Source organism: Lentibacillus saliphilus, assembly GCF_019093865.1.
GTDB classification, from domain to species: domain Bacteria; phylum Bacillota; class Bacilli; order Bacillales; family Amphibacillaceae; genus Lentibacillus_B; species Lentibacillus_B saliphilus.
The window spans coordinates 1-115,343 of record NZ_JABJXD010000007.1 but is presented as its reverse complement, the minus strand read 5'-3'; the positions used below and the strand labels follow the sequence as shown (position 1 = coordinate 115,343).

General features: G+C 40.0%; 97 protein-coding genes and 1 riboswitch (1 of these 98 running past the window's edge). Of the genes, 76 read left to right on the top strand and 21 right to left on the bottom strand.

The window, feature by feature from the left end:
- The 5 genes from HPC67_RS12000 to HPC67_RS11980 all read left to right on the top strand — a co-directional run.
- Positions 1 to 756: the 3' portion of an ABC transporter substrate-binding protein gene (locus HPC67_RS12000; protein WP_217588265.1), read on the top strand. 534 nt of this gene lie to the left of the window's left edge; 756 of the gene's 1,290 nt are visible here — the last part of the coding sequence; its start codon lies off the left edge, out of view; it ends in the stop codon at positions 754 to 756.
- Between the two features lie 118 nt (positions 757 to 874).
- Complete coding sequence (locus tag HPC67_RS11995; protein WP_217588264.1) at positions 875 to 1,795, top strand: carbohydrate ABC transporter permease; 921 nt, start codon at positions 875 to 877, stop codon at positions 1,793 to 1,795.
- Complete coding sequence (locus tag HPC67_RS11990) at positions 1,792 to 2,631, top strand: carbohydrate ABC transporter permease (RefSeq protein WP_217588263.1); 840 nt, start codon at positions 1,792 to 1,794, stop codon at positions 2,629 to 2,631. The genes HPC67_RS11995 and HPC67_RS11990 overlap by 4 nt, the downstream gene beginning before the upstream one ends.
- A gap of 14 nt (positions 2,632 to 2,645) precedes the next feature.
- Positions 2,646 to 3,662, top strand: a complete 1,017-nt coding sequence (locus HPC67_RS11985; RefSeq protein ID WP_217588262.1) for a LacI family DNA-binding transcriptional regulator — start codon at positions 2,646 to 2,648, stop codon at positions 3,660 to 3,662.
- Between the two features lie 41 nt (positions 3,663 to 3,703).
- A complete protein-coding gene (locus HPC67_RS11980; protein ID WP_217588260.1) occupies positions 3,704 to 5,050 on the top strand; it encodes a GH1 family beta-glucosidase in 1,347 nt (448 codons plus the stop codon).
- A 293-nt stretch (positions 5,051 to 5,343) separates the two neighbouring features.
- Here the strand turns inward: HPC67_RS11980 and HPC67_RS11975 are convergent, their stop codons facing one another.
- Positions 5,344 to 5,697 carry a hypothetical protein gene (locus HPC67_RS11975; RefSeq protein WP_217588258.1) on the bottom strand — a complete coding sequence of 118 codons (354 nt, stop codon included), beginning with the start codon at positions 5,695 to 5,697 and terminating at the stop codon, positions 5,344 to 5,346.
- 323 nt (positions 5,698 to 6,020) lie between these two features.
- On the opposite strand from HPC67_RS11975, the gene HPC67_RS11970 reads away from it, so the two are divergent.
- The 4 genes from HPC67_RS11970 to HPC67_RS11955 all read left to right on the top strand — a co-directional run bounded on the left by HPC67_RS11970 (position 6,021) and on the right by HPC67_RS11955 (position 9,666).
- Entirely contained in the window at positions 6,021 to 6,602 is a 582-nt protein-coding gene (locus HPC67_RS11970) for a sigma-70 family RNA polymerase sigma factor (RefSeq protein ID WP_217588257.1), read from the top strand.
- Entirely contained in the window at positions 6,562 to 6,885 is a 324-nt protein-coding gene (locus tag HPC67_RS11965; RefSeq protein WP_217588256.1) for a hypothetical protein, read from the top strand. The genes HPC67_RS11970 and HPC67_RS11965 overlap by 41 nt, the downstream gene beginning before the upstream one ends.
- Positions 6,854 to 9,127, top strand: a complete 2,274-nt coding sequence (locus tag HPC67_RS11960; protein WP_217588254.1) for a hypothetical protein — start codon at positions 6,854 to 6,856, stop codon at positions 9,125 to 9,127. The genes HPC67_RS11965 and HPC67_RS11960 overlap by 32 nt, the downstream gene beginning before the upstream one ends.
- Before the next feature lie 218 nt (positions 9,128 to 9,345).
- On the top strand, positions 9,346 to 9,666 hold the full coding sequence (locus tag HPC67_RS11955) for a TM2 domain-containing protein (protein WP_217588252.1): 321 nt from the start codon (positions 9,346 to 9,348) through the stop codon (positions 9,664 to 9,666).
- A gap of 160 nt (positions 9,667 to 9,826) precedes the next feature.
- On the opposite strand, the gene rsgA is transcribed toward HPC67_RS11955, so the two are convergent.
- Positions 9,827 to 10,888: a ribosome small subunit-dependent GTPase A gene (rsgA, locus tag HPC67_RS11950; protein ID WP_217588250.1), complete on the bottom strand. Its 1,062-nt coding sequence runs from the start codon at positions 10,886 to 10,888 to the stop codon at positions 9,827 to 9,829.
- A 186-nt stretch (positions 10,889 to 11,074) separates the two neighbouring features.
- Positions 11,075 to 11,431: a hypothetical protein gene (locus HPC67_RS11945; RefSeq protein WP_217588249.1), complete on the bottom strand. Its 357-nt coding sequence runs from the start codon at positions 11,429 to 11,431 to the stop codon at positions 11,075 to 11,077.
- Positions 11,432 to 11,562: 131 nt separating this feature from the next.
- Here HPC67_RS11945 and HPC67_RS11940 point away from each other — a divergent pair, with 131 nt between their 5' ends.
- The 6 genes from HPC67_RS11940 (at position 11,563) to galT (ending at position 18,029) form a co-directional block, all read left to right on the top strand.
- On the top strand, positions 11,563 to 12,279 hold the full coding sequence (locus HPC67_RS11940; RefSeq protein WP_246570035.1) for a GntR family transcriptional regulator: 717 nt from the start codon (positions 11,563 to 11,565) through the stop codon (positions 12,277 to 12,279).
- 92 nt (positions 12,280 to 12,371) lie between these two features.
- On the top strand, positions 12,372 to 13,544 hold the full coding sequence (locus tag HPC67_RS11935) for an SIS domain-containing protein (protein ID WP_217588248.1): 1,173 nt from the start codon (positions 12,372 to 12,374) through the stop codon (positions 13,542 to 13,544).
- A gap of 76 nt (positions 13,545 to 13,620) precedes the next feature.
- The gene (gene gatY, locus HPC67_RS11930) at positions 13,621 to 14,478 is read left to right on the top strand and encodes a tagatose-bisphosphate aldolase subunit GatY (RefSeq protein ID WP_217588244.1); all 858 of its coding nucleotides are present in this window, start codon (positions 13,621 to 13,623) and stop codon (positions 14,476 to 14,478) included.
- 102 nt (positions 14,479 to 14,580) lie between these two features.
- Entirely contained in the window at positions 14,581 to 15,519 is a 939-nt protein-coding gene (locus tag HPC67_RS11925) for a hexose kinase (RefSeq protein ID WP_217588243.1), read from the top strand.
- Between the two features lie 30 nt (positions 15,520 to 15,549).
- Complete coding sequence (gene galE / locus HPC67_RS11920) at positions 15,550 to 16,551, top strand: UDP-glucose 4-epimerase GalE (protein WP_217588240.1); 1,002 nt, start codon at positions 15,550 to 15,552, stop codon at positions 16,549 to 16,551.
- Complete coding sequence (gene galT, locus HPC67_RS11915) at positions 16,548 to 18,029, top strand: UDP-glucose--hexose-1-phosphate uridylyltransferase (RefSeq protein WP_217588239.1); 1,482 nt, start codon at positions 16,548 to 16,550, stop codon at positions 18,027 to 18,029. The genes galE and galT overlap by 4 nt, the downstream gene beginning before the upstream one ends.
- Before the next feature lie 63 nt (positions 18,030 to 18,092).
- On the opposite strand, the gene HPC67_RS11910 is transcribed toward galT, so the two are convergent.
- On the bottom strand, positions 18,093 to 18,977 hold the full coding sequence (locus HPC67_RS11910; RefSeq protein ID WP_217588236.1) for an AraC family transcriptional regulator: 885 nt from the start codon (positions 18,975 to 18,977) through the stop codon (positions 18,093 to 18,095).
- Positions 18,978 to 19,196: 219 nt separating this feature from the next.
- On the opposite strand from HPC67_RS11910, the gene HPC67_RS11905 reads away from it, so the two are divergent.
- The 9 genes from HPC67_RS11905 (at position 19,197) to HPC67_RS11865 (ending at position 29,003) form a co-directional block, all read left to right on the top strand.
- A complete protein-coding gene (locus tag HPC67_RS11905; RefSeq protein WP_246570033.1) occupies positions 19,197 to 20,552 on the top strand; it encodes a carbohydrate ABC transporter substrate-binding protein in 1,356 nt (451 codons plus the stop codon).
- Positions 20,553 to 20,656: 104 nt separating this feature from the next.
- A complete protein-coding gene (locus tag HPC67_RS11900) occupies positions 20,657 to 21,535 on the top strand; it encodes a carbohydrate ABC transporter permease (RefSeq protein ID WP_246570044.1) in 879 nt (292 codons plus the stop codon).
- 14 nt (positions 21,536 to 21,549) lie between these two features.
- Entirely contained in the window at positions 21,550 to 22,431 is an 882-nt protein-coding gene (locus HPC67_RS11895; RefSeq protein WP_217588232.1) for a carbohydrate ABC transporter permease, read from the top strand.
- A 9-nt stretch (positions 22,432 to 22,440) separates the two neighbouring features.
- Positions 22,441 to 24,600, top strand: a complete 2,160-nt coding sequence (gene gnpA, locus HPC67_RS11890) for a 1,3-beta-galactosyl-N-acetylhexosamine phosphorylase (RefSeq protein ID WP_217588231.1) — start codon at positions 22,441 to 22,443, stop codon at positions 24,598 to 24,600.
- Complete coding sequence (locus HPC67_RS11885; RefSeq protein ID WP_217588224.1) at positions 24,601 to 24,768, top strand: DUF6903 family protein; 168 nt, start codon at positions 24,601 to 24,603, stop codon at positions 24,766 to 24,768.
- A 95-nt stretch (positions 24,769 to 24,863) separates the two neighbouring features.
- Positions 24,864 to 25,760, top strand: coding sequence for an ROK family protein (locus HPC67_RS11880; protein ID WP_217588223.1), 897 nt, complete (start codon positions 24,864 to 24,866; stop codon positions 25,758 to 25,760).
- 119 nt (positions 25,761 to 25,879) lie between these two features.
- Complete coding sequence (locus HPC67_RS11875; protein WP_217588222.1) at positions 25,880 to 27,334, top strand: arylsulfatase; 1,455 nt, start codon at positions 25,880 to 25,882, stop codon at positions 27,332 to 27,334.
- 623 nt (positions 27,335 to 27,957) lie between these two features.
- Positions 27,958 to 28,578 carry a hypothetical protein gene (locus HPC67_RS11870; protein WP_217588220.1) on the top strand — a complete coding sequence of 207 codons (621 nt, stop codon included), beginning with the start codon at positions 27,958 to 27,960 and terminating at the stop codon, positions 28,576 to 28,578.
- Positions 28,575 to 29,003 (top strand): hypothetical protein, encoded by a 429-nt coding sequence (locus HPC67_RS11865; protein ID WP_217588219.1) that lies wholly within the window; start codon positions 28,575 to 28,577, stop codon positions 29,001 to 29,003. The genes HPC67_RS11870 and HPC67_RS11865 overlap by 4 nt, the downstream gene beginning before the upstream one ends.
- 404 nt (positions 29,004 to 29,407) lie before the next feature.
- Here HPC67_RS11865 and HPC67_RS11860 read toward each other — a convergent pair whose 3' ends face one another.
- The gene (locus tag HPC67_RS11860; RefSeq protein ID WP_217588218.1) at positions 29,408 to 29,932 is read right to left on the bottom strand and encodes a hypothetical protein; all 525 of its coding nucleotides are present in this window, start codon (positions 29,930 to 29,932) and stop codon (positions 29,408 to 29,410) included.
- A 1-nt stretch (position 29,933) separates the two neighbouring features.
- On the opposite strand from HPC67_RS11860, the gene HPC67_RS16020 reads away from it, so the two are divergent.
- Positions 29,934 to 30,032 carry a MobA/MobL family protein gene (locus tag HPC67_RS16020; RefSeq protein WP_217588216.1) on the top strand — a complete coding sequence of 33 codons (99 nt, stop codon included), beginning with the start codon at positions 29,934 to 29,936 and terminating at the stop codon, positions 30,030 to 30,032.
- Between the two features lie 6 nt (positions 30,033 to 30,038).
- On the opposite strand, the gene HPC67_RS11850 is transcribed toward HPC67_RS16020, so the two are convergent.
- Positions 30,039 to 30,914, bottom strand: coding sequence for a glycine betaine ABC transporter substrate-binding protein (locus tag HPC67_RS11850; protein WP_246570032.1), 876 nt, complete (start codon positions 30,912 to 30,914; stop codon positions 30,039 to 30,041).
- A 342-nt stretch (positions 30,915 to 31,256) separates the two neighbouring features.
- On the opposite strand from HPC67_RS11850, the gene HPC67_RS11845 reads away from it, so the two are divergent.
- From HPC67_RS11845 to HPC67_RS11750, 20 genes are all read left to right on the top strand, one after another.
- The gene (locus tag HPC67_RS11845; protein WP_217588212.1) at positions 31,257 to 31,637 is read left to right on the top strand and encodes a YbgA family protein; all 381 of its coding nucleotides are present in this window, start codon (positions 31,257 to 31,259) and stop codon (positions 31,635 to 31,637) included.
- A gap of 369 nt (positions 31,638 to 32,006) precedes the next feature.
- Positions 32,007 to 33,029, top strand: a complete 1,023-nt coding sequence (gene adhP / locus HPC67_RS11840; RefSeq protein ID WP_217588211.1) for an alcohol dehydrogenase AdhP — start codon at positions 32,007 to 32,009, stop codon at positions 33,027 to 33,029.
- 536 nt (positions 33,030 to 33,565) lie between these two features.
- A complete protein-coding gene (locus HPC67_RS11835; RefSeq protein ID WP_217588203.1) occupies positions 33,566 to 36,826 on the top strand; it encodes an AfsR/SARP family transcriptional regulator in 3,261 nt (1,086 codons plus the stop codon).
- 271 nt (positions 36,827 to 37,097) lie between these two features.
- Complete coding sequence (locus HPC67_RS11830) at positions 37,098 to 38,258, top strand: substrate-binding domain-containing protein (RefSeq protein ID WP_246570041.1); 1,161 nt, start codon at positions 37,098 to 37,100, stop codon at positions 38,256 to 38,258.
- Between the two features lie 55 nt (positions 38,259 to 38,313).
- Positions 38,314 to 39,081, top strand: coding sequence for an ABC transporter ATP-binding protein (locus HPC67_RS11825; protein ID WP_217588194.1), 768 nt, complete (start codon positions 38,314 to 38,316; stop codon positions 39,079 to 39,081).
- A complete protein-coding gene (locus tag HPC67_RS11820) occupies positions 39,065 to 39,772 on the top strand; it encodes an ABC transporter ATP-binding protein (protein WP_217588192.1) in 708 nt (235 codons plus the stop codon). Before HPC67_RS11825 ends, HPC67_RS11820 begins: the two co-directional genes overlap by 17 nt.
- A 12-nt stretch (positions 39,773 to 39,784) precedes the next feature.
- Positions 39,785 to 40,645 (top strand): branched-chain amino acid ABC transporter permease, encoded by an 861-nt coding sequence (locus tag HPC67_RS11815; RefSeq protein ID WP_217588190.1) that lies wholly within the window; start codon positions 39,785 to 39,787, stop codon positions 40,643 to 40,645.
- A gap of 6 nt (positions 40,646 to 40,651) precedes the next feature.
- Positions 40,652 to 41,644: a branched-chain amino acid ABC transporter permease gene (locus HPC67_RS11810; RefSeq protein WP_217588188.1), complete on the top strand. Its 993-nt coding sequence runs from the start codon at positions 40,652 to 40,654 to the stop codon at positions 41,642 to 41,644.
- Positions 41,645 to 41,730: 86 nt separating this feature from the next.
- Positions 41,731 to 42,756 (top strand): 3-oxoacyl-ACP synthase, encoded by a 1,026-nt coding sequence (locus HPC67_RS11805; RefSeq protein ID WP_217588186.1) that lies wholly within the window; start codon positions 41,731 to 41,733, stop codon positions 42,754 to 42,756.
- Positions 42,757 to 42,820: 64 nt separating this feature from the next.
- On the top strand, positions 42,821 to 43,699 hold the full coding sequence (phaZ, locus tag HPC67_RS11800; protein WP_217588184.1) for an intracellular short-chain-length polyhydroxyalkanoate depolymerase: 879 nt from the start codon (positions 42,821 to 42,823) through the stop codon (positions 43,697 to 43,699).
- Between the two features lie 167 nt (positions 43,700 to 43,866).
- A complete protein-coding gene (gene fabG, locus HPC67_RS11795; RefSeq protein ID WP_217588182.1) occupies positions 43,867 to 44,610 on the top strand; it encodes a 3-oxoacyl-ACP reductase FabG in 744 nt (247 codons plus the stop codon).
- A gap of 157 nt (positions 44,611 to 44,767) precedes the next feature.
- Positions 44,768 to 46,267, top strand: coding sequence for an acyl-CoA synthetase (locus HPC67_RS11790; RefSeq protein WP_217588180.1), 1,500 nt, complete (start codon positions 44,768 to 44,770; stop codon positions 46,265 to 46,267).
- A gap of 63 nt (positions 46,268 to 46,330) precedes the next feature.
- Complete coding sequence (locus HPC67_RS11785; protein ID WP_217588178.1) at positions 46,331 to 47,107, top strand: 3-hydroxybutyrate dehydrogenase; 777 nt, start codon at positions 46,331 to 46,333, stop codon at positions 47,105 to 47,107.
- 655 nt (positions 47,108 to 47,762) lie between these two features.
- Positions 47,763 to 48,485, top strand: a complete 723-nt coding sequence (locus tag HPC67_RS11780; RefSeq protein WP_217588176.1) for an HAD family hydrolase — start codon at positions 47,763 to 47,765, stop codon at positions 48,483 to 48,485.
- A gap of 100 nt (positions 48,486 to 48,585) precedes the next feature.
- A complete protein-coding gene (locus tag HPC67_RS11775; RefSeq protein WP_217588169.1) occupies positions 48,586 to 50,154 on the top strand; it encodes an ABC transporter substrate-binding protein in 1,569 nt (522 codons plus the stop codon).
- A 21-nt stretch (positions 50,155 to 50,175) separates the two neighbouring features.
- Positions 50,176 to 51,120 carry an ABC transporter permease gene (locus tag HPC67_RS11770; protein WP_343327840.1) on the top strand — a complete coding sequence of 315 codons (945 nt, stop codon included), beginning with the start codon at positions 50,176 to 50,178 and terminating at the stop codon, positions 51,118 to 51,120.
- 4 nt (positions 51,121 to 51,124) lie between these two features.
- On the top strand, positions 51,125 to 51,934 hold the full coding sequence (locus HPC67_RS11765; RefSeq protein ID WP_217588165.1) for an ABC transporter permease: 810 nt from the start codon (positions 51,125 to 51,127) through the stop codon (positions 51,932 to 51,934).
- A gap of 11 nt (positions 51,935 to 51,945) precedes the next feature.
- Positions 51,946 to 52,926: an ABC transporter ATP-binding protein gene (locus tag HPC67_RS11760; protein WP_217588160.1), complete on the top strand. Its 981-nt coding sequence runs from the start codon at positions 51,946 to 51,948 to the stop codon at positions 52,924 to 52,926.
- A complete protein-coding gene (locus HPC67_RS11755) occupies positions 52,923 to 53,915 on the top strand; it encodes an ABC transporter ATP-binding protein (RefSeq protein WP_217588159.1) in 993 nt (330 codons plus the stop codon). The genes HPC67_RS11760 and HPC67_RS11755 overlap by 4 nt, the downstream gene beginning before the upstream one ends.
- Positions 53,893 to 54,714 carry a metallophosphoesterase gene (locus HPC67_RS11750; RefSeq protein WP_217588154.1) on the top strand — a complete coding sequence of 274 codons (822 nt, stop codon included), beginning with the start codon at positions 53,893 to 53,895 and terminating at the stop codon, positions 54,712 to 54,714. Before HPC67_RS11755 ends, HPC67_RS11750 begins: the two co-directional genes overlap by 23 nt.
- A gap of 176 nt (positions 54,715 to 54,890) precedes the next feature.
- Here HPC67_RS11750 and deoD read toward each other — a convergent pair whose 3' ends face one another.
- The 5 genes from deoD to dhaK form a co-directional block, all read right to left on the bottom strand.
- Positions 54,891 to 55,595, bottom strand: a complete 705-nt coding sequence (gene deoD / locus HPC67_RS11745) for a purine-nucleoside phosphorylase (RefSeq protein ID WP_217588151.1) — start codon at positions 55,593 to 55,595, stop codon at positions 54,891 to 54,893.
- 175 nt (positions 55,596 to 55,770) lie between these two features.
- Positions 55,771 to 56,484, bottom strand: coding sequence for a Crp/Fnr family transcriptional regulator (locus tag HPC67_RS11740; RefSeq protein WP_217588149.1), 714 nt, complete (start codon positions 56,482 to 56,484; stop codon positions 55,771 to 55,773).
- 231 nt (positions 56,485 to 56,715) lie between these two features.
- The gene (dhaM, locus tag HPC67_RS11735) at positions 56,716 to 57,093 is read right to left on the bottom strand and encodes a dihydroxyacetone kinase phosphoryl donor subunit DhaM (protein WP_217588147.1); all 378 of its coding nucleotides are present in this window, start codon (positions 57,091 to 57,093) and stop codon (positions 56,716 to 56,718) included.
- Positions 57,090 to 57,677: a dihydroxyacetone kinase subunit DhaL gene (gene dhaL, locus HPC67_RS11730; protein WP_217588140.1), complete on the bottom strand. Its 588-nt coding sequence runs from the start codon at positions 57,675 to 57,677 to the stop codon at positions 57,090 to 57,092. The genes dhaM and dhaL overlap by 4 nt, the downstream gene beginning before the upstream one ends.
- Before the next feature lie 15 nt (positions 57,678 to 57,692).
- Entirely contained in the window at positions 57,693 to 58,682 is a 990-nt protein-coding gene (gene dhaK / locus HPC67_RS11725) for a dihydroxyacetone kinase subunit DhaK (RefSeq protein WP_217588138.1), read from the bottom strand.
- A gap of 390 nt (positions 58,683 to 59,072) precedes the next feature.
- On the opposite strand from dhaK, the gene HPC67_RS11720 reads away from it, so the two are divergent.
- The gene (locus HPC67_RS11720; protein ID WP_217588136.1) at positions 59,073 to 61,109 is read left to right on the top strand and encodes a methyl-accepting chemotaxis protein; all 2,037 of its coding nucleotides are present in this window, start codon (positions 59,073 to 59,075) and stop codon (positions 61,107 to 61,109) included.
- A 330-nt stretch (positions 61,110 to 61,439) separates the two neighbouring features.
- Here the strand turns inward: HPC67_RS11720 and HPC67_RS11715 are convergent, their stop codons facing one another.
- The 5 genes from HPC67_RS11715 to HPC67_RS11695 form a co-directional block, all read right to left on the bottom strand.
- Positions 61,440 to 62,570 (bottom strand): CAP domain-containing protein, encoded by a 1,131-nt coding sequence (locus tag HPC67_RS11715; protein WP_217588134.1) that lies wholly within the window; start codon positions 62,568 to 62,570, stop codon positions 61,440 to 61,442.
- Between the two features lie 511 nt (positions 62,571 to 63,081).
- Positions 63,082 to 64,626, bottom strand: coding sequence for a hydantoinase/oxoprolinase N-terminal domain-containing protein (locus HPC67_RS11710; protein ID WP_217588132.1), 1,545 nt, complete (start codon positions 64,624 to 64,626; stop codon positions 63,082 to 63,084).
- On the bottom strand, positions 64,623 to 65,717 hold the full coding sequence (locus HPC67_RS11705; RefSeq protein ID WP_217588130.1) for an S-methyl thiohydantoin desulfurase family protein: 1,095 nt from the start codon (positions 65,715 to 65,717) through the stop codon (positions 64,623 to 64,625). The genes HPC67_RS11710 and HPC67_RS11705 overlap by 4 nt, the downstream gene beginning before the upstream one ends.
- On the bottom strand, positions 65,689 to 66,996 hold the full coding sequence (locus tag HPC67_RS11700) for a cytosine permease (RefSeq protein WP_246570030.1): 1,308 nt from the start codon (positions 66,994 to 66,996) through the stop codon (positions 65,689 to 65,691). Before HPC67_RS11700 ends, HPC67_RS11705 begins: the two co-directional genes overlap by 29 nt.
- Entirely contained in the window at positions 66,986 to 67,573 is a 588-nt protein-coding gene (locus tag HPC67_RS11695) for a TetR/AcrR family transcriptional regulator (protein WP_217588129.1), read from the bottom strand. Before HPC67_RS11695 ends, HPC67_RS11700 begins: the two co-directional genes overlap by 11 nt.
- A gap of 193 nt (positions 67,574 to 67,766) precedes the next feature.
- Here HPC67_RS11695 and HPC67_RS11690 point away from each other — a divergent pair, with 193 nt between their 5' ends.
- The 5 genes from HPC67_RS11690 to HPC67_RS11670 all read left to right on the top strand — a co-directional run bounded on the left by HPC67_RS11690 (position 67,767) and on the right by HPC67_RS11670 (position 72,884).
- Positions 67,767 to 68,390 (top strand): fumarylacetoacetate hydrolase family protein, encoded by a 624-nt coding sequence (locus tag HPC67_RS11690; RefSeq protein ID WP_217588128.1) that lies wholly within the window; start codon positions 67,767 to 67,769, stop codon positions 68,388 to 68,390.
- 68 nt (positions 68,391 to 68,458) lie between these two features.
- Positions 68,459 to 68,929 carry a GNAT family N-acetyltransferase gene (locus tag HPC67_RS11685; RefSeq protein ID WP_217588126.1) on the top strand — a complete coding sequence of 157 codons (471 nt, stop codon included), beginning with the start codon at positions 68,459 to 68,461 and terminating at the stop codon, positions 68,927 to 68,929.
- A 386-nt stretch (positions 68,930 to 69,315) separates the two neighbouring features.
- Positions 69,316 to 70,875 carry a PTS sugar transporter gene (locus HPC67_RS11680; RefSeq protein ID WP_343327839.1) on the top strand — a complete coding sequence of 520 codons (1,560 nt, stop codon included), beginning with the start codon at positions 69,316 to 69,318 and terminating at the stop codon, positions 70,873 to 70,875.
- 30 nt (positions 70,876 to 70,905) lie between these two features.
- Entirely contained in the window at positions 70,906 to 71,748 is an 843-nt protein-coding gene (locus HPC67_RS11675) for a beta/alpha barrel domain-containing protein (protein WP_217588124.1), read from the top strand.
- 389 nt (positions 71,749 to 72,137) lie between these two features.
- Positions 72,138 to 72,884: a GntR family transcriptional regulator gene (locus HPC67_RS11670; protein ID WP_217588122.1), complete on the top strand. Its 747-nt coding sequence runs from the start codon at positions 72,138 to 72,140 to the stop codon at positions 72,882 to 72,884.
- 105 nt (positions 72,885 to 72,989) lie between these two features.
- Here the strand turns inward: HPC67_RS11670 and HPC67_RS11665 are convergent, their stop codons facing one another.
- Complete coding sequence (locus tag HPC67_RS11665) at positions 72,990 to 73,430, bottom strand: OsmC family protein (RefSeq protein ID WP_217588120.1); 441 nt, start codon at positions 73,428 to 73,430, stop codon at positions 72,990 to 72,992.
- Positions 73,431 to 73,703: 273 nt separating this feature from the next.
- Between HPC67_RS11665 and HPC67_RS11660 the strand changes: the two genes are divergently transcribed.
- Entirely contained in the window at positions 73,704 to 74,774 is a 1,071-nt protein-coding gene (locus HPC67_RS11660) for a YkvI family membrane protein (RefSeq protein ID WP_217588119.1), read from the top strand.
- 104 nt (positions 74,775 to 74,878) lie between these two features.
- Here the strand turns inward: HPC67_RS11660 and msrA are convergent, their stop codons facing one another.
- Entirely contained in the window at positions 74,879 to 75,610 is a 732-nt protein-coding gene (gene msrA / locus HPC67_RS11655) for a peptide-methionine (S)-S-oxide reductase MsrA (protein WP_217588118.1), read from the bottom strand.
- 365 nt (positions 75,611 to 75,975) lie between these two features.
- Between msrA and HPC67_RS11650 the strand changes: the two genes are divergently transcribed.
- Positions 75,976 to 77,946 carry an acetate--CoA ligase gene (locus HPC67_RS11650; RefSeq protein WP_217588116.1) on the top strand — a complete coding sequence of 657 codons (1,971 nt, stop codon included), beginning with the start codon at positions 75,976 to 75,978 and terminating at the stop codon, positions 77,944 to 77,946.
- Positions 77,947 to 78,049: 103 nt separating this feature from the next.
- Here HPC67_RS11650 and brnQ read toward each other — a convergent pair whose 3' ends face one another.
- Positions 78,050 to 79,339, bottom strand: a complete 1,290-nt coding sequence (brnQ, locus tag HPC67_RS11645; RefSeq protein ID WP_217588113.1) for a branched-chain amino acid transport system II carrier protein — start codon at positions 79,337 to 79,339, stop codon at positions 78,050 to 78,052.
- A gap of 522 nt (positions 79,340 to 79,861) precedes the next feature.
- Here brnQ and HPC67_RS11640 point away from each other — a divergent pair.
- The 3 genes from HPC67_RS11640 (at position 79,862) to HPC67_RS11630 (ending at position 83,250) form a co-directional block, all read left to right on the top strand.
- Positions 79,862 to 81,226, top strand: a complete 1,365-nt coding sequence (locus tag HPC67_RS11640) for a citrate transporter (protein WP_217588109.1) — start codon at positions 79,862 to 79,864, stop codon at positions 81,224 to 81,226.
- A gap of 124 nt (positions 81,227 to 81,350) precedes the next feature.
- Positions 81,351 to 82,574, top strand: a complete 1,224-nt coding sequence (locus HPC67_RS11635; protein WP_217588107.1) for an amidohydrolase family protein — start codon at positions 81,351 to 81,353, stop codon at positions 82,572 to 82,574.
- An 85-nt stretch (positions 82,575 to 82,659) separates the two neighbouring features.
- Positions 82,660 to 83,250 (top strand): ankyrin repeat domain-containing protein, encoded by a 591-nt coding sequence (locus tag HPC67_RS11630; protein ID WP_217588106.1) that lies wholly within the window; start codon positions 82,660 to 82,662, stop codon positions 83,248 to 83,250.
- Between the two features lie 111 nt (positions 83,251 to 83,361).
- Here the strand turns inward: HPC67_RS11630 and HPC67_RS11625 are convergent, their stop codons facing one another.
- Entirely contained in the window at positions 83,362 to 83,631 is a 270-nt protein-coding gene (locus HPC67_RS11625; RefSeq protein ID WP_217588104.1) for a hypothetical protein, read from the bottom strand.
- A 21-nt stretch (positions 83,632 to 83,652) separates the two neighbouring features.
- A complete protein-coding gene (locus HPC67_RS11620; protein ID WP_217588103.1) occupies positions 83,653 to 83,937 on the bottom strand; it encodes a hypothetical protein in 285 nt (94 codons plus the stop codon).
- A 482-nt stretch (positions 83,938 to 84,419) separates the two neighbouring features.
- Here HPC67_RS11620 and HPC67_RS11615 point away from each other — a divergent pair, with 482 nt between their 5' ends.
- From HPC67_RS11615 to HPC67_RS11520, 20 genes are all read left to right on the top strand, one after another.
- The gene (locus HPC67_RS11615; protein ID WP_217588102.1) at positions 84,420 to 85,433 is read left to right on the top strand and encodes an extracellular solute-binding protein; all 1,014 of its coding nucleotides are present in this window, start codon (positions 84,420 to 84,422) and stop codon (positions 85,431 to 85,433) included.
- A gap of 32 nt (positions 85,434 to 85,465) precedes the next feature.
- Positions 85,466 to 86,575, top strand: a complete 1,110-nt coding sequence (locus HPC67_RS11610) for an ABC transporter ATP-binding protein (protein WP_217588101.1) — start codon at positions 85,466 to 85,468, stop codon at positions 86,573 to 86,575.
- On the top strand, positions 86,572 to 88,227 hold the full coding sequence (locus tag HPC67_RS11605) for an ABC transporter permease (RefSeq protein WP_217588098.1): 1,656 nt from the start codon (positions 86,572 to 86,574) through the stop codon (positions 88,225 to 88,227). Before HPC67_RS11610 ends, HPC67_RS11605 begins: the two co-directional genes overlap by 4 nt.
- Positions 88,228 to 88,418: 191 nt before the next feature.
- On the top strand, positions 88,419 to 90,137 hold the full coding sequence (locus HPC67_RS11600; RefSeq protein WP_217588096.1) for a sensor histidine kinase: 1,719 nt from the start codon (positions 88,419 to 88,421) through the stop codon (positions 90,135 to 90,137).
- Positions 90,115 to 90,903 (top strand): response regulator transcription factor, encoded by a 789-nt coding sequence (locus HPC67_RS11595; RefSeq protein ID WP_217588090.1) that lies wholly within the window; start codon positions 90,115 to 90,117, stop codon positions 90,901 to 90,903. Before HPC67_RS11600 ends, HPC67_RS11595 begins: the two co-directional genes overlap by 23 nt.
- Positions 90,904 to 91,005: 102 nt before the next feature.
- A complete protein-coding gene (locus tag HPC67_RS11590) occupies positions 91,006 to 92,727 on the top strand; it encodes a sensor histidine kinase (RefSeq protein WP_217588089.1) in 1,722 nt (573 codons plus the stop codon).
- Positions 92,724 to 94,352 carry a response regulator gene (locus tag HPC67_RS11585; RefSeq protein WP_217588088.1) on the top strand — a complete coding sequence of 543 codons (1,629 nt, stop codon included), beginning with the start codon at positions 92,724 to 92,726 and terminating at the stop codon, positions 94,350 to 94,352. The genes HPC67_RS11590 and HPC67_RS11585 overlap by 4 nt, the downstream gene beginning before the upstream one ends.
- A 201-nt stretch (positions 94,353 to 94,553) precedes the next feature.
- Positions 94,554 to 95,882, top strand: coding sequence for an ABC transporter substrate-binding protein (locus HPC67_RS11580; protein WP_217588086.1), 1,329 nt, complete (start codon positions 94,554 to 94,556; stop codon positions 95,880 to 95,882).
- A gap of 29 nt (positions 95,883 to 95,911) precedes the next feature.
- Positions 95,912 to 96,799, top strand: coding sequence for a carbohydrate ABC transporter permease (locus tag HPC67_RS11575; RefSeq protein ID WP_217588077.1), 888 nt, complete (start codon positions 95,912 to 95,914; stop codon positions 96,797 to 96,799).
- Positions 96,796 to 97,626, top strand: a complete 831-nt coding sequence (locus tag HPC67_RS11570; protein WP_217588075.1) for a carbohydrate ABC transporter permease — start codon at positions 96,796 to 96,798, stop codon at positions 97,624 to 97,626. The genes HPC67_RS11575 and HPC67_RS11570 overlap by 4 nt, the downstream gene beginning before the upstream one ends.
- A gap of 153 nt (positions 97,627 to 97,779) precedes the next feature.
- Complete coding sequence (locus HPC67_RS11565; RefSeq protein WP_217588073.1) at positions 97,780 to 99,162, top strand: glycoside hydrolase family 1 protein; 1,383 nt, start codon at positions 97,780 to 97,782, stop codon at positions 99,160 to 99,162.
- A 75-nt stretch (positions 99,163 to 99,237) separates the two neighbouring features.
- Positions 99,238 to 100,146: an ROK family protein gene (locus tag HPC67_RS11560; RefSeq protein ID WP_217588068.1), complete on the top strand. Its 909-nt coding sequence runs from the start codon at positions 99,238 to 99,240 to the stop codon at positions 100,144 to 100,146.
- Positions 100,147 to 100,169: 23 nt separating this feature from the next.
- Positions 100,170 to 101,123: a mannose-6-phosphate isomerase, class I gene (manA, locus tag HPC67_RS11555; protein ID WP_217588066.1), complete on the top strand. Its 954-nt coding sequence runs from the start codon at positions 100,170 to 100,172 to the stop codon at positions 101,121 to 101,123.
- A 494-nt stretch (positions 101,124 to 101,617) separates the two neighbouring features.
- Positions 101,618 to 102,535 carry an LCP family glycopolymer transferase gene (locus tag HPC67_RS11550; RefSeq protein ID WP_217588064.1) on the top strand — a complete coding sequence of 306 codons (918 nt, stop codon included), beginning with the start codon at positions 101,618 to 101,620 and terminating at the stop codon, positions 102,533 to 102,535.
- Positions 102,536 to 102,696: 161 nt separating this feature from the next.
- Positions 102,697 to 103,356 carry a uracil-DNA glycosylase gene (locus tag HPC67_RS11545; protein ID WP_217588062.1) on the top strand — a complete coding sequence of 220 codons (660 nt, stop codon included), beginning with the start codon at positions 102,697 to 102,699 and terminating at the stop codon, positions 103,354 to 103,356.
- Between the two features lie 139 nt (positions 103,357 to 103,495).
- Positions 103,496 to 103,586: riboswitch (cyclic di-GMP riboswitch) on the top strand.
- Between the two features lie 164 nt (positions 103,587 to 103,750).
- On the top strand, positions 103,751 to 104,011 hold the full coding sequence (locus tag HPC67_RS11540) for a hypothetical protein (RefSeq protein WP_217588060.1): 261 nt from the start codon (positions 103,751 to 103,753) through the stop codon (positions 104,009 to 104,011).
- 254 nt (positions 104,012 to 104,265) lie between these two features.
- On the top strand, positions 104,266 to 105,507 hold the full coding sequence (locus HPC67_RS11535; RefSeq protein ID WP_217588059.1) for a dicarboxylate/amino acid:cation symporter: 1,242 nt from the start codon (positions 104,266 to 104,268) through the stop codon (positions 105,505 to 105,507).
- 86 nt (positions 105,508 to 105,593) lie between these two features.
- The gene (locus tag HPC67_RS11530) at positions 105,594 to 106,190 is read left to right on the top strand and encodes a class D sortase (RefSeq protein WP_217588057.1); all 597 of its coding nucleotides are present in this window, start codon (positions 105,594 to 105,596) and stop codon (positions 106,188 to 106,190) included.
- 419 nt (positions 106,191 to 106,609) lie between these two features.
- On the top strand, positions 106,610 to 110,086 hold the full coding sequence (locus tag HPC67_RS11525; protein ID WP_217588055.1) for a 5'-nucleotidase C-terminal domain-containing protein: 3,477 nt from the start codon (positions 106,610 to 106,612) through the stop codon (positions 110,084 to 110,086).
- A gap of 376 nt (positions 110,087 to 110,462) precedes the next feature.
- A complete protein-coding gene (locus tag HPC67_RS11520; protein WP_217588052.1) occupies positions 110,463 to 115,271 on the top strand; it encodes a 5'-nucleotidase C-terminal domain-containing protein in 4,809 nt (1,602 codons plus the stop codon).
- The last annotated feature ends 72 nt before the right edge of the window (positions 115,272 to 115,343 follow it).

Below are 115,343 nucleotides of genomic sequence, written 5' to 3'. Positions count from 1 at the left end.
ATTCAAACAAAGGACGATTTCATTAGCGCCGGTCAAACAATAAAGGAAGAGTTGGACAAACCGTTTGTGGACAGTATGGAAATGGCTTATCGCGCAATTATGGATGGTGCTGAAGAAAGTTATTTTGATACAGAAGGAAATCTACTTATCGAGCAAAATGGCAATGCAGTAAAGAAGGCATTTGACTTAGCTGTAGAAATGAATGATCTAGGACTTGTAGGTAAATATGATATGTGGACACCAGAGTGGGGAAATGCTGTTAACAATGGTGACTTTGCTGTAGAAATGGGTGCAGCATGGCTAAAGGGGTGGATTTTAGGAAATGCTCCTGAAGCAAATGGACAATTCAAAGTGGCTACATTACCAACTGAATTTGCGGGAAACTGGGGTGGATCATACGTTACAATCCCGAATGAAACTAAGAACTCAGAAGAAGCTTATGAATTTATCAAATGGCTCGTATCACCAGAAAATCAATTGAAATCATTTGAAAGTGCAGGATTATTCCCTTCAGCTCCAGCTGTGTATGAAATGGAAGCGTTTAAAAATGCATCTGATGAATTCTTTGGTGGTCAGAACACAGCACAATATTTTGCAAAAGCCGCCGAAGATATATCGTTCACATATAAAGGTACGAAATATGTAAGCGCACAAGATGAAGTTTTAAATTCGTTATTAAACATTCAAAATGGAGCTGACCCTGATGAAGAGTGGCAGGCAGCCGTCGATCGAATCAAAGCGATTATTTCAAGATAATAGATTACAATATTGTTAACGCAAATTAGTACAAGATATATTAAAATGGGACATTAATGGGGGGAGTGCGACTGCCCCCATTAATGAGCTTTAAGTGAATGGGAGGGACTTAACTCTTATGTGGAAACGTAAATATCGATCGGAGGAACAAAAAGATAAAATCAGTGCATATTTGTATATATCGCCATTCTTCATCATTTTCGCTATTATTGGGCTCTATCCAGCTATATTTAGTCTCTATTTAGCTTTTCAAAGGTGGAATGGGCTAGGTGAGATGGAGTTTGTTGGATTAAGGAACTTTACAATTGTCTTACAGGATCCAGTATTTTGGAAATCGGTTTATAATACGATTGTCATGGGATTAATGGGAACTGCTCCCCAGCTTGTAGTAGGAATCATTTTGGCCTTTATTTTAAATCAAACTTATTTAAAATTTAAAAATACGTTTAGGGCAATGATTTTTATGCCATATATTACGTCTATGGTTGCTGTGGCACTCGTATTCGGTGTGTTTTTTAGCAATAATGAGACTGCTCTAGCAAACTATGTACTCAATATATTTGGTCTAGATCCGGTTTCTTGGAAAACGAGTGAATGGGGTGCAAAAATAGCAATATCTATTATGGTGTTTTGGCGTTGGGTTGGATATAACACGATCATCTATTTAGCTGGTTTACAAAGTATCCCGAAAAGCCTGTATGAAGCAGCCCGTATTGATGGCGCTAATATCCTTCAACAGCTACGCTACATTACGATTCCATTATTAAAACCTTTCATCATTTTAACAGTTTTCTTCTCTACTGTAGGTGCATTGCAATTGTTTACAGAACCAACTGTATTCCTAGGGAACGCAGCCTTCAGCAGAACTGAAGCCATGACAATCGTTATGTACTTATATCGCGATGCTTTCAATTTACAGTCATTTGGAACGGCATCGGCAACCGCTATTATTTTATTAGCATTGATTATCATATTTTCAGCTATTAATACGTATCTGTCATCCGGTCTTGGGAAAAAAGAAAGGAGGGCTAAATCATGAGTACAGCTCGTCAGAAATTAGAATCCCTTAAAAAAGTATTTATGTATGGATTTTTAGCCGTTGTCTCATTGATCTCTATCTTTCCTTTTTACTGGATGTTTGTGATGGCGACACGGCCAAGTGCAGCTTATAATTCGATTCCGCCAACGATGACTCCAGGCGATCGTCTCGTTGAAAACTTTCAGGCCGTTTTGAATAAAATACCATTCTTCGGTGCGCTCTGGAATACATTTGTGTTATGTGTTGTCGTAACCTTAGTTGTATTGTTAATCAGTTCATTAGCTGGATTTGCTTTTGCTAAATTTAAATTTCCTGGTAAAAACGTGTTATTTCTCGCGATTCTTTTAACGATGATCATTCCGCCACAATTGGGGTTAATTCCACAATATTATTTGGTATCAAAATTTCACTTGTTAGATACTTTGCTCGGGGTTATGATTGTATTTTTCCTTAATCCGCTAGGAATCTTTCTTATGAGACAGTACATTAGTAATTCTGTACCAGATGAATTAATAGAAGCTGCAAAATTGGACGGGTGCTCTAATTTTAAGATATTTCGTAGCATCGTTCTGCCGATCATCCTGCCAGCATTTGCTACACTAGGCATTATTGTGTTCACTGCAACATGGGGAGAATTTCTGTGGCAATTTACTGTGCTTAGAGATCCAGCTTCCTATACAATACAAGTAGCACTTTCATCCTTAAATACAACGAATAATGTTGATTTTGGTATGGTTATGTCAGGCGTGTTCTGGGCAACACTGCCGCTTGTAGTTGTGTTCCTGATGTTTAATAAACTGTTCATTTCTAGTATTACGGAAGGGTCCGTTAAATAAAGAAAGGGATGACCATGAATCTAACAATAAAAGATATCGCAAAAATGGCAGGTGTTTCGCCAGGTACTGTATCCAAAATAATGAATAACACGGGAAGTATTAGTGAAAAAACTAGAAAAAAAGTGTTGCAGGTGATTGAGGATACCGGATATAGACCGACCTTTTCTGCAAAATCACTGGCCACCAAAAAATCCAATCTTATTGGTCTCATTTATGCCGGTAAAATCAATGTGGATTTTACCCACCCATTCTTTAATGAAGTGATGACATCCTTTAAAAAGAATATTGGTGAATTGGGGTATGACATGTTAATGTTCTCTAATGAACAATTCCAGCAAAATTCTTCGAGTTATTTAGCGCGCTGTCATCATTTTCAAGTGGATGGCTGTTTGATCATTTCAGGTGAAGAAATTGAGGAATCCGTCTATGAACTTGTCAAAAGTGATATCCCTTGTGTCGGGGTTGACTTGGCATTAGATGGACCAAAATTCAGCTATGTCATGACAGATAATAAAAAGATCTCATATAAAATAGTCGAGCATCTTCATGCATTGAGAATTCAGGAGATAGCCTTTATTAATGGTCAAAAGGATTCGACTGTCGCAAAACTACGTGCAGATGGCTTTTATAAAGCGATGAAACAATTCGGGTTGTCAATAAATGAAAAATGGATTCAGCATGGCGATTTTTTTGAAGATAGTGGTTATAAAGCCATGAAAAAAATACTTTCTAATTCTACGATTCCTAAAGCGGTCTATGCAGCATCTGATCTGATGGCGTTTGGAGCGATTAAAGCAATAGAGGAAGCGGGTATGTCCGTTCCAGAGGATATATGCGTCATTGGGTGTGACGATATTGATGCGTGCCACTTTAGTTCACCAAGCTTGACAACGGTAAGACAGGACAAGGAAAAAATAGGAACATTGGCTGCGCGTATGCTTCATGATTTTATTGAAGGTTCAGAGGAGGAAAATCCTATATTTGTGGAACCAGAATTAATTGTCCGCGAATCATGCACACCGAAAATATGATTAAGTGATACAACGAGATATTACTAAGGAGGAGATGTGACATGGCAATCATTCAACTACCACAGGACTTAAAATTTGGTGTCGCAACGGCTGCCTACCAAATTGAAGGTGCTGCCAACGAGGACGGTAGAGGCCAATCAATCTGGGATACGTTTTCCAAAACACCAGGTAAGGTCGATAATGGGGATAATGGAGATATAGCTTGTGACAGTTATCATAGATATGAAGAAGATGTACAGCTTATAAAAGAACTAGGAACGGATATGTATCGTTTCTCTGTATCCTGGCCTCGTATTTTTCCAAACGGAACAGGAGAGGTCAATCAAAAAGGGCTAGACTATTATCACAAGTTGGTTGATGCGTTAATTCAAAATGACATTGAGCCAATGTGTACGTTATACCATTGGGATCTACCTCAAGCCTTGCAGGATAAAGGTGGCTGGGCAAATCGTGACACAATAGAAGCATTTGTCCAATATGCTGAATTGATGTTTCAAGAGTTTGGCGGGAAAATTAAGAAGTGGATTACTATAAATGAACCATGGTGTGTTTCATTTTTATCTAATTACATTGGTGAGCATGCGCCCGGGCACACAGATCTGCAATTAGCAGTGGATGTGTCACATCATTTATTGGTTGCTCATGGGAAAGCGGTAAAAGCATTCCGACGTTTAGGCATTGAGAACGGAGAAATTGGGATTGCACCTAATTCAACTTGGAAAGAGCCCTTTAGTACAGAGCAAGAGGATAAAGATGCCTGCCAACGTGAAATCGGATTTATCATTGACTGGTTTTTTGAACCTCTTTTTAAAGGACAGTATCCAGATTACTTAGTAGAGTGGTATAAACAAAAAGGGGCAACAGTTCATATTGCTGAAGGTGATATGAAGCTGATTCAGGAACCTATTGACTTTGTAGGCATCAACTATTATGACGGTAGTGTTGCGAGATACAAAAAGAATAGTGGACTATTTGATTGCGAAATGATTGATATGGGCTACAATCGAACAGATATTGGCTGGCCTATATATCCAGAAGGCTTTTATAAAATGCTAACCTATGTTCATAATAAATATGGTGATACGCCTATCTATATTACGGAAAACGGTGCTTGCTATAATGATGACGTTCATAATAATGAAGTCAACGATATAGGAAGAATTAATTATTTAAAGACCCATATTGCTGCATTGCAGCGGGCAATGGATTCCGGTGTTCCGGTAAAAGGATACATTTGTTGGTCTTTACTAGATAACTTCGAATGGGCGAAAGGCTATACGATGCGCTTTGGGCTTGTCCATATTAACTACAGAACACTTGAAAGAACTCCAAAAGACAGCTACTACTGGTATCAAAAAATCATCCAAAATAAATGGTATGAGCTGTAAGGAGAATTTGTGCCTCCCAGAGATGTAGTATATTATCTCGAATGACATAAAAATACCCTGTCCATTCTCTGAATTAGAGCGGGCGGGGTATTTTGGTAGGTTCATTTTTGGGTTATGTGTGTCGTACAATCCATTTTACGAATGAGGATTTGTTATTAATCGTGTCGTGGTGCAAATGATGTGGTGATTTTAATTTTGATGGTAAGTGTGAGTAGGAAGAGTGTTCAATATTTAAGGTAGGTTTGGATTTTTTCTGTGACTTATCTTTCGTGTATTGATAGATTGTTACCACATTAAACATGTTTGTTGCTTGTACCAACTAAGTAAACGGCGAACAAATTATTTATCCCCATCGTTGTTTTGATTCGGTGAATGTCTACTTTGCTAGACCACACATCTTCTTTTAGTATGGCGATACTGGCAGATTGATCACTCATTTGTTCCTTTATATCGTCCAGTTTTTTAGCTGTCGCACTTTTAAGGTCATCTAACTCTACTTTGGGATGTTCTTGTCCAGCGCGTAATGCCGTTAATATTTGCCCAAGTTCCTCCAGCATTTGCCCGTGTGTTTCAAGTGTTTTTCCTTGCTTATCCTGAGTTTCTATAATCGATTGGAGCATACTCATGATCTGATCTTGTTTATCCACTTATATCACCTCCTTATGATAGATTTATTATAGCATAGAACTGAATAGCGGGAAATTGGTTCTTTAGCCTCCATTTTCCTTGAGGACATTGAGCCATCATCGTTATTTTATTCAAGTCGTTTATGTGTGACAGTCACTTCTAGGTATTATTTGTCCTCGTGAGTGACTGTTTTTGTTAGGAAAGATCTGACCGTCGAAGTGATTTGACTATGGTATGTTAAGGTGAGATGGGCGTGGTTAATTCTAGAAAAAAATTCGAGCAACAATACATGAAACTTTTTCTAGACTAGGCGCATCTATATGTACAGGGAGGGGGAGCTGGCTTGGATTTTGATCGATTAAGAGAGAAACATGAAGATGCACTTATTGAACTTATGAATCAGTATGGCGATTACCTCCTCCGTACAGCAATATTATTGGTTAAGGATTATCAAACGGGTGAGGAAGTTGTTCAGGATACGTTTGTCACCGCCTTTGAAAAAATTGATCAGTTACAGGATGAAGAGAAATTGAAAAGCTGGCTGACAACGATCGCGGTGAACGGGTGTCGATCCCGGATGCGTAGGTGGAGCTGGAAAAACATTCGTCTCCATTTTGACACGTCGATGGAGCTGTTGGAAGCAGATGAATCAGCGGTTGATCCAGAGGAAGCGTTGTTGACGAAGACTGCAGATGAAAAGCTGAGTGAGGCGATTCAATCATTGGATTATAAGTACCGAGAAATTGTTGTTCTATTTTACTTTAATGAGCTGAAAATATCAGACATCGCGACATATACACATCTTAAAGAAAACACCGTCAAAACGAGGCTCAAACGCGGACGCAATATGTTAAAAGATATTATAGAGAAGGGAGAAGGGTATGATGACTGTGGAGAAGAATCGGATAAAAGCGCAACTCAATGATGAACTGGCACACTATCATTTTTCCAAGCAAGAAAACGTCTTGCAACGAACGCATCCGATCACTAGGCGTCAGAAAATCTCAGCCATTTGGAACAAGGAGATTACGATTCCCCTTCTTCCTGTAGGTGCGGTGTGTATGACGTTATTGTTGATGTTTGGCTATAAGGAGATCATTGTGCCAAACATGCGTCACACAGGGGACAAAACGGAGTTAGTTGAAATTGCGGGGAATACGTATTGGAAAAGCGACTATGAAAGGCTGGTGGCTCGGTATGAAGATTAGACTGAAGGTGAAGCATCTTGTTTTCGGAATAGCTGCTGTCCTTTTATTCATTCCTCTAATGTCACTTGTTATTGCGCCGCAAGTTAATTTATACATGCTAGAAAAACGATTGGCAAAAGGAGACGAAGCAGCAAAAGATGATTTGCTTCAAATGCTTGAAGAGGGGCACCTGTTGGCGTCACAAGAATGGGGTTTAATTGAAGACTATATGATTGAAGGGGATCGGTTTTACCGTTTTGATGTGTATGTCGGTCCAGCCTTTTCACAAGTAGACGATCGTGATGATGTTTCTTTTTCTTGGCCTGAAAAACGACCATACATTGAGAAATATGTTCAAGAAGGTCCGGTTAATGACTATTATGCGAAAGCTGCCAAGGATTTAATGATGTATTTTGAAGAGCTTGGTGACTGGTCAAACGCCGATGATGTGCTTGTGAAAGCAGCTGAACGTCTCAAAGATGATATGTATCGGTTTGATAAACAAGATTTACTCCTCGAACGCGTTAGACTAGCATTACGTTTTAATAAGCTGCAAGAGGCAAATCTGTATGTGCAAAACGTTATTGCAACGCTAAATGAAGATGATGCCTTTATAAGAGGTGAAGTTGGGGAACTGAAAGCAAGGATTATTTTAAGAGAAGGACGTGTGGAGGAAGCTTATCAAGACATTCAAAAGCAGCTGACTGCCTATGAGAAACAGTTTCGACAACAAAAGGCTGATAAGACCGAGACATATACTGACGATCAAGCTCATTATGATATGTTGCAATTAATCGCGATTCGTTTGATAGAGGTAAGACAATCGAACACGGATGCGAGTAATGTAGAGGGGAAGGTTGTTCGATCAAATGGCGAACCAGTCCAGCGTGTCGGTGTGTTTCTACGAAAAGAACATGATGTCAATCGCTCCATTGGAGAAGATGAACCGTATCAAATCGTTACAGATGAACAGGGTCGTTTTAATTTTCAAGGGGTGGTTCCTGGTAACTACCAAATTTTTCTTGGGTTAAAGTTTGATCAAATTGATGGCTGGGTGTACCCGATAGACATGTATGATTGGATAACGATTGATGGCAGTGAGGACATCACACATGACATTACACTTCAGAAATTATTCGATGTGAAGTCACCTATTAATGGGGAAAGGATAACGGGGGATACGATTCAATTTTCATGGGAGGCAGTCGACGATGCAGCCTATTACAATATTAGTATGGATGTGCCTATCGATTCAGGATCAATTGGAAGAAGCATTAAGACACATATTAAAGGGACAGAGCTGTCTTTACCGATAGAAGAGCTGTATGCTCAGCGAGGGAATATTTTAATAGGAGATGAAGAGACGGTAGATGGTTCAGTCATATTGGGTGTGGCGAATCCAAACATTCGTTTGTCCTGGAGAGTGGAAGCTTTTGATGATGATGGCAAGCTGATCACACGCACGAATGGCTATCGCTTGAATGACGATACTATGGGGAACTTACCATCCTTTCGTTTGCAGGAACGTCAGTTAACGGATGCTGATCGTTTGCTTATTGATGATAAGATTGAGGCAGCATTATCTGCCTACATGGACAATTACGATCATAATCCTGATGATTTGCACAGCTTACGGATGATTTATAGCCTGATTGGCACAAAAGGGGATGGCACGTTCGAAACAAGAAATGAGCTGGCCTATCCGTATACACAAGCGTTGGTGGAAAAAGAGGAGGGTGCGAGCGCTCTGCCCTATATATCAGACCTTGTAGGTTACCATTACAATCGAGAAGAATGGTCAGATGTTGTACATTGGTTTCATTTTTATAGAGAACTGAACAATAATGATAGGGAAGGGTTCGATTATGTGCAGGGAAAGTATGGTCATGCGCAGATGATGCAAGGAAAGCTATCTGAAGCACGAGAGGCATTTGAGAAGTCTCAGGAACCAGAATATGGGAACCGTTTTGTTGGCAAGTGGCTTGCGCTAGAACTTTATCTCGGCACATCATTTTCAGACGTGGTCCAACTTGCGCGTCAACATCCTGAACCGCCTGATTCTTATGGTAAGCACGAAGACTGGGAGAAAATGTTGATCGGTATGGAAGATGAAGCGAGAGAGGACGATCACTATAGAGAGACGCTCCAAAAGGGGATTCAACAGTATATTGAGGGTGGCGAACAAGCTTTAAACCACTGGCTTAGCGAGGTGAAAGACAAACCAGCAATGAAACAGTTTTTAAAGGCGGTTAAGGGGGATTAGGGAGCCCTCGATTACAGACGCTTATTTAGAAAAAAGCCGAATTGAAGTGAATAAATGCTTCAATTCGGCTTGTGTTTTGCGTTGGATAATGCTTCCTGCTGGGCACCAAGAAAAACAGGCACGAAGAAAATACTTCCTTGTGTTTATTTGAGTTATAATCAGTATTTTGGTACTCTTAATTCAGTAATTTAATAACATGAGAGAAGTGATTGTGAAAAATGACTTTAACAAATGAAGAAAGATTAGTTGTTAACTCTGAACTAAATCGGAGAGGCAAGAGTACGTTGGTATCATATTTGTTATTAATCTTTTTTGGTACGCTTGGGATTCATCGTTTTTATCTCGGACGCACAGCGACAGGCGTCATTCAACTTGTATTAACAATTGTTGGATGGCTTACAGCAATTATTTTAGTTGGATTTGTCTTAATTATTATAGTAGGCATATGGGTGCTTATTGATTTGTTTCTAATTCCAGGAATCATTGCTGAAGACAATCAGCGTCTTGAAAGAGACATTATAGCGGAAATCAGAAAGTAATCGTATCATGTTAACGGCGATTAATACGTAATAAAAAGCCAAATTGAAGCAATTAGGAAATTGACTTCAATTTGGTTCTTTATTTGTGAGGGGTGCCTGCTTCCAACCGTCATGTTTTTTCGACATAATTCGGGGAGTGACAGGCACCCCCACTACACGCTTAATTCCGCTTTTTTAGCTGGCGGTTTTTGGATGCTTGATGTCTATATTGCTTCATCTTGTGCTCTTTATTTTTGATATAGGCTGTGGAATTGGTTAGATATTCAATTTCTCTGTTCAATTTTAAATAGCTCTCATAGCGGTCGCTACGGAGTGTTCCATCTTCAATGGCTCCTTTAACGGCACATCCGGGTTCACGATCATGGGTGCAATCTCTGAATTTGCACGCCATCTCCAAATCTTTAATATCTTGAAACGTTTGCGACAATCCCTCGTCTGAACTCCATAATTGCAATTCTCTCATGCCGGGTGTATCAATAATCATGCCCTTTTCCAAAAGGATGAGGTCTCTTGAGGTTGTTGTGTGTCTACCTTTATCATCCTGACGTATCGTATTGACCGACTGCTGGTCGTGACCGAGTAGAATATTGGTCAAGGTTGATTTTCCGACACCAGATGATCCGAGTAAGCCAATCGTCTGTCCTTCAGTAAAATAGTGTTTAATGTCACCAATACCTTGGTTTGTAACCGAGCTCGTCAGATGAATAGGGACGCCAATTGCAATGTCTTCTACTTCACGCAATTTTTCATCTGCATCAGTACACAAATCAGCTTTTGTAAGAATGATGACTGGATTTGCCCCTGATTCCCAAACCAACGTTAAATAGCGCTCAATTCTTCTCACATTAAAATCGTTATTCAACGCATTTACAAGAAAAACTGTGTCGATGTTAGCCGCAATGACTTGTTCTTCTACATTGTCTCCGGGTGCATTGCGGGAAAAAACACTTTTGCGATTTAACACACCTTGGATAATGGCCAATGGATCACCGTCCGTTTGTCTTAAAACAACCCAATCACCGACTACCGGTAAGTCTGCTTGATCCATAGTGTCATACTGGAACTTTCCAGATAATTTTCCGTGTGCATCACCACTATTGGTTATTAGTTTATATACGTTTTTCCCTTGACCAATGACACGACCAACAGTCCATTCATCTGAAAATCTCGTTACAAAATCTGCTTGAAAAAAATCGTTCCAACCTAATTGAACTAAATTCAAATTCTTTTCCTCCTAATTTTTCACGGTCTAGGAGGCGTTTATACAGGGATTATGCTGTAATAAATCCTCCTGAGTTTAACTGAAAAAATTTGATGTTTACATTCATGTACAACACGTCCTTTCTAAATATATTAATTTAACAATAAGGCCAATACACGTTACAGTCAAGGGCTTAAGAGCTTGATATTAAGACGTCATATACACTACTTTGTAAAAAAGCTGTTGCGCATTGTGGAATAATCGTGCTGGATTGCGAAAAACCCGGCTGGTATTGCGAAATAACGGTGCAGCATTGCGTAAAAATCTGGCCTCATTGCGTAATAATAGCGCTGTATTGCGAAAAACGAGGCCCTCATTGCGTAATAACAGTACTGCATTGCGAAAAACGAGGCCCTCATTGCGAAAAAACAGCACTGTATTGCGTAAAAACAAGCCCTCATTGCAAAATAACAGTGCAGCATTGCGTAAAAACAGGCCCTCATTGCGAAAAAACAGCACTGCATTGCGTAAAAACCGGCCCGCATTGCGAAATAACCGCTCCACATTGCGTAATACCACTACTACCGACGCAACAGCTCGCTCGCCGCTTTACATTTTATTCATTGTCTTTTACAATGTATATGACTGGTTATAACCACTTTGGGAGTAATTTATGAGGAGGTGGCAGTTGGGTATTGGATAAGGGAAGTAAGGTGCCACTTTATTTACAGCTCATGGAAGCGCTTATTAAGCAAATTGGTGATGAGCGGTATCATGAGCATGAAAAGCTACCATCAGAACGGGAATTGTGTGAGATACACGATTTAAGTCGTATTACGGTGCGACAAGCGCTACAGGAATTGGAACGAGAAGGTTATATTTATAAGCTCCATGGCAAAGGGACGTTTGTTGCACCTAAATCATTTAATCAAAAATTGGTAAAGCTGTATAGCTTCACAGAGGAAATGAAAAAGGCGGATAAGGTTCCAACGACGAAGGTGCTCTCATTTAATGAGCTCGCAATTGATGAACGATTGGCGATGAAAATGGGGCTTGAACCTCTCGAACATGTTTATAAAGTGATCCGTTTGCGTCTTGCTAATCATGAACCGCTCATGTATGAAACATCATATTTGCCGAAAAAGATGTTTCCCCATTTAACAGCAACTGATCTGGTAGAAAGACCGATGTATGATGTATTCCAACAGGACTATCAAATTGGTGTGACAAAAGCCATTGAGCGCTTTTCGGCTGCGAGTATTAGGGCGGAGGAAGCGGCGTACTTGAACATGAATGAAGAACAGCCAGCAATGCTGATTAAGCGCTATGCTTATTTTCGAGAGCAATTAATCGAATATACGATTAGTGTTGCGCGTGGTGATAAATTTAATTATACCGTTGAATTAACGTAACGATAGCACTATTGCACTGTCAGTAGTGTTAGTGCTCACTAAACTGGTTATGACAACATAACCACTCAAAAACATAAAAATGGAGGATGACAATGTTTAACTTAACGTCTGAGCAATTGAACACATTGAAGGCGACACACACTGCACAGGAGATTTATCAACAACCGAATGTTTGGCGTGAAATGGTGACAGACCTTTTTCAAGAAAAGCCGCAATATGATGCTTTCTTAGAAGGAATCAAGCAAAAGCATGGTCAAGTTCGCGTGATTTTCACTGGAGCAGGTACATCAGCTTTTGCTGGAGATACGGTTGCCCCGATGCTAAGACAACTGAATGACACGAGCATTCAGTTTGAATCAATCGCAACAACGGATATCGTTTCTAATCCCGAGGCTTATTTATTGAAGGATGTTCCGACAATCATGGTTTCATTTGCGAGATCAGGGAATAGTCCGGAAAGTGTTGCGGCTGTGACGCTCGGTACACAAATCATTGATGATTTTTATCAAATTATCATTACGTGCAATAAAGATGGGAAATTAGCCAAAAATGTTCAGGGTGATGACAACAGCTTGCTCATTTTAACGCCAGAAAAAGCGCATGACCAAGGCTTTGCCATGACGAGCAGTTTTACGAGCATGATGATTGCGGCTTATGGTGTTTTTACAACTCAAGCTGAGAGCGCTACCGATATCGATCGTGTTATCGAAAATGGTAAACAGGTCGTTAATGACATTGCCGACGTGATTGATGACATTGTCGCATACGATTTTGAACGGATCGTCTTTTTAGGGTCAGGTCTATTAGGTCAACTGGCGCATGAAGCGTCCTTAAAGATGCTTGAGCTCACATCAGGCAAAGTGGTCGCCGTACATGAATCTTCTTTAGGCTTCCGTCACGGTCCAAAGACGATTTTAAATGACACGTCTGTCGTTGTTATTTTCATGTCGCAGGATCCGTACACACGCAAATATGATTTAGATATATTACGAGAATTGGCGACAGACGGCTCGCCTATTAAACTCGTTGTTGTTGATGAACAAAAAGATGCAGAAGTCGAAAAGCTTGCTGATTGGTTGATTACAGTTAATAAGCAAACAGACGCCTTAAGCAATGATTTCACTCTCGCATTGCTTTATGTGATTTTCGCCCAAGCACTTGCCTTGAAAACATCGATTAAGCTTGGCATTACGCCAGACAATCCAAGTCCAGATGGTAGAGTGAACCGTGTCGTCAAGGGTGTTACGATTTATCCGTGGCATTAAAAAGCGACATTATTTGTTCCAAATCTCTTAGACCTAAACGACCATAAACAGCTCGACATAATGAGGAGGAAACGGAATGGGATACGTACAAAATACGAAGGAAATGCTTGAAAAGGCGCAACAAGAAGGCTATGCAGTACCGGCATTTAACATTCATAATATGGAGACGATCCAAACAGTCATAGAAACAGCGGTAGAATTAAGATCCCCTGTTATTTTAGCAGCGACACCGGGGACGATGAAGTATGCTGGGCGTGCTTATATTCAGGCGATGGCAGAAGTCGCGGCGAAAGAAAATGATATTCCGATTGCACTTCACCTCGATCATCATGAAACGATTGAATCAATTGAAGAGTCGCTCAAGCTCGGTACAAAATCTGTTATGATTGATGGGTCTCACAATACATTTGAAGAAAACATTGCCCTTTCCAAAAAAGTTGCTGATTTAGCGCATTCGTATGGTGCGACCGTTGAAGCTGAGCTCGGAAAACTCGTTGGCCAAGAGGACGATTTAATTGTTGAAGCAAAGGATGCGGCTTATACAGATCCTGATACGGTTGTTGAATTTGTTGAAAAAACAGGTGTCGACTCGTTAGCTGTGGCAATCGGTACGGGACACGGTTTATACGAAACAAAGCCGGATTTAGATTTTGACCGATTACAGAAAATTAGACAGCTCGTCGATATTCCAATTGTATTACATGGTGCTTCCGGTATTTCCAAGGAAGATGTGCAAAAGTGCATTGAGCACGGATGTGCCAAGGTTAATATTTCAACAGAGTTAAAGATTCCTTTCTCTAACGGCTTACGAGACCATTTAATCGCGCACCCAGAGGAAACAGATCCACGTAAATATATGGGCCCTGCGAAAGATAAGATGAAGGAAGCTGTTATTGAAAAAATATTAATCTGCAAAAGTGATGGAAAGGCATAATAGTTTAGAAACGATCCGCTTTATCATGACTTACCACCGACCGGACATATAGAGAACATGTCTGGTCGGTTGACTTATTCGAATCATGAGAGGTGATTAAAAATGATTTTAACTGTAACGCTTAACCCCTCCGTTGATATTCGCTATTCACTGGACACATTACATGTAGATGCTGTTAACCGGGTACAGGACGTATCTAAAACGCCTGGTGGTAAAGGGTTAAATGTCGCCAGAGTGCTAAAGCAGCTCCAAGAAGATGTTGCTGCAACGGGCTATTTAGGTGGCGAGTTAGGCACTTATATTCATACACAGCTAACTGAGCTTGAAATTGCTGATGAGTTCGTACGTATACAAGGTGACACGAGGAACTGCATCGCTGTCATTCATCAAGGCAACCAAACAGAAATCCTTGAAGGCGGGCCGAACATCACAGCGGAAGAGCAGACTCGATTATTGGAACACTTTTCACAGATTGTGAACGCAACCGATGTTGTGACGCTCTCTGGTAGCTTACCTAAGGGACTACCTGATGATTTTTATAAAGCGATGTTAGAGATTTCTGCCCAAGCTCAGACACCGGTTTTGCTCGATACGAACGGGAAACTGTTACAGGCAACATTGAACAGTCAATATCAGCCTTACCTCATTAAGCCGAATGAATCCGAGCTGTCTGATTTAATAGGTCAAAACATAGAATCGACAGCGGAAATAATTGAAGCGATTCGTCAGCATTCACTACTAGCAGAGATACCGTGGGTCGTTGTGACGCTCGGAGCAAATGGTGCGCTTGTTAAACATGAGGAATCGTTTTATCATGTACACATCCCCAAGATTCAAGCCGTTAATGCAGTTGGCTCTGGCGATTCAGTCATCGCTGGATTTGCAGCTGGCTTTTCTCGACAATTAGCGCCGGTAGATATGATGAAGCTCGGCATGGCGACAGGTGTTTTAAATGCAATGGAAGAAAAAACGGGTTTTATCAATCCTGATAAACTACCAACAATCCTTGAACAGATAAAGGTTGAACAGATTGAACCGTAAAAGATCATTCACGCTAAGGAGGTAAGATACATGAGTGTTTTAGTTTTAGGTGGTGCCGGCTATATCGGCTCACATGCCGTTTACCAGCTCATTGATCAAAACGTTAATGTCGTCGTCGTTGATAATCTCCAAACAGGTCATAAGGCAGCCGTACATCCAGAGGCGACCTTTTATGAAGGTGATATTAAAGACATTGCATTTTTAAGACGTGTTTTTGAACAGGAATCCATTGAAGCCGTTATTCACTTTGCAGCGAATTCACTTGTTGGTGAATCGATGACAAAGCCACTGGTTTATTTTGATAACAATGTGTACGGTACACAAGTATTATTACAAGTCATGGTTGAATTTGACGTGAAGTTTATCGTCTTTTCCTCAACAGCTGCAACGTACGGTGAGCCTGAAGCTGTGCCAATTACCGAAACGATGCCGACAAACCCAACGAATACGTATGGGGAAACGAAGCTAACCATGGAAAAAATGATGAAATGGGCCGCTAAAGCACATGACATTCATTATGTGTCTTTGCGATACTTTAATGTTGCCGGGGCTCGACAGTCTGGTGAAATTGGCGAGGATCATCGTCCTGAAACACATCTCGTCCCTATTATTTTGCAAACAGCACTTGGACAGCGTTCCCATATCACGATTTTTGGCGATGATTATGCAACAGAAGATGGGACGTGTATTCGTGACTATGTCCATGTCGATGACCTGATTCAGGCGCATATTCTTGCCTTAAATTATTTGCGAAACGGCGGAGAAAGTGACATTTTCAACCTCGGAAGTAGTCAAGGATTTTCAGTCAAGCAAATGGTTGATGCCGCCCGGAAAATCACTGGAGAAGCGATACCTGAACAGATCGGTGAGCGCCGAGCTGGTGACCCTGCGAAGCTCATTGCATCGTCTGATAAAGCAAAGCGTATCCTAGGCTGGAATCCAACGCGGACTTCAATTGAAACGATTATGCAGGATGCCTGGGAATGGCATCAGGCCAATCCGACGGGCTATAAAGCGGGTGAGACAGAATGATTCATCAGCATATCGCTGGCTTAATCGAACGTGCCACGGATGTCGGTTTAATCGAAGAGATGGATCACGTTTATGTGCGAAATCAGCTATTCCATATGCTCGATATAAAGCACGTTCCAGAACATGTTCCTAATGCGACGAACGATTCGATCCCTAATATTCTTGAGGCGATCGTTGCTTATGCAATTGAGCACGACGTTATTGAAGATGTGTTCGATGATAAGGAAATGTTCATGGCAAATGTTATGAACATCTTTATGCCGCATCCCTCTACCATTCACGACACGTTTTATAAAAAATATGACCAATCACCAAGAGAAGCGACGGATTATTTTTATCATTTAAGTAAGCATAGCAACTACATCCAGATGAATCGCATTCAGAAGAATGTTCATTTCAAGGCGAATACGGTTTATGGTGAGCTTGACATTACGATTAATTTGTCAAAGCCAGAAAAAGACCCAGAGCAAATCAAGCGGGAACGGGAAATGAAAACAGACGTCAACTATCCTAAATGTGTCCTTTGTAAAGAAAACGAAGGCTATGTTGGCAGGATAGGCTATCCGGCACGTGCGAATCACCGGGTTATTCAAGTCCCACTCCAAGGGGAGAATTGGTATTTGCAGTATTCTCCATATGTGTACTATAACGAGCATAGTATTTTGCTTTGTGAAGAACATCGGAATATGAAGATTGACCGGACAACATTTGCCAGGCTGCTCGCTTTTATTGAACAGTTCCCTCATTATTTTATTGGCTCAAACGCAGACTTGCCAATTGTTGGCGGTTCCATTTTAAGTCATGACCATTATCAGGCGGGGCACTATGAGTTTGCGATGACACGGGCAAAACAGGCGTTTGCCTTTGAGATGAATGGTTTTCCTAATGTAACGGCTCGTATCATAGAATGGCCGTTAAGTGTGATGCGTTTACAATGTCGCGATCAGCACGAATTGGTAGCCGCTGCGGATCATGTTTTAGCGGCGTGGCAGCATTGGAGTGATCCTGATGCAGAGATCGCAGCTTTTACGGGTGACACGCCACATAATACGATTACACCGATCGCGCGGATGCGTGACGGTCAATATGAGCTAGATCTTGTGCTCAGGAATAATCGTACGAGTGACGAGCATCCAATGGGTATCTTCCACCCACATGAGGATGTGCAGCATATTAAGAAAGAAAATATCGGTTTAATTGAAGTGATGGGATTAGCGGTGTTACCAGCGCGATTGAAGGCTGAGTTGGAAGAGGTCAAACATGAATTGCTCGGTCGTCATAGTGATGTGCCAGACTATCATCAAGCGTGGACGAATGAACTGAAGGCTATGTACGGGACGTTAAAGGACGATGCAGAAGCGGATGCTGTGATTGAAAAAGAGCTCGGCAATAAGTTTGCCCGAGTCTTAGAGGATGCAGGTGTCTTCAAAAACGACGCAGCCTTCAAACGGTTTATCCAGCACTTGAATGACCAATGAAAGGTGTATCAAATAAAAAGGCTTGACATATAAGTCAAGTCTTTTTATTTGGAAATTTACGAGCTATAATTTTTTTTGTGTACGTTTGTTCTGAGTTGATTTTTTTTGTTTAAGGGCGCTTTGGTTGCGGGCATTTTTTCGATAGCCAGATGGTGTTTGATCGGTTTCTCTTTTAAAGGCTTGTGAGAAAAAGGATTGTGATGAAAAGCCGATAAAACTCGCTATTTCAGCGATTGTATGATCCGTCGTTTCGAGTAGAATTTGCGTTTCTTTAATACGCACATGATTTAAGTAGCCGATAGGTGAGATACCGATCTCTTCCTTGAAAATATGTGCCAAATAATATTTATTGATGTTACACGCTTTTGCTAGGGCATCGAGCGTGATGTCTTCACGGAAGTTTTGATTAATATAATGCTTTGCAAATGCAACCGCTTGCCGCATTTGTTGGGCATTGTTGTTTTGAACTTTAATATTTTTGGCGCGACGCAGCTTAACGATGAGGATTTCAATGATATTTTGACAAATGAGCTCATAATCCATGCGTTGGTGCTGGATTTCATAAATAATCTTATTTAAATAAAATAAGATATCGTCGCGATCACCCTGATAGGTAAACAATCCGATTTGCGAATCATTCCTTGGTAAGGAAAAGGAAATACCTTCAATTCCTAATGCGATATATTCAAGTGAATCTTTCGGATTTGATTTTTCCGTATGCTCAACGTTCGGGTTGATGATGACAAGGTCATTTTCCTTGACCGGAACTTCATGTGTCGGCAAAACAAACGCACCTTTTCCCTTAACGATATAAAATAGCTCCGTGAAATGGTGTGTATGTGACGTGCTGTGCCAGCCTTTATCATATTCAGAGTGTGTGATATACAATAGTTTGAAGGCAAGATCGACTTCAGGTAAATCATTTAATTTATACACTTCATGTGCCATCGAATTCACTCCAATTGTTAGAGTTTTAAATAGGTAGCAAAAATCCGTTTAGCCGTTATGATCGGCATGTAAGCGATTAATTGTGTCGTATGTCTGTTATTTTACTATCTACATAATCAAAAAGCAATAAACCTAAAAAAACCAACAATATGTTTATTGTGAAAGCGCTTCATGAACTGTACGATAAAAGTGTAGTTAAAACTAACCAGGGGGTTATGTATGATGAAATTAAAAAGTGTATTGTTCGCGTTGATACTTTTGTTGTTCATCGGTCTAGCAGGTTGTGGTGACGAGGATGCTGGTGCTGATAATAATTCAAACGGTAGTGCAGATGGAGACGATCAGGAAAAGGTCACACTTCATCTTGCAGCTTTGGAATCAGCATATGGTAAAGAGATGTGGGAAAACATTGCTGCTAATTATGAGGCTGCAAATGAAAACGTTTCGATTGAATTAACGATCGAAAAAAACATTGAAGAAGTAATTCGTCCTAAAATGCAAGCTGGAGATTACCCTGACGTATTTTTACTTGCAACGGATAGAGAACAAGCTCTAACTGAAACAATGATTAAAGAAAATGCACTTGAAAATTTAAATGATGTTTTGAGCATGAATGTTTATGGTGAAGACATTTCAGTTGAAGAAAAGATCCTTGATGGATTTACAGATACGCTAGCAACAAACCCATACGGTGACTTGAATACGTTCTTAGCACCGATGTTCTATAGCCCAACAGGCCTATTCTACAATGCGGCATTGTTTGAAGAAAAAGGCTGGGATGTTCCAGAAACATGGGATGACATGTGGGAGCTTGGTGAAAAAGCAAAAGAAGAAGACATCTCATTATTCACATACCCAATTGCGGGTTACTTTGATACATTGATGCGCTCTATGTTATATGCTGCAGGTGGACCAGATCTGTTTAATGCGGCTATGACGTATGAAGAAGGCGTGTGGAACACAGATGAAGCACAGCAAGTATTGGAAACGGTTGAAAAATTAGCTGAGTATACACACCCAAATACAGTAGCTAATGCGAATCCAAACGATTTCACGAAAAACCAGCAGCTCGTTTTAGATAACGAAGCGTTGTTTATGCCAAACGGTAGCTGGGTCGTTGGTGAAATGGAAGAAGCACCTCGAGCAGACGGATTTGAATGGGGCATGATGTCTGTGCCAGCATTTGAAGAAGGTGCGGATCGTTACGCCTTTACATTCTTTGAACAAATTTGGATTCCAGAACAAGCAGAACAAAAAGAAGCAGCAAAAGAATTTTTATCATACCTCTACTCTGATGAGGCTGCTGAAACATTCCTAGAAGCTGGAGCTGTTCAACCGATTGACGGTATTGTTGAGAAGCTAGAAGACCAACAACAGTTATTCTACAGCATTTATGAAGAAGGTGCTTTACCAGCAATGGGTACATTTGCTTCAACTGAGCCTGTACCAGGAGCAAGCATAAGTGATGAATTGTATGGTAAAGTCGACAGCATCATGGCTGGAAAAATTACCGTCGAGCAATGGCAAAAAGACCTTGAAGACGTGAGTGGTAAGCTCCGACCTGCTATGAACTAAACATGTACGATTAATTGAATGAAACAATCAATAAGGCGGCAACCATCTGTAATAGATTAGCCGCCTTATTTTCTTAAAGAGAGGTGAGCACAGTGAGTAAAAAAATGTCCAGAAATATATTTATTACGGTCTGTATATCACCGGCCATCATTTTATTTACTCTATTTATGGTTGTCCCGACTTTTGAAGTGTTTCGCATGTCTTTATACAACTGGGGAGGACTATCTAACACGAAAGAGTTCGTCGGGCTCGATAACTTTAAAATTTTATGGAATGACATGAACTTCATCCAATCATTTCAGAATTCGATTTTATTAATTGTGCTGGTTGCGATTATTACGCTCGTTCTAGCGGTTTTCTTTGCGGCAATCTTAACAAAGGAAAAAATCGTAGGAACGAACTTTTTCCGGATTGTGTTTTACATTCCTAACATTTTATCAATTGTTGTTATTGCTGGGATATTCTCTGCTGTTTACGATCCTAAAAGTGGGTTGTTAAATAGTGTGTTCGACGTTTTAAGTATCGATGGCTTAAAGCAAATGTGGCTTGGGAATCATGATATCGTTATTTATAGTGTTGCAGGCGCGCTCGTATGGCAAGCGATCGGCTATTACATGGTCATGTATATGTCAAGTATGGCAAGTATTCCAGCAAGCTACTATGAAGCGGCTTCTTTAGAAGGTGCCGGGAAATTAAAACAGTTTACGAGTATTACATTGCCACTTATTTGGAATAACATTCGCACGACACTCACGTTTTACATTATCAGTACGATTAACTTAAGCTTCTTGCTCGTTAAGGCGATGACTGGTGGCGGTCCAGATGGATCAACGGAAGTATTTCTGTCTTATATGTATGCACAAGCTTACGGAAACTCGACGTATGGTTACGGGATGGCGATTGGTGTTGTTGTCTTTACGTTCTCATTTGTCTTGGCAGCGATTGTTAGTCGCATTACGAAACGTGACGTGCTTGAGTATTAAGGAGGCATAGAGTGATGAACAAATCAAAAGGTATGCGTACTGAGACCCTTTTTAAAATATTTATCGTTGTAGCCTTAATCGGTCTTGCAATTTCAATTTTAATCCCTGTCGCTTGGGTGTTTTTAGCGTCGATTAAAGAGAATAAAGAGTTTTATAGTAATCCGTGGGCATTACCTGAAGGCTTTTATTTCCAGAACTTTATCGAAGCATTTCAAGAAGCGCAAATGGGATCCTATTTATTAAACTCCGTCATTGTAACGGCGTTAGCACTTGTATTCTTGCTCGTGGTCGCACTTCCTGCTGCTTACGTGCTGTCGCGTTTTAAGTTTACGGGTAGTCGTTTCCTCAATTCTTTTGTTAAAGCGGGGCTATTCATTAATGTCAGTTATATCGCTGTTCCGATTTTCCTTATGCTTCTAGGCTGGGATTCCGGTATTCGCACTTTGCTTGATGAAGGCTTGTTTTTAAACAATCGCGTTGTGCTCGCTTTAATTTATGCCTCAACAGCATTACCGTTTACAATATTTCTTTTGTCGAGTTACTTTGAGACATTGCCGTCTGACTTTGAAGAGGCAGCAGGTATTGATGGTGCAGGCTATTTCCGTACGATGTTTTCCGTCATGCTTCCAATGGCGGCACCGAGTATTACGATCGTCATTCTATTTAACTTCTTATTGTTTTGGAATGAATATATTTTAGCTTTGACGTTAATGCCGGGTGATCACAAAACATTGCCGGTTGGACTATTGAACTTATTAGCAGCTGAACGGGCAGCCGTGAACTATGGACCGATGTATGCCGGGATGGTCATTGTCATGCTGCCGACGTTAATTTTATATATCATCGTGCAAAAACGGTTAACGCAAGGAATGACCGTTGGCGGCGTGAAGGGATAGGTGGTTTCCATGCAGAAAACAACTGGTAGAGTAACATTACCGAGTGAACAAAATTTTTTCAAAGAAACGAAGGAACTAATGACGCGCTGGGGTGCTGATGCCATTCGCGACAGTGATGGCACAAAGCTTGATGAGGACATTAAACAGCTCGACGCTCGAATCTATTCCAAATATTTCGTTGCGCGTGGTCAAAATGAGTTTATTAAACAACATCCTGAGGAAATTCAACAAATTTATCTGATGTCACAATATAATATGGCGAAGGATCAGACGGTTAAAATTGCGTTTCTGGAAGGCTATTACGAGGAGCAAATCAGAGCCGATTATGTGCACGATCCGAAGCAATGGTGGGAAGTCATTGATCGCACGACAGGTGATGTCGTTGAATCAGCGAGCTGGCATGTCGATCAAGATCATAACCTCGTTGTCATAGAGAATGCGATACCGTGGCATGAATACACTGTTTCCTTTTTAGCTTATATGACGTGGGACCCTACACATATGTACAATCATATTACGAATGATTGGGGTGACCAGCCACATGATATTCCATTTGATGTGCGCCAGCCTCACTCAAATCAATTCGTAAAAGAGAATTTGAAAAAGTGGCTCGCCCAAAATCCTGACACCGATGTTGTGCGGTTTACGACGTTTTTCTATCATTTTACATTAGTGTTTAATAACTTAGGTAAAGAGAAATTTGTCGATTGGTTCGGCTATGGCGCGAGTGTATCGGTTGCAGCGTTAGAAGCATTTGCTAAAGACAAGGGCTATCGTCTACGTCCAGAAGATATCGTTGACGAAGGCTATTATAATTCAACGTTCCGTGTGCCTTCTAAAGCGTATTTAGATTATATTGACTTCATTCAACGTTTTGTTGCTGAGGAAGTCAAACAATTGGTCGATATTGTCCATGACAACGATAAAGAAGCAATGATGTTTTTAGGCGACAACTGGATTGGGACTGAGCCATATGGTGACTATTTTAAACAAACCGGAATTGATGCGGTTGTTGGTAGTGTAGGAGACGGTGCGACGCTCAGGGTGATCGCTGACATTCCACACGTGTCTTATACAGAAGGTCGTTATTTACCTTACTTTTTCCCTGATACATTCTTTGAAGGCAACGATCCAGTCATTGAAATGAATGACATTTGGTTAAAGTCAAGACGCGCACTCTTGCGGAAACCGCTTGATCGAATTGGGTTCGGTGGGTATCTCAGCTTAGCTGCAAAATTCCCAACGTTTGTTGAGTACGTTGAAAATATGACAGATGAATTCCGTGACATCCATGGCATGATCAAAGGTGTGACGCCTCACACGGAACTCAAAGTAGCCGTATTAAATGCATGGGGGAAATTAAGAACGTGGCAAACACATATTGTCGCGCACGGAAAATGGTATAAACAAGCGTATTCCTATCATGGTATTTTAGAAGCGTTGAGCGGACTACCAGTAGATGTAACGTTTATCAGCTTTGAAGATGTCGTTAATAATGGCGTGCCAAAGGATGTCGATGTCATTATTAATGCAGGTGATGTTGGGACAGCATTTTCCGGTGGAGAGAAATGGAACAACGAAAAGCTACTGGCAACTTTAAGAGCATGGGTTGATCAAGGTGGCGGATTTATCGGTGTTGGCGATCCATCTGCAACACATCGAGAAGGGCGCTTCTTCCAGCTGGCGAACGTGCTCGGTGTCGATAAAGAACTCGGGTTCGGTTTGTCGACGAATAAATATTTCACTGAAACGACGACAGGTCATTTTCTATCTGAAGACATATCAAACTATGACTTTGGGGAAGGCATGAGACATGTTTATGCTTTAAGTGAAGAAACCGATATTATCGTTCATACAGATGATGGTGTCCAGCTATCAAGTGCTTCATTTGGAAGCGGGCGTGGCATTTACATTTCTGGTTTACCATACAGCCATGACAATTCACGCTTGCTGCTTCGTGCGATGTATTATGGGGCACATAAAGAAGATGACTTCTACAAATGGTACGCCTCTAATGTCCATTGCGAGGTCCATGTGTATCCAAGCATCGGCAAGTATGCCATCGTGAACAATTCAAATGACGTACAGGTGACAGATGTGTACGATGGAAAGGGTCAGAAGCATTCCCGGACTTTACAGCCTAGCGAATTGGTATGGGAGGTCATTTAAATGAATGAAACAGTATCACGTATTTTAAAAGTGGTCTTCTTTTTCTTCTGTATGTTTTTAATCGTCTTTGGTCAACGGACTGTTGGTAAAGGATTTTTATTGATGCAATTAATCGGTTTAGCAGGACTCCTCGTTTTACTGTGGAATTATAATCGGAAATTTGTTTAAATTAAATACTAGAGGGTGGGTGCTAGAAAGCGAGTCTTTCTATGCGCTCACCCTTTAGGTCATCATGGGGATTTATGAAGAAAGGGGCATGTAACATGAAATATGCGATTGGTATTGACATTGGCGGTACGAAAATTGCGTGTGGCATTGTGAATGATCAAGGTGACGTCATTCAACAAGAAACCGTTAAAAGTGACCCGTCTGATCGGGAAAAGATGTTTTCACAAGTGGTTCGTTGTGTCAACCAGCTCATGAACCATTCGAGCATATCAATGGATCAAATATGGGGCATTGGTGCTGGCGTTCCGGGAAAAATTGATCGTGAAAAGGGCATCGCCGTTTTTCAAAACAACTTACCGTGGTCTAATTTTCCATTTGTCGAACGCATTAAAGATGTTTTTAACATAGAACGGGTTGTCATAGATAACGATGTTTACATGGCTGCATTTGCGGAATGGAAACAAGCCCAACTGCAAAAAGGGTTATTCGTTTATATGACGGTTAGTACAGGCATTTCTAGTGCAATTATTCAAGATGGTGAATTTATCCGTGGTGCTGGTTTTGCTGGCGAAATTGGTCTTGTCCCAGTTTCAACAAGCACGGCTGTTACACGTTTAGAACAAGCAGCATCAGGGCCGGTGTTAGCGCAACAGGCCAATGAGCGTTTTGCAACGGATACGATGACTGGAGAAGCCTTGTTTGCTGCGTATTATGATGGAGATCTAGAAGCAAAGGCGATCGTTGATGAAGCTGCTGAATCACTGACACAAGGCATTTATATGATTAATAGTTTATTAGATCCACATCAGATCGTCTTTGGTGGCAGTGTCATCGCCCATAATCCAACGCTTTTAGATGTGATTAAAGACAAGCTCGATGGTTATTTAATCGATGAACAAAAGCATATTCTACAAGGGATGACGGTGAGTCAACTCGGTAACCAGCAAGGTATTATTGGGGCAGGTCGCAGTGTTTTTGATGCGTTTAAATGAGTGTGAGGGAGACCATTCAAGTGTTTTGCGTGCGTTATGTGAATGGTTTTTGTCAAGTGATTCATTAAAGCGTGTGTGGCCTGTTGTCACACACCATATCATCAAGAAAGGGGATCATGATGGAATCAAAACCAAACGTGCTCCTTATTATGGTTGATCAAATGCGGGCAGATTGCTTAAGTATTTTAGATCATCCTGTCGTAGATACACCAAATTTAGATCAGCTTGCACGTGATGGGGTCCTGTTTAAACAAGCCTATGCCGCAACACCGTCTTGTGTACCTGCACGGGCTTCTGTTTTGACAGGGATGTCTCAGACGTCAACCGGACGTGTCGGATATGAGGACAAGGTGCCGTGGGAATATGAGCATACGATGCCTGATGCGTTTGCCAAAGCGGGCTACCATACTCAATGTATTGGGAAGATGCATGTATATCCGACCCGCAATTTATGTGGGTATCATAATATCTTACTTCATGACGGTTACATGCATTACAACCGGTTTAAGCATACGACGAAAACGCATGAATCCTTTGAGCAAACCGACGATTATTTACCATGGCTACGTGAACGGGCTGGTGCGCATGTTGATTTAACCGATTTAGGACTCGATTGTAATTCGTCAACGGTTGCTAGGCCATGGACTTTGCCTGAAGCCTTGCATCCGACGAACTGGGTCGTTACGCAATCAATTGATTTTCTAAGACGGCGTGACCCGACAAAGCCATTCTTTTTGAATATGTCGTTTGTCAGGCCGCATCCACCTTTTGATCCACCTCAAGTCTATTATGATATGTATAAGGATTTAGAACTATCAGATCCACCAATTGGGGATTGGGCCATGACAGAAGATGAGGAACGGGCTGGTCTTAATCCTGTGACGGCAAAAGGTAAGGTACCTAAGCAACGCTTAAAGCAAGCCCAGGCAGCGTATTATGCCTTAATTACTCATATTGACCATCAAATTGGTCGCTTCTTGATGGCGATGCAGGAATATGGTGTTTACGATGATACGGTTATTTTATTTGTTTCGGATCACGGCGAATTGCTAGGTGATCATAACTTGTTTAGAAAATCTTTGCCGTATGAGGGCAGTGCAAAAGTGCCGTTCATAATTTCAGATCCTGGTCAACTATTGAATGTCGAAAAGAATACACAGCTGGACCAGGTGACAGAGCTGCGAGATATTATGCCGACGTTGTTGGACATTGCTCACATTGCTATTCCTGAAACGGTTGACGGGAAGAGCTTGTATACACTATGGAAAAAAGAAGATACAACTTGGCGTGACTATATCCATGGTGAGCATGAGCACGGAGTACAGAGCTATCATTATATTACCGATGGCAAGGATAAATACATTTGGTTTTCACAAACAGGTGAAGAACAGTTTTTTGATTTGGTCAAGGACCCTCATGAATGCGTTAATCTGATGCCGAATTCAGAATATGTTGATCGAGTGAACATGAGACGAAGTCAATTAATCCAAGAACTCATCGATCGGGAAGAAGGCTATACAGATGGCAAAGAACTGTTCGTGGGAAGAGTTGTCAAACCAACATTAGAGCAGTGACCACACACAATCGCCCTCCTTACGGAAATATGAAGGAGGGCTTTTAAAGTACAATTGTAGATTTATTGTCTGTAGAGCGCTACTATTTTAAATAGGAATGCTTTACAGGTGTACGTGGCGGTTGCTACGCAACAAAAGACCTTTGCCTGTCGGCAACGTTGCTAACGCAACGAAAGTGCTTCGCCTATTCAGGCGATTCCAAAACAGAACGGAAACAATCTCCGGTTCTTCCCATTCCGTTTCGGTTAAAGTTTGCACTTCGTGAAAAGAAAGGGGGAACTTATCATGGCTATCTATCATTTTTCTGTCCAAGCCATTTCAAGAGGAAAAGGACAATCGGCAGTCGCTTCGGCTTCTTATTGCAGTGGCGAAAGGCTTTTACTGGGTTTATAGATTAGAAAAATGTGTTCAAAAAAAGAATACAAAGATATTCATACGTGAATACAACTAATTCTGCCTAAAGACAATCCTCTGACATCAGGACATTACAAATAACGCATATTGATGAAATTAGCTATTTTTGTCGAACGAAAGTTTCCATTTTTTAAAGGGAATTGTATATAGCAAAGTAGAATTATTACTAGAGATAATAGTTTTTATAATAAGTATATTGGGGTAAGCACATGAAAAAAAGTCTAATTTTGATTGTTTTCAGTCTTATTATCTTACTTGGTGGATGTATTAATTCAAAATCAGATAATGATAAACAATCAGCAGTAGCTACAACAAATTTATCGGTTGAAGTATCCCTAAATGAGGCAATCTCTATTGCCTACCAGAATGCAGTGAATTGGGATAAGAAAGCACAATTATATAGGGGTACAAGTGTTGATAATGATGAAGGGATAACCGGGGGGGATGGAAAACGAAGATATTGGGATATATTATTTGGCATACCAGACACGAATAAGATTTTTTTAGTGCAAATACAAGATGCAGAAATTAAAAAAGCGATAGACATAACAAGTGAAGATGACACACCTATACCAAAGAATTATTTTATAGACAATTCGGAAATTAAATTTGATACTCCCGAACTTTTAAAAAAAGCAAAGGAGATCACTGAACTATATCCAGGTGATGATTGGGCAAAAGGGTACAACTTTAGAATTGCAAAAGATATTGATAAAAGTGTAATTCTTATTGATGTTATTGGTTGGAATAAAAAACGGGATGAAATGAAAGGTTTACAATTTAATGCAAATACTGGTGAATTATATAAAAATATAGAAGGGTCAGGATGAAAAAAGTGTTTTTTGCCATATCTATCATACTACTAAATATAGTGTTATTTGCTGGACCAACTATGGCAGCTACTACCCATTATAATCAAGATGTTACTGCATATGTAGGGAAAAGAGAAGGGCATGGAGGTATGCTGTTTCCAAACGAACAATATGAAACCGTTGCTATACACCAAAAAAGTTCTTCAGATAGGAATCCAATTTATAAATTTGGAACAACTCTAAGAACCCATTCAGCATTAAACTTACCTGGTTATGGAACGAAAAGTGTCTTCACCATTACTGATACAGGGGATTTATTTGGAATACATTCGAGATATTGGTTTGATGTGTATTTCGGTACTGATACTACTACTAATAGGAAAAATGCAAATACATTTGGAACTAATAATAATATACCAGTTACGTATACCGTTTATAATTAATTTTAAATTAATAAGTTTTAGCTTCTGAATTATTAAGAATAAAAAGTCCATAAAATACATAAAACCGATTTGCTTTTTTAGGGAAGTGGTTTTATGTATTTTATAAGGGACTCTATCTATTTAGATCAATGCTAAAAGCAGTTTCATAGCTTGACTTAGCAATAAGGTTACCGATACGGTTAACCATTTGTTTTCCCAATAAGGCAGAGATTTATTTAAGGATTGGATATGCTAATTTTGATGATAATGTTGTTATTTCTTTGTATCTTTCTTGATTCTTTAAAAAAAGTAACCCCCCTTCCTTTTTATTCCAAAAGGGTACTCTATACCTATCGAATTTCTAATTACTTTATAAACAAAATTAATCAAGGAACAGCAAAATGCCAAGTAAATTTCGACTTTTATTAAGATAATTCAAGTTGATCTTCAAGTGTTTTTGGTTTTGTTTTACTTTTAGTTTTTCTATTTTGTCCTGTTTGCTGACGTTCCATTGAACGTTGGGCTTGTTCAATTCCTTGAACGATACCACTAAATATATCTGAGCTACTCCTACCCTTACTATCGGCATGTCCAGGGGTAAAATTATGGTTCTTAGATGCTTCTTTAAACTCCTGAACGGAAATTTCCCTACCTGCTTCTTTATTGACAGAATCAATGGATTTGGCAGTCTTGTAGTTGATATGAGCCATTTCAGGCTGATTTGGGTACTTAGATGCAACTTTCTGAATGAATTTACCTTCCATGATTGATTTTGCTTTTCCTAGTACATCACGTTCATTTCTTAATGCCCTACGTTGATTTTGATTATCTTCTAATAGTTTAGGTCGTTCTGCAGAGTGCTTTTGATAAATAGCTTTAAATTCGGATTCATTACTGAATTTATATTTCTGCTGATAAGACACTAGCTTTTGGTTGGCACGAGAAATCAACGTGGCTTTGCCAGTAGAACTTTCTCATGGCCAACAAAAAGAATTAATTAAAAACTATGCAAAAGAACAGTTTGTGATTACCGTTAGATCATACAAATAGAGCTATTCACTCTACGAACCATTCATTAATAAGGTCTCTATTGTCGTCAATCCAATGTTGAGCGCCTTCAGCTTCTGAACTTGCACCTTCAACAGCTGCCATTAAGCTTCCTAACTGATCATCTTCAAGAAAAAATGTATCAAACCATTTAACGACATCTGGATGATCTTTTTCTAATTCAAGACGTGAGGCGTAATAGATTTCTTCAGAATCTCCATATAAGTTTTTTGGATCATCTAACATTTTTAAATCCAAATTGGCGAACGATGAGTGTGGTTTCCAAAGCGTTACAACAATAGGTTCTTCGTTGTCATATTTATTATTTAAGTCTGCCAACATAGCCGGTTCCGAAGCACTTGTTAACGTAAAGTCTAAATTATATTCAGCTATAACATCTTCCGTGATGCTCATTATACTAGATCCTGGATCAATACCGACAATATTAGAATCGAATAAATCCTTGATGTCATTTAAGTCAGTGATACTATTAATGTCTGTCATATAAGATGGAACAGTAAGCGCTAGAGCTGTTCCTTTATACCACGTATCACGTAATTCAATATCATCCTTATATTCTTCGTAATATGATTGGTCAGTGCTAGGTAGCCAAATCTCCATACCTATATCCAAATCATTTGAGGCAAGTCCTTGATACATGACAGCCTTTTCAACCTGAACCAGCTCTGTGTCATAACCTTTTTCGTCGAGCAAAATTTTCCACATGTTTGACACAGCGATATTTTCAGCCCAGTTATTCATCCCAATTTTTATGGTTCCCTTCTCTAGTTCTTCCTCTTGTTCATTAGAGGTATTACAAGCAGTGAACAGAAGTAACATGGTGGCTACTATAAGCATTGAATAAAATCTTTTTCTTGTGAGCATTGACATATCCCCTTTTAAAATGTGTGTGTATTGTTCTGTCTATTGTCATACATTAAAACACTAATTCATTTTTTAAAGATTCTCAACCGTGATTAGTGAGCACAAATACGCATATTTAGGGGTAAAATACGTCATAAAGATATAACAGGCAATTACTTACATATCCACATCATAATGCTTGTTTAGTCATTCTTATGGAAATTGTTGTTAGGATCTTCTAGTATATTGGAAGCAATGTACAAAAAAGGTATGCTTGATTAATAGCATGAAATAGTAAAAAGTATGTGATATGAACATGCTGGCCTGCGCATCGTGGAAATTAGTATTGAAAGGAGATCTTTTATGAGCAGTCGTTATGAAATGGAGAAGCTATGGAGACGTGAAAAGTATGGTGTGATGTTTCATAGTCAGACGCATTATATTCAAGTGAGAAATGTTTTAAAAACAAAATGTACGATAGAGGATGTAACACGTTTAATTGATGATGCTAAACAGATCGAGCCAACAAAAGGTTCCGTCCTAAATACATATCAGCATATGTGGGGTTATTTTAAAAAATATGCAACCGAAGATGAGAAAGCAGCGTACAAGCAAAATACGCTTTATTTTGAACGAGATGAGGTACGAGCAGACGTTTTATTGCGCTTAATTCTGTCACTCGCTAAAAAATATGAGGTTGATTACTTGTTGAATAGCTCATTGCTTATAAGCTTAGATGAATGACATTGTTACAAATAAACACAAACATTTAAGCACATATTTAAATCAAATTTCATATATGATTAGGTGGAAGTTATCAAAAGAGGTGACTTCCTTTTTTCGGTTTCTTAAAACATAAATCTAAAATTTAACGCATATACTAACGTTGTTTGATTCAAGAATGGCCCGCATAGTATTTATGACCACCTTATACTTAAGGTTTGAGAGGTGAGAGATCTTTTAACATTATGGTTGTCATGTTTTCAAGAACAACAGCATCACTATTGATTAAATTTAACATAGGTTATTGCTTGTTAGAACAGTAAAGACATATTATAATAAAGATGTAAACTTTGTGAAATGTTGAGCAAACTATTTGTGGAGGGATTAATTATGAGAGCAGCAGTCGTTAGTTCTGATAAAGACAAGCTTGTCGAAGTAAAGGAAGTTTCGTTGCGTCCGTTAGAACCCGGAGAAGCATTAGTTGATATTGAATTTTGTGGCGTCTGTCATACAGACCTGCATGTTGCCAAAGGTGATTTTGGTGATGTGCCAGGACGCGTCCTTGGTCATGAAGGCGTAGGCGTCGTAAAAGAAATTGCAGAAGGTGTAACAAGTCTGAAAGTAGGCGACCGTGTCAGTGTTGCATGGTTCTACGAAGGCTGCGGTCAGTGCGAATATTGTGTGACAGGCCGGGAAACGTTCTGTCCATATGTAAAAAATGCCGGCTACAGTGTTGATGGGGCGATGGCTGAGCAATGCATCGTTGCAGCTGATTATGCCGTGAAAGTTCCCGATGAGTTGGATCCACAGCAAGCAACAAGTATTACGTGCGCTGGTGTGACGACGTATAAGGCGATAAAAGTAGCAGACGTTCATCCTGGTGAATGGATCGTAATCTTTGGTGCTGGTGGACTTGGTAACCTTGCTGTTCAATACGCGAAAAAAGTATTTAATGCAAAAGTGATCGCGGTTGACATTAATGATGATAAATTGCAGCTCGCAAAAGAAGTAGGCGCTGATTTAATTTATAACGCAAAAACGACTCCGAATGTTGATGAAGCCATTCAAAAAGATGTCGGTGGAGCGCATGCGGCAGTGGTAACAGCTGTATCAAAAGCAGCCTTTAACCAAGCAGTCAATTCCGTTCGCAAAACAGCTAAAGTGGTTAACGTAGGTCTTCCACCAGAAAAAATGGATTTAGACATCATTAAGAGCGTTCTTGATGGGATCGAGGTTATCGGTTCACTTGTAGGAACACGTAAAGACCTCGAAGAATCATTCATGTTTGGTGCAGAAGGCAAAGTTATACCAGTCGTTCAACCACGGAGACTTGATGAGATTAACGACATTTTCCAAGAGATGGAAGATGGAACGATACAAGGTCGAATGGTTATTGATATGAGTTTGAAGTAAAGAATTTTGAGGTAAGATCGAAATGGGAGCACATCAGATGTATGTGCTCCCATTTTTTTGTGTAGGAAGCGTGGGTTACTCCTCCGATTCGTGTCGAACCGACATGAAAAAAACGTTCATTATTGTTCAAGAATAAAGATTTTTGATATTCATTTCAAGTCACAACGACCACAACCCAAGTTCAATTATTTTAGGTTGTGGAATTTTTAATGTGTCGGTGCTAATATAGTTTTAAAGAATCGTTGAATCGTTCGGATTATAATGAGTACAAAGATTAGATTACAATTGGAATTAGGTTCATATTTTAAAGAGGGTAACATAGGTGTCACAAACATAACAAATAGGAATTATAAAAGCGCTTTCTTATGCTTCGTATGCTGAAGTTCTTCAGAAAATCGCTCAAGCCATTACTTAATCCCAGTCTCCAATTATCCTCGTATTCTAATTTAAATGTATAAGGTTAGTGAGCAAAGAATAGGAAAGCTGAGCCTCTCTTTCGTGTTCTGAGTGCGTATATAAAAAAGGAGGTGTCATTAGTGGTTGAAAATATTCCAATTATACAAAGTCAGCTTGCTCCGCCACCGTATAGAGCGGAATATGTTCAACGAAGTCAATTGAATAAAAAGCTACTGAAGATCCCCAAGGTATCGCTCTCAATCATATTTGCTGGTGCAGGTTATGGTAAGAGTACGGCATTATCTTTGTTTGCACATCAATTATATTCAAACGTGTGTTGGTTCTCCATATCAAGGTTAGATGAAGATATTTTACCGTTCTTAACAAAAGTCTTTTATGCGATTCAACAAACACATCCAACGTTTGGCAAACAATTTAAAGAAGAATTAACGGACCTCCATTCTTATGTGACGACAGAGCACCTTTATATATTGGCATCAGCTTTTATTAATGACATCCTTCAGCTTAAGGAACGTGTTGTCCTCGTTTTAGATGATTTTCATCACGTTCATGCTTCGGCTGATATCGAAACGTGGCTGCAATTTATCTTGGAGTATATCCCTTCGAACTTGAGTATCGTTTTGTCAAGTCGCTCTCGACCGCAGTGGGACATGGTAACAGCACTGAAGGTAAAAGGTGATGTGCTCGAGATATCAGAAAAAGATTTGATGTTATCTAAAGAAGATATGTCATTTGCTTTAGAGGATATGTATGATTTGAAAATGGACATGAGCGATGTTGAAGATATGTTTGCATTAACGGAAGGATGGGCAATTGCGTTCAATATGCTGGCTCAGCAAGTTGATGCCGGTACGCCACTTCAATCTATATGGCGAAACAAGCAGACTTCATTAAAGGATTTATTCGATTATTTGGCTGCTGAAGTCCTCTCAAAACAGCCAGAGCAGCTGCAGCAATTTATGTTGCAGTCGAGTGTGATAGAAGAGCTCCATGCCGAACTGTGTGATAACGTACTCGATCTTAGTCAGTCTGATGAGATGTTGAACAGTCTTGTCGAAAAAAGCTTATTCGTTGTAGAAGGGCATGAACGAACATACCGTTTTCATGCTTTATTTAAGTCATTTCTAGAAAATAGATTACGCCAAATGGATCAAGCGTTATATGAGGCATTGAATATACGTGCAGCGGATTATTTTGAGGCTAAACAGGATTGGGATGCTGCACTGCTTCATTATCTAAAAGTAGAAAAACATGATAGGATAGCGCAAATCATTAGTGAACAAGGGTTCGTTATGCTTGCTACAGGAAGACTTCAAAGCTTGTATGAACGGCTTACTGAAATTCCGGAAGAACAAAAGCATATATATCCAGTTTTGTATTTTTTTCAAGGAGAGATTGAACGCTATCGTTCATTGTATGAAGAAGCAGAACGACACTATGAAAAAATGATTCGGATTATTCCTGAATACGATGAAAGTCATTTTCATTTGATCGGCCTTGCGTTTGAAGGGAAGGCGCGTATTTATTTAGATACGATTCAGCCGGATAAAGCAGAGCGTTTTGTAAAACAAGCGATCTACTTTCAAGAAAGAGTAGGTGCATCAAAAGCAGAAATGGCCAAGCTTTATCAGCTGATGGCAGAAAATTTATTGAACGCTGGACAAGCTACGAAGGCTGAATCATGGTTTAATCGGGCACAATTACTTGATTTACCAATGGAAGAAAGTAATTTACAAGCCCGCATATATTTACGAACAGGGCGCCTAGAGAAAGCGAGAACATATTTACAAGGAACCGTACAACAGTCGTATTCGGTATCGTATGAGCATTTGCCACAGGCGCATCGTGAAACCGATATTCTTCTATCAATCATTCATGCGTTTATGGGAGACGCTGAAGAAAGTAAAAAACTAGCATCTAACGGTATTCAGCTAGGTGTTTCCAGTCAATCACCTTTTGTCGAAGCGTGTGGATGGATGAGGATGGGGCATGCTGTTCAGCTCCTCGATCGGTATGACATTAATTTGGCAGAGCAATGCTATTATACGGCGCTTAATATTATGGAGACGATTAATGTATCCAGGGGAAAAGCAGAGCCTTATATGGGGTTAGCAATTTTGTATGGTAAACAGCGTCAATATGATCGTGCAAAAGAAAGTGCGTTAAAAGGCTTAAAGGAAACGGAAGCCGTAAATGATCGCTGGCTGAGTGCTTTAATCAAACTGTGCTTAGGCATTACGGAAATATATAATGACCATTTCGATGAAGCAATCCCTCTTTTTGAAGACGTCCAGCAAAGTATGAATGACTGTGGCGATCGATACATTATGATGGCTACAGCTTTTTGGCAGGCATATGCTTACCATGAAAAAAATATGCAAGAAGCATTTGAGACAGCAATAACGACATTTTTACATCATATTCAAATCGAAAACCATCTCTTTTTTATAAAAGAACACACGATATTCGGGCCAACAGATTTACAAACGATTGGTCCGCTGCTTATAAAGGCAAAGACTTTAGAAATTGAACCACAGTCTGTCTCTCGTCTCATGCATGAGGTGGGTATAGATGATCATATGAGCACCCACCCTGGTTACACCTTATCCATTCAAACATTTGGTCCTTTGACCATCTGGCTTGGTCAAAACCAAGTTGGACCTCAAGATTGGCAGCGGGAAAAGGCAAAAGAACTACTAGCCTTGTTGGTCGTAAAGCGACACAGTATGTTGTTAAAAGAAGATATTTTACAGCAATTATGGCCAGAGGAAGATGAACAAACTGCAAATAAGAAGTTTAAGGTGACATTTAATACGCTGTTAAAAACGTTAGAACCGGCTCGAAAAGCACGAGAAACACCTTATTTTATCGCCCGAAAAGGAAGTGCTTATGGTCTTAATCAAGGTTTTGAATTGGATATTATTCAGTTTGAAAAATGCATGTCACAAGGTCTGGATGAGAAAGATCCTAGGTATGCAAAGGAATTATTAGAAAAGGGATTAGTGCTTTATCACGATGATTTCCTCGCGGATATGCGTCTAGCGGATTGGACAGTCAGTGAACGAGAGCGACTTCAGTTATTATATTTGCACGGTGCGGAAAAAATGGCACAGATTTCTGTTAGACTACTCGATTTTAAACAATGTATCGACTGGTGCGAACGGATCTTGACAATTGATCAAACGTGGGAAGAGGCTTATCGCTTAATGATGTATAGTTATTATCAAAACAATAATCGCCCGCAAGCAATTAAATGGTTTGAAAAGTGCTCTTATGTACTCCAAAAAGAGCTTGGTGTTGAGCCAATGGCACCAACCCAAGATATGTATCAGCTCATCATGGGACAAACACAGAAAATACGTGATTCATACGAAGATTAGGGTAGATGTTCATGTGAGCGTCAACTTTCCATCTGGAAATATTTCTGAAAAGACTATTATACAGTAGAAACGAACGGAATCGTTTCATTCAATTATTAAACTATCTCGGTCTAACAATCATGTGGAGGAGATGGTTTTTTTGTTTTGTAACTTCTTTGTAACTGCTTCCTTTTAAGATGATCATAGCAAAACAATTTATGAAAAAAGAGGGGGATTATACATGAGGGGAACACGCACACTCTGTTTAATGATCATGATGTTTGCTGTGATCATGTTTGTATCAGCTTGCGGAAATGATGAGGGGACGTCGGGTGATTCAGATGAGACGGTAAAAATTGGCGTTTTGGCTTCTTTAACAGGTGCATTGGAATCATACGGTGTTCAAACGAAGAGAGGATTTGAGCTAGGAATTGAATATGCGACAGATGGAACGGATGAAGTGGCAGGTAAGAACATTGAAGTCATTTTCAAGGATACTGAAACCGATCCAAAAGTTGCGCGCCAAAAGGCGTTGGAGCTGTTAGAGGATGAGAAAGTCGATTTTCTCGTCGGGTCATCCAGCTCTGGTGATACTTTAGCAGTGACCCCTTTGGCAGAGGAGTATGAACGGATTATGATTGTTGAGCCTGCGGTTGCTGATAGTATTACGGGGTCTGAATACAACGATTACATTTTCAGAACTTCACGAAACTCAACTCAGGATGCAATTGCCGCTGCTGCTGCCATAGCTGATGATGGTGTGAAGATTGCCACATTAGCACCAGATTATTCATTTGGAAGGGACGGGGTTTCAGCATTCGTAACGGCTGCTGAAGAGCTAGGAGCAGACATTGTTCATGAGGAATATGCTGATCAAACAGCAACAGATTTCACCGCTAATATTCAAAAAATCATAGAGGCAGACCCTGATTACTTATTCGTTGTTTGGGCAGGGGCGAACTCTCCATGGAATCAGATTTCGGATATGAGGCTACAAGAGAAAGGCATTCAAATTACAACAGGCGCGCCAGATATTGCAGCGCTTGGAACGATGAACCAATTAATTGGTATGAAAGGATTCTCCGTTTATTATCATACTTTGCCAGATAATGAAGTGAATGACTGGCTGGTAGAAAAACATAAAGAAAAATTCGATGGTGACGTCCCAGATTTGTTTACACCCGGTGGGATGACAGCGGCAATTTCAATTGTGGAAGCGCTGCAAAAAACAGATGGAGATACGAAAGCTGAAAAGCTGATTGACGTAATGGAAGGTATGGAATTTGACACACCAAAAGGGACGATGACATTTCGACCTGAGGATCATCAAGCGTTACAGTCTCTTTACGCGATTACATTAGAGGAAAGTGATGAACATGATTATCCTGTTCCAGTGTTAGATCGTGTATTAACCCCAGAGGAAACGGCACCACCAATTATGAATCAAGAATAAACTAGCCGGCCCCTACTTAAAATGAGGGGCCGACTTTAGACAAAGGGGGATCTAGATGGGGCCGATTTTAGAAACGCAATCATTAGGGATTAAGTTTGGCGGTCATCAAGCTGTTCATGATGTATCGCTCAAAATTGAAGAAAAAAAGTTTACGTCAATCATTGGACCGAATGGCGCTGGAAAAACAACTTTATTTAACTTGCTAAGTGGACAATTAGCACCGACAAATGGCTCGATTTACTTTAGAGGCAATGACATTACAAAGTTGTCGCCGCCAGTACGTACTCGACTTGGTATAGGACGATCCTTTCAATTAACGAATGTTTTTCCAAATTTAACCGTACTGGAAAATGTTCGTCTTGCGGTACAGTCTCAAGCGAATGTACGTTACCAAATGGTGGCTCACTTTCTCCATTATAAAAAATTCATACAAAAAGCAGAAGCCCTACTCGACAAAGTTCTGCTTTTGGATAAGGCCGACGCAAAAGCGTTTAATTTAGCTCACGGAGAAAAAAGAAAGCTGGAAATGGCGATGCTGCTAGCGTTAGATACAGATGTATTGTTACTCGATGAACCAACCGCAGGCATGTCGCTCGAGGAAGTACCAGCCATAATTGATGTGATTAGGCAGATTAAAGAAGAAGGAGACCGGACAATCATACTCATTGAACATAAAATGGATTTAATTATGGATTTATCAGATGACGTGCTCGTTTTGTTTCATGGTGAGTTGATTGCTCAAGGAACACCCGAAGCTGTCGCTGCTAATGAAACGGTTCAATCTGCCTATTTAGGGGGGATGTACGATGAACAGCTTACTTAAGCTAAACCAGGTTGAAGCTTATATCAATCAATATCATATTTTGCACAACATTTCGTTTGATGTTAGAGAAGGGGAAGTTAACGTATTGCTTGGTCGGAATGGCGCTGGCAAAACTACGACACTCCGAACAATAATGGGTCTAAATTCAGTTTCTAAAGGGACCATTACGTATGAAGGTGAGAATATTGCTAATGAGAAGCCACATATCATCGCCAATAAAGGTATTGGACTCGTTCCTGAAGATCAGGGGATATTCGCTGATTTGACTGTTGGGGAAAATATGAGTGTCGCAATGAAGCAAGAAAATGCTGAATCAACGAAGCGATTAGAGTGGGTTTTGGAGCTTTTTCCCGATCTGAAAAAATTTTGGCGCAAGCCTGGCGGTCAATTAAGCGGCGGACAAAAACAAATGCTGGCTATTGCTCGTGCTTATGTAAATGAGAATGAACTGTTATTAATTGATGAACCAAGTAAAGGACTTGCACCAGTTGTAGTCGAGAAGGTGACAGAATCCATTCAACAGATGAAGGATCAAACGACCATTTTATTAGTAGAACAAAACTTTTTAATGGCCAGTCAAATCGGTGATCGCTTTTTTATTATTGATAACGGTGAGACGGTGCATCATGGAGAGATGGAAGCACTGAAGACAGATAAAGCGATGATGAAAACATATTTAGGCATTTCTTAGGAGGGAGATGAAATGGATTTATTGTTCGTTTTATTAATTAATGGATTGGCAACTGGTATGTTAATATTCCTCCTTGCTGCTGGACTGACGTTAATATTCGGCTTAATGGATGTTTTGAATTTTGCGCATGGCGGATTGTTTATATGGGGTGCGTACAGTGGGGTCTGGATGTATCACGTGACGAATAGCTTTACTGTCGGCATAGCTGCAGCAATTGTAACAGGTTTAGTGATTGGACTTGTTACGGAAAAAGTGATCATTCGACCAGTTTATGGTAACCATATTCAACAAATATTAATTACACTCGGCTTCATGCTCGTCCTTCAAGAGTTGATTAAAGTTGTGTTTGGACCTAGTCAAAAGGCAGTTGCGCCGCCTGCATTTCTCGAAGGAAGTTTTATGGTCGGTGACATCGTCCTGATTAAATATCGGTTATTTATTATACTGATTGGTTTAGTCGTTTTCTTTGTATTTGCATATATATTCAAGCAAACACGCATTGGGCTGATTGTTCGTGCGGGTGTGATGAACAAAGAAATGGTCCAATCCCTTGGGATTAATATTAAGCTCGTTTTTATGGTTGTCTTTATGGTTGGTGCTGCTTTAGCTGCACTCAGCGGAATTTTACACGCACCTTATTCTGGTGTCATCTATGCTGAAATGGGACTAGAGTTTTCAATTTTAGCCTTTATTGTTGTGATTATTGGTGGAATGGGAAGTTTTAAAGGCTCACTCGTCGCAGCACTTCTCGTTGGCTGCATGCAAGCCTTTATGGCCTATTATGTTCCGTCACTCTCTCTAGCTACAAATATGTTATTAATGGTCATTGTCCTCGTTTTTCGACCACAGGGCCTATTTCCGGTGAAAGGGTGATGAAAAATGTTGCGTCATATGAATAAAGGAACGGTTATTTATTTACTTATGTTTCTTTTGCTCACTCTGTTGCCGCTAGTGGTTACAGGAAGAAGCATGCAATTTATTCTTATACAGATTTTTGTGTTTGGTATTTTCGCGATGAGCTATGACTTACTGCTGGGGTATACAGGGATTATCTCCTTTGGGCATGTCATGTTTTTTGGTATAGGTGCTTATTCTACAGCAATTATGTTTGATCGCTTTGAACCAACAGTCGGTTATTTAGTGCTCGCTGTTATCGTCGGAGTTGTTTTGGCTGGTATCGTCAGTTTTATTGCTGGCATCTTGACATTACGCTTAAAAAGTCATTATTATGCGATGCTCACATTGGCGTTAGCGGGCTTGTTTTTAGTCGCTGCTGAAAAGTGGACATCGTTTACAGGTGGCAATGACGGATTTACATTTGGATTACCAGATATTTTACGAGATTCAAACATGATATATTTACTCTGTCTCATCTCACTTGCATTGCTCTTTTTCGGGTTAAGACGTTTAACAGCGTCGCCGTTCGGAAAAGTGCTCATGGCGATTAGAGAAAATGAACAACGGGTAGAATCACTCGGTTATCACGTATTACATTATAAAGTCGTTGCGAGTGTCGTTTCAGGGGTTGTCGCTGCTTATGCTGGTGTTCTGTATATCATCTCACTACGCTTCGTTGATACGAGTGTCTTTGCAACAGATTTTACGATCGATGTCTTATTAATGACGATCATTGGAGGGGTGGGTACATTAATTGGCCCCCTTATAGGAGCGGGTTTAGTGGAATTTGCCCACCATTGGTTGTCGGGACTAGCTGATGTTCATTGGATTTTTGAACGTTGGATCATATTATATGGTACGGTATACATCTTAGTCGTCATCTTTTTCCCATTAGGAATTGTCGGGACAATACGGGCTAAACTGACGCGCCACCCGCTTCGTAAAAGAAATGATCTCAAAGGTGTTGGATCATAATAGGGCAAATCGGGTTATGTATACAGAGAACCGAAAAGCTATAATGGCTAGTTACTAAAGGCTGTCTGGAGACTGGAGGGTGAAAAATGGTATCAATAGGGATTAAGGGGATAGGGACTTATATACCTGAGCAAAGAATGACGTCACAGGAGTTAGCAGAGCAATCAGCTATTCCGGTGGATGTTGTAGAGACAAAGCTCGGGATTAAGGAAAAACCGATCGCTGGTCCTGATGATCATACAGTTGAAATGGGGGTACGCGCTGCAAAACGCGCGATTGCCAATGCAGAGATTGTACCAGCTGACATTGATCTCGTTATTTATATCGGGGAAGAGCATAAAGAATATTTATTGTGGACCGCTGGCATCAAGCTGCAATACGATGTAGGCGCAATGAATGCTTGGGCGTTTGATACTGCCCTTCGCTGTGGAACAACAATTATGGCATTGAAAATTGCTAAAGATATCATGACGGCCGATTCAGAGGTTGAAACGGTACTCTTAGCAGGCGGCTACAGGAATGAGGATTTTATTAATTATAACAATCCCCGCACTCGGTTTATGTTCAATCTTGCTGCAGGAGGTGGCGCGATCGTTCTTCAAAGGGATTATTCTAAAAATATACTACTAGAATCACACATGATGACGGATGGTGCCTTTTCTGAAGATGTCGTCGTCACAACCGGGGGAACCAAAAATCCCATCACACATGACACTTTAGCTGCTGGGCAATATCAGCTAGATGTAATTGATCCACCAAGTATGAAAAAACGTTTAGATGATAAATCGATGCGTAATTTTATTAAATGTATTGATCAGGCATTGGCGAAAAGTGGCTATACGAGAGCATCAATTGATTATGTGGCAATGCTCCATATGAAACGATCGGCGCACAGTTATATACTAGATCAGCTTGGTCTTGATCACACACAATCCATTTACTTAGAGCATTATGGACATATTGGACAAATTGATCAAATACTGTCTCTTGAGTTGGCTGAGAAGGAAGGGAAATTAAAAGACGGAGACATCGTTGTTCTCGTTTCTGCTGGTATTGGCTATGCATGGGGGGCAAATGTGATCAGATGGGGAGAAAGTGGAAATGAGGTGTGACGCCCATATCCATTAGTGGACTGGCGTCCTTATATATACGTGTTTAAATAATAGGAGGGGTTTTATGCACATAAGGACAGTGACCTTAACAAATGGTGAAAATATGGCCTATCGGGAAAGAGAAGGTGGAGAGGACGTACTGATTTTAGTGCATGGAAATATGACGTCCTCTGTTCATTGGGATGTACTGATAGAAAAGCTGCCTGCTAGATTTAAAGTGTATGCAATTGATTTGCGTGGATTTGGTGCGTCGAGCTACGTTGAACAGATTACAGATATCGCTGATTTTTCCAATGACCTTAAACAATTTGTTGATCAAATGGGATTAAGAGATTTCTCCCTCATAGGCTGGTCAATGGGGGGCGCTGTTTGTCAGCAGTTTTGTGCAGATTATCCGGATTACTGTAAGAAGTTGTTTTTATTGGCGTCTGCATCATCACGCGGCTATCCGTATTATGCCTCTGATGAACAGGGCATGCCTGACGTAACAAAACGTGTTACGACTTTGGAAGACATCTATGCAGATCAAAAATGGAAAATGATACAGGATGCGTATAACACAAACAATTATTCCATGTTGAAGCAGGTATGGGACATGCTCATTTATACAACAAAACAGCCGAATCCAGATCAGTATCAAATTTATTTAGAAGATATGACGACACAACGTAATTTGGCTGAATGTTATCAGGCATTAAATCGCTTTAATATAAGTAATGTTCATAATGGTCTCGTTCAGGGAGAAGACAAAATTAAGGCAATTAATATCCCTGTCATGATCGCTTGGGGCGAGAATGATCTCGTCGTTACAAGACAAATGACGGAGGAACTCATAGAAGATTATGGTCGGAAGGCACAGCAACAAGAATTAAAAAACTGTGGACATTCACCAATGATTGATGACCTTGACCAGTTGATCGATACAATAGAAGCGTTTTTATAGTATGTGGTGCCTGGCACTACCCGAATAATGACGAATATTGTCGTTTTTGGCGAGTTCGGCTACGATCAATTCGACTTCGTTTAATGTATCGTGCGGAATTTTAAAAGCAAAATGTAAACGTTTTATTAGGAACACCCACCAATCGTCTTAATTGAGGAGGTTTATAGATGACAAGATTAAAAGAGCGCGTGGCGATCATTACAGGGGGCGCACAGGGGATAGGTTTTTCGACTGCACAGCGATTTGCTGAAGAAGGTGCAGTGGTTGTTATTGCAGATTTTGATCAAGACAAAGGACTGCAAAGTGAACAGGCACTACGCAATGAGCATGCACGTTGTAAATTTATCCCTGTCGATGTGGCTGATAGAACAAATGTAGATGCATTGGTAGCCACTGTGAAACAGGAGTTTGGTCGTATTGATATTTTAGTCAATAATGCAGGTATTACAAAGGATGCGATGCTGCGGAAGATGACGCCTGATCAATTCGAGCACGTGATTCAAGTGAATTTGTCGGGTGTGTTTAATTGTACGCAGGCGGTTGCACCAATTATGATTGAGCAGGAAAAGGGTAAAATCATTAGCACATCATCGGTTTCAGGTGTATATGGCAATGTCGGTCAAACAAACTATGCAGCAGCAAAAGCTGGTATTATTGGCATGACAAAAACGTGGGCCAAAGAACTAGGGAGAAAAGGGATAAATGTAAATGCGGTCGTTCCCGGTTTTACAGAAACACGCATGGTCGAGACGGTTCCTCAGAACGTAATTGACCAAATAAAGTCACAGATTCCGATGCAACGATTAGGAAGACCGGAAGATATCGCAAACGCTTATTTATTCCTTGCTTCAGAAGAATCTGAGTATATTAATGGTCACGCCCTTCATGTTGATGGTGGCATCATGATGTAAGGCATCTCTTCACAGGCTATTCCGATTCTGGGATAGCCTTTTCAACATGCTCTTTTGAGCACACTTTAATGATCATTTTTTAAAAATATCGTGTAACTGTTATGTAACTGAAGCGATTTATAATAACTGGGCACACTTCATCAGAGGAGGATTACGAATGAAAATGGATATGAATTGGTTTAACAGTCGTATACATTTAAAACCGAATGAAACAGCTGTTATTGATTCATGTACACAAGAATCTTGGACATATGACCAATTATATGAGCGCGCTAATAAATTGGCGAGCTATTTTACGCATATAGGGGTCCAAAAAGGCGACCGCGTCGCTTTACTGGCACCTAATCACATTAGTTACTTTGATTTTACGTTTGCTGCGATGACAATTGGGGCGGTTTTTGTTCCTCTAAATTGGCGATTAACGAATACAGAACTGAATGATATTATATGTGATTGCAATCCGAAGATGATCGGCGTCGATTCATCGCTTCATCAAAAATTACCGCAGCTCGATGAGGAAATCGTTTTACTAGACATCATTGATCATACATACATAGATACGATTAAGACTTATGAACAAAGAGAAGCTGTTTTAATACAGGAAAATGATCCGTTCATTATTATTTACACTGGAGGAACAACAGGTATTCCTAAAGGCGTTGTTTTATCACATCGCACGATTTTATGGAATGCCATTAATACGATTATTAGCTGGGGTTTAAGTGATGAAGATACAACTCTAACGACTTTACCGATGTTTCATACAGGTGGGTTGAATGTATTTTCACTGCCACTGATTTTAGTTGGGGGGAAGGTTGTGCTGACAGCGGACTTCGAAGCTGAAAAAGCTGTAGAGGATTTAATCGCATTTAAATGTACGACAGCTCTTTTCGTGCCAACGATGTATCATATGATCATTCAAACAGACAAATTCCAAGAGGCGAGCTTTCCAGATTTGAAGGTACTTGTCTCGGGTGGGGCCCCTTGTCCACAAAAAATTTATGAGGCGTTTGCGAAAAAAGGTATTGCGTTTAAAGAAGGCTATGGTCTAACAGAAGCTGGTCCAAATAATTTTTATATTGATCCCAGTGATGCAATGCGAAAACCCGGTTCGGTTGGCAAACCAATGTTATTTAATGAGATTAAAATTATAACTGAGGACGGGCATCAGTCGGAGAGCAATGAAGTCGGTGAATTACTAATACGAGGTCCGCATGTTTTTGACTATTATTGGAATCAACCAGATGAAACGGCACACACATTGATTGATAGCTGGGTTCATACTGGTGATTTAGCACGACAGGATGAAGAAGGCTATGTTTATATTGTGGGAAGGAAGAAGGACATGATCATCACTGGCGGAGAAAATGTCTATCCATTGGAAATTGAACAATGGCTAGAAGCCCATGAAGCTGTTGATGAAGCGGCAGTCATTGCTGTTCAGGATGAAAAGTGGGGAGAAGTTGTTGTCGCGTGTGTTGCTTTAACAGTTGAATTGAGTGAAGCCGCATTAAAAGCGTATTGCGCAGAAAAACTTGCTCGTTATAAAGTGCCAAAGCGATTTTATTTCTTTGAAGCCCTCCCTAAAACCCATGTTGGAAAGATTAACAAAGCAGCACTGAAGGATGGTTTGCAAAACAGTAGATTGATAACTTAAGACGCGTTAGGAAGAAGGCACATGTTTGATGAAGGATTCAGTTTATGGGGCGGTGTTATTTAATTGGTACAGGATAAAGTTGTCTTTATTACAGGAGCAGCCAGTGGGATTGGTTATGGAATTGGGCGTGCTTTTTTATACAATGGTGCAAAGGTCGTTTTTTCGGATGTGGATGGGGAGAAGGTTCGAGAAAAGGTGGAGGATTTTCGAACACATAACTATGATTGTCTTGGCATTCAGTGTGACGTGACGGTTGAAAGTGAGTTGCAAGCTGCGATCAATCAAACTGTTGCAAAGTATGGGACGGTTGACATTCTCATTAATAATGCCGGTCTACAGCATGTCGATTTAGTTGAAGATTTTCCCACCGAAACTTTTGAACGGATGATTAAGGTGATGCTCGTTGCACCATTTATCGCAATTAAAACGGTTTTACCGATGATGAAGGCACAAAAATCCGGCTCTATTATAAATATTGCTTCTATTAACGGCTTGATTGGATTTTCGGGAAAGTCTGCCTATAATAGTGCTAAACATGGTGTTGTCGGCTTAACAAAAGTGGCCGCATTAGAAAATGCATCTGAAGGTATTACGGTGAATGCACTTTGTCCAGGTTACGTTGACACACCATTGGTCCGGAATCAAATAAAGGATTTAGCCAGCACAAGACACGTTCCAGAAGAACGCGTTCTTGAACAGGTATTGTATCCGCTCATTCCCCAAAAGCGTCTATTAGACATTGAGGAAGTTGCTGATTATGCTTTATTTTTGGCAAGCGATAAGGCGAAAAGTGTTACTGGTCAGGCAGTTGTCATTGATGGCGGTTATACGGCTCAGTAGTAGAATCAGCTTGAGGAATCGCATGCTTTTTGTGATCTGCTTGAAAGGGCAAATTAAATGATCGATTGAATAGTGTTTCTCTCTAGCAGCTGACAAGCCGCATATGCGTCAATATGAGTGCATATGCGGCTCATCGACAATATATGCGGCTTGACAACGACATATGCGGCTGAAATTCGCAATATGCGGTGAAATAGAGATATATGCGTTTGTATTTCATTATATACGTTGGTTTTGTAATATATGCGGCTATAATGCATTATATCCGTTTGCAGTGGATGGGGCGGGGGGCTTTTTGGACATGCTGAGCCACGTTCATGATTTTGTTGTAAATTCTATCAATCTTTCTTGTAAATTTATTATTTTCTTCTTTGAAATAGTTTATTTAATCATTTACATCGTTAGGCAGAGCGAAGTATCCTCTTTTCATTTTAACCTTTTGTGAGCGCCTTCAAATAATTTCCTCCAAAATCGTAAATCTCTTCAAGTCCCATTCTGGCAACAACCTGAACCTAAGCCCATTTATTCACCACCCTAATTAACACAAAATTTACGGCTCATTTATATTGACTACACATTCACTTGCTACAATGACAGTGTAAGGAATCGGTATGCGGTACTGTACCGAAAATTAAGCTTAAGTGGAGGTGCTAGTATGACGTTTATTTGGTTTGACCTCGGATATACGTTAGCCCGGTTAAACAGAGAGGAAGTATTTCAACAGCATTTGGGTCAATTGGGCATTGACAGGTCGATATTATCAATTCAAAGGGCCTACCATTTAGCTGATAAGACGTTTATGCGTGAGTATCCAGGTGTGTTAGGCCATATGGATGCGGAGGCTAAACAGCTTTATAACACATTATTACACGAGCATTTAGAGGTAGATGTGTTACCAGGGCAGTTACATCTATTTCCAGGAAAAGGATTAAAGCAAATAGAGTGGCATGCTTTTCCAGAGACCATTTCCGTTCTAAGGCAATTGAAGGAAAAAGGCTTCGGAATAGGTCTTATTTCTAATTGGAATGAGACAGCTGACCACGTTCTAAAGCAAACGGGCATTCAGCCTTATTTGGATTATCAAGTCATTTCATCACATATTCAAATTGAAAAGCCGGATGAACGAATTTTTCAGTATGCATTGGATCAGGCCCACGTTTCTGCTGCTGACTGTTTATATGTTGGTGATAATTATTATGATGATGTGATTGGGTCTCGAAAGGTTGGGATGGACAGCATCCTTATTAATCCTTTCGGTAAGCTTGGAATTGAGGAATTACAAGATGTGCACACCATTTCGGGTGTTGGTGAACTCCTTGATGTATTAGAAAATCGAACATATAATAGTTTAAAGCGCGATGTTACTTTTGAAAATTGAGTAATTTATTGATAGTCAGTATATGAGATTTATCAGTATATCCTAAAAATAAAACGTTTTAGTTAGATGACAATAGGCATATTTAATGGAGGGGAAACTCATGAAATTGAATTTAGCTACGAGAACACTTACTGCTTTATTCGTATTTATTCTATTAACAGCTTGCTCTAACACAGATGGACAGAATCATGAAGCGAACGGCTCTAACTCTACAAATGGTCAGGAAAATAATCATTCATCAGCTGAGGTGTCTGGTGGTGTCGTGAGAATTGCCATGAGTACAGAGATTGATAATCTTGATCCATATGTGTCAGCTGCCACGGATACAATGTCGATGATGGATAATGTATTTGATGGATTACTAGATACAGATGAGTCAGGACAGCTTGTACCCGCCATTGCTGAAGACTATGATATTTCGGACGATGGCTTGCAATATACGTTTCGACTAAAGGATAATGTTGTCTTTCATGATGGGTCAGAGCTAACCGCAGAGGATGTTGTATATTCTTACGAGAAGCTAGCTGGTCTCAATGGTGGGGAACCGATTTCTTCTCAGTTTGAAATTATTGAAAAAATCGAGACACCATCTGATTTTGAGGTCATCATTCATTTGAAAGAAAGAAGCTCAGCATTTCTGGCCGCAAACATTCGACCAATTCTTCCGGCGGACTATGATAATCATAGTGAAAAGCCGATTGGGGCAGGGCCTTTTAAATTTGAATCTTACGTTGTTGGCCAAGAGCTGAAGCTAAAGCGAAATGACGATTACTATGACGTTGACAAAATCCCTTTCTTAGATGAAGTTCAATTCAAAATTATGCCTGATCCAGAATCTTCTATTTTAGCGATGCAAGCAGGTGAAATTGATATAATTCCAGGCATTAGCGCTCAAGGGCTTTTACAATTAGGTGATCAGGTGAAGACCGTATCAGGTCCCCAAAATATGGTCCAAATCATGGCGCTTAACAATTCAGTTGAACCGTTAAATCAAAAAGAAGTTCGTCAAGCGATTAATTTAGCGGTTGATAAAGATATGATTATTGAAACAGTTAGTGATGGAGACGGCATTAAACTCGGTTCTAACTTTAGTCCGGCAATGGATTTTTACTATGAAGCTGGTCTTGAGGATGTCTATGCAACAAATATTGCCGAAGCAAAAAAACTGATGAAAGCAGCGGGTTATGAAGATGGATTTGAATTGGAATTAACAGTCCCGTCAGATTATCAGTTTCACGTTGATACGGCGCAAGTTATTGTTGAACAGCTAAAGGAGATTGATATAGACGTCGACCTTAAACTCATTGAATTTAGTTCATGGTTAGAAAATGTTTATACAGATGAGCAATATGAAGCAACGATTATCGGTTTTACAGGAAAACTAGATCCATATGAAATTCTTAGACGATATGTGACCGATTATAAACGGAATTTTATTAACTTTGAACATGCACAATATGATGAACGTATTGATCAAGCTTTAAAAGCAACAAACCCGACAGAAATGGCTCGAATGTACAAAGACGCACAATCAATATTGACAGAAGAAGCAGCCTCAGTGTTTATTATGGATCCATATCGTACGATTGCCATGACAAATGGGTTAGAAGGTATGAAGATGTACCCGATACAAAAATTTAATTTGGAAGACGTCCACTATACCGAATAAGCTTAAAAAGGGGACACAAATGTGAGGTATTTTGCTTATAAATTCAGCAGTTTTTTGATGACATTCATATTGGTCTCGGTCATTATTTTCTTTGTCTTTCAAATGCTTCCCGGTAATCCAGCCCATATTATATTAGGGCTGGATGCGGATGAGCAGCAAATCCGAAATTTAGAAATCGAATTGGGTCTTGATCGACCGCTTCCTGAGCGATATTTCGATTGGGTTACTGGCATTTTTCAAGGTGATATGGGAGAGTCGCTGCGCTATCAGCTGCCAGTAGCAGATATTATACAAGACCGGCTGCCCGTTACGTTATCATTAACGGTTTTATCTCTTTTGTTAACCGTTGTGATTGGACTTCCGTTGGGGTTATATATTGCCCAAAAAGATGGAAAATGGACTTCAATCGTGCTATCCATTTTAACGCAGCTCGGGATTTCGATTCCGTCCTTTTGGTTTGGCTTTATGCTGATTTTGTTATTTGGCGTTGTTTTGAGCCTATTTCCTACATACGGATACGTTCCTTGGTCGGAAAGCTTTTTTGGGGCATTGAAATCATTCTTTTTACCATCACTTGCCATAGCGATATCAAATATTGCCGTCGTCATACGGTATTTACGGAATACGATTCTTGATCAAGCCAAAATGGATTATGTACGAACTGCGCAATGTAAGGGACTATCGGAAAAAGCGATTATGTACGGACATATTTTAAGAAATGGGCTCATTCCAATTTTGACGATTTTAGGCTTAACGATTGCAGACACTTTAGGCGGCAGCATTATCATTGAAAACGTGTTTGCGCTACCTGGTCTTGGGAATTTGTTGATTCAGTCGATCACATCACGTGATTTTCCATTGGTTCAGACGATGATCCTCTATTTATCTATTATTGTCGTTACAATTAACTTTATCGTTGATTTATTGTATAGACTTGTAGATCCAAGAATTAGGTCGAAAGGGTGAGATGATGACGAAACCTAAAAGTATACCGCTATTCATCGGTATCAGTTTAGTTGTGACGATAAGTATCACAATGCTTATTAGTTTTTTTTATACACCATATGATCCAAATGAAATTCATTCAGCAAGTCGTCTATCATCTCCATCAGCTGAGCATCTTTTCGGGACTGATAATTTTGGAAGGGATATTTTAAGTCGAATTATGGAAGGCAGTCAGACAGCTTTTTTAACAGGTTTTTCAGCGGTTTCCATCGGCTTAACAGTCGGGTTAGTTATCGGGGCATGTGCAGGCTATTTTGAGGGCTGGCTTGATGAATTGTTAATGCGGTTTGTCGATGCGTTGTTAGCATTTCCCGGTATCTTGTTAGCAATTATGCTCGTATCTGTCTTTGAACCTGGTATGGGAAGTACGATTGTCGCACTTGGAATCATGAGTATTCCAACCTTTGCGCGGATTATTAGAGGCAGTATCATTCAATATAAGAAATTTGACTTTGTTCAAGCAAGTATTGCAAAAGGTGCAGGCTCTCTGCGAATTATTTTTAGACATTTGTTACCGAATATTACGTCTCCGATTCTCGTTGCAGCGAGTTTGAGTTTTTCGGGTTCGGTTTTGGCTGAGTCTGGACTTAGTTATCTTGGGCTTGGCGTCCAACCACCAGATCCGAGCTGGGGGAGAATGTTAAAAGAAGCACAGCCATATATTACTTCGGCCCCCTGGTATGTTATTACGACCGGCTTAGTGATTACGCTAATGGTATTAGGCTTTAACTTATTGGGTGACGGCATAAGGGATTCAAACGACAACAGAGCGTAGGAGGAATGATGATGACAGATGCTTTATTGACAATTGATGACGTTAATGTCTCCTTTCGCTTTTCAGATGGACATTATCCTGCACTTAATCATATTTCATTTTCTGTATCCCAAAATGAGGTAGTCGGTATTGTTGGAGAGTCAGGCTGTGGGAAAAGCTTGACTGCACGTACCATCATGGGCATTTTGCCAGATAATGCAATGCTATCACAGGGATCGATTATGTTCGATGATACAGATTTGGCACGTCTCGATGAGCAAGAATGGCAAGCAATTCGTGGCAGGCGGATATCGATGATTTTTCAGGAGCCGATGACGTCGCTTAATCCGCTATTAACGATAGGCCGACAAATTGAAGAAGTGCTTAAGAAGCATACGAAAAAGACGAAACGGGATATGAAAGCGAAGACCATCTCGGTAATGAATTCAGTTGGTTTGCCGCGTGCTGAAGCGCTATACAAATCATACCCCCACCATTTATCAGGTGGGATGCGGCAAAGAGTTGTGATCGCGATGGCCTTAATTGGTGAGCCAGATCTTATCATCGCCGATGAACCGACAACGGCTTTGGATGTCACGATACAAGCTCAAATTTTAGACCTCTTTAAATCGTTAAAAGCGACCCGAAACATGTCGATGGTTTTTATATCTCATGATTGGGGTGTCATTCGCAGTGTATGTGATCGCGTAATCGTCATGTATGCTGGGCGTATTGTAGAGGAAGGGACTGTTGAAGCTTTACTCCAAAATCCCCAGCATCCCTATACAAAAGCGCTCATTCAATCAATTCCAGATCATACGAAAAAAGGGCAGATGCTGTATACCATTCCTGGAACGGTACCGGGGCTTAAGGAGCGTGGATCAGGCTGTCCCTTTGCGAGTCGTTGCCAACACAAACAGGCAATTTGCGAACAGAAATTTCCTGAACCAGTTCGCATGGGGGAACAGTCTGTTGCGTGCCATTTGTATTCGGAAGCAGGTGTTTTGGAATGAAGCCAGTTCTTGAAGTAGAAGGCATTCATAAATACTATCAGGATAAAAAGCTATTTGGGAAAGAGCAGTCTGTCGTAAAAGCTGTAAATGGTGTTAGCTTTTCTTTAAATAAGGGGGAGGCTTTTGGGTTAGTAGGTGAGAGTGGGTGCGGCAAGTCAACGACAGGAAAAGTGATTGCTCAATTAATTAAGCAGACGAGTGGTGTTGTTCGTTTTCAAGGTCAAGATCTTGCTGAACTGTCTGCCAAGCAATTAAAAGCGTGGCGAAAGCAGGTTCAGATTGTGTTTCAGGATCCTTATTCCTCGTTAAATCCGAAGAAAACATTGGAATGGATTTTGGAGGAGCCATTAATCATTCATAAGCTGGGTGATAAGACTTGGAGAAGAAAGCGTGTGATTCAAGTATTAGCAGATGTGGGATTGGATGCGTCATTTTTGAAAAGATACCCACATGAGTTAAGTGGTGGTCAAAGACAACGGATTGCCATTGCTGCCGCCTTGGTCTTAAAACCAGAGCTTATCGTTATTGATGAAGGTGTGTCGGCACTTGACGTGTCTGTTCAAGCTCAGATATTAAACTTATTGAAAAAGCTTCAGCATAAATATGATTTAACGTATATATTCATCTCGCATGATTTAAATGTCGTGCAATATTTTTGCGATCGAATTGCGGTTATGTATTTAGGTGAAATAGTGGAAACAGGAACGACAGAGGATATTGGAGATCAGCCTAAACATCCATATTCCCAAGCTCTGTTTTCTGCTAAGCCAACGATGGAAGGTACAACCGACCGGATTATTTTAAAGGGGGATATGCCAGACCCCGCTCATGCACCAGCAGGCTGCCCGTTTCATACGAGGTGTCCCCTTGCAATGGAACAATGTGGTCATGTGAAACCAGAACGTGTGCAAATGGCAGGTATGCACCACGTATCTTGCCATCTTTATGAGGAGGGAGACATGTCTCATGAGAATCGGCGTTGTATCTGATTTGCATATCGATGCAAATTTACATATGGTACCGGATCAGACGCGTTTTATTGAAGGTTTGAACTCAATTGTGACCGAAAAACAGATTGATGTTTTATTAATTGCCGGGGATGTGTCTGATGATTACCGGATGACACTAGATGTTCTAGAGACGCTTGATCATATTTGCCCAGCACAGGTTTTATTTGTTCCAGGTAATCACGACTATTGGTCCATTAATCATGATGTGAAGGACGCCTGGAAGATTCATCAAGCTTTGAGTGAATGGAAAGGAAGTTTAACAGAAAGGTCTTATCATTTAAATGACGATTGGGTCGTAATCGGTAATACAGGCTGGTATGATTATTCTTTTGGTAACCCGGCTTTTACCGAAGCTGATTTTAACGACATGCACCATATGGACCGAACGTGGAAGGATTCTAAATATGTTCAATGGGGTATGGACAATAAAGCAGTTCATCACTATTTTATGGGGAAGTTAGAGAATGAACTCAAAAGACATCGTGGCAAAAACATCATTATGATGACACATGTTGTGACACACCCGGAATTTATTGTTCCAACGCCACACCCACTTTGGGATTACTTTAATGCATTTCTTGGAAGTAGCGCGTATGGGAAATTGTATCAGGATTATAACGTGCGCTACGGGATTATGGGGCATGTTCATTATCGAAAGACAGCAAAAATAAATAATACGCACATGATCTGTGCGTGTCTCGGAAAATATACCGAATGGAAACGTGATGATTGGTATCAAGAATTGGAGGCGTCCATATATACGTTTGAAATTGATTAGTAAGATTTCAGAAGGTGATGAACGAGAGAACGAGCAGGGTACCCGATAAATCACTGTTAAGCCACAATATATATCCCAGCCGATCATTTTCGGCTGGGATTTTAAAAGGGGTTTCAGTCAAATTTATTTGTTTAATCGTTTTGTGAGTCGCTGAGCGTAAACAGCAATTCTTCAAGCTATTTTTGCTTAATAATTGTATCTAAAGCGACCTCAATCATATCGTTAAAGGTTGTTTGTCTTTCTTCTGCTGTCGTCTGTGCACCTGTTAAAAGATGGTCACTAACGGTAAGAAGCGACAAAGCTTTAACACCGAATTTAGCGGCTAAGTAATATAGAGCAGCCGTTTCCATTTCGACACCTAACACACCGTGATTGATAAGAGGTTTATAGTTTTTTTCTGAATAAAAAACATCTGACGATAAGACGTTTCCGACGTGAAGGTTGAGTTCTTTTTCCGTGCCGATGTCATGAGCATCCTTCATAAACGTAAAGCTGCCGATTGGCGAGAACTGATAATCAGTTATGCTATTGTTAATCATCGAGGAATCGGTTACAGCGGCTTGTGCCATAATCACATCTCTAATTGCGATATCCTCTTGTATCGCTCCGCATGTACCAATACGAATCAAATTTTTAACGCCGTAATCGTTTATAAGCTCGTGAATGTAAATCGCTGCCGATGGCATGCCCATGCCTGTACCTTGTACAGATACGCGTTCGCCCTTATACGTTCCTGTGAACCCGAGCATACCGCGAATGTCGTTGTAGCAAACCGCATCCTCTAAAAATGTCTCCGCAATATATTGAGCTCTTAATGGGTCACCAGGTAGTAAAACAGAGTCTGCAATATCTCCGCTCTTTGCTCCAATGTGAATACTCAAATTGATCCCTCCGTTAATGATAACTAGAAAAACGCTTTCTTAATCAGATCATAGCATACATAAAATGTGTTGACTGTTAGATAACTAACACTAATTTTGTAATCTATTTCACAGAAAAAGTGTTAAATAACGCACTGAATAAGCGTTTTTTTCGTCTGAAGGGCTTCGGAAGGTGTTAGTGAAACCATAAGCGCAGCTCAGGATTATCCTCTGTTTCCACGCACAGTGCCTTTAGTCCTTCTAAATCAAGAATCTGATATGTCTTGTGATGCATGTCGATGAGACCTTCATCTTGGAACTCAGACAACGTTTTGGAAACGGATTCTCGCGTCACACCGAGCATATTCGCTAGTAATGTTTGGTTGAGCTTTAGATTGATCGAGTACGTATCGCCTTCTTGTTCACCAATATTATAGTAAAAATCAATGAGCAAGTTGGCAACCTTCGTCCGGACATCTAAAAAACTTAAGTAACGAATAAGGCGGTTGAGAGAACGGACCCTTTCGGTTAGAACTGAGTACATGTGTTTTAAAACAGAGGGATACTGATCAATAATTTTTGAAAAGTCCTGTTTTGATATGCGCCATGTATGTAGGTCGGTCATTGCTTCGACTGAGGAAATTTGGTCGGAATGAAAAGAGAGGATTTCCATCTCGCCTAAAATTTCTCCAGTGGTGGCAATTCCAAGAACGATTTCCTTGTCTTCAAAATAGCGACAGACCTTTGCCAAGCCGGACTTAATAATATAAACATTGTCATTCGTATCGTTCTCAAAAAAAAGTATATGATTTTTTTTGAATTTGCGTTCCGTTAATAAAGGTTGGATTTTAGTCATTTCATCCTCAGGTATACTCGAGAAGATTTTGAATTCTTGTCTGTCAAAACGCATTGGGTGCTCAACCTCCTTATGAAATGGAACAAGTAAACGTGTAACTATGAATTTTATTATAGCAAGTTGTAAAAACGATTTCATTATAATGCTTGGAATGGTATGTGGTATCCTTCATCATATTGAATTATGTTAGGAAAGCAAAAAAAGAGCCGATGGAGGTCATCTAAAATGATGCAGTCTCGCATGGCTCTTTAAATAGCTTTAAAATATGCAGTTAAATCGCGTCAGTTATTTCACCGTCAACGGCTTTAATTGCTGCATGATCCGTTCAAGCGGTGCGCCACCTTGGAGAAGTGCCGCTGCTGTAAATGCGCCTTCTACCAAAGCTGTATCCATAAGATGAATCTGTTTGTCGGTCATTTCCATCACCATCTCGAGCGTCATCTTCGCACTACCTAAGTCGTAAAACGCAAAAATCTCATCTGCCGTATTTTCTTCAATTGCCTGTGAAATGTTGGTGAAGCTTGATCCGATATCACCATCGTCCGTTCCACCCGAATACGTAATCGGAACGTCCTTAGCACTTTCTTTCAATAGCGCTACGAGCCCTTTTGCCAGCTCAGGAACGTGGGACACAATGACGACACCAAAGTGAGCCTGAGTCATTGGATAATATCTCCTTCCAGCATGGCTTCAAAAAGGTATCCAGTAGAGACAGCGCCCGGGTCAAGATGTCCGACAGAACGATCAGCAAGGTAGGCAGCACGGCCCTTCGTCGCTTGAATATGTTTCGTTTCATGAACGGCCTCTTCGATCGTATGGTGTGTTAATGTGTTCGTGTCGAGCGCATCTAAGGCAGCTGCCCAGACATCTACCATCGTTTTTTCACCGCGTTCGGCTTTACCTCTTTTTTGAATCCCTTCGAGTCCTGCTTTTATAATAGCTGGTACATCTTCAGTTGATGCTTCCGCCTGCTTGGACATTGCGAGAAATGCTGAACCATATAAAGGACCTGATGCCCCTCCGACTGTGGATATTAAAGTCATAGCAGCGACTTTAAAGAGTTCGGACACAGACGTAAATGCTGTATTCTCCAATTTAGCTTTCATTGCTGTGGTGCCACGAGCCATATTAGAGCCATGATCACCGTCACCGATCGCTTGGTCCAGCTCGCTGAGGTAAGCTGTTTGTTGTGTGATTTTATCTGTAAATGTTACGAGCCATGTTGTTGTATTTTCAACTGTTAACATATCATATCCTCCTAGTTAAAAAGGTGCTGGTGTTTGTACGGGATGTTGTAGATAGGTTTTCCAATCAGCGTCAGCGAGGCGCAGGATTGTAAGCGATACGCCAGCCATATCAATCGCCGTCATATAATTACCTACTTTTTTATAATCGACAACCAACGCTTCCTCTTGTAGCATTGATTGTACATCGTTCATAAAAATAAATTGTTCCATTAAAGGCGTTGCACCAAGCCCGTTAACCAAGACAGCAATATGCTCGCCTTTTTCCCATTGGAGCTCTGACTTTAGTTGTGAAACAAGCTCTTGGGCGATGCCTTTAGATGGTTTTAATTGCTCTCTCCGATAGCCAGGTTCACCGTGAATGCCGATACCAAATTCAAGTTCATCCTCAGCAAGATCAAACCCAGGCTTACCGACTTCAGGCACCGTTGCAGGTAAAAGTGAGACACCTAGCGTTGCCATATGTGTGACAATGTCGTTCCCCATGTTTTTGAGTTGTGAGAGTGTTGCACCGTTTTCAGCTGCCGCTCCAAGAATTTTATGAACGAATACTGTGCCGGCAACACCACGTCTGTCTGATTTTTGACGTGGCTCGAGCGAAATATCATCGTTAACGACAATATGCTCTACGGATATGCCTTCCATTTCAGCAAGCTCTTGAGCCATTTCAAAATTCATAATGTCACCCGTATAGTTTTTAACAATGAGCAAAACGCCGGCACCCTGGTCAGCTTGTTTAATAGCTTCTAAAATTTGATCGGGCGTAGGGGATGTGAACACTTCACCACACACTGCTGCCGAGAGCATACCTTGTCCGACATAACCAGCATGGGAAGGCTCATGTCCACTTCCGCCGCCACTGACGAGCGCAACCTTCCCTTGGTCAACGAACTTGCGGCAAATGACGCCAGTATCATTTATTCGTGAGACAAGGTCTTCATGCGTATAACAGAACCCTTCGAGCATGTCGTTCAACACATCTTTCGGCTGATTCATTATTTTTTTCATGCGATCATTCCTCCTCTATTTTCCGTTACTATATCTATATTCCTAGTTTAGTAAAGTATGGCATAAACAGCAACAAACAACTCATTAGAGCACAACATCATAGCTAATCGTGACGGAATTGTTAACTTGTACCTAAAATCACATCAAAAGAGGTATTATCCTTCTGTGTATAATTGGTTTGGAGATGAAATCCATATATACTGAATATGAGAACTTAAATTGTGAATTAATGATCAAATCAAAGGAGTTGATGATTGGTAACAACGATTTATTGCAAGTGAACTTTTTCTGAAAAAGGATCCTCATACGAATAGAAGTCAATCGTAATATGATATGTGACATTATTTCATCTACGTTCATAAAAGACTCATAAGAAGGAGCGATCAATTTATGAAGAAAAAACAGGACAAAGTAAAGCAAGATCGAACTGTGAAGCCCGGTCATATGTATAAGAAATCATTAAAGAATAAAATTTTATTGCCTTTTTTAGTGTTAATCATTTTGACTGGGGCAATTATTTCTGTTGTGAGCTATAGAGCGAGTGTTGATACGACGATTGAGGCGTTAACCGGTAGTGTGCAAAGCCAGATGGACGGATTAGACGGTACCTTTGAGATGTATTTTCATGACGTTGAAAATACGTTGAATCATTTGTCATCTAATCCTTTAATTGTAGGTTATGTCCCGAGTCATAAGTCCCCGTTGCTGAACTTGTTGAGTGAATCAAAGGAGACACGTCCTTCAATTTTATCCTTATATATGGGAACAAAGGACGCTAAAACAGTTTTATATCCTCAAGTCACATTAGATGACGATTATAATCCAACCGAAAGAGGCTGGTATCAGGATGCGGCAGCGGCAGAAGGCGATATCATCTGGACCGACGCTTATACAGATGCATTTACGGGGAAGCAAATCGTGACAGCTGCGAAGGCATTTTATCAGGGGAGCGAGCTAGAAGGCGTTGTCGCTGCAGATGTTAGTTTGGAAGCTCTTATTGATATGACCGATGATATTAATATTGGTGACAATGGTTATGCTGTATTGTTTGATAATGCAGGACATTATTTATCACATCCAGATGATACATACGTCGGAAAAGATGAATCACAAGAAGCGTATTACCAAACAATTGTAGATACAGGTGAGCGTGGAAGTGTGGAATATCAATTTGAAGATGAAGATAAGGTAATGGCCATTGTCAAGAATTCAACAACAGGCTGGATTCTTGGAGGCGCAGTTCATGTTGAAGATTTTGAAAAAGATGCTCGAACGATCATAAAACCGATTTTAATGGGATTAGGGGGCGCACTCGTTATTGCGATCATTGCGTCAGCATTTATCGCTAGACGTATTACAGCACCAATTCAAACTGTAATGGAACGGATGAAAGCCATTGCCGATGGCGATTTGAGTCAAGAACCGTTACGTGTGACGTCTGAGGACGAAACAGGGCAGCTCGTCTTAGCAACGAATGAGATGAATGAAAAAATGAGGAACCTACTCAGCCAAATTCATGATGTGTCTGAGACGGTTTCCGGTCAAAGTGAAGAGCTGACACAGTCGTCCAATGAAGTGAAAGCAGGATCGGAACAAGTTGCCACAACGATGCAGGAATTGGCTGCTGGCTCTGAAACACAAGCACAACGTTCCGGTGATTTAGCAACGGCTATGCAATCATTTGTCAAAGATATTGAAGTTGCGAACGAGAACGGGGAGCATATTCGTACACATTCCAAACGTGTATTGCAAATGACAGGTGAAGGCAGTGAATTAATGGATGTATCGAAGGCACAAATGGATCACATTCATCAAATTGTTCAAGATGCTTTTGAGAAAGTACAAGGACTTGATCGCCATGCCCAAGATATTTCAAAATTGATTTCTGTCATCCAGGACATCGCTGATCAAACGAATTTACTCGCATTAAACGCGGCCATAGAAGCGGCACGGGCAGGTGAGCAAGGTAAAGGGTTTGCAGTTGTCGCCGATGAGGTGAGAAAACTAGCTGAACAGGTGTCAGATTCAGTCTCGGATATTACCGATATTGTGACTCGTATTCAAAGTGAATCAACCGTCGTGACCGATTCATTACAGATTGGGTATAAAGAGGTCGAAGAGGGAACAAATCAAATCGAAAAAACAGGGGTTAAGTTCTCTGATATTAATCAAGCAGTTATGAATATGGTTGACAATGTTCAAGCTGCGTCTGACAGTTTAAAAGAGATTGCAGCAAGTAGTCAGCAAATGAGTGTATCGATTGAAGATGTTGCCGCAATTACGGAAGAATCGGCTGCAGGTATAGAAGAAACGTCCGCATCCTCCGAACAAACGAGTGCTATTATGGAAGAGGTTGCAGAGAGTTCAAATGACCTTGCCAAGTTGGCTGAACAACTAAATGATTTAACCCATCAGTTTAAAATATAATGATGTTTTATATGAAAGAAGAGCCTGGGACAACATAGTTTAATCGATTGGAAATCAGAACAATACGACCGCTCCGGAAATATACTACGCTTTCCGTGGGCGGCTGGTGAGCCTCAGGGCAACAGGATGTTGGTCATGAAGGCGTTGCGACAGGACGTCGCGGTTTTAGGCTTCCTTCCCCCTAACGCACTGCGGGGTCTCACCTATGCCTTCCTCCCACAGGGGTCTGCGTATATTTCCGGAGCTAATGTTAAGTATTGTTCTTTTTTTGAGTTAAACTATTAAGTTATGTCGCAGCTATCCTTCTTTTTTAGCTAAAGGATGTAGCCATTATTCCTCCCAAAACGTTTCAGTATAATAGGGATGTGTGTCGGCATTGAATGCGACGCCGATTGCAAGCGTATTGAAATCTTCTTTTAAGATGTTTTTTCGGTGTCCTGAAGAATTCATTAAACCTTCGTGCGCAAAGATACTGCTTGATTGTCCTGCCGCCAGGTTTTCACCAGCCATTCGATAGCTGATGCCGTCTTCTTTCATGCGATCAAAAGGAGACTGTCCTTCTAAGTTTTGATGGCTAAAATAACTGTTTTGCGCCATATCGATACTATGATCTCTCGCTGTTTTTAAAGCATTCTCTCCCCAAGAAAGCGGCTTAAGACCATGCACCACCCGAGCAGCGTTCGTTAAGTCGAATAATTGATATTCGAATCCTTTTTGCAGAGCGTCACTCGGATCTGGATAAAAAGATTTTTTCTGTTTCTCGAGCTGCTGATTAATGATTTGAACGGCAGTTACTGTATCATTTTCATGTTTGTCATAAAATAGTGTAATAAATTGACCGTCTATTTTAAACGTATCGTGATCGCCATTTGATTGAATATCGTAATTGATCAAGCCTTTGCGAATGTAGCGAAGAGGGTCTCCTAATTGTTCTCGGACAGCATCTCTTGAGCTCTCAAATGATACGCCCTGAGTCGAAGTTAGTAAATCCTGATTTGTATACAAGCCAACGACTTGATTTTGTTCGTTGTAGGCAGCCATAAAAAAATGATGATAGTTTTCGTGATAAGCAACCCAATCAACACCATATTCGTTTAAAGAAGCGCGCTGCGGTGGTCCAATTTCCTGTTCAACGTCTGATCGCTCATCGCCGATCTCGATGTTATATACTGAGAAAGACTGATTTGAAGGGGCAGCTAATTCGGGCTTTTCAGGAGGCGGTTGTCTGTTATTTCCTTCATTGTTCAGTTTCTCCTTTAGTGAATTCGTTAAATATTGCAATTCAAATTGAATACGATCAAAAACAGCAGGAAAGTTTGCTTTCTCTGAGATCATGTTCACGTCATGACGAACATCATCAACAACCCCATCTATTCCGGAGCTGTCATATGTGTCACCGTAAAAATGCCAAAAGACTGCTGAAATCAATATGAGCATCAATAGTTGTCGTATCCTTCTCACGTAAACACCCCTCCTGTCTGTTCATCTATTGTAGCAAGTTTTATAGATGGCTGTCATACCCTTATTATGGTATCGAACTTAAAAAGGGCTAAATCTTCCTTTATAATGTCATATTTTTGAATGGAATGAGGCTGAGTCAAGCTGATTAAATGTGTCCCAGACCATAATTTTAACGTTCGATTTGGTACTCAACATAATTTTAGCCATTATTTAATAGAAGTAAACGATGTATGTCATTTTTGAGTCAGGATGTTTTGATGAAGGTTGGGTTGAATGGTGTTGAACGTGAGGCATACTAGTGTGGAAATGAAAATATGCGTCGTATTAAAGATATTTGCGTCTCGATTTTTGTTTATGCGTTCAAGAAATGCTTTATAAGGCTGCATTTAGTTTTATACGTTTGTTTGAGTGTTTATAAGTTGCTTTTTTGATATATGCGTTTGGTGTGTTCTAAAATCAAAAAACACGCATACATAAGGGATGCTCCTTATTGTATGCGTGACATTGAAAATTAGAGCTTGAGAGGGCCGGCTGCTTTAACACGTACGAGAATCGCATTACCAGGCAGATATGCAAGCGGGAAGTCCTCTTGCTGAATAATGTCGGTCTTATCTGGATGAGCTCCAGCGTCAATAGCGAGCTGGATTGCTTCTTTGCGTGCAGAGTGGATGACGTCTTGATAGCTCTGATCCTCGAGTGGATAAATTCTCTCCACTGTTCCACTAATATCACCAAGAGCAGCACCAATTGCGTTGGCGACACCAGCATGCTCTGGTCGAATCACCGTGCTCGCACCTTTGAGTGATTCAGGCATAAGGTCTGCGCCACCGCCAACAAGTATCACTGGGATGTCTTCAGCACTTGTCTTCATCCGATCGATTGCTTGTTCAACTTTGTCTACGAGAAGTGGATAGATGCATGAGCTTGGAACAGATTTCACCTTATCAGTCTGAGCATCTTCTATGTGCATGGAGCCAGCTGCGATGGCAACGTCTGTCGCTGTTAATGTTTGACCACCGAATACGTATGCTTCTTCTGTGAGACGATAGCCAACACTTTCTGGGCCAACTTGCCAACGATCTCCTTGTTTATATATTTTAGTTCCGCCACCAAGGCCAATGGAGTAAATGTCGGGCATCCGGTAATTGGTTCGGACACCGCCAACTTCAACGGCTAAAGATGTTTGTCTTGGAAAGCCATTTGACAATACACCAATATCTGTCGTTGTACCTCCGATATCCACCACGATTGCATTAGGTTCTTTAGAAAGGTGAGCGGCACCTCGAATAGAGTTTGTGGGCCCACAAGCAATCGTGTAAATGGGATACTTTTGTGCAAAGTCGCTCGTCATCAATGTACCATCATTTTGTCCGAAAAAGATGTTTGCATCAATTTGCTTTGCAGCTAATGCACGCTCGAATTCTTGTGCAACATGCTTAATTGTTGTCATGAGTGCGGCATTTAAAATCGTAGCATTTTCTCTTTCGATCAGTCCAATTGAACCAATTTGACTGGATATCGAAATAGGTATTCCAGGCATCGCGTCAGCAAAAAAGCGTGCTGCCTGTTCTTCCTGCTCGCTAAGTACGGGTGAAAATACACCGATGATGGCAAGAGAGTCTACTTTTCCGCTTAGTTGATCTGCAGCTTTCTTCAATTCATTCCTATCAAGCTGTGATATCGGCGTACCATTGTATTCATACCCGCCGTGCACCATGACAGAAACGGCATTTAACTTTTTGACAAGGTCCTCTGGCCAATCTAGAAGCGGAGGAACTGCAGAACCTGAGGGCAGACAAAGCCGTATAATTCCTACTTTGTTTAGTGATTTGCGTTCTACAATAGCATTTGTGCAATGGGTCGTTCCGAGTGTTGCAATTTTTATATCTGCGGCATTTATTGTTGTATGATCAAGTAAATAACTGATGTTGTTCTCAATACCAGTGAAAATATCTTTCGTTGTGACAGATTTTGTGCTGGCGATAATGTCGTCGTTCTGGCCAAGGAGAACACCATCCGTATTTGTACCGCCCACATCTATACCAAGTCGAATCATCGTTTTATGCGCTCCTTTGCCAATGTTTCCAATGGAATATACTCATAGTCATATTTGAAGTATTTTGGACCGGCTGTCTGTATTCCAATTTCTGTGCGCCATTTCTCGTTGGCGGGGAATGCGACAATTACAGCACGAGCACCGTATTTCAGGCCTTCTGTTGTAATCGGCATACCGGTTTCTTCATCAAGTACTGCAATGAGGTCTGGCGTGATGGCAACGGGGTGACCGTCTACCTCTGCCAAGAGATGCTCATTTTGAAAGAAGAGCTTACACGTCTGGCTATTAAATTCATCCATGCCTTCGAATGTCGCCTCACCTTTTGTGAATCCCCCTTCAATACGACGTTCAATTAAGGTGGCTTTCCCTTTAAATAACTTGACGCCCTCTAAAATGTCGAGCATTTGTGTAATAGGGTGAATATCTGTCGTCACTTGTGTTGTCAGTAAAGCACCAATTTTACGAGCAAGACTTAATGTTCCGGGGATCACGCTTTGTTTAGCTTGTTTTCCCGATATGCCATAATCACATACGATGGATGAACCACCCATGGCTATCGTTACTTGTCTTGCCAGCTTTTCAGCCCAAAAGCCATCTACTGGACGGATTGTAACTGCATTGCCCTGCTCATCACCTATGGCTGCCACCCCTGGTTTTAGCCCGTCGAGATGAAATGTGACCATTTGTGCTTCAGGGAAGGCGCGTCCCATCGCATCTCCATCCAATATTGGCAAGCCATTCATCGCGGCAACTGCGACAGGAATGAGTGAGTTTACGCCTCCAATTTCGATCGGCATAATGACATCGGTCTTTGTCTCGGTTGCTTGTTCATACGCTTTTAGTGGCGCTGATAATTGCTCAAAGGAGGGGATTTTTTCAACGAGCACACTTGGTGATCCCATGCCAGAAGCAGGAAGTACCCGGGCATTGTCATCCAGTTCATCGACCGTAACGACACGGACAGGGCCGTACTTACGAATTGCTGCAAGTGCCATGAGGTTACCAATATAAGGGTCACCTCCACCGCCGGTACCAAGAACTGCAGCACCTACTGAAATATGTTTAATATCCTGTTCTGTTAACACGTTCATCCTGATATGCTCCTTTTGCTACACGACTTTTATAAATCGTAATAAAAATGGCTTGAAAAATAAATGCGACTACAAAACTATCTAAAGAGGGAATTGTCGTCAACGTAAAAAGCTGCAACCCAATAGGTGGGTCCATCGTTAACCAGCTTATAAATGCCCCAAGTGCCCATGCTAGAAGTGGAAGCAGTTTGAATGCCTTATGACCAACGTCGCTGAAAAATGTCTTGCCACCAATATAGTATGTTGCTGTGTATACGCCACCGATTGGTGCAATAAACATCGTCATAACAGTGAGGAAGTCTATAAAATAGTCATAGATTCCTAATACCGCCAGCATCGTGCCAACGAGCCCAGCAATTAATGTTAGAACTGCTTTGTTTGTTTTCGTGAATATAACTGATAAACTCAGCCCCGATGAATAAGCATTGCTCGTGTTTGTTGTCCACTGAGCGAGAATAAGGACTAAGATGCCTGGTATGCCGAGCCCAACTGTAATCATAATCGTTGTTAAGCTATCTTCATTCATGATGCGTGATAGAATCATAGCGATGATTATCATGAGACTATTACCAAAGAAAAATCCGAAAAAAGAGGCGAGGACAGCATCTTTTTTTGTTCGGGCCCATCGCGAAATGTCCGGTGATATCACGGCACCGACGACAAATATACTAATAACGAGTGAAATGGCCATTCCAATTGAAAAGATGTTATCGACAGGGCGAGACAGCTCTTCCAATCCAAACCGATTAACAGCAAAAACGATAGCAAGTACGATGAGTATGAGCAGTAATGGTACTGAAAACGAACTGAGTTTCTCAATTGCTTTGTATCCTATAATGGCTGTCGTCATCATGAGTATGCCACCAATTCCAGCAAGAAGTGGCATTGGGACATTAAGTCCAGTTACACTTTCAATTGCCACATAAGCGTTTTCTGCGAAGAATCCTGCCTGAACCCCAAACCAGCCGAGTAGCGATACCCCGAGGAAAAAGGATACAAATTTTGCCCCGGACAATCCGAATGTATACCGTGATATCATTGACGTAGATAATCCGGTAACAGCTCCTACATACGCACAAAACGCGGCCAGCACTCCGAGGATAACAGACCCGATCATTACGGCAAAAAGTGCATCTGTGAAATTCATGCCGTTACCGAGTGTCGCACCGAATAACATCCCTGATAAATCGATGCCCACGGCTATCCAAATCATACTGATAGACAGCCATTTCTTTCTTTCACCTACTGGTACTGGTTCTCTTGCATAATCATGATCCAAATTTCATTCCCCCTATTATTGTGTGCATTATCTCTTGTGCATAATCCAGCTGTTGATTTAAGGTGTCAGCGTCATACAATAGGGTCTCCCAGAATATCCCATCCATTAACAGAACAAATTGCATTGTGATGGCTGTTGTTTGCGAGGTGGAGATGTTTGGGATTTCCCGCTTGATAGAATCTGTTAACGCAACAAGTAGCCATTCATCAAATTGCTTCATATGCTTGTGGAGATATTGCCGGATTTTAGGTGGTGGTGACGTGATAAGAGATACGTATGCTGCAGTTTGATAGGCATTTTCTTTGTGATACGTGATTGAACCTTCAATGAGTGCACGGAATATGTCTACCAAAGGTTTATGTCGTACGTGACTAAAAACAGATTTCATGTGATCTAAGTGCCTTTCTAGCAGTCTTTGAAAGGCAGCTGTAAATACGTCCTCTTTATTTTTATAAAAAAAATAAATTGAAGCGGGCTTAATCCCAACCTCAGAGGCGATTTTTTGCATGGTTGCCCCTTGATAGCCGTGCTGTGAAAACTGATTGACTGCAGCATCCAGTATTTTTTCTTTTGTCAAAATCATCACCACCTAATAAATATTAGTCTGATGTTATACGACTCAAAATAATTTGTCAAGAAGTTTTTAGAATTTTTTTGTTATCATTATTGTACTAATAGCAAAGACTAATTGAATTTTTCATATAAGCGTACATCTTTGGTCTGTAATTGTTATAATGGTGAAACAAAACTGTTTTAGCGAGGTGACAGCTATGGACATCCGGAATATTTTTTGTGTTGGGCGAAACTACGCACGTCATGCAGAAGAGCTTGGTAATGCTGTGCCAAAGAAGCCAATGATCTTTACGAAACCAACGCATTCGTTGGCAAAGGCTGATGAGCAACATATTCGTTTTCCAGATAATCAAGGTGAAATTCATTATGAAATTGAACTTGTCCTGTACGTCGGACGCGATGTCGTAAATGAGGATTTCGTTGTGAGCGATGTCGTTACCCATATGGCACTTGGAATAGATTTCACACTAAGAGATGTTCAAACAGAGTTGAAACAAAAAGGTCATCCTTGGCTGCTAGCAAAAGGCTTTCAAAATGCAGCCGTTTTAACCGAATTTTGGCCTTATCCAGGTGAAGCTCAATGTAAAGATGTTCACTTTTCTTTAATCAAAAATGACGTGACTGTACAAGTTGGTCATATTAAGGACATGATATTTAGTTTTCAAACGCTTTTAACATATATTTATCAGACGTTTGGCTTGCGAAGCGGCGATATCATTTTTACAGGAACCCCTGCAGGTGTAGGTTCAATTGAGAACAATGACACATTCATACTAAACTGGGGGCATGAAGAAAAGGGTCGTTTTATTGTTGAGAAATAGCTAATTGGGATGCATTCTTCGTGAAAGTAGTTTGATCCCAAATCTAAATGTAGGTAGGAATTAAGTGAATGGAGATTGTGACACTTCAAGAGGCGGATATTGAGGCTATTGTATCATTGTTTTATGAAACGATTCATTTTGTTAATGCCAAAGACTATTCTCAAGTTGAGTTAAATGCTTGGGCACCGAAGACAGAAAAAGTGAGTAAAATAAAGGAATGGACAGCTTCATTAACAGAGAATATATCATTTGTTGCGAATATGAATGACACAGTAGTAGGGTTCTGTGATATGACGCAAGCAGGTTATTTAGATCGACTTTATGTTCATAAAGACTTTCAGGGGCAAGGAATTGCCACTGCTTTAGTTGAAAGGTTAGAAGGAGAAGCGAGGACGTTGAATCTAACAAGCATTACAACGTATGCAAGCATTACTGCTCAACCATTTTTTAAAGCTAAAGGGTTTACGATGGTTCATGCACAAACTGTAGAACGACAGGGCGTTAACCTAACAAATTATAAAATGATCAAACATATATAGAGGAAATCAATAATGAATTGTGTGCTTTTAAATAAGGAGGGTTAACACGCCAAACTATAATTTAAATATTTCCCAGGAAATATTGTTGAAGAGTGTCGAATGACGATTAACGTGATAACTAAATATGGTATTACAAAAATGCTGGTGGCAACAACAGCATTTTTTGATGAAAAAATATAATTTATCCACCCGATCTTTTTTATCGCGTCAATTTCATATAAAAAATCACATTGTTCATGAAAAAATAAACTTTTATTATTAAAAATTATAATAGTTGTTGACATTTTATTCTATACATTATATATTGTACGTATAATAAATGTACGTACATTTAAAAAAAGTCATGAGTATTCATTCTTACAAGTATAATTTTAGGAGTGAGCATTGTGAAAAAGGTAGCAATATTGGGCAGTAGTGGTGGGAATTTGTATAACTTAGGCGGGAAGGATCCGAACAAGCTCTTAACAGAGATTCTTGTTCAATGTAAAACTGCTGAGTTAAATGTAAGCGCTGTACAATTTATCGGTGCTGATGTGTCTATGGATTCGGCTAAGGATACCACAAAGGCAAGTCTGTTTACATGGGGTAATGGGGAAGTTAATGAAGTTTTTCGAGGAAATTTAAAAGAAACGAATATTAAAGCTCAGCAAGAGGATGAACGAATTGCTCAATTGATTGAGGATGGCGAGATTGATGGCTTAATTGTAATGAGCATTGATGCAGACTTTGCCAATAAAGCAGCTATTTTAGCAGCAGTTGAAAAGAAGTTGCCAATTGTTGGAACAGGTGGTACTGCTATGGCAAATATTAGTTCAAAGGGTGCAAATGTAATTTCAACTTCGGGGACGACTGGCACTACCAACCGCACAAGAGCAATATCCTTTGTATCTTCTTTGACAAGGCACTGGGGCTTAAAATACAGACCTGCGTTTACAAAGTCAACTGATGCACAGAGCAAGAAAGGTGAAGGTTCCGGGTTCAAAAAGATAAATATTAGGGGAATTATGATTTCCTCTTTACCTGCATTTATTTCAATGGCACTAATTCTTGCTCTGAGTAAGATTCCTATGTTTGAAGGGCTTGGTGATGTATTTGACATAATTATTAAAGCGCTTCCAGTTGTGTTGGCTGTAATTGCTGCTAAGCAAGTATCTGATCTCGATGAAGTATCCATTGTTGCGGGTATTATTGCTGGTGTGCTTTCAGTGGATGGTGGCATTATTGGTGGTATTATTGGCGGTATTGGAGCTGGTTTGCTAGTTCAGTTCTTATTCATGAAATGTGTGCAATGGCGTTTCCCAATGACAACGGTTAACATTGTTGCAGGTGGTCTATCGGGTGTTGTTTCAGGTTTACTCGTATATTATTTAGTTGGACCAGTTGCTTTAATGCTTGGTGATTATATTAAACTTCTCATTGAACAGACTATTGCATTTAGTCCAATTCTTGCTGGCGCTATTGCAGGGTTGCTTATATGGCCTGCAATATTGGGCGGGGTTTATCATGCGGCCATCTTGCCTATTGTGCTATTAGAGATGGAACAAACAGGTGTAAGCTTTCTCGGTGCTGTTGATATGGTTGGGCTTGTCATGGTTGCAGCTGGCATAAACTTGGCAAATATTTTATTCCCAAGAGACAAGGGGGAAGCAGCAATCGCAACACCAGGTTTTATGATAAACTTAGGATTTGGAACTTTTGTTGAATCAGCCTATCCTTTCATGTTTTCAAATAAAGTTGTATTTGCAGGAGCGATTTTATCTGGGGGAATTGGTGGAATGCTTGTTGGGATATTTGATGTTAGAGGAACTGCTTATTTACCAACGTTCGTAGCACCTTTTGCTTCAAATAATCTCATTGGATTGATTGTTGCTATGGTAAGCTCTTTACTCTGTGCCTTCTTAATTACGGCATTTGCAAACAAAGCACTTAAAGCAAAAAAAGCGTAACACAACAAATATTTAAAAGGAGTGTTTTAAATGTTTAATGGTGATATGGAACAAAAAAGAACACGTGCTATGAAAAAGGTCTGGGATGCCATCGAGGATCATGGTGGTCAAACATTACTTAGTACAGGTATTACAGGTGACGATGCTAGAATTGCCAAGGCTGTCGTTGAATCAGGAATAAAGTTACTTGAACCGAATCACCCTGCAGTTGCTCTGGCAAGGGGACATAAAGGTGTCACATCTATGCATGACGCTGAGATGATTCGCCATGAAATAAGTTTACAGGAAATGGCAAAAGTTACAAAAGGGGTAAGAAATACAGTAGGCGAAGAGCCGTTTATAACTGTAGGTGTACCTGGTGGGTTTACAGAAGTGATACCGGTTGTTCTTGAAGAAGCTGATTTCCATTTGATGTCGGTTAGTGGTGCGGATGGTTTGCATACACATAAATCTAACCTTCATGATTTGGAGGAACTTGTAAAAGTTTCGCACAAATATGGTTTGACTGTCGATGCTTATATTGGACACCCTAGTGATTTGCATACATTCGGTTTACCAGCCGAAATGCCTGAGGATGTGGCTCATGTTGCTAGGCAGATGGAAGATGTCGGTGTTGATATGATAGGTCTTATGACAGGAATGAGTTATGAAGGTGTTGCAGCAGGAGATATACCGAACATTGTTAAAGAACGTCTTCATGCTCTCGTATCCACAGTTAAAGTACCAACCTTAGCAGAAGGTGGCATTAATACTGAAAATGTAAAAGCTTTCCGTGATACAGGCGTTCATATTATTGTTGTCGGTACAGCGCTTGATGATGAAGTGAAAAGAGCAGCACAACAAGTCGCTAAACAGTTTATTCATATAAAATAACTATTAATGAGATATTAAAAAGAGTACGTATTAAATAACGTAGTTCACTTTTGATGGAAATAAATAAAACTAATTAAATGGCATACCAAATCGCAGTATGATTGGTATGCTATTTTTCTTTTATATAAGAGATATAAGATATAGTAAAATTATATACTCAAACGAACGTGAGCAGTAGAAAATAATAGGTTTTTATAGTAATTTAAGGAAATAGATGATGTGAATTTTGGTTATTTGTTATGTTAATAATTCTGCGGTATAGCTTAACCGGGACCAAAGTTATATATTCTATAAAATGTAACAATAAATTATAACTTTGTTTTGGTGGAAAATATATCCTAAGTATATGATAATATAATTGTACGTACTGTTGAATGAAGGTGATTGATATGACTGATTTTTTAAAGGATAATGCATTAGGACCTATTTACAAACAAGTTTATATATGGATGAAAAAAAAGATGGTTTCTGGTGAATGGAATGCAGGTGACCAAATACCTCCAGAAGTTGTTTTAAGTGCTGATTTAAAAGTGAGTCGCCACACAATTAGAAAAGCCCTTGAGTTATTGATGAACGAAGGATATTTATTTAGACAGCCAGGGAAAGGAACATTTGTTAATCAAAAAAAATCTAATTATGAGCTATCTTATCTAACAAGCTTTACTGAGCAAATGAAAGCACTTAATCGAATTCCTTCTTCAAAAATAATTGATATTAAAAACAATGTTGTTCCGGATAGACAACTGAAAGAGAAGTTAGCTTTGTCTGAGTATGAACGTTTGATAAAAATATATCGTCTACGTTTGGCTGATAATGAACCCATGTCATTAGAGGAAGTTTATATGAACAATAAATTGGCGCCAGATCTTCATAAAAAGGATTTAGGCTGTCAATCCTTATATACCATACTTGAAGAGGATTATCAGTTAACGATTGACAGAGGAGATATGATTCTTGGGGCTGCAGCTGCTAATCAACATCAAGCAGAATTATTGAATGTCAGAGAGGACAGTCCTCTCGTTTATATGGAATGCTTGACTTATCTTCATCATCAGCGGCCTGCATTTTTAACGTTCGCAAGATATCCATATGATCGTTATATTTTTTCCCTCAATCTTACTCGAAATAATAGTTAACAATCATTAAACTTTTTCGGGATTTGTCTAAAAAATATTTAAAACAATTATTATCTGATTTAACAGCCTTGCTCTCAAAAACAGAAAGCAAGGCTGTTTAGTCCATTATTCAATAATGATTTTATTGAGCTTCGTTGTGACCGTGTTAGCAATTGTATCGCCAACTGGACATGTGTTTTCAATAAACTCAATAAATTCCTCGACTTTTTCTTTTGGTTCATCGGTTTTGATATGAATGTTATAGCGGATTTCACTATAGCCTTTTCGCACATCTGATTTACCTAAAAAGCCGTCTGTATCTAAATCCCCTTCAAGTTCAACACGAAAATCACTGAAGGTAATACCAAATTTTCCAGCAAAAGCGCCTGCAACGATGGACTGACATGCACCTAATGCACATAATACCAACTCTACAGGATTCATGCCTGTATCTGTACCACCTAAGCTCTTAGGCTCATCCACAGTGATTTCAAAATTTCTTGATTGCGCTTTTACTTGTACCCCTTTTTGCAAGTGAGCTGTCGCGTTAAAGGTTGTTTTGGGCATCTCTATAGACCACCTTTTATGAAGTTGAGTCATGATACACACTTATTGTACAGCATAAGACCAAAATCATTCATGATGATATTGAAAAGGGAGATGCAAAAATGATGATGTTACAAAAATGTAAAAAACATTTATTTCTTTCAGTGAAACACGCTTCCCCCACTTTATGATAAACTGGAAAGGTGTCATCTACATAATTCGACACATCATGTCATGCTATTATTAAAATCAGGCATCACACATGAGGCACACACAAACAAGGATGAGGGACATATGAAGGAAATTCTTAAGATCGGTAGTGCGTTTATTGGTATTATTGTTGGCGCAGGATTTGCGTCAGGGCAGGAAATTTTACAATATTTTACGAGCTTTGGCTATTGGGGGATTGCTGGAGCAATCGTTGCGACAGCTTTGTTTGCTTTTCTAGGTATGACGATCACCAGACTTGGTAGCAGGCTAAAGGCTGAATCACATAAAGATGTTATTTATACGATAAGTGGACGTTATCTCGGTTTAATTGTTGATTACATTATCATAATGACCTTATTTGGCGTCGGAGTTGTGATGATTGCAGGTGCAGGTTCTATATTTAGCCAGCAATTTGGACTTTCAGCCATTCTAGGAACGATGGTCATGACAACGCTCGTAATATTGACAATTATGCTGGACGTAGAACGTGTTGTTTCAGTTATTGGGAGTATTACACCATTTTTATTAATTGCTATTTTAGGTATAGCTGTATATAGTCTTATGACACTGTCTGAACCATTTAGTATTCTTAATCCAATCGCTCAAGCACAAGAAACAACATTACCAAATTGGTTTGTTTCGGCCATTAATTATGTGTCGTTTAATATTGCAGTTGGTGTATCGATGGCCCTTGTTATGGGAGGAGCCGAACAGAATGAAAAGAAGGCAGCTTTAGGAGGATTACTCGGTGGCCTCGGCATTGGAATACTGATTATGTTGAGTCACTTGGCGATATTTTCAAAAATAAAGACAGTCGCAAACGTTGACATGCCGACATTGCAAATTGTAAACGATATTTCACCTGTTTTAGGTATATTGATGGCAGTCATTTTGTTTTGCATGATTTTTAATACGGCAGTTAGTATGTTTTTTTCATTTGGTGCCCGGTTCACGACCTTAGGAACTCCACAATTTAAACGGTTTGTTATCATAACAGTATTGGTTGGATTTGCAGCAAGCTTTGTTGGCTTTACAGATTTGGTTGCATTGTTTTATCCGTTTATTGGGTATCTCGGTTTGTTTCTTATTTTAACGCTTTTAATTGCAACTGTTCGCCAGCCAGGTAGACGAGCAGAGAAAAGTAGACCACAATGATTTATCATTAAGTGTGTTTTAAAGAAAAGAAGGATATCCGACTGTGTTCAAGTAAACATGAGTGGATATCCTTTTTTAGCATATCGGTTTTTAACTTCTCAAGGTCACTTACTCAAAGACTGCACAATGGCTTTATCTTTTGAGATGGGATCTATTGTAAATGTGTTTAAGATGCTTAGATTGATGTGACAATAACCGTTTGGATTCTTTTCTAAATAATCTTGGTGTTCATCTTCTGCTCGATAAAAATTTTTAAGAGGTTTTGCTTCTGTTACGATGTCATCATCATATTGTTTTTGTTGTTCATGAATAACTGTTTCTATGACGGATGCGTCAGCCTGTTCTTCATAGTAGATGCCAGTCCGGTATTGAACGCCGATATCGTTTCCTTGTTGATTGACTGATGTTGGATCAATGACGAGAAATAGCTTATTGATTAAGGATTCAAGGCTAACGCGCTGAGGGTCATATTTGATGCGAACAGTCTCAGCAAACTTCCCTTTTCCGATTACAACATCTTCATATTTAGGGTTTACACCTTCTCCGTTAGCATAGCCTGACGTTACATCATAGACGCCATATATGCGTGCCATAAATGCTTCTACACCCCAAAAACATCCGCCAGCAAAATAGATCGTATTAAGTTCTATGTTTGTCCAGTCAAGATGATCGTTAATGTTTCGAACATCGCCCTTTAGGACGTATCCATCTTGCTGTGAGGCTGTATTGTTAGTCACCTGTTGATGCTTGACCGGTTCGTGGTTTTGCGGGAAAGAGCAGGCTGATAAAGTCAAGATCAGCAGTGTTATAGCAACGTACGTCTTTTTGAATGCCATGTTACATACCTCCTATAAAACAGTGTCACTTATAAAGCAACGCCATAGTACCCCTTTTATAATACGACATGAACCGTTACATATGCTATTTTTATGTTTGAATATTCCTTATATATGCTTTTGTGTCAAAAATGTGTCTGTGGAAATGTTCATCATAAACGATTAATATCAAGGGATTACACTGTACGAACAATACTTGACCAAGCAACTTTGCAATAATTTATATGGGATTTTTTTTGTTAAAAGACTGTTCAAATCGACTATGATATATATATAATAGTACCTAGTCATAACATCTAATGTTAATGACAGGGACTAAAAAATAATCGGATCCGTCAAAGAGCCAACGTTTAGGAGGAATATGGATGGATGTTCAAAGCATTTTAAAGATGGTCAGTGCGAGCCGCCTCGTAGAACCGAGTGACGATAAGGCTGGTAAAACGACCATTGGTAGTCGTCTAGCATTTGACGATATGCTCAATAAATCACAGGAAAACCCTGAGCAATTTTGGGATCGTGTCGCCCATGAACTTGTTTGGTATAAACCATGGACAGAAACGATGAGTGGTGGATTCCCTAATTTCAAATTTTTTGTTGATGGCATTAGTAACCCATGTGTCAACTTATTGGATCGCCATGTCAATAATGGCGGCGGCAATCGTACAGCTCTAATTTGGGAAGGGGAAAATGGTGATAAGGCCTTTTTTACGTACAATATGCTATTGGCAGAAGTGAATCGCTTTGCTAATGTGCTTAAGTCATTTGGTGTGCAAAAAGGTGATGGTGTAGCTATTTATATGCCGAATCTACCTGAGGCATTTATCGCTATTCTTGCATGTTTCCGTTTAGGTGCCGTTTATAATGCTGTGTTTTCTGGATTTTCTCCAAAAGCACTTGAGGATCGGTTGATTCATTTTGAACCGAAAGTTGTTGTAACTGCAGACGCGTCCGAACGACGTGGCAAATTGATACAATTAAAAGATAAAGTTGATGAGGTTGTTGGTCATGTATCCTCGATAGAGGCTGTCATTGTAGTCGACCGTATGCATACACCACTAAGTATGAAACCAGGGCGAGATTTTTATTGGCATCAGCTTCGCGAACAAGCGTCTAATCACTGTGAACCAGAGCACATAGAAGCGAATGAGCCGGGTATCGTATTTTACACAAGTGGAACGACTGGCAAGCCTAAAGGTGTCGTTCATGCTGGGATGGCATTTGTCGTGCAAAATTACATTTATAGCAAATATCATTTAGATTTACATGATGATGATGTATTCTGGTGTTCTGCTGATATTGGATGGTTAACGATGCATATTTGGGGAATTGTAGGGGCATTAGCAAATGGTATTACAACAGTTGTCTATGAAGGTGCGCCCGACTATCCAAGCCAAGATCGTTTTTATGAAATTTTAGATCATTATCGTGTCACGAAATGGTTTACTGCACCAACAGTGCTTCGAATGCTAAAAAGTATGGGAACTGAAACCTTTGAAAATCGCGATTTATCATGTCTTGATGTAATCGCGCTTGTGGGAGAACCGTTTGATCAGGCAACATGGGAGTGGACTTATGACGTACTCGGCGATAAACGTATTTGTATTAATAATACGTGGGGACAGACAGAAACAGCGGGCACACCACTTGCAGGTGCAGCGTGGTTAACACCAATGAAGCCAGGGTCTGCGGGCATTCCATTTTTCGGAATTGATATGGCAGTTGTTGATGACGCTGGGCATCCAGTGGAACCAGGAACAGTTGGTAATCTTGTCATTCGTAAGCCATTTCCGATGCTATGCCGTACGCTATGGCGAGAACATGATCGCTACATCGCCTCTTATTATAGTCAAGTCGAGGGATGCTACTATGCAAGTGATCTCGGGCTTGTCGATAAGGATGGTCATTATTGGGTCGTTGGCCGTTCAGATGATGCGTTTAATGTCGCTGGTCATCGTTTAAGCACGATGGAAATGGAGTCTGCGGTTCTAGAAGTTCCAACCGTAGCCGAGACTGCTGTTATAGGTGTTCCGGATAAAATTAAGGGAGAAGTCCCAGTCGTATTTGTGCGGCTTCTTGATGGGCACCTTGACAAAGATGAGATTAAACAAGCGATCTCGGATCAAATTGTCGATCAGATTGGTAAAATCGCCCGACCTAAAACAATCATTGTCGCTGATGTACTTCCTAAAACATTAAGCAGTAAAATAATGCGACGGTTATTGAAGGAAATTGTTTTAAATGGAAATGTAAGTGGAGACATAACCGGTTTAGAAAATCCAAGCTCTGTTGAACATATTAAAAAGCTTGCAGGTGGCATGTTTCAAGAAGCGGAATAAAGCTGTATATCGTTGGACATGAAGGTGTCCAAATCAAATAGAAACCAGAAGGAATTCGATCCTTCTGGTTTCTATTTATGATTTAAAGGTATTCTATTCCATATTATGCTTTTTTATAATTGAAGGCTCCTATGACATGTCCGAAAATGCCTCCAATAATTGCTGGTACGAGCCAACCAAGTCCAGCTGCAAATAAAGGTAATTGAACCATAAAAGGTTTGAATGTGGATAAATCAAAGCCAAATGCTGTTAAACCATCATATAGGCTGAATAAAGCTGTCATAAAGATCGTGCCCCGGTATACGCTCTGCTTGTGTTGTAAGAAAGGATATAAAAATGCTAGGATAATAACAGCAATCGCGATCGGATACAAGAATACAAGGACTGGAACCGAAATGGAGATAATGGTATTGAGTCCTTGATTCGCGATAATGAAACTGACGAGCGTGACAAGAACTGCAACTTTCCCGTAAGACAATTTGGTAATTCGAGAAAAAAATTGCCCGGCAGCTACGACGAGACCAACAGATGTCGTAAAACATGCCAATGCTACGATTACACCTAACAACAAGGCCCCAAAGCTTCCAAATATATGCTCGGCCGCCGCTGAGAGAATATCGCCTCCGTTAGAAAAAGTCCCAAACGTTCCCATCTTAGCACCAATCCACCCGATCGATACGTAAACCAATACAAGCCCTAGCCCAGTAATTAAACCAGATTTAAGTGTTTCTTTAATTAATGTAGACTTCTTAGTGATGCCTTCATTTCTATATGCCGACACAACAATGATACCAAATGCCAAAGCCCCTATTGCATCCATTGTAAGATACCCTTCAACAAATCCTTTGAAAAATGGTGCGGATGCATATTTTGGACTCGGTTCTGAAAATGGGGTATCGAGAACGAATACGGCACCAACAATCAGTACAACAATTGAGAGCAATAAAATTGGTGTTAATAATTGCCCAATACGATCAACGATTTTTGCCGGATTTAAGCTGACAATGAGAACCAACACGAAAAAAATGCCGGTAAATAAAAAAAGCATCCATGGAGATGTCTGAATAAACGGTTCAACACTCATCTCATAGGCAACTGATGCTGCACGTGGTATACCGAAAAAAGGTGCAATCGCCAAGTATATTAATGATGTAAATATGAGACCAAAAATTGGATGAACACGATCAGAGAGCTCTCTTTCGTCACTTTTGACGAGTGCAATCGCAGCAACAGCAAAAATTGGTAGTCCAACGCCAGTAATGACGAATCCAGTTATGGCACTCCAGAATGATGTGCCTGCCTCTAGTCCAAGCATAGGTGGATAAATTAAGTTGCCTGCTCCAAAGAATAGCGCAAACAACATAAACCCAATAATAAAAGTTGATTTGTTCATGGTGTGTCCTCCTGAAAGTCCGTAAAAGATGTGTAATACATAACAATCTAAATATTAAGACAATAAAGCGTTGAAGAAATTAAAAATATGTTCTTTATAATAAAAGGAAAATAGTGAAAAGTCAACGGTATTATGGATGGATATTATTAAGTTAGTGAATTTTCATGGCTAAAGTATACTTATATTCAATGTATTTCCAATTAACGGGATTTGTTATTACCAATAAATGGAGTTGTGAAAAGTTTAACCTTTATTTAATATATACACCGGTATTTTTTATGTTTTTGTAATGCGCATCATGGTATCTTAACGTCAAGGGATGACTTTAACAGATAGGTGCGCACCTAGACTGAGCAGTCCTAAAGTACAATCAATTATTTTGATCGTTAAATGTTATCGTGAAAGTGAAGTATTGAGCAATTATGTTTAGCGCATATTAGTCATGACACTTTTTTAAGATACACATTACAAAAGAACGGTATAAGAATTCTATACCGCAATTTTACAAGGAGGTTTATTGCTATGTTAAATAAGAAACGTAACTTATTTTCTATCGGAGCAGCACTTTTATTTATGCTTATTTCCAGTGCGCAAATTTTCGCGACTGGAGGTGCAGAAGAAATTGCAACACCTACAGGGTTTTATGCCATTTTAGTTATTGTGCCTTTGCTCGTCATTGTTGCACTATTATTTTTGAAAGTTGATATGCTTGCCGCTGGTTTTGTTGGGGGCACAATTGCAATGCTAATTGGAGGAATTGGACTTGCTGAAGCGAACGAACAATTTTTAAGTACCATTCCTGGCATGCTTTCAATTACAGTTCCAATTATCAACTCTGCTATTGCTATGGCCGTATTTAAATCAGGTGGTTATACATCAGCTCTAGCACTTGTACGTCGTAAAATTGGTAATAAAAATGAGTACGTCGCAGCATTCATCGTTATCCTGCAAGCCGCAGCAACATATATGTCTGGTATCGGTGGCGGTAGTGCAATGGTTATCGCACCTTTGGCCATGGCTGCTGTTGGTGCAATTCCAGAATTGATTGCAGCTATGTCGATCGCATCTGCTGTCGCATTTACAACATCACCAGCATCACTTGAGTCTGGTATTGTTTCGAAGATATCTGGTGTTCCAGTCGCTGAATATGTGGCTGAAATGAGATTATTCACCCTTGTGTTTGTAGTTCTTTCTGTTATTTTAGGCTTCTATGGTGCTAAAAAACGTAAAACATTGTTCAAAGGCGAAGAGAATGAAGAATTTGCTAAATTAAGTGATGGCGAGTTGTTCAGAATTACAATTCCAGCGATATTCATGCTCGCAGCTGTTATCGTAGGTCCATTTATTAATGATGCAATTGGAATGAGCCTTTTCAACCCACTTATGTACACAGTCGTTACAGTATTGTTGATCTTTGTTTGCACGAAGTTTAGCATGAACGAATCTCTTGAAGCAGTTGTTGATGGGTCAACTTATATTTTGACAAGACTATTTGCAGTTGGTATTTTCTTGTCATTCATTAATATTATTGGTGATACTGGTGCATTCCAGGTTATCGCAGGTATCGCAGAAAAAGCACCATCAGCATTTGTTGTTCCAGCTGCTGTTGTCGCGGGTATCCTAATTGGTATTCCTGCTGGCGCATATGTCGGGTCTATTCTTGGTCTGATATTACCAGTTGTTGCTGCATTGAATTTCTCACCAGTTGCGCTCGGTTTTGTAGCAATGGGTGTTGGTCTCGGAAGTCAGTTGAGCTTTGTTAACATTACAATGCAGGCACTTTCTGCTGGTTTCCAGCTTCCAATTATTCAAGTTGTTAAAGGAAATGGTAAATGGGTTGGAATGTCTATGGTACTCCTACTCGTTCTGTCATATTTCTTTGGATAAAAAGATTGCCTTGCTTCCCTAGCAAGGCAATAGATCATCTTTTCTTTTGAAGCCATGTTGAAAAGTTATGATCGCTTTGACAATACATTTGTTAAATTATATTTCAATAATGGAGGGGAAAGAAATGGATATTCTTATTAAGCAAGCAAAATTGGCTGAAGACATGGGATTAAAAGATGTTGCCATTCAAGATGGTAAAATCACACAGATTGAAGATCATATTGAAGCTACTGCGAGTCAGGTAATTGAAGCGAATGGAAAGGTCCTGATCCCTGGATTAGTTGAAAGCCACATTCACCTTGATAAAGCGTTAATTGCTGACCGCCTTGCAAATAAGTCTGGTACATTACAAGAAGCTCTTCAGGTGACAGCTAAGCTTAAGCCGACTTTTACAAAAGAAGATATTGTTGATCGAGCTGAACGTACTTTGCAAATGCTAATTAAGCACGGTACAACACACGTTCGTACGCATGCGGAATTTGATCCGGCACAAGGCTTTACTGGTTTTGACGTTATTATGGACTTAAAGGAAAAATATAAAGACTATGTCGATGTACAAGTCGTTGCGTTCCCACAAGAAGGTATCCTTAAAGCGCCAGGTACAGAGGAAATGATGTATCAAGCAATGGATGCTGGTGCTGATGTTGTTGGTGGTATTCCGTATAATGATACGTCAGCTGAAGAACATATCGACCTAGTGTTTGAAATTGCTAAAAAATATGATAAACCAATTGATTTCCATCAGGATTTCAAAGACGATGCAGAAGGTATGTCTATTGAATACCTTTGCGACAAAACGATCGCTGAAGGGTTCGTTGGTCGTGTTTCGGTCGGGCATTTAACAAGCTTAGGTGCTTTACCAAAGGAACGTCTACAAACAATCGTTGAGAAAATGGCTAAAGCAGACATTAGTGTTATGAGTTTACCGGCAACCGATCTACATCTTGGTGGTCGTGGAGACGAATATAATGTACGCCGTGCATTAACACCAGTACGAGCTTTACGTGACGGTGGCGTTAATATGTGTATTGCGACAAACAATATCCGCAATGCATTCACGCCATACGGAACAGGTGATGTTATGCAGACAGCGATGCTTGCGATTCCAACTGCTCACTTAGGTGGTGCGGATGACCTTCCAACCGTGTTACCAATGATTACATCAAATCCAGCAAGAGCACTTGGTATTTCGGATTATGGCATTGAGGTCGGCAAAACTGCAAACGTTGTGTTGCTTGATACAGAATCGGTTACGAATGCGATTATCGACCTACCAACAAGATTGTTCGTGATTAAGAATGGCAAAGTGACTGTTGAAACGCGTAAGACAGTAACGCTTAATAGCTAATTTATTTTGCAAAACTCAAGCGACTTCTATATGTGATATATAGGAGTCGTTTTGAGTATTATAATCGAAGCAAGGGGAGTAAGGGATGGGGAAGCATTTCATAGTAGCAGCAGCACGAGGAAATACAAAAAAGATTTTAACAATGCTTGAGTCTGGAGCAGACATTAATATGATGGATGATCGAGGGAGAACAGCTGTATTAGCTGCAACGTTTTATAATCAAGTTGATATGGTCAAGTTGCTCATTCAAAAAGGAGCGGATATAAATATTCGCGATTATCACTTAAGTAATGTGCTATTGTATGCAGGTGCTGAAGGTCTACTTGATATTGTTAAACTTGCAATAGGAGCTGGCGCAGATACGGCACTTACGAATCGTTTTGGAGGAACTGCCCTTATTCCCGCTTCGGAGCGTGGACATGTCGAAGTCGTGAAAGAACTTCTTGAAAATTCAGATGTCGATGTTAATCATATTAACCATTTGCATTGGACCGCACTGCTAGAAGCCATTATCTTAGGGGATGGCGGACAGAAATATCAACACATTGTTCAGCTCCTAGTTGATCATGGTGCAGATATTCATATCGGTGATCGAGAGGGTGTGCAGCCTTTGAAACATGCACAAAGATATGGATATCGGGAAATTGAACATATTTTAAACCAAGCCCGGCGTTAATTGTAAGTTATAAATACGAGAAAACGATTCAACATGCCAAATTATGCTGAATCGTTTTTTGATTTGATGGGGGCTTAAGTGTGGTACTGTAACAATTAAATTAAGTGTTATTTAACCACCCATTTTACTTTGTTGCAGTAGCTTTGACTCCCCTTTTTCCCATTCTTCCACCTGTTCAATCGCTTGATCAGGTGAATATCCTAGTCCAACAAGAACCCCCGATAATATGAATTCCTGATACAAATGTTCTGGATTGATGCCTTCTTCCATTTCCTGAAGTGCTCGGTCAACAAGCGGTTGAATATACGTCACCCATTGATCCGGAATACTCGGATCTTGTTGTCTTAATTGATATTGATATGCTGATTGATGTTCGTACACTCATGTCTCCTCCTCAATAAGTTATGTTCCCATACATCCATGCACACAGCTTCTCCACGCGCTTGTTCCGGGGCGGTAACCTAATCTAAAACAGCGATCACGGCACGCTTGCCAATTCGGATTATTAGGACCCCAGTTGTTCATACCTTGCCAATTTGGATTATTGGGTCCCCAATTCATCATATTAGGATCATAATATGGTCCTGGATTATACTGTCCATAGGGCTGGGGCATTCCTGGCATACCAGGGCCAGTTTGCTCCCATGGTGTGTTCTGATCATAATTCCACCAATCGTTTCCGTTCATTATGCAACACCTTCCATTATTTATTATTTCAGTATTAGCCTATGATAGAAGGGGCATAAGAAGTGCGCCTATTTTATGAGTCTCATATATACTATGCATGCCGCCGTATAAAATCATTTCGAGCCGCATATATCGTCATACACACTTATAAATGAAAATTCACACGCATATAATGAGAAACTGCCGCATACTTGCATCTGTAGACGCATATATCGCAAAGGAGACGTATATGTTTAAATAGCAGAATGACCGCCCTCTTATTTTGCAACTTTAATATCCTGAAATAAATAAATAATTCTTAATAAAAAATCTGATATACTTTAAATGAAAATATACACACATAGTTATAATAAATACCTAAATATAACTCATATAGTGTTTAAAATTACACAAATATGTTCGAAAGTGTTATTGTAAGTGCTTACAATTCGTTCTATGATTGAACTGTGCAATAAACCATACTATTAATTGGGGGCGTCATAATGAAAAAATTAGTGATGATGTTGTTAATGTTTGGTCTGCTCATGTTTGTAGCAGCATGTGGTAGTAATGATGAAGATGAGAATAAGCTCGTCATTTATTCGCCTAATAGTGAAGATATAATTAACACGATTATACCAATGTTTGAAAAAGAAACAGGTATAAAAGTTGAACTTGTTTCTGCGGGCACAGGTGAATTAATTAAACGAATTGAATCAGAAGCAGATAATCCATATGCAGATGTTTTATTTGGAGGAAGTAAAGCTCAAGCACGAGGCTATGCAGATTACTTCGAGGAATATACATCTAAAAATAATGACGATATGCTTCCTGAGCATCAAAATGTTGATGGATTTTTAACACCGTTCGTGGCTGACGGAAGTGTTCTTCTCGTTAACACAGATTTAATCGGTGACATTAAAGTAGAAGGCTATGCAGATTTATTAAATCCTGAATTAAAAGGAAAGATCGCTTCTGCAGATCCAGCAAGCTCGAGTTCAGCGTTCGCCCAATTAACCAACATGCTACTGGCTATGGGTGGGGATTATACGTCTGAAGAAGGTTGGAACTATGTATCAGAATTAGTTAAGAATCTAGATGGGAAAGTAGCAAGTGGTTCAGGTGCTGTTCATAAAGGTGTAGCTGATGGTGAGTATGTTGTTGGTTTAACGTATGAAGATCCGTCTGCCAGCTATGTCCGTGATGGTGCTCCAGTAGAAATTGTTTATCCAAAAGAGGGAACTGTATTTCTAGATGCGGGTGTAGAAATTATTAAAGATGCAAAAAACATGGACAACGCGAAGAAGTTTGTAGACTTTATTACATCTGAGCAAGCACAAAGTGCATTTGGTACGGAGCTAACTAACCGTCCGTTGCATAAGGATGCAAAACTAGGCGATCACATGACACCACTTGAAGACATTTACGTCATTCAAGAAGATGAAGCTTATATTAAAGATAACCGTGATAGCATCGTAGAACAATATATGGAAGTCTTTACAGATGCTCAAGAATAGAACATAGAGAATGCAGAGAGTAGGGGATAATTGTGAGCATAGCAATTCACTTTACAGACGTTATTAAAAAATATGGTGATACGACAGTTATTCCAGGGCTATCTCTAAAAATCAAGAAGGGTGAATTTTTCACTCTTCTTGGCCCTTCTGGCTGTGGGAAAACCACGCTTTTAAGGATGGTTGCTGGATTTAATAGTATAGAAGGTGGGGAGATCCATTTTGATGACAAAGTCGTTAATGAGTTGGCACCCCAGCACCGAAATATCGGAATGGTGTTTCAAAACTATGCAATTTTTCCTCATATGACTGTAAAACAGAATGTCGCCTTTGGATTAAAAAATAAAAAACTACCAAAAGATGAGATTGAAAAGCGAGTAGACGATATATTGGAAGTCGTCCAAATAAGTCAGTTTAAAGACACGTTACCTGAAAATTTATCAGGTGGGCAACAACAGCGAATCGCGCTTGCGAGAGCGATCGTAATTGAGCCAGATGTCCTTTTGATGGATGAGCCATTATCTAATCTTGATGCCAAATTGCGTGTTGAAATGCGGGAAGCAATAAAGAGTATTCAACGTAAGGTTGGCATTACAACAATTTATGTAACACATGATCAAGAAGAAGCGATGGCCGTGTCTGATAGAATTGCTGTAATGAAATCAGGAGAAATTCAACAAGTTGGAACACCTAAGGAAATTTATCAGCGTCCAGAGAATATATTTGTTGCGTCTTTCATTGGGCGAACGAATGTACTTGAGCGTCAAATTAACCGAAGAGAAGATGGCAGTTATCGACTCCATATGGATCCGTCATATCACGTATCCATTAAAGATATCGTTTGGTCAAAAGAAACAAATCAAGAAACAATGATGGCTAAGCTCTCAGTACGACCGGAAGAATTTATTATAGATGATGATGAGTCCGGCATGGAAGGCACTATTTTAACGAGTTCATTCCTTGGTATGAATACCCATTACCTCGTTGAATTAGGTGATGGAGAACACGTTGAGATTATTCAGGAGTCAATTCTTGGTGATTATTTACCGGCGGGTACACTGGTCAAACTACGTATCAAAAAAGAAAAGATAAACGTATTTGATCATAATACAGAAAGGACAATGCTAGGAGGCCGTTCAAAATGATTAACCAAGGTAAAAAAAGAGACGTATGGACGACGATTACGCTTGGGATTTTAATCATTTATGGCCTTGTACTCATTTATCCTTTATTTATTTTGTTTAAAGAAAGCTTTGTAAGTGGGGATAGAGGTACGTTTTCTCTTGAGCATTTTTATAAATTTTTTGAAAAAAAATATTATTACGGTGCCCTCTTCAACAGTCTAAAGGTTACTGTGGCGGTTACAATTAGTACGGTCATACTCGCCACACCTCTTGCTTATATTATGACGACGTTTAAAATTAAAGGAAAACTGTTTTTACAAATTTTAATTCTAATTTCATCAATGGCTCCGCCTTTTATCGGTGCCTATTCATGGATTTTGTTAATGGGCAGAAATGGTGTTGTAACGAATTTTATGAAAGACATATTCCATATTAACACACCTGACATATATGGATTTACAGGAATTTTGCTTGTATTAACGCTTCAACTAACTCCACTCGTATATATGTATTTAATGGGTGCACTAAAAGGTGTGGACAGTTCACTATTAGAAGCAGCAGAAAGTATGGGTTATACGGGCATTAATAAAATGTTGCGTGTCGTTTTACCATTAATTGTCCCGACTTTGTTAGCGGGGTCGCTACTCGTTTTTATGCGCGCACTTGCGGACTTCGGTACACCGATGCTAATTGGTGAGGGCTTTAAAACAATGCCTGTCCTCATTTTTAATGAATTTATTAGTGAGATGGGCGGAGATGATGGATTCGCTGCTGCAATTAGTGTTATTGTCGTTGTTTTGGCGCTGTTCGTATTCTTAGTGCAAAAGTATATATCAAACCGAAAGTCTTTCTCTATGAATGCATTGCGTCCGATTAAAGCTAAACAAGAAAAAGGATTTAAGAATGTGCTCGCCCACATATATGTTTACGGGTTTATCGGTTTGGCTATTTTGCCACAGGTATATGTGATATACACAGCGTTTCTAAAGACTTCTGGGCGAATATTTGTAAAAGGTTATTCACTGGATAGTTTTAGAGTCGCATTTGATCGTGCTGGAGACGCACTCGTTAATACGTTCACCCTCGGTTTAATTGCGCTATTCTTTGTCGTGTTAATTGCAATCTTGATTGGTTATGTAACGGTTAGACGCCGTAACATCCTGACGAATGGGCTTGATATAATGTCCATGGTACCATATATCGTTCCTGGTTCAGTGCTCGGTATTGCCCTTTTGTTAGGTTTTAATAATAAACCGCTAATGCTGAGTGGGACAGCGACAATTATTATCATTGCGTTTGTCATAAGACGTCTACCTTATACAATACGCTCGAGTGCGGCAATCATTCATCAAATTAATCCTAGTATAGAGGAAGCGTCGGCAAGCTTGGGTGCATCCAATTTGAAGACTTTTTTCAAGGTTACTTTGCCAATGATGCTACCCGGTGTTATTTCAGGTGCAATTCTCAGCTGGGTTACAATTATAAGTGAATTAAGTACATCAATTCTTTTATACACTGCACATACAAAGACGATGACGATTTCTATTTACACAGAGGTTATTCGAGGTAACTACGGTATTGCAGCTGCGTTAGCAACGATTCTAATTTTTATCACGATAATATCGTTACTCATATTCTTTAAGCTGACGGGTCGAAAAGAAGTGTCACTATAATCTTTAAATGTCCGATATGTCGAGCGGTAAATGTGCTCTGTTATTCGGACATTTTTTTCGTATATGTATTGTTAACCATTAAGCCTGCTATAAAGACCGAATCTCTTAAAACAAGCAGGAGAATCAAGCAATAAAAGTGGTTTGGCATTATAATAATATAGAGTTACTAATTGGCATGGAGGCGAGAGGAAATGATTACAAAACGTAAAAATTTTAAAGATACAACAAAAGAACTTTTCCTTAAATATACGTTCATTCCTATCGTCGTTTTAATGATATTGTTTTTCTTTTTTACAGTGTGTATATTCCGGATAAAAATAATGTATGACACGCATCAAGCAGGGACGGCTATTTCTGAGTCATTTACGAATGTAGAGAATTCCTATTATAAAGAAATAGAGCGTATGGCACATTTACCAATTGTAACGACTACGTTGAAAACGCATTTATATAACAATCGTGTGTATGAAGAATTTTATAATTTTAATAACCAGCAAAGGGTTAAAAGTGCTTTTCACTTAATAAATGCTGATGGGGTATTTTTAGCGTCAACAACGCCTTCTGATAGTAGCATAAATGGCTATATTTGGCGTGATATTATTCCTCGCATGCATAAAGATCCTCATGGTATTTTAATGGAGACAAATACGATGCTTTATCCCCATGGAAAAACAACCACTTTTACGATGGGAAAGCCTGTACTAGAAAATGATCACATTATTGGATATATTGTTTTTCAGTTGTATGAAGAAGATTTGCAGCATCTTATATTTGGTGGAAGCGCAGATATTGCTGTAATTACTGATGATTATGAGCGTGTCATTGCCACAACAAATGGCATTGTAAAAGGGCTTATGAATAAGTTTTCAGTAAATCAACTGTCTGACCATCGAGTTGAGATGAAGGGGCAGCACTATTATATGAAAGAAGTAAGGATAGACGATCGGAATTACCGTGTGTATACATTGAATTCAATTAATAATAGTAGTCTCATTATCTGGATTTATGTATTGTTTATGGTCGTTACAAGTGGATTACTTTTTATTCTGGTTCAGAAGCTTGCAGAAAAGATGTCCAGCCAAAATGTCCAATCGATCGAAAAATTACTTGGAGCTGTGAAACAATTAAAGCAAGGTGATCTTCAATCATATGTGAGAATTGAAACAGGCGACGAGTTTGAAATTTTGGCTGATCAATATAATGATATGCTTGACCATTTAAATGAACTCATACAAAAAAATGAGGAACTCTCTAATTTACGGCGAATCAATGAAATACGTCTACTTGAAAGTCAGTTCAATCCACACTTTTTATTTAATGTGTTGGAAACGTTAAGATATACAATGCTGACGGATAAAGGGAAAGCCCAGGAAATTATTTTCTCACTATCCCGTCTATTGCGTTACAGCATTGAAAATACATCACAGAATGTGTTGTTTGAAAAAGATTTAAATTATATCTTTGATTATTTGAAACTGTTGAAAATGCGGTTCACTGATCGACTCCATTATAAGATCGAAATACCAGAACAAATCAAGCAGACTTATGTTCCGAAGCTTTTGCTACAGCCATTGATTGAAAATGCCATTAAATATGGGTATAGGCATCAGACTCATCTCACTCTAAAAATCGGTGCTGTAATTAGAGGAAACGATATTGAATTTACTGTTTCTGATGATGGATCGGGGATTAGTGAAGCAAAGCTCATTCAAATACATGATAAGCTGACCTATGCAAAAACAGCAAAGCAAGCAATCGGATTATACAATACGCATCGTCGACTTGTTCTGCTTTATGGAGAGCCGTATGGTGTCGAGGTGATGAGTACAAAAGGACAGGGAACGGTTGTAAAAGTACGTATGCCATTTTGTGAAGGGGATTTTAGCGATGTACAGAATACTGATAATTGAGGACGAAGAAGTGATTCGTGAAGGGTTAAAATATATGGTTGACTGGGTTAAAATGGATTGTGTTGTTGTTGGAGAAGCGTGCAATGGTGAAGAAGGGCTGGAGCAAATTGAGAGCCTTGTTCCAGATATTGTCCTACTTGATGTAAACATGCCGATCATGAACGGGATTGATATGTTAGCAGCATACAACGGAACACAGACATTCTGCACAATTATTTTGTCTGGATACAATGATTTCGCATATGCAAAAAAAGCACTTGAATATGAAGTCATTGATTATTTACTCAAACCAATTGATCATAAAGAATTGTATAAGGCTGTTCATCGTGCAAAAGACGTGCTTGAAATAAAAACAGCGTATAAAGCGATAGAAGCGCAAATTCTCACAAAGGAAAACGTGAATGTATATGATACGAATCTGTTAGGGCGTATAAACAAGACGAGTCAGCATGTCACTCAAATGCTTCAATATGTTCAAGAAAACTATCACGATAAAATAACAATAAATGATCTCGTTGAAGAAATAGGAATGAGTGCAACCTACCTTAATAAAAAATTTAAACAAGAAACAGGGTTCAGTTTTAATGATTTCTTAAATCGTTATCGTATTCAAAAAGCCATTCAAATGATTAGTACAGGAAATGAAAAAATATCGATGGTCGCACTTGAAGTCGGATATAGTCAATATCAATATTTTGTAAAAGTATTTAAAAAATATACGAATATGCTTCCAAGTGATTATGTGGATTTGAGATGGCACAGTTAGAAAAATTTATTTTTATAGTTAGCCAATTGACAAATTCCGACAAGTGACAGGCACTGCCAACTTCATTTACAATAGGATTAAAAAAGATATGGGGCTTTTATGATGCGACCGACATTTAGAAAAAGTTTGCAGCAACGGATTTTTGTATTTACGTTGTTAATTGTGTTTGTGCCGCTTACGGTTGTGGGGATTATGTCATATGTGACATCCACAAATATGATTACAGATAAATTGAAACAGGCACATATGAATGTAGTTGATCAAATTGGTGGGAATATCGCGTTTGTATTAGAAGACATCCATGATTTGTCTTTATTTTTCATCCAAAGCGAACAAGCACGTGATCTTCTGGATGCATCTGACTCAGACAATACAGATCCATTTAATGAAAAAAAGCAGCGTGTTGAACAACTGCTCCTTCATCTAATTGGATCTAAAGACTATATTGCATCCATTCAGATTGAAAATCCTCAAGGCGATGTGCTTATAAATACGGGATCAAAAGAGGATCCTTTACAATCACATACAAAAAGAAAACTAAATGACTTGAATGGCTCTGCGCTCATTACAACCAAACAAAATGTTATTTCGTACTCTCGATTGATTAAAAATGTGTATGATGTCACTGAACCGCTAGGCTATATGACCATTAAGTTAAAGCCAAGCTATATTTATAACTTATTTGAAAATAATAATACGAAAGAGACGGCTAGTTATTTTCTCATTAATTCCGAACGACAGATCGTCGTTAAGCATGATGAAAATCAGTTCAGCCCAGCACAACTGCAGTCAGTATTTGATTCGATCGCCAATGTGAAAAGTGGGACGTCAGAGACATCAGTAGACGGAAACGATTATATCCGAACGTTTCATCGCATTAAAAAGACCCCTTTAACCATCGTTCATGTCGCATCATTAGACGCATTGATGCAAGAGAATCAGTTTATTCCATCACTTATCCTTATTGCATTGATCGTCAGCTTATTAATTTATACAATTGTAGCCTATCAGTTCTCAAAATACATTGTCAGACCGATTAATCATTTGCAAACCTTAATGAAACGGGTGGAGGATGGCAACTTAGCTGTACGCTTTGAACCAAAAGGCCAGAACGAGATTGCAATGCTGGGCAGAGGGTTTAACACGATGCTTGAAAAGCTTACCTTTCTTATTGAAATGGTCTACCTTGCTCAGATTAAAAATAAAGAAGCGGAGTTAAAAGCACTTCACGCGCAAATTAACCCCCATTTTTTATACAATACACTGAATACAATATATTGGATGGGACAAATGGAACAAGCGCCGAAATCGGCAAAGATGACACATGCATTGTCTAAATTATTTCAGCTTATGCTCAAGGATCAAAAAGATGTCACGAGTATTAACAATGAAATAGAATATGTGTCTCATTATCTCGATATTCAAAAAGTCCGTTACGAGGATATGATTGCGTTTAACGTCTACATCGAACCTGAAACACGACATGCCAAAACCGTAAAAATGATTCTACAACCCTTGATTGAAAATGCAATTACTCATGGTATTGAGCCTAAGGAAGACGGTGGCACGATCTTTGTGTCAATAACAAGGCGTGACAATTTACTGCTTATTAGTGTAGAAGACGACGGTGTTGGTGCCGACTTAGAAGCGTTAAATCAAATGCTCGTTAAACCGTCAGATGATTATAAAGGATTAGCCTTGAAAAACATTTATGATCGCATCAAAATTCAAAGTGGCGAGATGGGAGATATGTTATTTGCTCCAACAGAAACAGGCGGATTAAAAGTGTGCATTCTGCAAAAGTGGGAGGAGGACAGAGAATGAAGCTTCTCATTGTAGAAGATGAACGCATCGTACGAAAAGGCATCTTAACCTCTATGAATTGGGAGCAATACGGCATTGAGGATGTTGCTGAAGCCAAGAACGGTAAAGTCGCACTTGATATCATCCGTGAGCTGAAGCCAGATATTGTTATGACAGACATTAGAATGCCTGTTATGGATGGGTTACAGTTAGCAGAAAACATACATCATGACTATCCCGATATGCATATTGTTATATTAAGTGGATATGAGGACTTTGCTTATGCTCAGCAAGCAATCAAGCTCGGAGTATCAGAATACTTAATTAAACCCGTAGGCCGTGAGGAACTAGAAAGGGTTATTTTATCGATTAAACAGACGATTGATCAAAAAGTTGCATTGAATAATAAACAACAGCAAATTTCGCAAATCTATGAAGCGAATTTGAATGTCATAAGTGAACAATGGCTTAATGCAATCATATCGCAGGAAAAAGAATTCAATGAAACGAACAAAACTTATGCAGCGCAAATTGGCCTTCAATTCACAGGACCTTATTACCAATTGCTGCTCATTGAAATAGATGATTATCAAATAATGGAAACTAACATGTCATCTCAACAGCTCACACGCATTAAGAATGACGTATTTCAGCGTGTTCAAGTTCATTTTCCGACCGGGGCACGCCGACCAATTATTTGGAAACGGAATCGTTGTCACATTGGCATCATATTTAATATCAACACTTCTGAAACTGCTCATGTTTTAGAGCAAGCACAGGCCTTGCAAGCTAACATGTGCATCGAAACAGAGATTACGGTAACGATTGGATTAAGCTCTGTTTTTGACAAAATAGAAGAGTTAGCATTTGCAGTGCTACAAGCAGAGCGAGCGCTTAATAAGAAGAAGTATTCAGGGAAGAATGCAATTTATAAGTACGATACATCATTATGCGATTCGTTAAATACAATGCCGTCTTATGATCAGTTTGATTGGGATAAGATGACGCGAAATGAAACAGACTTTATTCAACACGTCCGCTCCCTAGATACAAAAAGAGCCACTGCAGCATTACAAGATGTTTTTGTCGCTTTTTCTAACAACAAGATGGCGCTGCAATGGGTGAAAAATTGGGCATTAAAAGTCATATTCATGATGGATCAAGAACTGAAATTTAATCGTCATATGATACAAGATGACCAATCAATAGAGATTATTAAAACGAGTGACACCATTCATGATGTACAAGCATTGATGGAACAACAGCTTATAAACATGATTGAAACAGTTGAAAGCGCGCGTAAAAATAGCAAAAATCATGTGATTACGAGAGCAATCCACTATATAGAAGCACATTATCAAGAGCCATTAACATTAGATCATTTAGCAAAATACAGCTTTGTATCGCCTTCTCATTTTAGTAAGTTATTTAAAAAAGAAACAGGTCAGACGTTTATAGAATGGCTTAACATATATCGCGTTAAGCAAGCGAAGAAATTATTTACAGACAATCCAGCCATGCCGATTTATAAGGTAGCTGAAGAAGTGGGCTTTCTTGATTATAAATATTTCGTAAGGGTTTTTAAACGGTATTCAAATATGACTCCTACAGCTTTTAAAGCTCATACACAGCCAAAAATTAAATGACATGGCGCAGCAACACCTAATCTATTCCTCACAATTTTTGCAAAAACATTTTAATGATCCCCTTTAGATAGCCGGTTCCATATTTTGGAGCCGGCTATTTAAGATAAATAAAATTAGAGATAATAGAACAAAATAGGAGGGGGTAATTGTCGAAAATCGACGATATAATTTGAATGTATACGATTACAAGGAGGAATGAAAATGAAAACGTCATCAATGTATAAAACGTTAGCTTTACTACTTGCTATTTTAACGCTAGGTGTGCTGTCAGCATGCGGAGGCGACAATAATGAAGGTGCTACAGACGATGCGTCAGCGATTTCAATGATGCACTATTACAATAAAGAACTAAATGAGCCAGCACCAACAGCGCAGCTTGAAAAACTTGCTGAATTTAAAGGTGAAAACTCAGATATTAAAATTGATGAAGAAATTCAATCACATGACAATTATGAAACGAAAATCAAAACTTTAGCAGCTGGAAATGAATTACCAGATGTGTTTTTAATTAAAGGTTCTATGACACAAACCTTTGCCGATAACGGACAAATCCTTCCATTGGATGATTTCTTAAATGAAAAAGATGGCTGGAAAGATCAATTTGTCGAAGGAACAATGACCCCTTATGAAGCTAATGGAAATGTGTATGGGATTCCAATTTCTGGTGGCGCAACGCATTTGATTTATTATAACAAAGACTTATTTGCTCAAGCAGGCATTAATGAATTTCCAACAACATGGGATGAATTTACAACTGCAATTGACAAGCTAAATGACGCTGGCATTACCCCGATTGCCCTTGGTAACAAAGGAAAATGGGTAATGAATTCAAGCTATTTAAGTACATTGGCCAATAGATTTACGGGCTCCGAGTGGTTCCAAAACATCATGAACCAAGAAGGTGATGCAAAATTCACCGATCAACAATTCGTTGATGCTCTTAGTGCGATTTACCAGCTTGCTCAGCAGGATGCCTTTAATGCCAACATGAATAGTATTGATAACAGTGAACAGCAGGCAATGTATATGAATGGAAAAGCTGCAATGTTTATTGAAGGTGACTGGGCAGCAGGTACGCTAACAAGTGATGCACCTGAAGACATCCTAGCTGCAACAGAGATTGCTATCTTCCCTGCAATTGAAGGTGCTGCAGACGAACAAAATACTGTTTCAGGCGGCGGTGGCTGGGCATATGCCATTAATGCTGATGTTTCAGAAGAGAAGCTCGCTCAAATCAAAGAGATGATTTATCATCTGACCAACCAAGATGCCGGGAAGCTTATTCTATCTAAAGGTCAGATTCCAGCTATAACAGTACCTGGAAAAGAAGATATGGACATTCCTGTATTGACGAAGAAAATTCTTAACATCGTAGAAAACAATAAGTATGTACCAATTTATGATACAGTTCTTGCGCCATCTATTATTGAAGTCATGAACTCAAATCTACAAAATATGTTAATTGATCAAGTATCTCCTGAAGATGCAGCAAAAGCAATTCAGCAAGAGTACGAGCGTAAAAGCAAATAATAACTCAATCGTTTGTTAAGGGTGATTTTATGAAAGCTAAAAATGCAATCAGACCAAGTAACTTAAAAATTTATATGTACTTGTTGCCCGGTCTGCTTATATACACGTTTGTCGTTCTTGTGCCATTGTTTATGGCTGCGCGCTACAGCCTGTTTGAATGGTCGGGCGGACCGAATATGACATTTGTCGGATTGCAAAACTTCGCCACCCTCATGCAGGATCAGGTCTTTTGGAAGGCTTTCGGCAATAACTTGTTCATTATTGTCTTAAGTGTTATCGGCCAGGTTGGAATTGCTTTTCTCATCAGTGTATTATTGACACGTTCATGGGTGAAGTGGAAGCAGTTCCACCGAACAGTCATATTCATTCCAAACGTACTTGCAGCTGTCGTCATCGGATTTTTATGGTCAATGGTTTACAATCACGATTACGGCTTGTTAAATAACGTCTTGAGTTCAATCGGTCTCGAGTCATGGATTCAACCATGGCTCGATGACCCTGATATCGTCATGGGCTCTGTAACAGCACCGCTAATTTGGCAGTTTATTGGGTTTTATCTCATTATATTTATGGCAGCTATGCAAAACATACCAGAGGAATTGTATGAGGCAGCCAAAATTGATGGTGCGTCTGCATGGCGACAGACATGGTACATTACGTTTCCAATGTTGAAAAACACGTTTAAAGTGACAATTATGCTCTGTATAGCGGGTAATATGAAGGTTTTTGATCATATTTTCGTGATGACAGGTGGCGGACCAGGAAACAGTTCCACCGTTATGGCGCAATATGCATACGATGTGTCATTTAATCGTTTCGAGCTCGGGTATGGTAGTGCTGTATCGGTCGGCATGCTTGTGCTCAGCTTAGGTTTAATCTTTATTAGTCAACTGATCGGAAGGGAGAAGAAATCATGAGAAAAGTATCATCTTTTGGCAAAACGATTATGAATACGGCTTTACTCATTTTTTCACTCTCGGCCGTTTTTCCGATCGTTTGGATGCTATACTCGTCATTTAAAACGCAACAGGAATTCACACTGAATATCTTTGCTTTGCCGAAGAACTGGAATTTAGAAAACTATATTGAAGCATTTAAGATCGGTCAGCTACACAATTACTTTTTCAACAGTGTATATGTCAGTTTGATATCCGTTTTTTTGATCATCTTTTTAGCGTTTATCATTGGCTATATGATTGCAAGACACGATTTTCCTGGACGACGGATCATTTATATTCTGTTTTTGTTCGGGATGCTCATTCCAATTCACGGTCTTTTAGTGCCGATCTTTATTGAATTTAAAAATGTTGGCCTCTTGAATAAACCATATACGTTAATTTTACCTTATGTGGCATTTGGGCTTCCGATTGCGATCTTTTTATTTGAAAGCTTTATAAAGCAAATCCCTAAAGAAATTGAAGAAGCAGCTATTATGGATGGCTGTAACACGTTCCAAGTTATTTTTCGTGTCATTTTTCCAATTGCGGGGCCCGTTATTGCGACTGCAACGATTCTTAGCTTTTTAACAGCGTGGAATGAATTCCCATTTGCGCTCGTCTTGATTCAAGATCCAGCACTTCGAACGTTACCTGTTGGCCTGACGAATTTTAATGGTCAATATACGGTTAACTATCCGCAAATGATGGCAGCAATGTCGGTCACGGTATTGCCAGTTCTGCTCGTTTATTTAGCGTTTTCTAAGAAAATTATTCAAGGTATGACAGCAGGCGCAGTAAAAGGCTAGAGGATTTACCCGCCCCTTAAGACTTGTCGCCCGTTTAGATATTCAGGTATAGTGGACACGATGTCAATAATTGACGAGTCGTGTCTGCTAGACCTATTTTGATTGAGTCAGTTTAGACTGCATGCTTGTGACGGATATGAAGGAGGAGATGAAATGGCAAATAAAACATTCCCAGAAGGCTTTTTATGGGGGGCCGCGTCCTCAGCTACGCAAACAGAAGGAGCAGCCGAAGCTGGAGGAAAAGCTAAAAATATATGGGACTACTGGTTTGAAATTGAACCTGAACGATTTTATCAAGGGGTTGGCCCAGCGGTTGCATCGGATTATTATCACCGATATAAGCAAGATATACAACGGATGAAAGACATCAATATGAATTCATTTCGGACGTCACTATCATGGGCACGGTTGATGCCTGATGGTGAACATGTTTCTCATGATGCGGTGACGTTTTATAATAGCATGATCGATGAGATGCTCGCTCAAGGCATAAAACCGATTATGAATTTATATCATTTTGACATGCCACTTCACCTCCAACAAATGGATGGTTGGGAAAATCGCGCGGTCGTTGATCAATTTCAACAATATGCACAGACTGCATTTGATTTATTTGGAGATAGAGTCAAGCTGTGGACAACGTTTAATGAACCGATTGTACCTGTTGAAATGGGGTATGTGAACGATTATCACTATCCGTGTGTGTTTGATATGAAACGTGCGGTCGTTGTCGCCTATCAGTCGATGCTAGCAAGTGCAAAGGCAATTCAAGCTTATCGTAGTTCTAATCAAGATGGTGAAATTGGTATCATATTGAATTTAACGCCATCTTATCCGCGGAGTGATAGTGAAGAAGATGTTCGGGCAGCACATATAGCCGACCTGTTCTTTAATAGAAGCTTTCTTGATCCATCTGTATTGGGGCATTATCCAGAAGATCTTATTGATTTATTGCGCACACATCAGATGCTTCCAGCTGTACATGAAGACGATGCGGCACTTTTAAGGGAGAATACGGTTGACTTTCTCGGTGTTAATTACTATCAGCCACGCCGTATAAAGCAAAAAGAAACCCCGATTGCGGATGAAGCATCAATCATGCCAGAGCATTTCTTTGATCCGTATATTTGGCCAGAGCGTCGTATGAACCCTTACCGTGGCTGGGAAATATACGAAAAAGGGCTCTATGATATCGCCATCAATTTAAAAGAGAACTATGGCAATATTCCTTGGTATGTTGCTGAGAATGGCATGGGTGTTGCTGACGAAGAGCGGTTTATGGATGGATCGGGCATGATTCAGGATGATTATCGAATCGAATTTTATGAAGAACATTTAAAGTGGTTGCATCAAGCGATTGAAGAAGGTGCAAATTGCTTTGGTTATCACGTATGGACGTTTATTGACAATTGGTCATGGCTCAATGGTTATAAAAATCGATACGGGTTTTATCGGGTAGACTTGGATACGCAAGACCGTCTATTGAAAAAAAGTGGTCTTTGGTTTAAAGATGTTGCCCGTAATAATGGTTTGTAACATAAAGATTGGCTCTTTTTAGGGTCAATCTTGTTTGCGTCAATTTGAGAGGATTGAAGGAAAGGGGCGGTGATGATGGGGCATATTCTTGCGCTGGATATGGGTGGAACACATATGAAGTACGGTCTTGTTACACGTGATGGCCAGCTTTTGAAAAAAGGAAAGGTGCCAACGCCAAAGAGACTTGATGAACTCATGTTATCGATAAAGAGGTGTCTTGATACATTTTCAACAGAGGTGATTGATGGCATCGCAGTCAGTTCACCTGGTGCTGTGGCTTCTGACGGTGTTATTTATGGTTCGAGCTCAATTCCTTATATTCATGGACCAAACATGAAAACAGTTCTCGAAACTGCAACGGGACTTCCGGTACATATTGAAAATGATGCCAATTGTGCTGCATTAGCTGAGGTATGGCAGGGGACTGCTGCAGGAAAAAAAGATGTGGCGGTCGTTGTCATTGGTACAGGTATTGGTGGTGCACTGATTCAAAATGGTACCATTCATAAAGGGGCTAATCTCCATGGTGGTGAATTTGGCTATATGATTCTTGATCCAATACATCTTGGTCAAGGTCAAGGGATGAATACATTTAGTGAGCTTGCGTCCACATCTTCAATCATTCGCCGTGTGGCGCGATATAAACAGGTAGATGCAAGCACTTTAACCGGAGAGCGTGTCTTTGAATTGGCACAAAGTGGAGATGCGGATTGTATCAAGGCCATTAATGAGTTTTACAATATGCTTGCACTTGGCATTTACAACATTCAATATGCGTATGATCCAGAGCTTATTTTACTTGGCGGTGCAATTAGTACGCGACCAGATATGATTGAACGCGTCATGAAAGAAGTGGGCAGCATCGTATCGGCAATTGATGTTGCTCAAATCATTCCGCACGTTGATCGGTGTCATTTTTTAGCTGACGCGAATTTAATCGGTGCTGTCTATCATTTTTTACAGCAAATAGATGAGACTTTGTAATTTAAAATAGAGGAGGCAGGATCATGAATCAGGAACCTATTTTTTTTGCACCTGTTTTTCAGGAGCGGATCTGGGGTGGTGACAAACTCCGGACGCTATTTGGCTACGATATTCCGAGCACGCACACGGGCGAGGCATGGGTGATTTCCGCACATGAAAACGGCCCATCAGTGATTGTGAATGGGGAGTTTGCAGGTCAGACGTTAGCAGATGTTTGGACCAATCATCCGGACGTATTTGGCCGTGAATCGACGGATGATGCATTTCCTTTGCTCGTTAAAGTATTGGATGCGAACGACAATTTATCTGTTCAGGTTCACCCAGATGATACGTATGCTCAACAGGTTGAACATCAGCCTTATGGCAAAACAGAATGCTGGTATGTCCTTGATTGTGATGATGATGCTGAGATTGTTTTCGGTCATCATGCTTCATCAAAGGAAGAATTTAAACAGATGGTTGAAGATGGAGAGTGGGATCAGTTGCTCCGTCGTGTTAAGGTAAAGAAAGGCGATTTTATTTATGTGCCAAGCGGAACGATCCATGCCATTGGTAAAGGGATTGTTATATTGGAAATTCAACAAAGCTCGGATATAACGTATCGCGTATACGACTATGGACGACAGGATGCACATGGTCAGGAACGTGAACTGCATATCGATTCATCTATCGCCGTCACAACGTATCCTCATAAGGCGGAACAGCAAGAGAAGGTGAGGCATGACATTGGTGATTTAACGGAGACCCGACTTGTCCAAGCAGAATATTTTACAGTGTATCATTGGGTGTTAAATGGTAAGGTTGAAACCCCGGTTGATGCTGATTTTGTGTTGGTCAGCGTAATTGAAGGAGCAGGCAGCTTAACAATTGCAGGGCAAACATACGCTTTGACTGAAGGGCAGCATTTCCTGCTACCGGCGTCTGTTGAATCTTATGAGTTGAAGGGGAATATGTCGCTCATTGCGGCGCATGAGTAATTATTTGTTGCTGCGAGGTGTCCTTTTTGGGCGCTCTTGTTTTAACTAAAAGCCAGAAAGCGTCCTTATACTTAAAGACGACGCTTTCTGTTTTTTTGTTAAGTTAATAAGGCGTCATAATGATGTCTATTATGTATTTCATATCCTAAGAATGATACGTTAACGAAGAGATAATAGCGATCTTCATTTTGTTCTGCGATTGAATCGTGTATAATGTAGTTTCAATGAATGGGTGATTTGTAAACGGAATTCTATGAAAAAGTAATTTTAATTGTAACGCTCTAGCCGTTACAATCGTCTAATCTATATTGACCATATATATAAATATGAATGTAATGACTGCTACAAAAGGAGCGACTAGGAAACGTATCGTATATGTTCGATTTTTAATCGTTCTGATCGTACATGGTCCCAGAATCATTGCTCCACCATTGTAAATGACATTGAACAAATCACCTTAAAAGTAATGATTGCTTAAAATTGGAGGCTGCATGATGACACGAACAGAACGTAATAAGCGAGGATCTAGACAAAAATGGCTGATCATTCCGGTAGTCGTTTTATTGACATTATTGCTTGGAACTGGTGTATATGGGTATTCAATCCTAAATAATGCCAAGGAAACAGTTAATACAAAGATGCACAAGCCAGTAGAATCAATTGATATTGAAAAAACAAAAAAGAAAGTGAAAGCGACAGAGCCTGTGAATGTATTGCTTCTCGGCGTTGATGCACGTGGGGCAGATAAAGGGCGCTCCGATGCCTTGATGGTTCTATCCCTTGATCCGAAAAATGACGCAATGCAAATTGTGTCGATTCCTCGTGATACGAGAACTACGATTGTTGGAAAAGGATTTATGGACAAAATCAATCACGCCTATGCATTTGGTGGTGCTGATATGTCGGTTGCCACGGTTGAAAACTTTCTTGATATTGATATTGACTATTTTGTACGATTAAACATGGAAGGGCTACAGGAGGTCGTTGATGAAATTGGTCCAATAACTGTAGAAAATGAGATCGCGTGGTCTGATGGCGCGTATGATTTTCCGAAGGGTACTGTTTCTATGGATGGTGACAAGACGATGCATTTCGTTCGAATGCGGAAACAAGACCCCGCTGGCGACTTTGGTCGAACGAAACGTCAACGTCAGATTATTGAAGCCATTATTGAAAGAGGCGCAACGGCAGGGTCGGTTACAAAAATTCACGGTATGATTAACATTCTCGGTAATAATATGGAAACGAGTATGGACTTTGATGATATGAAAAATTTATTCTCAGGATATAAGGATACGCGAAAGAACATCAATTCATATATGCTCCAAGGTACAGGGACGATGATTGACGGCATCTATTATATGAATGTAAGCGATGAAGAAGTTGCAAAAGTTAAAGAGATGCTAGATTAAAAGTTAGATTGAGTAATATGACTTATTGTTGGCCAATTAAATCGCTAGTATTCCGTTGTATGACGGCTAATATCGTGGAATATGTATGCCCTATAAAACCTCTCTTTTAAGAGAGGTTTTAAATCTGCATCATCGACAAAGCAAGGGAGGTACCAGACACCATGCATGCTTGGGAAGAGATTCTTCAAAATGAATTTACAAAACCGTACTACGTTGAACTCAGTACATTTTTAAACCGTGAGTATGCCATACATACCGTGTATCCCCCTAGGGAAGACCTTTTCAATGCACTAACCTTAACACCTTTTCATCACGTTAAGGTTGTTATATTAGGACAAGATCCGTATCACGGTCCTAATCAAGCCCATGGGCTAAGTTTTTCGGTACAAACGGGCGTTAAGCAACCGCCCTCTTTGGTTAACATATTTAAAGAGTTGGCAAGTGATATCGGTTGTCCTACTCCTCAGCATGGCAATTTAACAGGATGGGCCAAGCAAGGTGTCCTCTTATTAAATACTGTGTTAACTGTACGAGAGGGAGAAGCGCATTCACATCGGAACAAAGGGTGGGAACAATTTACAGATACAGTTATTTCGTATTTGAATAAGAAAGAAACACCTGTTGTTTATATTTTGTGGGGCCGAGCTGCTCAAAGTAAAGAAACTCTCATTGATACAACAAAGCATTATATTGTTAAATCGCCACATCCGAGCCCACTATCAGCACATCGTGGTTTTTTTGGCAGTCAGCCATTTTCACAGACGAATGCTATGTTGGAAGCGGCAGGAATGAAAGGCATTGACTGGTCGCAGCTAAACTAAATGAATATTTTGTAGTGAATAAAACCGCAATAATTAAAATGCCACCAATATTACATTTGTATTAAGCTTAAAAAAAAATCTCTAGTGTGGTTGTATCATTGCTTGAAAAATTATATAATATGGTAGTATTTACAAATCCATTTGTAAACGGCAAACCACTTGAAAAGGTGGGACGCAAAGACAGGGGTCTAACGTGCTATGCAATGCACCATGATTGCCCATCCGCCAATTGGTTCACGTTCGATATAGAATTGGACACTATTGGCTATTTAACGATAATAGCCTTTTTTTTTTTGAAAATTATCAAGCACGTCGAAACATTGATTATGTGAAATACATATAATTTAAAAGGCAGGTGATCTGTATGGTGAAAAACTTGTTTAGAGAATTATGTATGTCACATATAGACGGGTATAAAAACCTGACTCAACGCCAAAAAGGATTATTTGATGACGTGTATAAGAAGCATTTATCCTCTTTACAAATGCAAGAACGGCTTAATTATGTTGAGGATCAGCTTGCGAAGGTTGAAGCAGATATTGGCGATATCAACGTTTACTTTAAGCATGGGGAAACATACAAATATAGGCGAGATGGCACATGGTTTAAAATGGATGGTGACGTAGATAACTGTAATTCGTACGCGATTAATTAAGTGTGTTGAGAGATTTCAAACGGCGTTCAGTCGCGTATGGATATCGTTAATGAACGCTTCATATGCTACATTTTGCTGATTCAGACGATTTGTCTGGATCTTTTTTTTACGTTGAAGCACTATTAATAAGGTAAGATTGATGAAGTCATTTCAAGATCAAGTTATATAAGTATGATGCATAAGCTGTTTACTAGGCGAAGCATGAGCAATTCGTGTACAATGCAAAGTATTATTCAAAAAAAGGGTGACGCTTTATGCAAAAACTATGGAAGGGATATATTGAAATCCCATTAATAATAAAAATTACAATTGCACTCATATTAGGTGTTCTAATTGGACTTATATTTGGCGAACAGGCAAGTGTTATAAGTCCATTGGGAGATTTACTTATTCGTTTACTTAAACTCCTCATTATCCCACTTATTCTCTTTACAATTATTGTTGGTATTAATCAATCACACGTTACGAATTTAGCACGAATGGGTGGAAAAGTATTTGTTTATTACTTGATTACATCAGCATTCGGTATTGCAATTGCATTATTAATTGCGCATTTGTTCAACCCTGGTTCTGGTTTACAAATCCCGGTGGATGAAGATGTAACTGTACCTGATGCGCCAGCTCTTACTGATGTGATATTGAATATTGTGCCTGATAATATCGTGACAGCATTTAGTGAATTAAATGTGCTAGGCATTATCTTTATTGCACTTATTTTTGGTATCGCGATTGCCGTCTTGCGCGGACAAGAAACGACAAAAGATGTTGGTGATTTGCTTTATCATGTTGCTTCGGGAATTAATGAAGCATCGTTTAAGGTCATGTCATGGGTCTTACAATACTTGCCGATTGGTATCCTAGCCATTATCGCTAAGACGGTTGGTGTACAAGGATTGGATACATTAACATCACTCGGATCAATGATAGGTGTTTTCTATATAGCAATTGTGATACAGCTTCTTTTGTATACAGTCATTTTAAAGCTATTCAAAATTAATGTACGTAAATTTGTTTCCTATGCACGTACACCAATTTTAACAGCATTTGTCACACAAAGTAGTTCTGGAACCTTGCCGTTAACCTTAGACGCTGCCAAAAAATTGAACATTAAACAAAGCTTGTATGGATTTAGTTTACCATTAGGTGCAACGATCAATATGGATGGTGCTGCAATCAGAGTTGGTGTGTCCGTTGTCTTCGCAGCGAATGTCATAGGTATGCCATTGTCATTTGGGAGTATGGTTGAGATTGTGATCGTTGGAACCCTCGCCACAATTGGAACTGCCGGAGTTCCAGGAGCTGGCATTATTATGATTGCAACAGTGTTTAGCCAAGCTGGTTTACCGATAGAAGTAGTTGCATTATTAACCTCAATAGACGCGCTTGTAGGAATGGGCGCGACAGCTACAAATGTAGCGGGTGATTTAGTAGGAACAACTGTTATTCATGAATCTGAAGAAAGACATCATAAAAACACTGAGTCTGTGTCTTTATAGCATGAGGTATTTAAAATTATGGCTATTTTTACCATAATATTGTAGACTCAAATTAAGTATTTACTGACATAATCAGAGGTGATGTTATGAAACGGTTGAGTCAAGCATTAATGATTATAGGTTTGATTTGTATTGCGGTCTTTGGATATCAATATATGGCCCATGAGAAAGCACAAAAACAATCGTTGGAACAAGCCCAAAAAAGAATTAATGAAGGTATCAGTAAAAATGGTCTAGATTCCGATATAATCTTCAATCCGTATGAATTTAAAGCGGAGCACGGTGAAGCATTTGCCACTCTGGAAATTCCTAAGCTAGGAAAAACACTCCCAATCGTCGAGGGAACAGATGCTGAATCATTAAGGCAAGGCGTCGGACACTTGGCAAATTCTGTCTATCCTGGGCAAAACGAACAAATCGTTTTGTCGGGACATCGTGACACCGTCTTTCGAGAGTTCAATAAAATAGAAATTGGAGACCAATACAAAGTAGAAACACCATATGGGACGTATACGTATGAAATAAGAGAAACGGAAATTGTCCCTGAAGATGATACGTCTGTTATTCGTAAAATGGGTGAAGAAGCGCTCGTTGTCACAACTTGTTATCCGTTTGACTATGTTGGCAGTGCCCCGAATCGCTTTGTAACCTATGCATATCCAGTTGAAAACGAAGAGGAATAAAACATTATGTATGGCTGACCTTGAAGCATCTTGGTCAGTTTCTTTGTGTGGAAAATTGATTGTCAATCACTAACCATTAGGCATCTCGCAGTTTTATGGTTTCTTTTATTTTTTATAGGGGTGTCACAGAGAAGGCGACTCAACTAACGATAGTCAATTATTTCCATTTGATTGACATAAAGCTCGTAATCTTGTATTTTAAACATGTATTCTTCATGTTCATAGAAAAGGAGGCATTTAACTCATTCCGATTATTGAAAACGTTATCAAAAGACGTTTTAATCAGTTGTATGTAAAGGAAATTCATCATATCTCCATAACTTGAAACACACAATTAACAACGAGACGATTGATGACACCATGAACATATTGGTCATTTCAACGATTGTGAGATAAATAACTTGCAAGGGGCGACTAGCATGCATGCTAAAATGAGACAAAAGTATTATAGCATTGCTCTAATCTTTGTTCTTTTACTCAGTTTATTTACTCCAGCAGCTTCACCTTTTACGGTTGAAGCAAAAGGTCAGGATGTCAACAATCAATTTGATTTATCAATTATGCATATGAACGACACACATGCCCGTGTGGAAAGTTATCCAAAAATGATTTCAGCGATTAAAGATGTCCGTGCTGAAAAACCAGAAGCATTGCTGTTAAATGGTGGTGACGTTTTTTCTGGAACGCTTTACTTTAATGAATTTAAAGGACAAGCTGACTTGGAATTAATGAATCTAATGGACATTGATGCAATGGTATTTGGAAACCATGAATTCGATCTTGGATCAAGGGAAGATGGGCATGAATCGTTGTCTAACTTTGTTGCTGGGGCTAACTTTCCATTCCTCGGTACAAACATAGATTTTTCACAGGATCCATTTATGAGGGATCTTGAAACAGGTGACGGACTTATTGAGGCGCCAGCTGGCGGCCAAATTTATAATTCTATTATTAAAACAATCAACGGGGAAAAGGTAGGGATTTTCGGTTTAACAACTGAAGATACAGTCGCTATTTCTAGCCCTATGAACGTAACGTTTGCAGACTTTAAAGTCACTGCTGAACAAACTGTTGAAGCGCTAGAAAATGCTGGCGTTAACAAAATTATTGCGGTGAATCACCTTGGCTTCGACAGCGCACCAGAGGTTGGTAACGATCTTCGTCTCGCTGAAGAAGTACCCGGTATAGACGTTATTGTCGGTGGTCACTCGCACTCTGAGGTGAACGCACCTGTCGTTGTAGATAAGGATGCGAATGGAAATGATAAGGCACCTACAGTCATTGTCCAAGCTGGTGACTATGCGGAGTTTTTAGGCACAGTTGATGTATCATTTGATGAGTCCGGTGAGATTATCAGCTATTCTGGTCAACTATTGGAAGTAAGCACGTATGATGCTGACGCAGATGCTTTAAAAGTAATGGAAACGTATAAAACTCAAATTGATAAAGTGAAAAATGAAGAAATTGGCGCTGAGGCTTTAATAGAGTTGAAGAACCCACGTCACAAGGATTCTGATGAGAGTGTTCGCGCTAATGAAACACCACTTGGTAACTTGATCACAGATGCGATGCTCGCAAAAGCTCAGGAAAAATATCCTGAAACAGTCATCGCATTCCAAAACGGTGGAGGCATACGTGCCCCAATTGATAAAGGACCGATTACAACTGGAGAGGTTATGAAAGTTTTGCCATTCGGTAATGATCCAGTTGTTGCAACGCTGACTGGACAAGAAATTAAAGATATTTTAGAGCATAGTGTCCGTCAGGCGCCAGCTGAAAACGGTGGCTTCCTGCACGTTTCCGGTATGAAATTTTCTTATGATAGTACACTAGAAGCTGGAAATCGCGTTAAGGAAATGTACGTCGAAAAAGATGGGAAGCTTGTTCCAATTGAAATGACTTCTAACTATCTCATCACGACAAATGGCTTTACTGGCCAAGGTGGAGATGGATTTGAAACGTTTGCCAAAGCATATGAAGAAGGCCGCGTCAAAGATATCGGTGAAATTGATTGGCAACAGCTCCGTGACTACATGGTTGAAGACGAATACCTTGGTGGCAAAGTCAATCCGGAAATAGAGAACCGAATTGTGGATCTTCGTTTTGATCTGTCACTCATGCATATGAATGATACACATGCACGTGTAGAGAGCTATCCGAAAATGATTTCAGCAATTAAGGATGTACGTACAGAAAAACCAAATGCATTATTGCTACACGGTGGAGATGTCTTTTCTGGAACGCTTTACTTTAACGAGTTTAAAGGACAAGCAGATCTCGCTCTCATGAATATGATGGGTATTGATGCAATGGTGTTTGGTAACCATGAGTTCGATCTCGGTTCAAAGGAAAATGGACATGAATCGTTGTCTGAATTTGTTGTGGGGGCAAACTTTCCATTCCTCGGTACGAACATTGATTTTTCAAAAGATCCATTTATGAAGGATTTGGAAACAAATGAATCACTCGTTGACGCTCCAAAAGAAGGACAAATATATCGTTCTCTCGTCAAGACAATCAATGGGGAAAAGGTCGGTATTTTCGGATTGACGACTGAAGATACTGTGAACATTGCGAGCCCAATGAATGTTGAATTTGCAGATTTCAAAGCTGCAGCTCAAAAAGCCGTACAAGAATTTGAAGAAGCAGGTATTAACAAAATCGTCGCGGTGAATCATCTTGGCTTCGACAGTGCACCAGACGTTGGTAATGATCTGCGCTTAGCGGAAGAAGTATTAGGCATCGACGTCATTGTTGGTGGTCACTCCCATTCTAAAGTAGAAGCACCGGCTGTTGTAGACAAAGATGCTGAAGGCAATGCTAAAGCACCAACAGTAATCGTGCAAGCAGGTCAGTATGGTAATTTTCTAGGAACTGTAGATGTCACCTTTAATGGTGCAGGTGAAGTGATTGAACATGCTGGACAACTGCTTGAAGTAGCAGCTTATGAGGCAGATGCAGAAGCGCTTGAAGTAATGAGCACATATAAGTCTGAAATTGAATCTTTGAAGAACGAGGAAATTGGTGCAGAAGCCATGAAAGACTTGATTAATCCACGTCAGGAGAACCCAGGGGAAGACAGTGTTCGTGCGAACGAAACAGCTCTTGGGAACTTGATTACGGACGCAATGCTTGCAAAAGCTCAGGAGAAATACCCTGAGACGATCATTGCATTCCAAAATGGTGGAGGTATCCGCGCACCAATTGATAAAGGTCCAATTACGACTGGGGAAGTCATTGAAGTTCTACCATTCGGTAACGATCCAGTCGTCGCAACGTTAACAGGGCAAGAGATCAAGGATATATTAGAGCATAGCGTACGGCAGGTACCAGCTGAAAGCGGTGGATTCCTGCACGTGTCTGGCATGCAGTTCTATTTTGATAGTACGAAGGATGCAGGAAATCGCATCGTTGAAATGTACGTGCAAAAAGATGGTCAACGAACACCTATTGATCTAGCAGCTGAATATCTTGTAACGACAAACGGTTTTACCGGTCAAGGTGGAGACGGATTTGAAACATTTGCTAAAGCGTATGAGGAAGGCCGCGTCAAGGATATCGGTGAAATTGATTGGCAGCAGCTCCGAGATTATATGGTTGAAGATCTCGGTGGTGAAGTAGACCCAGAGCGAGAAGGCCGTATCGTTGACTTGAAAGGTGAAGACTTACCAGAAGAGCCTGGTGACAACGATCCAGGAACTGGTGAAGAAGATGACGGTAAGACGCCTGATCCGGGCAAAGATGACGATGCAACACCAGGAGATGAAGCAGAAGAAGGAGAAACGCTTCCAGAAACAGCTACAAATATGTTTACGTACCTCGTTATTGGCATCGCCTTGTTGATTGTCGGTGCAGGAACGATGCTTTACCGTAGAAGAAAGCTTGCACAGCAGTAACGTTATGTCATTATAAAAAGCCGCTAGATATGAGTTCTGGCGGCTTTTAATCACTAAACTGCTATATAAGGCATGTTAATAAGACGTTAAATTTTGTAAATGTTTTATACATTATTTCCCATGTCGTTGACTTGCATCTATCTATCTAGTATTTTGAAGTGGCATGTTTGCTGTACTTTAAATCTCTTTAAAGGGGGGATGAAACAAACTTAACTTTAAAATGAATTATAAACTGTTGAGACGTATGATAGGGCCAATGTGATAACTATCTCTTATCCCTAGAATGCGCCGCATACAACAGGACGCCTTTTACAACGAGATGGTCATTCATACATATATGGATATAGAGATAAATAAACCTTAAGGGGAGACAAAAATGCATGCAAAAGTAAGACAAAAGTACTATAGCATGATGTTGATTTTTGTTCTTGTACTCAGTTTATTTACTCCAGCGGCTGCACCCTTCACTGTTAAAGCAGAAGGGGCTGATGCGCCAATCTCTGTGTCTGAAGCTATTGCCTTAGAGAATGATGGTAGTACACAAAGTGTTCAAGGGTATATTGTTGGCTATGTTAAGAGTGGCGATAACGTAACGAATGACCCTGAGGAATTCAGAGATGATTATAATTTCGCGATTGCAGATGATCAGAATGAAACAAATATCGATCATATGCTATATGTCCAAGTATCCTCAGACTTTCGCGCTGATTTTGGCTTGAAAACAAATCCAGATAACTTAGATAAGGAAGTCGTTGTAACAGGGAGCATGGAGGCTTACTTCGGACATAATGGACTTAAAGACCCAACAGATATGCAATTTGCGAACGGTGATCCAACTGATCCAGAACCACCTTTAGAGATCAAAACGATAGCTGAAGTGAGAGAACAGGGGACGGGAGATGCCAAAACAAAAGGCATTGTCACAGCAAAATTAAAAAATACAATTCACATACAAGATGAGACAGCAGCGATTGCTGTGCGGCCAACGTCACTAGACGTTAATCTCGGTGATGAAATTACTGTGTTGGGTAGTTTGGATTCGTATAATGGACTGCTTCAATTACAGAATTCAACCGTGGAGGATCGAACTCCTAATGTCGGTGTTCCGGCTCCACTTAATCTTTCCGGTGACCAGTTAGGCCAGCATCAATCTGAACTAGCCGTCGTCGAAAGTGTCACGCTTACAGATGTTTATGATGGTGGTAGCTGGGCGAACTATACAGCTGAAGATGCGGCAGGCAATACATTTATCGTTCGTGACGAACAAAATATGCTCGATTTAACGAATGGTGCAACCTATGATTCAATCACAGGTATTGTGTCGCAATTCAATGACGAGATGCAATTGATTCCAAGAAATCAAGCAGATATCGTTGCAGATGCTTCTGTTGTCCAGCCAGTAACAGCAACCCCAGATGCAGGTGTCGTTCCAGCTGGTACTGACGTAACACTTGCGACTACAACGCAAGATGCAACTATTTATTACACGTTAGATGGTAGCGACCCAGTTGACCATGGTACCGTTTACGATGCACCGATTACTGTGGAAGCAGATGTGACAATTAAAGCAGTCGCCAAAAAGGATGGGCTGACAACGAGTGAAGTCGTTGAATTCACATATGCCGTATACAATGCTGATGAAGGAGTTAAAATTCATCATATTCAAGGGGAAAGTCAAGAATCCTCAATGAAAGGGCAGTTTGTAGAGAATGTCGAGGGCATTGTTACGTATAAGTATGAAATAAGAGGCGCCAACTATTTCCATATGCAGACACCTGAAGATCAGTATGATAATAATCCTAAGACCTCTGAAGGGATTGTGATTTATACAGGCAATCAGGATACGGTTAAAGTTGGTGATCTCGTTGAAGTAACAGGTAAAGTCGATGAGTACCATATTGATGGGTATGGTGATCGTGATGAATCTGACTTGCCGATAACACAAATTAATGCGCGCGACGATCGCGGGGGTGTCATTACAGTTAAGGAGAGCAATGTAGAATTACCTGCACCGCTCAAAATAACGTCAAGTGGTATTCCAGCTGACATTGTTGGAGAAGAAGGCTTTAATGTGTTTGAGCCAGAGCTTTATGCGATCGATTATTGGGAGAGCATTGAAGGTATGCGGGTTGAAGTTGCACCGTCAAGAGCCGTTGCGCCGCAGCAGCATGGTGACCTTGTTGTTGTAACTGAAGAATTCACACCAGAAAACACAACGGTCAATGGTGGCATCCGCTTGACGGAAGATGGACCAAATGCACAATTGATTCAGTTCAAGCTATATCCTAATACAGATGCAAGAGATTTTGCCGTAAAAACCGGTGATCAATTTACCGAAGCCATTACTGGTGTTGTTAACTACGGATATGGTAATTTCAAAGTATACGCAGATCTAAATGATGTAAAAGAAGCTCACGAAATAAGCGAGAAACAGCCGCAGCAAACAACGATCGTTAAAGATGAAGAAAAGCTGACGGTTGCCACTTATAATGTGGAAAATTTCTCAGCAAATACGTCAGAAACATCGGCCAAAAAAGCAAAGGATATTGCTCGTGCCTTTGTTCAAGACATGAAAAACCCAGACATTATCGGTGTTGTAGAAGTCATGGACAACAACGGTCAAGATGAAGGTCCAAATGATGCTGATGCATCAGAAAGCTATGAACGTCTCATTTCAGAAATTGAAGCACAAGGTGGTCCTACCTACGCTTATTCCAACATTAATCCTGAATACAATCAGGATGGCGGTGCGCCACATGGTAATATCCGTGTTGGTTTCTTATATAATCCTGAGCGTGTCAGTTTAACGGATGGTGCACACGGAACAGCAACTGAAGCTGTCGGTTATGAAAACGGTCAGCTCACACTTAACCCTGGCCGCATTTCGCCAAATTCAGAGCACTTTAACAACACAAGAAAACCAGTAGCAGCACAGTTTGAATTTCAAGGGGAAAGTGTTGTCGTCATTGCCAACCACTTTAATTCAAAACGGGGCGATGATGGTGCGTTTGGACAAAACCAGCCACCCGTATTAGGCAGTGAACCACAGCGCATTGAGTTAGCTAAGCTTGTAAATCAGTTTGTAAAAGACATTAACCAAGATAATCCAGCGGAAAATGTTGTTGTTCTCGGTGATATGAACGACTTTGAATTTTCAAATCCGCTTGACGTTCTTAAAGGTAATGAACTTACAAACATGATGGATATGTTGCCAGCAGAAGAGAGATACACATATGTTTATCAAGGTAACTCTCAAGTATTGGATCATATCCTCGTATCTAATAATTTAGCACAGTCTACAGAAGTAGATGTGATGCATGTCAATGCAGACTTTACAGATATGCATGGTCGTGCAAGTGACCATGATCCGATATTGACTCAAATCGACTTGAAGCAATTCAATCTTTCGATGATGCATATGAATGACACACATGCCCGTGTGGAAAATTATCCACATATGATCTCGGCCATTAAAGATTATCGTGCAGATCGACCAGATGCGTTGCTCCTACACGGTGGAGATGTCTTTTCTGGAACATTGTACTTTAACGAGTTTAAAGGACAGGCTGACCTGGCTCTTATGAATCTAATGGGCATCGATGCAATGGTGTTTGGTAACCATGAATTCGACCTCGGTTCAAAGGAAAACGGTCAAGAATCATTGTCTGAGTTTGTTGCGGGAGCGAACTTCCCATTCCTCGGAACGAACATTGATTTTTCAGGAGATCCTTTTATGAAGGATTTGGAAACGAATGAATCTCTCGTTGAGACACCAGAAGATGGTGAAATATATGATTCTATCGTTAAAACAATCAATGGAGAAAAGGTTGGTATTTTCGGACTAACGACCGAGGATACAGTGAACATCGCAAGTCCAATGAATGTTAAATTTGCTGACTATAAGGCGGCTGCTGAAAAAGCCGTACAAGAGTTTGAAGATGCAGGCATTAATAAAATCGTAGCAGTCAACCATCTTGGTTTTGACAGTGCTCCGGATGTTGGTAATGACTTACGTTTAGCAGAAGAAGTACCAGGCATTGACGTCATTGTTGGTGGTCACTCTCATTCTAAAGTGGAAGCCCCTGTTATCGTCGATGAGGATGCTGACGGCAATGCAAAAGCGCCGACAGTGATCGTTCAAGCTGGTGACTATGGGAATTATTTAGGCACTGTTGATGTTTCATTCGATGAAAACGGAGAGATTATCGGTCATTCTGGTGAGCTTCTTGACGTATCATCCTATGAGGCTGATGCAGAAGCACTAGAAGTGTTGGAGCCATTTAAGTCACAAATTGATGAAAAAATGAATGAAGAAATTGGTGCGGAGGCCATGAAGGACCTGATCAACCCGCGTCAAGATCAACCTGGTGATGATAGTGTTCGTGCGAACGAAACAGCACTTGGTAACTTGATTACAGATGCGATGCTTTCTAAAGCACAGGAAAAGTACCCGGAAACGGTCATTGCCTTCCAAAACGGTGGTGGCATTCGTGCCCCAATTGACAAAGGACCGATTACAACTGGGGAAGTGATTCAAGTCTTACCGTTTGGCAATGATCCAGTTGTTGCTACACTGACCGGTCAAGAAATAAAGGACATTTTAGAGCACAGTGTACGTCAGGCACCGGCTGAAAATGGTGGGTTCTTGCATGTATCAGGTATGCAGTTCTACTTTGATAGCACAAAAGATCCAGGCAATCGCATTGTAGAAATGTACATTCAAAAAGACGGGGAAAAGATGCCACTTGATCTCACAGCTGAATATCTAGTGACAACGAACGGCTTTACTGGTCAAGGCGGAGACGGGTTTGAAACGTTTGCTAAGGCTTACGATGAAGGACGTGTCAAAGATATCGGTGAAATTGATTGGCAGCAGCTTCGTGATTACATGGTGGAAGAACAGTACCTCGGTGGTATAGTTGACCCTGAGCGTGAAGGTCGGATTGTCGATCTCATGGGTGAAGATCTCCCAGAAGATCCAGGAACAGGTGATGGTGATGACGATAATCAGACACCTGATCCAGGTAAAGACGATGACGATGCAACACCTGGGGAAGGAACAGATGACGGGGAGACACTTCCTGAAACAGCAACGAATATGTTTATGTACCTCGTTATTGGTATCGCCTTGCTAACTGTCGGTGCAGGAACGATGCTTTACCGTAGAAGAAAGCTCCTGCTGTAAAGTTGGATTGATTACAAAAGCCGCTGGATAGACATTCTAGGTTCTAAGTCAAATGACGTTGGTATTGAATTT

Coding starts and splice junctions, on each gene's coding strand:
- HPC67_RS11960 (WP_217588254.1), top strand. CDS start 6,854: ATGAAAGGCTGGTGGCTCGGTATGAAGATTAGACTGAAGGTGAAGCAT.
- HPC67_RS11570 (WP_217588075.1), top strand. CDS start 96,796: ATGAGAAAAGTATCATCTTTTGGCAAAACGATTATGAATACGGCTTTA.
- HPC67_RS11545 (WP_217588062.1), top strand. CDS start 102,697: ATGCATGCTTGGGAAGAGATTCTTCAAAATGAATTTACAAAACCGTAC.
- HPC67_RS11615 (WP_217588102.1), top strand. CDS start 84,420: ATGAAAAAATTAGTGATGATGTTGTTAATGTTTGGTCTGCTCATGTTT.
- HPC67_RS11910 (WP_217588236.1), bottom strand. CDS start 18,977: ATGGCACATGAAGTGTATAAATTAAATGATTTACCTGAAGTCGATCTT.
- HPC67_RS11635 (WP_217588107.1), top strand. CDS start 81,351: ATGGATATTCTTATTAAGCAAGCAAAATTGGCTGAAGACATGGGATTA.
- HPC67_RS11640 (WP_217588109.1), top strand. CDS start 79,862: ATGTTAAATAAGAAACGTAACTTATTTTCTATCGGAGCAGCACTTTTA.
- HPC67_RS11710 (WP_217588132.1), bottom strand. CDS start 64,626: ATGATTCGACTTGGTATAGATGTGGGCGGTACAAATACGGATGGTGTT.
- HPC67_RS11810 (WP_217588188.1), top strand. CDS start 40,652: ATGTTGCGTCATATGAATAAAGGAACGGTTATTTATTTACTTATGTTT.
- HPC67_RS11675 (WP_217588124.1), top strand. CDS start 70,906: ATGTTTAATGGTGATATGGAACAAAAAAGAACACGTGCTATGAAAAAG.
- phaZ (WP_217588184.1), top strand. CDS start 42,821: ATGCACATAAGGACAGTGACCTTAACAAATGGTGAAAATATGGCCTAT.
- brnQ (WP_217588113.1), bottom strand. CDS start 79,339: ATGAACAAATCAACTTTTATTATTGGGTTTATGTTGTTTGCGCTATTC.
- HPC67_RS11525 (WP_217588055.1), top strand. CDS start 106,610: ATGCATGCTAAAATGAGACAAAAGTATTATAGCATTGCTCTAATCTTT.
- HPC67_RS11825 (WP_217588194.1), top strand. CDS start 38,314: ATGGGGCCGATTTTAGAAACGCAATCATTAGGGATTAAGTTTGGCGGT.
- HPC67_RS11580 (WP_217588086.1), top strand. CDS start 94,554: ATGAAAACGTCATCAATGTATAAAACGTTAGCTTTACTACTTGCTATT.
- HPC67_RS11705 (WP_217588130.1), bottom strand. CDS start 65,717: ATGAACGTGTTAACAGAACAGGATATTAAACATATTTCAGTAGGTGCT.
- HPC67_RS11765 (WP_217588165.1), top strand. CDS start 51,125: ATGACGAAACCTAAAAGTATACCGCTATTCATCGGTATCAGTTTAGTT.
- HPC67_RS11790 (WP_217588180.1), top strand. CDS start 44,768: ATGAAAATGGATATGAATTGGTTTAACAGTCGTATACATTTAAAACCG.
- HPC67_RS11875 (WP_217588222.1), top strand. CDS start 25,880: ATGGAATCAAAACCAAACGTGCTCCTTATTATGGTTGATCAAATGCGG.
- HPC67_RS11535 (WP_217588059.1), top strand. CDS start 104,266: ATGCAAAAACTATGGAAGGGATATATTGAAATCCCATTAATAATAAAA.
- HPC67_RS11955 (WP_217588252.1), top strand. CDS start 9,346: ATGACTTTAACAAATGAAGAAAGATTAGTTGTTAACTCTGAACTAAAT.
- dhaK (WP_217588138.1), bottom strand. CDS start 58,682: ATGAAAAAAATAATGAATCAGCCGAAAGATGTGTTGAACGACATGCTC.
- HPC67_RS11900 (WP_246570044.1), top strand. CDS start 20,657: ATGTCCAGAAATATATTTATTACGGTCTGTATATCACCGGCCATCATT.
- gnpA (WP_217588231.1), top strand. CDS start 22,441: ATGCAGAAAACAACTGGTAGAGTAACATTACCGAGTGAACAAAATTTT.
- HPC67_RS11850 (WP_246570032.1), bottom strand. CDS start 30,914: ATGCTCACAAGAAAAAGATTTTATTCAATGCTTATAGTAGCCACCATG.
- manA (WP_217588066.1), top strand. CDS start 100,170: ATGAATCAGGAACCTATTTTTTTTGCACCTGTTTTTCAGGAGCGGATC.
- HPC67_RS11550 (WP_217588064.1), top strand. CDS start 101,618: ATGACACGAACAGAACGTAATAAGCGAGGATCTAGACAAAAATGGCTG.
- galT (WP_217588239.1), top strand. CDS start 16,548: ATGATTCATCAGCATATCGCTGGCTTAATCGAACGTGCCACGGATGTC.
- HPC67_RS11565 (WP_217588073.1), top strand. CDS start 97,780: ATGGCAAATAAAACATTCCCAGAAGGCTTTTTATGGGGGGCCGCGTCC.
- HPC67_RS11965 (WP_217588256.1), top strand. CDS start 6,562: ATGACTGTGGAGAAGAATCGGATAAAAGCGCAACTCAATGATGAACTG.
- HPC67_RS11880 (WP_217588223.1), top strand. CDS start 24,864: ATGAAATATGCGATTGGTATTGACATTGGCGGTACGAAAATTGCGTGT.
- HPC67_RS11980 (WP_217588260.1), top strand. CDS start 3,704: ATGGCAATCATTCAACTACCACAGGACTTAAAATTTGGTGTCGCAACG.
- HPC67_RS11820 (WP_217588192.1), top strand. CDS start 39,065: ATGAACAGCTTACTTAAGCTAAACCAGGTTGAAGCTTATATCAATCAA.
- HPC67_RS11650 (WP_217588116.1), top strand. CDS start 75,976: ATGGATGTTCAAAGCATTTTAAAGATGGTCAGTGCGAGCCGCCTCGTA.
- galE (WP_217588240.1), top strand. CDS start 15,550: ATGAGTGTTTTAGTTTTAGGTGGTGCCGGCTATATCGGCTCACATGCC.
- HPC67_RS11865 (WP_217588219.1), top strand. CDS start 28,575: ATGAAAAAAGTGTTTTTTGCCATATCTATCATACTACTAAATATAGTG.
- HPC67_RS11740 (WP_217588149.1), bottom strand. CDS start 56,484: ATGCGTTTTGACAGACAAGAATTCAAAATCTTCTCGAGTATACCTGAG.
- HPC67_RS11590 (WP_217588089.1), top strand. CDS start 91,006: ATGCGACCGACATTTAGAAAAAGTTTGCAGCAACGGATTTTTGTATTT.
- HPC67_RS11845 (WP_217588212.1), top strand. CDS start 31,257: ATGAGCAGTCGTTATGAAATGGAGAAGCTATGGAGACGTGAAAAGTAT.
- HPC67_RS11985 (WP_217588262.1), top strand. CDS start 2,646: ATGAATCTAACAATAAAAGATATCGCAAAAATGGCAGGTGTTTCGCCA.
- HPC67_RS11755 (WP_217588159.1), top strand. CDS start 52,923: ATGAAGCCAGTTCTTGAAGTAGAAGGCATTCATAAATACTATCAGGAT.
- HPC67_RS11760 (WP_217588160.1), top strand. CDS start 51,946: ATGACAGATGCTTTATTGACAATTGATGACGTTAATGTCTCCTTTCGC.
- HPC67_RS11665 (WP_217588120.1), bottom strand. CDS start 73,430: ATGCCCAAAACAACCTTTAACGCGACAGCTCACTTGCAAAAAGGGGTA.
- HPC67_RS11895 (WP_217588232.1), top strand. CDS start 21,550: ATGAACAAATCAAAAGGTATGCGTACTGAGACCCTTTTTAAAATATTT.
- HPC67_RS11670 (WP_217588122.1), top strand. CDS start 72,138: ATGACTGATTTTTTAAAGGATAATGCATTAGGACCTATTTACAAACAA.
- HPC67_RS11990 (WP_217588263.1), top strand. CDS start 1,792: ATGAGTACAGCTCGTCAGAAATTAGAATCCCTTAAAAAAGTATTTATG.
- dhaL (WP_217588140.1), bottom strand. CDS start 57,677: ATGTTAACAGTTGAAAATACAACAACATGGCTCGTAACATTTACAGAT.
- HPC67_RS11585 (WP_217588088.1), top strand. CDS start 92,724: ATGAAGCTTCTCATTGTAGAAGATGAACGCATCGTACGAAAAGGCATC.
- HPC67_RS11830 (WP_246570041.1), top strand. CDS start 37,098: ATGTTTGTATCAGCTTGCGGAAATGATGAGGGGACGTCGGGTGATTCA.
- HPC67_RS11750 (WP_217588154.1), top strand. CDS start 53,893: ATGAGAATCGGCGTTGTATCTGATTTGCATATCGATGCAAATTTACAT.
- msrA (WP_217588118.1), bottom strand. CDS start 75,610: ATGGCATTCAAAAAGACGTACGTTGCTATAACACTGCTGATCTTGACT.
- HPC67_RS11690 (WP_217588128.1), top strand. CDS start 67,767: ATGGACATCCGGAATATTTTTTGTGTTGGGCGAAACTACGCACGTCAT.
- fabG (WP_217588182.1), top strand. CDS start 43,867: ATGACAAGATTAAAAGAGCGCGTGGCGATCATTACAGGGGGCGCACAG.
- HPC67_RS11885 (WP_217588224.1), top strand. CDS start 24,601: ATGAATGAAACAGTATCACGTATTTTAAAAGTGGTCTTCTTTTTCTTC.
- HPC67_RS11560 (WP_217588068.1), top strand. CDS start 99,238: ATGGGGCATATTCTTGCGCTGGATATGGGTGGAACACATATGAAGTAC.
- HPC67_RS11520 (WP_217588052.1), top strand. CDS start 110,463: ATGCATGCAAAAGTAAGACAAAAGTACTATAGCATGATGTTGATTTTT.
- HPC67_RS11620 (WP_217588103.1), bottom strand. CDS start 83,937: ATGAACGGAAACGATTGGTGGAATTATGATCAGAACACACCATGGGAG.
- HPC67_RS11575 (WP_217588077.1), top strand. CDS start 95,912: ATGAAAGCTAAAAATGCAATCAGACCAAGTAACTTAAAAATTTATATG.
- HPC67_RS11995 (WP_217588264.1), top strand. CDS start 875: ATGTGGAAACGTAAATATCGATCGGAGGAACAAAAAGATAAAATCAGT.
- HPC67_RS11780 (WP_217588176.1), top strand. CDS start 47,763: ATGACGTTTATTTGGTTTGACCTCGGATATACGTTAGCCCGGTTAAAC.
- HPC67_RS11630 (WP_217588106.1), top strand. CDS start 82,660: ATGGGGAAGCATTTCATAGTAGCAGCAGCACGAGGAAATACAAAAAAG.
- HPC67_RS11815 (WP_217588190.1), top strand. CDS start 39,785: ATGGATTTATTGTTCGTTTTATTAATTAATGGATTGGCAACTGGTATG.
- HPC67_RS11595 (WP_217588090.1), top strand. CDS start 90,115: ATGTACAGAATACTGATAATTGAGGACGAAGAAGTGATTCGTGAAGGG.
- HPC67_RS11905 (WP_246570033.1), top strand. CDS start 19,197: ATGATGAAATTAAAAAGTGTATTGTTCGCGTTGATACTTTTGTTGTTC.
- HPC67_RS11925 (WP_217588243.1), top strand. CDS start 14,581: ATGATTTTAACTGTAACGCTTAACCCCTCCGTTGATATTCGCTATTCA.
- HPC67_RS11530 (WP_217588057.1), top strand. CDS start 105,594: ATGAAACGGTTGAGTCAAGCATTAATGATTATAGGTTTGATTTGTATT.
- HPC67_RS11685 (WP_217588126.1), top strand. CDS start 68,459: ATGGAGATTGTGACACTTCAAGAGGCGGATATTGAGGCTATTGTATCA.
- gatY (WP_217588244.1), top strand. CDS start 13,621: ATGGGATACGTACAAAATACGAAGGAAATGCTTGAAAAGGCGCAACAA.
- dhaM (WP_217588147.1), bottom strand. CDS start 57,093: ATGACTCAGGCTCACTTTGGTGTCGTCATTGTGTCCCACGTTCCTGAG.
- HPC67_RS11660 (WP_217588119.1), top strand. CDS start 73,704: ATGAAGGAAATTCTTAAGATCGGTAGTGCGTTTATTGGTATTATTGTT.
- HPC67_RS11540 (WP_217588060.1), top strand. CDS start 103,751: ATGTCACATATAGACGGGTATAAAAACCTGACTCAACGCCAAAAAGGA.
- HPC67_RS11720 (WP_217588136.1), top strand. CDS start 59,073: ATGAAGAAAAAACAGGACAAAGTAAAGCAAGATCGAACTGTGAAGCCC.
- HPC67_RS11605 (WP_217588098.1), top strand. CDS start 86,572: ATGATTAACCAAGGTAAAAAAAGAGACGTATGGACGACGATTACGCTT.
- HPC67_RS11870 (WP_217588220.1), top strand. CDS start 27,958: ATGAAAAAAAGTCTAATTTTGATTGTTTTCAGTCTTATTATCTTACTT.
- HPC67_RS11600 (WP_217588096.1), top strand. CDS start 88,419: ATGATTACAAAACGTAAAAATTTTAAAGATACAACAAAAGAACTTTTC.
- HPC67_RS11775 (WP_217588169.1), top strand. CDS start 48,586: ATGAAATTGAATTTAGCTACGAGAACACTTACTGCTTTATTCGTATTT.
- HPC67_RS11935 (WP_217588248.1), top strand. CDS start 12,372: ATGTTTAACTTAACGTCTGAGCAATTGAACACATTGAAGGCGACACAC.
- adhP (WP_217588211.1), top strand. CDS start 32,007: ATGAGAGCAGCAGTCGTTAGTTCTGATAAAGACAAGCTTGTCGAAGTA.
- HPC67_RS11805 (WP_217588186.1), top strand. CDS start 41,731: ATGGTATCAATAGGGATTAAGGGGATAGGGACTTATATACCTGAGCAA.